Origin of the sequence: Streptomyces sp. NPDC096040, assembly GCF_040303265.1 — a bacterium.
Lineage (GTDB): Bacteria > Actinomycetota > Actinomycetes > Streptomycetales > Streptomycetaceae > Streptomyces.
Window position 1 is genome coordinate 171479 of record NZ_JBEOTA010000012.1, and the last position, 88670, is coordinate 260148.

An 88670-nucleotide genomic window follows, 5' to 3' on the forward strand; every position below is an offset into this window, starting at 1 on the left:
CCAGCCGGTCGAGCACCTCGCCTCGCTGCGGGCCATCCCGGGCCTGAACGTCGTCCGCCCGGCCGACGCCAACGAGACCGCGACGGCCTGGGCCGAGATCCTGAAGAGGCACGCCACGCACCCGGCCCCGCACGGGCTCGCGCTGACCCGCCAGGGCGTGCCGACGTACGCGCCGAACCCGGACGCGGCCAGGGGCGGCTATGTGCTGCGCGAGTCGTCCACCGAGACCCCCGAGGTGATCGTCATCGCCACCGGTTCCGAGGTGCACCTCGCCGTCGAGGCGCGCGACCTCCTGGAGGCCGAGGGGCTCGGCACCCGAGTGGTGTCGATGCCGTCCGTGGAGTGGTTCGAGGAGCAGCCGCGCGAGTACCGCGAGAGCGTCCTGCCGCCGGCCGTGAGGGCGCGGGTCGCCGTCGAGGCCGGGATCGGCCTGACCTGGTACCGCTTCGTCGGCGACGCCGGACGGATCGTCTCCCTGGAGCACTTCGGTGCCTCCGCCGACGCCAAGACCCTGTTCGCCGAGTTCGGCTTCACCGCCGAGAACGTGGCCGCCACGGCCCGCGAGTCCCGCGCCGCCGCCCGAACCGCCTGATCCGCCCGCCAGAAGCACCAACAGAAGCACCAGAAGCGCCAGAAGAGTTCCGGTAGAGGAAGATGATCACTGTGACCGAAGCAACCGCCACCGCGGGAGCACTGAAGAACCTGTCCGACGAGGGCGTCTCGATCTGGCTGGACGACCTGTCGCGCAAGCGGATCAGCACCGGCAACCTGGCCGAGCTCGTCGCGACGAGGAACGTCGTCGGCGTCACCACCAACCCCTCGATCTTCCAGGCCGCCATCGGCTCGGGTGAGGGGTACGAGGAGCAGCTGGCCGACCTGGCCGTACGGGGTGTCACCGTCGACGAAGCGGTGCGCATGATGACGACCGCCGATGTGCGGGCGGCCGCCGACATCCTGCGGTCCGTCCACACCTCGTCGCATGGTGTGGACGGCCGGGTGTCCATCGAGGTCGACCCCCGTCTCGCCCACGACACGGCCGCGACCGTCGCCGAGGCCAAGCAGCTGGCCTGGCTGGTCGACCGCCCCAACGTCATGATCAAGATCCCGGCGACCAAGGCCGGTCTCCCGGCGATCACCGAGGTCATCGCCGAGGGCATCAGCGTCAACGTCACGCTGATCTTCTCGCTGGAGCGCTATCGCGAGGTCATGGCCGCCTACCTGGCCGGCCTGGAGCGGGCCGCCGCCAAGGGCCTGGACCTCTCCACGATCCACTCCGTGGCCTCCTTCTTCGTCTCCCGCGTCGACGCCGAGATCGACAAGCGGCTGACGGTCCTCGGCACCGACGAGGCGCTGGCGCTCAAGGGCCGGGCGGCGCTGGCCAACGCGCGGCTCGCCTACGAGGCCTACGAGGAGGTGTTCGGCTCTGCCGACAATCCGACACAGCCGTCGGACCGCTGGACCGCGCTCGGCGGTGCCAGGGCCAACAAGCAGCGCCCGCTGTGGGCCTCCACCGGCGTGAAGGACCCGTCGTACAAGGACACCCTCTACGTCGACGAGCTGGTCGCGCCCGGCACCGTCAACACCATGCCGGAGGCGACGCTCAACGCGACCGCCGACCACGGCGACGTCCGCGGTGACACGGTGACCGGCGGCTACGCCCAGGCCCGCGCCGACCTGGCGGCCGTCGAGCGGCTCGGTATCTCCTACGACGAGGTCGTGGGCAAGCTGGAGGACGAGGGCGTCGCCAAGTTCGAGGTGGCCTGGCAGGAGCTGCTGGACGCCGTCACGAAGTCCTTGAACAGCAAGGGAGTTGACGCGTAATGAGCGAGACCGCCAAGGAAGTGCGGGTGCCGGTGGTGCCCGCCGCCGAGTGGAAGAACCCGTTGCGGGACGAGCGCGACCGGCGGCTGCCGAGGGTCGCCGGGCCGTCGGGCCTGGTCATCTTCGGGGTGACCGGAGACCTGTCCCGCAAGAAGCTGATGCCGGCCATCTACGACCTGGCCAACCGCGGTCTGCTGCCGCCGGGCTTCTCGCTCGTCGGTTTCGCCCGCCGGGACTGGGAGGACCAGGACTTCGCCGAGGTCGTCCACGACGCGGTGCGCGAGCACTCGCGGACCCCGTTCCGTGAGGAGGTGTGGCAGCAGCTCGCCGAGGGCATGCGCTTCATCCCCGGCGACTTCGACGACGACACCGCGTTCAAGCAGCTCAAGGACGCCGTCGACGAGCTGGACGGCTCCCGGGGCACCGGCGGCAACTTCGCCTTCTACCTCTCGGTGCCGCCGAAGTTCTTCCCGAAGGTCGTGCAGCAGCTGAAGAAGGTCGGCCTGGCCACCCCGCCGGCCGGGTCCTGGCGGCGGGCGGTCATCGAGAAGCCGTTCGGCCACGACCTGAAGTCGGCCCAGGACCTCAACAAGGTCGTGCACGAGGTGTTCGAACCGGAACAGGTCTTCCGGATCGACCACTACCTGGGCAAGGAGACCGTCCAGAACATCCTGGCGCTGCGCTTCGCCAACCAGATGTACGAGCCGATCTGGAACCGCTCGTACGTCGACCACGTGCAGATCACCATGGCCGAGGACATCGGCATCGGCGGCCGGGCGGGGTACTACGACGGCATCGGGTCGGCCCGTGACGTCATCCAGAACCATCTGCTCCAGCTGATGGCGCTGACCGCCATGGAGGAGCCGATCGCGTTCGACGTGGACGCGCTGCTCACCGAGAAGCTGAAGGTCCTGAAGTCGGTGCGGCTGCCGGAGGACCTGGGCAAGCACACCGTGCGCGCCCAGTACGCCGAGGGCTGGCAGGGCGGTGAGAAGGTGATCGGCTACCTCCAGGAGGAGGGCATCGACCCCAGGTCGAAGACCGACACCTACGCCGCGATCAAGGTGGAGATCGACAACCGCCGCTGGGCGGGCGTCCCCTTCTACCTGCGCACCGGCAAGCGGCTCGGCCGCCGTGTCACCGAGATCGCCGTCGTCTTCCAGCGGGCCCCGCACTCCCCCTTCGACTCCACGGCCACCGAGGAACTCGGCGCGAACGCGATCGTCTTCCGCGTCCAGCCCGACGAGGGCATGACCGTCCGGTTCGGCTCCAAGGTGCCGGGCACGTCCATGGAGATCCGGGACGTGACGATGGACTTCGCCTACGGCGAGTCGTTCACGGAGTCCAGCCCCGAGGCGTACGAGCGGCTCATCCTGGACGTGCTGCTCGGTGACGCCAATTTGTTCCCCCGTCACCAGGAAGTGGAAGAGTCCTGGAAGATCCTCGACCCGATCGAGACGTACTGGGCGAAGCATGGCAGGCCCGCGCAGTACGAGTCGGGCACCTGGGGACCGAAGGAAGCCGACGAGATGCTCGCACGAGACGGACGGAGCTGGCGCAGGCCATGAAGATCGACCTGACCGACACCACGGCAAGCAAGATCAACAAGGCGCTGGTGCAGGGTCGCCGCGCCATCGGAACCCCTGCGGTGGGCATGGTCCTGACGATGGTGATCGTCACGGACGAGGAGAACGCCTACGACTCGATCAAGGCCGCCGAGGAGGCCTCGCACGAGCACCCCTCGCGCACCCTGGTCGTCATCAAGCGGCATGTGCGCACCCTGCGCGACCGCACCGCCTCCCGTCTGGACGCGGAGGTCCGGGTCGGCTCAGAGGCCGGCACCGGCGAGACGGTCGTGCTGCGGACGTACGGTGATGTCTCCGACCACGCCGACTCGGTCGTACTGCCGCTGCTGCTGCCGGACGCCCCGGTCGTCGTGTGGTGGCCGGTGGAGGCCCCCGACACCCCGTCCAAGGACCCGCTCGGCGCCCTCGCCCAGCGCCGGATCACCGACCTGTACGCCGTCGACCGGCCGCTGCAGGTCCTGGAGACCCGCGCCCGCAACTACGCGCCCGGCGACACCGACCTCGCCTGGACGAGGCTCACCCTGTGGCGCTCCATGCTGGCCGCCGCCCTCGACCAGGCCCGGGTCACCGTGGCCTCGGCGGCCGTCGAGGCCGAGGCGGACAACCCCAGCGCCGAGCTCCTCGCCCGCTGGCTGGAGGCCCGGCTGGGTGTCACGGTGGACCGTGTGGTCTCCCCCGGCCCGTTCGTCACGGCCGTCCGGCTCGGCACCGCGGGCGGCGAGATCGTCATCGACCGCCCCGAGGGCCCGCTGGCCACCCTGACCCTGCCGGGCCAGCCGCCGCGCACCCTCGCCCTGAAGGTCCGCCCCACCTCCGAACTGATCGCCGAGGAACTGCGCCGCCTCGACGCCGACGAGATGTACGCCATCGCCCTGCGGGGCGAGGGCACCAAGGAGACCGCTTCCGATGTCTGACACCCCCCGGCTCACCCGGCGGCCCGAGTGGACCGCCCTGGAGGACCACCGCGCCCAGGGACAGCCGGTCCTGCGTGAGCTGTTCGCGGCCGACCCGGCACGCGCCGAGCGGTACGTCGTACGCGTCGGTGACCTGCACATCGACTACAGCAAGCACCTGATCACGGACGAGACCCTCGCCCTGCTCCAGGAACTGGCCACCGCCACCGACGTGTTCGGGCTGCGGGACGCGATGTTCCGCGGCGAGAAGATCAACGTCACCGAGCGGCGGGCGGTCCTGCACACGGCGCTGCGCGCTCCGCGCGACGCGGTGATCGAGGTCGACGGCGAGAACGCCGTACCGGCCGTGCACGCCGTACTCGACAAGATGAGCGACTTCGCCGAGCGGGTCCGCTCCGGCGAGTGGACCGGCCACACCGGCAAGCGCATCAGGAACGTCGTCAACATCGGCATCGGCGGCTCCGACCTGGGCCCGGCGATGGCCTACGAGGCCCTGCGGGCCTTCACGGCACGGGAGTTGACGTTCCGTTTCGTCTCCAACGTGGACGGCGCGGACCTGCACGAGGCGACCCGGGACCTGGACCCGGCGGAGACCCTGTTCATCGTCGCCTCGAAGACGTTCACCACGATCGAGACGATCACCAACGCGACCTCGGCGCGCAAGTGGCTGCTGGACGGCCTGGACGGCGACGACAAGGCGGTGGCCAAGCACTTCGTGGCCCTGTCCACGAACGCCGAGAAGGTGACGGACTTCGGTATCGACCCGGACAACATGTTCGAGTTCTGGGACTGGGTCGGCGGCCGCTACTCCTTCGACTCCGCCATCGGCCTCTCCCTGATGATCGCCATCGGCCCGGACCGCTTCCGCGAGATGCTCGACGGCTTCCACCTGGTCGACGAGCACTTCCGCACCGCGCCCGCCGAGGCCAACGCACCTCTGCTGCTCGGTCTGCTGGGGATCTGGTACGGCAACTTCTTCGACGCCCAGTCGCACGCGGTGCTGCCGTACTCCCACTATCTCTCCAAGTTCACCGCCTACCTGCAGCAGCTGGACATGGAGTCCAACGGCAAGTCGGTGGACCGGGAGGGCGAGCCGGTGGACTGGCAGACGGGTCCCGTGGTGTGGGGCACGCCGGGCACCAACGGGCAGCACGCCTACTACCAGTTGATCCACCAGGGCACGAAGCTGATCCCGGCGGACTTCATCGGCTTCGCCGAGCCGGTCGCCGAGCTGAGCGGTGAACTTCAGGCGCAGCACGACCTGTTGATGGCGAACTTCTTCGCCCAGACCCAGGCGCTGGCCTTCGGCAAGACGGCCGAGGAGGTCCGGGCGGAGGGCGTCGCGGAGGAGCAGGTCGCGCACCGCACCTTCAAGGGCAACCACCCGACCACGACGATCCTGGCCCGTGAGCTGACCCCCTCCGTACTCGGCCAGCTGATCGCGCTGTACGAGCACAAGGTGTTCGTCCAGGGCGCCGTCTGGAACATCGACTCCTTCGACCAGTGGGGCGTGGAGCTGGGCAAGGTCCTCGCCAAGCGCATCGAACCCGCGCTCACCGAGGGCGCTGACGTGCCCGGCCTCGACCCGTCCACCACCGCACTCGTCTCCACGTACCGCACGCTTAGGAAGTGAACTGACATGCAGCTCGGTCTTATCGGTCTCGGCAAGATGGGCGGCAACATGCGCGAGCGACTCCGCCGCGCGGGCCACACCGTCATCGGCTACGACCGCAACCCCGACGTCTCCGACGTCAAGAGCCTTGAGGAACTGGTCGGGAAGCTCGACGCCCCGCGCACGGTCTGGGTGATGGTTCCGGCCGGCACCGCCACCCAGTCCGTCGTCGACGAACTCAAGGACCTGCTGTCCGACGGCGACACGGTGGTCGACGGCGGCAACTCCCGCTGGACGGACGACGAGAAGCACGCCGCCGAGCTGGGCATCAAGGGCATCGGCTTCGTCGACGCCGGTGTCTCCGGCGGGGTGTGGGGCCTGCAGAACGGCTACGCCCTGATGGTCGGCGGCGACAAGGAGCACGTCGAGCGGCTGAAGCCGATCTTCGATGCGCTCAAGCCGGAGGGCCCGTACGGCTATGTCCACGCGGGCCGGGTCGGCGCCGGGCACTTCTCCAAGATGGTCCACAACGGCATCGAGTACGCCATGATGCAGGCGTACGCCGAGGGCTGGGAGCTTCTGGAGAAGGTCAAGTCGGTGGACAACGTCCGCGAGGTCTTCCGCTCCTGGCAGGAGGGCACCGTCATCCGCTCCTGGCTGCTCGACCTCGCGGTCAGCGCCCTGGACGAGGACCAGCACCTGGACAAACTGCGCGGCTACGCGGAGGACTCCGGCGAGGGCCGCTGGACCGTCGAGGCGGCCATCGACAACGCGGTGCCGCTCCCGGCGATCACCGCCTCCCTGTTCGCGCGGTTCGCGTCCCGCCAGGACGACTCCCCGCAGATGAAGATGGTCGCGGCGCTGCGCAACCAGTTCGGCGGCCACGCGGTCGAGTCCGCGAAGGAGTGACCGGTGGGGAACCTCCTTCTGGTCCGCCACGGTGAGACGGAGTGGAGCCTGTCGGGCCGGCACACCAGCTGGACCGACCTGCCCCTCACCCAGCACGGCGAGGAACAGGCCAAGTCCCTCGCCCCGCTGCTCACCGACCGGACCTACGCACTGGTACTGGCCAGCCCGCTGAACCGCGCGATACGCACGGCGGAACTGGCCGGTCTCGCCGGGGTCGTACCCGACCCCGACCTGCACGAATGGGACTACGGCGGCTACGAGGGCATCACCACGGTGGAGATCCACCGCTCGCGCCCCGACTGGTACCTGTGGACCGACGGCGTGCCTCAGGGCCCGGAGGGCCACCCCGGCGAGTCGCCGGAGGAGATCGGGGCCCGGGCCGACCGGGTGCTCGCCAAGGTGGACACCGCCCTCGCGGGCGACGACGGCGATGTGGTCCTCGTGGCCCACGCCCACTTCCTGCGCGTGCTCACCGCCCGCCGCCTGGGGCTGCCGCCCGCCGAGGGCCGGCTGTTCCAGCTGGCGACCGGGACGGTCAGCCGGTTGTCCACGGAGCACGGGTGGCCCGTGATCGCGGAGTGGAACAAGAGGCCGTAGGCGAACTCGTGACGGCCCGTCAGTGGCAACTGGCGGGCCGTTTCGATGTGTTGGGCCCCCGTCGGAACGGCCTCAGCAGCGCCCACGTCTGCGGCCCTGTTTCTACGGGCCCTTTCGTAACCCCTTGTCGAAAGTCCGGTGAAGCCCATAGCCTTGCGCCTCGCCGGTGCCGTCGTACGCCCGGCCCGGTCGTGACGCGATGGGAGGGGCAGCCGCGTGAAGCGCACATCCCGTGACATCCGCACCGCGAACCGCTACGAGGTGCTGCGCCAGATCATCGCCCAGTCCCCCACCTCCCGGCAGACCCTGGCCACCGCCACCGGACTGAGCGTCGCCACGGTCGCCACGCTCGTCGGTGAGCTGCTCGACCTCCGGATGATCACGGAGGTCGGTTTCGAGGACTCCGCGGGGGGCCGTCCCCGGGGTCTGGTGGCCGTCAACGCGGCGGGCGGCGCACTGATCGGCGTCGACATGGCGGAGACATACGTCCGGGTCGAGCTGTTCGGCCTGGGGCTGAACGTGCTGGCCCGCGCGGTGGAGGACATGCGCCCGGGCGAGCACCGGCCCGAGCAGGTGGTCGGCCATGTCGCCACGGCCGTCGGCTCGGTGGTGGCACAGGCCGGGGTCGAGGGCGCGCGGGTGCTGGGCGTCGGGGTGAGCGTGCCGGGCCAGGTCGACCGGGACACCGGGATCGCCGAGTACGCGCCCAACTGGGACTGGCACGACGTGCCGTTGCTCGACCTGCTGTCCGAACACATCGCCTACCCGCTGTACCTGGACAACCCGCTGCGGGCGAGCGCGGTGGCCGAGCTGTGGTTCGGGGCCGCGCGCGGACACAAGGACGCCGTGGTGGTGAACCTCGGGACCGGGGTGGGGGCCGGACTGGTGCTGGCCGGCGGCCTGTACCGGGGGGTGAGCAACAGCGCCGGGGAGTGGGGGCACACGACACTCGTACTCGACGGGCGGCTCTGCCACTGCGGCAACCACGGCTGTGTCGAGACGTACGTCGGCGCTCCCGGCATCATGCTCAACCTGCGTGAACTCAGCCCGCGCAGCTCGCTGTTGCACCCCGAGGACCAGACGGCGACCATCGACGCCCTGGCCCGCGGGGTCGCCACGGGTGATCCGGTGGCCGTCAAGGTCGTCCGCGACACGGCCCGTTACCTGGGCGCGGGCATCTCGGACCTGGTGAACCTGTTCAACCCCGAGGTGGTCGTGCTGAGCAGCTGGGTCGCCAGGAGGCTGGGCACACCGCTGCTCGACGAAGTGCGCGAGGCCGTCCGGCGGCACGCGCTCAGACGGCCGTTCGCCGCCACCGAGATCGTCCTCTCCCCCGTCCCCACCGACCCGGTCTGCCTGGGCGCGGCCACCTTCGCACTGGAGGGCGCCCTGCAGTCGGTGGGACAGCGGACCCCCAGACGCACCACCCCCCCAAGGATCCGTGCCGCACCACCTTCATGACGACGGAAGGGATGCCGTTTTGACCCGCAGCACGATCAGGAGGAGACCGGCCCTCGCCACGACCGCGGCCGTACCGGCCGTGACCGGGGCCCTGGCGGGCAGGCAGTCGGGCAAGTGGCCGGCGTCGGCGCCTCCGGGGCCGCCATCGCCACCTGCCAACTTCGAGTTCGGGGCTGACGGCCACCTCCGACGGCACCAAGGTGATCCTCTACAGCTGCAACAGCGGCACCAACGAGGCCTGGACCAGGCGGCAACCGCGGCCCACCGCAGGGACCGAGGGCCGTCGGCCACCCCCTGACCCGGCGGCCCTCAACTCGCCCTGCGTGCCGGTCCGTTCGTGATACCGAACCGGGTACAACGTTTCACGCCGACTTCGTCCAACCTCTTGCCGAAGCATTAGCCGAAGGTTAACGTCCCGCACCGCAGCGCAATTTCAGCCATCTGGCTTCCGAGGTTCCCCACGGCCGTAGAGCCGCAGCCGCACTCGACAGACAAGGACGTCAGCATGTCGGCACTCAGCAACAACAACTGGTCCCGCCGGTCTCTCTTCCGGGCGGCCGCGGGCATGGCCGCCGCCGGCACGCTGGCCGCGTGCGGCAGCAACAACGGGCGGGGCGGGGGGTCGGGGTCGGGCAAGCAGCTGGTCCAGTACTTCCACGCCTACGGCGAGGCGGGGACCGAGCAGGCCATCAAGCGCTACGCGAAGGCGTACACCAAGGCCGACGTGACCACCAACTGGATCACGGGAAGCAACTTCGAGGCCAAGCTCTTCGCGGCCCTGCTCACCAAGCAGGCGCCCGACGTCTTCGAGTTCCACCCGCAGATCCAGATGGTCAAGAGCGGGCAGGTGGCCGACCTGAGCGACATCATCGACCCGGTCAAGGACGACTTCAACCCGGCGGACATCAAGTCCCACACGGTCGACGGGAAGATCTACGGCGTCCGGATGATCGACGACCCGCAGTTCTTCTTCTACCGCAAGTCGATGCTGGAGAAGGCCAAGGTCGAGGTGCCGACCACGCTGGACGAACTGATCGAGGCCGCGGCCAAGCTCACCACCAGCAAGGTCAAGGGCCTCTTCCTCGGCAACGACCTCACCCCCGCCATCAACCCGCTCATCTGGTCCGCCGGCGCCGACACCCTCACCGCCGACAACAAGCCCGCCTTCCACACGGACGCCGTGGTGGCCGGCATGAAGCAGCTGCGCCGGCTGTTCACCAGCGGCAACCTGCTGCTGGACGCCCCGGCCGACTACTGGGACCCGTCCGCGATCGACCAGGGCCTGTGTGCCATCCAGTTCTGCGGCATGTGGGCGATGCCCGCCATGCAGCAGGCGCTCGGCGACGACCTCGGCATCTTCCCGTTCCCCAAGGTGGGGGACAACGGCAAGCAGTCGGTCTACAACGGCGGCTGGTCGATGTTCGTCAACGCCAAGGGCGAGAACGTCGACCTGGCCAAGGAGTACGTGAAGTGGCTGTGGATCGACCAGAAGAAGTACCAGGAGGACTGGGCCACCTCGTACGGCTTCCACATACCGCCGCGCACCTCCATCGCCCAGTCCGCCACCAAGCTGCAGTCGGGTCTGCCGGCCGAGGGCGTCAAGCTCTTCAACACCTACGGGCACTTCGACAACATCGGCTGGACCCAGGCGATGATCACCGCCCTCACCGACGCCTTCGCCAACAGCGTCCGCAAGGACGGCGACCCGGACGCCGCGCTCACCACCGCGGAGAAGAAGGTCGACGCCGAGCTCAAGAAGCTCTTCGGCTAGGCCGACGGAGAGACCAGGACATGTCGACCACCACCACGCGCGGGGTCGCCCAGCCCGCCCCGGCCACGGCCTCCCCGGCCCGGCCGCGGCGGGGCCTGCGGGGCAGCCCGACCTTCAACTTCTGGCTCTTCACCGGGCCGTTCCTCATCGGTCTGGTGATCTTCGTCTTCGTGCCGATCGTCTGGAGCATCTGGCTCAGCTTCTTCGACGCCCGGTTCACCGTCACACCGAGCAGGTTCGTCGGCTTCGACAACTACAAGAGCATGCTGACGAACTCCAACTTCACCGGTTCGCTGGTGACGTTCACGGTGTTCGCCGCGCTCATCGTGCCGCTCACCTGGGCGCTGTCCCTGGGTCTCGCGCTGCTGGTGCACCGTCTGCGGTTCATGCGCGCGTTCTTCCGGTCGGTGTTCTTCCTGCCCACCGCGTGCAGTTATGTCGCCGCGGCGCTGATCTGGAAGATGTCCATCTTCACCGGCGTCCGCTTCGGCCTGATGAACACGGTGCTCGGCTGGTTCGGCGTCGACAACATCGCCTATCTGTCCGACCCGAACCCGCCCTGGTACTGGCTGGTCATCGTGACCGTCCGCCTGTGGCTCCAGGCCGGCTTCTACATGATCCTGTTCCTGGCGGCGCTCCAGAACATCCCGTCGGAGCTGTACGAGGCGGCCTCGATCGACGGCGCCAAGCCCGGCTGGCAGACCTTCCGGTACATCACGCTGCCCCAGCTGCGTGCCACCTCGACCGCGGTGATCCTGCTGCTGCTCATCGCCGCCTACCAGGCGTTCGACGAGTTCTTCAACATCATCTCCACCAAGGCGACCTGGGGTCAGACGCCCCTCATGGTCCTGTACAAGACGGCCCTCGGTGAGAATCAGGACTACGGCGCGGGCAGCGCGGGCGCCGTCATCCTCACGCTGCTGATCTGCGTCGTCACACTCTTCCAGGGCAAGATCATGGGATTCGGAAGGGGGGACGAGGCCAAGTGACCAGCACCGCACCCGAGGTCCGCAGGCAGCGTCACGCCAAGCGGGGCAAGGTGATCGGCAACACCGGTCTCTACATCGCCGTCAGCATCGCCGCACTGCTCTTCCTGATCCCCTTCTACCTCATCGTCCGCAACGCCCTCTCCACGGACCCGGAGATCACGGGCGAGAACTGGAAGCTGCTCCCATCGTTCCAGTGGGGGAACATCAGCGAGCTGTTCAGCGACACCACGGTCGACTTCGGCCGGTCCATGTGGAACTCGACGGTCATCGCCGTCGCCATGACCCTCGGCACCCTGCTGATCTGCTCCCTGGCCGGCTACGGCCTCGCCCGGATCCCGTACAGGCACGCCAACAAGGTCTTCTACGCCGTCCTGGCGACCCTGATGGTCCCAACGGCGGTCACCTTCGTGCCCAGCTTCGTGCTGGTCTCCTCGCTCGGCTGGGTGGACACCTACCGGGGGCTGATCATTCCGGGCCTGTTCAGTGGTTTCACCTGCTTCCTGTTCCGGCAGTACTTCCTGGGGTTCCCGAAGGAGCTGGAGGAGGCGGCGCGCGTGGACGGGCTCGGGTACTGGGGCGCGTACTGGCGAGTCGTCGTACCCAACTCGCTGAACTTCTTCGCGGCGATCGCCACGATCACGTTCATCAGCGGCTGGAACGCCTTCCTGTGGCCGCTGGTCATCGGTCAGGACCCGAGCTCCTGGACGGTCCAGGTGGCGCTCTCCTCCTACATGACCAACCAGACCGTCAACTTCCACCTGATCTTCATGGCCACCGCCATCTCCATCCTGCCCCTGGTGTTCGTCTTCCTCTTCCTCCAGCGCTGGCTGGTGCAGGGGATCGCGCAGACCGGCATCAAGGGCTGACACTCTTCGAAAGACCTGGAGACCGATGTCTTTCCGCACCTCCGCCAGCGACTACGTCGAGGACGTCTCCCCGGGCTCGGGCGCCCTGCCACCCCGTGCCCGGTACCCACACTCGGACGCCAAGTCGCTCTCTTTGAACGGCAGTTGGCGCTTCCGGCTGTCGCCCACGGCCGACGCCGAGGACGAGGCGTTCGCCGAGCCGGGGTACGACGCCGGCAACTGGGCGGAGGTCTCGGTCCCGGGCCACTGGGTGCTCCAGGGCCATGGCGCACCGATCTACACCAACCACCTCTACCCGTTCCCGGTCGACCCGCCGAGGGTCCCGACCGAGAACCCCACCGGTGACCACCTACGGATCTTCGACCTGCCCGAGGGCTGGGACCTGACCGACGGCGGGGCGGTCCTCCGTTTCGACGGGGTCGAGTCCTGCGCCCGGGTCTGGCTGAACGGCACGGACATCGGCGAGTTCAAGGGCTCCAGGCTGCCGCACGAGTTCGCGGTCGGGCATCTGCTGAAGCCGGCCGGCAACGTGCTCGCCGTCCGTGTCCACCAGTGGTCGGCCGGTTCCTATCTGGAGGACCAGGACCAGTGGTGGCTGCCCGGGATCTTCCGTGATGTGACCCTGCTGCACCGCCCGGCGGGCAGCGCCCTGGACTTCTTCGTACACGCCTCCTACGACCACCTCACGGGCGAGGGCACCCTGCGTGTCGACTCCGATGTCGACGGCCGGGTGTCCGTGCCCGCCCTGGACATCGATGTCGCGACCGGCGAGCCGGTGACGGTCCCGGTCGAGGCGTGGACGGCGGAGACCCCGAAGCTGTACGACGGGGTGCTGGCCACCGAGGGCGAGCGGGTGCCGTTGCGCATCGGCTTCCGGACGGTGGCGCTCGCCGACGGGCTGATCAAGGTCAACGGCACGCCCGTCCTCTTCAAGGGCGTCAACCGGCACGAGTGGCACCCCGAGAGGGGCCGCGCCCTCGACCTGGAGACCATGCGGGAGGACGTGCTGCTGATGAAGCGGCACAACATCAACGCGGTCCGTACCTCGCACTACCCGCCCCACCCGGCCTTCCTGGACCTGTGCGACGAGTACGGCCTGTGGGTGATCGACGAGTGCGATCTGGAGACCCACGGCTTCACCGAGCAGGCCTGGCGTGACAACCCGGTCGACGACGACCGCTGGACCCCGGCCCTCCTCGATCGCGCCGCCCGGATGGTCGAGCGCGACAAGAACCACCCGTCGGTGGTGATCTGGTCCCTCGGCAACGAGGCCGGCACCGGCCGGGGCCTCACCGCGATGGCCGAGTGGATCCACGGCCGGGACTCCTCCCGCCTGGTGCACTACGAGGGCGACATCAACTGCCTTGACACGGACGTCTATTCACGGATGTACGCCGACCATGCCGAGGTCGAGCGGATCGGCCGGGGCCTGGACGGCGGCACCCACAAGCGTCGCCGACTCCCCTTCATCCACTGCGAGTACGGCCACGCCATGGGCAACGGCCCCGGCGGCCTCGCCGACTACCAGCAGATCTTCGAGTCGTACGACCGGATCCAGGGCGGCTTCATCTGGGAGTGGATCGACCACGGCATCAAGGACGACCGCTACGGCTACGCCTACGGCGGTGACTTCGGCGAGGAACTGCACGACGGGAACTTCGTCTGCGACGGGCTGGTCTTCCCCGACCGGCGGCCCTCCCCCGGCCTGATCGAGTACAAGAAGGTGATCGAACCGGTCCGGTTCGAGGGCGACGGCACCGCCGTCCGGATCACCAACAAGCAGGACTTCGCCGACCTGTCCACGCTGGCCTTCACCTGGTCGTACGAGGTCGACGGCGAGACCGTCGACTCGGGCAGCCTGGCCGTCCCGCCGCTGGCGCCCGGTGAGTCGGCGGACGTGAAGCTGCCGGAGCCGCCCGCCGTCACGGGCGGCGGCGAGACCCGGTGGACGGTACGGGCGCTGCTGGCGGCCGACACCCCCTGGGGGCCGCAGGGCCATGTCGTGGCCTGGGGGCAATTCCCTTTCTCAGCACGGCGGTTGCCGTCGGCCACCGCGACCGGTGGACCGGTGTCCGGTGAGGGCCTGATCACCCTCGGTCCTGCCACCTTCGACGCCCGCAGCGGCGCGCTGCGCGGCATCGGCCCGGTGGACGTGACCGGCCTGCGCCTGGACGTCTGGCGGGCGACCACCGACAACGACGACGGCGCCCCCTGGCAGAGCGACCTGCGCTACGGCACTCTGTGGCGCAAGTTCGGTCTGCACCGTATGCGGCACCGCCTGGACGCGGTGGACCTGGACGGCGACGCGCTGACCGTACGCACCCGTGTCGCCCCGGCTGCCCGGGAGTTCGGCCTGGTCACGGTCTACCGCTGGACCTCGGACGGCGACCGCCTCCAGCTCACCGTCTCCGTGACCCCCGACGGCGACTGGACGGTGCCGCTGCCCCGGCTCGGCATCCGCTTCGGACTCCCGACGGCCGACCGGGTGCGGTGGTTCGGCGGCGGACCCGAGGAGGCCTACCCGGACACCAAGTCGGCTTCCCTGGTCAGCCGTTGGGAGTCGACCGTCGACGACCTCCAGACCCCGTACGTCCGCCCGCAGGAGAACGGCGCCCGCGCGGACGTCCGCTGGGCGGAGATCGGCGGGCTGCGGATCGAGGGAGACCCCGAGTTCTGGTTCACCGCCCGCCGCTGGACCACCGAGCAACTCGACGCGGCCACGCACCGCACCGACCTCACCCCGGGCGACACGGTCTGGGTCAACCTCGACCACGGCCAGCACGGCATCGGCTCGCAGTCCTGCGGCCCTGGCGTGCTGCCGCAGTACCAACTCCACGCCGAACCGGCTGAGTTCTCCTTCGTGTTCACGCACATCGACTGAACCGAGTACGTGGACGGCCCCGGACGGTCGCGGTCCGGGGCCCTTCGCTCCGGTCACCATCCGTGCCCCGGCCCGCAGCGGTACACCGTGTAGGCCGAGACATGAACCGGCGCGCAGTGGCCGATGACCCAGCGCATCAGGGCCCGCCCCGGGGTCTTGGCGCCCCGGGCTCGGTGGGTGAGGTCGTCGTGGCTCAAAAGGACGTAACGGAGTTTGCCCGTGTCGATCAACTGGTGGAAGGCCGTGGCGGCGGGGTACGGCACATGGGCGGTGAAGCCACCCACCGGCAGGACCGGGGCGTTGGCCGCGAGGATGTACGGTGCCGCCGCCTGCCAGCGGGGTACGGCGGCCAGATAGCGGGCGCCGTCGCGGTGCGCGGTGAGGTAGGCGAGAACCTGCTGCTGGGCCGGGCTCAGGGCCAAGCCGGTGCCGTAGACCCGGATGCTGGCCGGGCCGACCCGGCCGAAGCCGCCGGGCTGGTTGTAGCGCGGGGAGAGCGCGGACGCGGACCACACCGTGGGGATGAAGAGGATCGCGGCGAGGGCGACGGCCAGGGCGGTCCGGTGCGGGCGCGGCCGACCGGCGGCGAACAGGCCCAGCGCCAGCAGGGACAGTCCTATGGCGATGGCGACCGACCAGGCGAAGAAGCGCGGGTAGGTCAGGGTGAGGGCCGCGCACCAGGCGACATTGACGGCCAGGACCGCGCACAGCGTGCTTCGCCGCCGCACCTGCGTCACGCCCGCCCCGGCCAGTGCCGCCAGGGCGACCGCCACCACGCCCATGTAGTACGTGTGTCCGGTCACGCTGCCGAAGCTGAAGACCAGGAAGAACGTCACCAGCCAGACGCCCCACATCAGGTATCCGGCCAGGACGGGGTCGGTGCGCGGGACGCGGCGGCGCCGCAACGCCAGCAGCCCGGTCACCAGGCCCAGGGCCGCCAGCGGATACAGCCAGCCCGTCTGGGTGGCTATCCCGGGGCTGAACATCTTCCAGATGCTGTTCCCCATGCGCGCCGACACATGGTGGTGCGCCTGGTCGGCGACTATGCTCCCGGTGCCTGCCGCGTCGATGCCCAGTGCGTGGAAACGGGTCAGGAAGTTGTAGCCGACGACCAGCCCGAACGCCGAGTTGTCGGTCGTACCGTCCAGGTAGGGGCGGGCCGACGCCGGAGTGAGCGTGGCGATCAGCATCCAGGACAGGGACACCGTCAGCGTGACCGCGCCGGACACGGCCAGATCGCGGATCCGGCGGCGCAGGGACGTCGGCGCGGCCACCAGATAGGTCACGCCCAGCGCGGGCAGCACCGCCCAGGCCTCCAGCATCTTGCACTGGAAGGCGACCCCGACCCAGACGCCCGCCAGGACAAGGGTGCGCAACCGGGCCCGGGCGGTGGCCCGCCCGGTGGCCTCGGCGGCGAGCAGCAGCAACAGCACGAACGGCGCGTCCTCGGTGACCGAGCGGGCCAGGCCCACGGTCACCGGGGTCAGCGTGAGGAGCGCGGCGGCCAGCAGCCCGGCCGGCACGCCGGCCCAGCGCCGTACCACCACGTGGAGCAGCACCACGCAGGCCACGCCCTCCAGGCCCTGCGGGATCACCAGGGCCCAGGGGTGGAAGCCGAAGAGCAGCGCCGACAGGGCCTGCGGCCACAGGAATCCGGGCAGTTTGTCCAGGGTGATCGAGCCCGCCGGGTCGAAGGAGCCGTAGAAGAAGGCGACCGGGTTGTCGGTCATGCTGCGGACCGCGCTCGCGTAGAAGGCGTGGTACGCGCTGTGCCAGATGCCCCAGAAGTAGAGGAGTGCGGCGACGGCGGCGACGGCGGCGAGCAGTGGGCGCTCATAGCGTTCGGTGCGGGTCCGCGCCGGGGTCGGCGGTGGCGGCGGACCCTCGACGCGGACGAGCGGCGCGGTGATGACGGGGCTCGGCATCGGAGACAGCCTCCAGGACTCCCGGGTTCCAGGACTTCCAGACGTCCCGGATTGCTACGACTCCTAGGACGGGTGGAAATCGACGAAGGTCACATCCAAAACGCGACGAACATTCCGGATCTTCGTGAGTATCCGTCGCGGCGCCTGAACACAGCCTGAATCCGACCCGTGTCTCACCGGCCTCTCACCGCAAGCTCACCCGGCGGCTCAGCGGGCCGGCCGTCCGGCGTGCTGAGCGGCAAGTCGCACCGGGGCGTTCCGGGCGCCGTATCCGCGGTAACCGGGATCACGCTCGACCAGTTCGAAGAACACCCGTCCGATCGTCCGGGTGTAGCAGTGCCGGAAGACACCGCCCGAGTCCCGGTCGTAGAGGATGCCGAGGTCGCGGTACGTCTCCAGCTCGCCGTCGGCGAACTCGTAACGGGCGGCCAGATCGTCGTAGTAGTTGTCGGGGATGGGCAGCGGGTGGCCGCCGGCGGCGCGGAAGGCACGGGCCGCGGCGATCACGTCGTCGGTGGCCAGGGCGATGTGCTGGGCGTGCAGGGTGTCGTCGGCCGGGGCCGCGCCGACGCCCAGGGCGATCCGGACGCTGCCGTCGGCGTTGGTGACGGCTCGGGAGCGCAGCAGCCCGTAGGGGTCGGCGACGTCGACGCTCTCCTGGGCGTGCAGGCCGAGGACACTGCGATGGAAGAGGGTCGCCTCGTCGTACTGGTGCCAGGGCTGGGTGAGCGCGAGGTGGTCGATGCGCGCCGGGACGGGTGCCGGGGTGTGCGATGTGCCGACGAAGTCGGCCCGCCAGTCGGGGAGACCGGGACCGCGGCCGGTGGCGCAGAAGAACAGTTCGGTGCCGTCGGGGGCGGCGACCGCGTCGAGCGGGGCGTCCGCCAGGGCGCGGCGGCGGGGCAGTACGGGGGCGAGCAGAGCCTCGGCTCGGCGGGCGGCGGCCTGGGGGTCCGGTGACTCCAGGCCGATCGCGGCGAGTTGGGTGCCGTCGCGGCGGGCGGCGGGACCGGTGTTGACCAGGATCCGGGCCTCGCCCCGCTCCCACAGGTCGACGGGTTTGCTGCGGTGCCGGGCGGTCCGGGCGAAGCCGAGGGCACCGAGCAGTGCCGAGACGGGTTCGGCGTCCGGGGTGACGAGTTCGGCGAAGGCGACTCCCGACGGCACGACCGGCGGGGGCAACTCCCCCGCTCCGACTTCCTCTTGGAGCACCAGCAGCGAACGGTGCGCGTCGACGGCGGTCGGGCCGGCCTCGGCCTGCCGGAAGACGTCGTTGAAGACTTCGAGGGAGAGCGGCCCGTCGTATCCCGTGCGCAGTACGTGCCGCACAAGCCCTGCGACATCGAAGCCGCCCTGCCCCGGGAAGCACCGGTAGTGCCGGCTCCACTGGAGTACATCCATGGCGAGCAGCGGGGCGTCGGCCAGCTGGAGAAAGAAGATCTTCTCACCGGGGATGGACTCGATGCCCTTGGGATCGGAGCCGCGGGAGAGGATGTGGAAACTGTCGAGGCAGGTCCCGAGGGCGGGGTGGCCGGCCGCCTCGACGATCCGCCAGGCGTGGTCGTACGTACTGACGTGCCGACCCCAGGCGAGCGCTTCGTAGGCGACGCGAATGCCGAAGTCCTCTGCCAGGGAGGCAAGTCGGGCCAGCTGGGAGGCGGCCAGATCGTCGTCGTCCACGGCCAGTGGAGAGACACTGGAGCAGACGAGGACGGTGTCGGCTCCCAGTTCCCGCATCAACGCGAACTTGTGCCGGGCACGGCGAAGGTTACGGCCGAACTCGTCGGCGGGGACGGCTTCGGTGTCCCGCATGGGTTGGTAGAGGTCGACGGTGAGACCGAGGTCGGCGCACCGGGCCCGTATCTCGCCGGGTGATAGCGGGCTGGCAAGCAGGTCGTTCTCGAAGATCTCCACGCCATCGAATCCGGCCCGCGAAGCGGCGGTGAGTTTTTCGGTGAGAGACCCGCTGAGCGAGACGGTGGCGATGGATGTACGCATGCCCTTTTTCCTCATGTCCACTGCGGTGCGCTCCCCCGGTCACACGGCATTCGGCTGCACGGACCCGGTCAACTCCCCGATGTCCGCAAGCATCCGGACACTGTCCGGCTCCCGCCCGGTGAACAGCCGAAACGCGTCCGCAGCCTGGAACACCGCCATTCCACCCCCGTCCAGCACGGCACCCCCAGCCGCCCGAGCGACCCGCACCAGCTCCGTCTCCAGCGGCCGGTACACCACCTCAGCCACCCACAGCCCGGGACGCAGCAGCTCCGCAGGCACCGGCAGCCCCGGATGCGCGGCCATCCCCGTGGGCGTCGCATGCACCAGACCATCGGCACCGGCCAGCAGTTCCGCCAACCGGTCCGGCGTCCCGGCCACCGCCCGCCCCTCACCGAAGTGCCGATTCAGGGAGCCCGCGAGATCGGCGGCCCGGTCGGCCAGCGGATCAACCACGGTCACCCGCTCCGCACCCAACGTGAGCGTCGCATGCGCCACCGCCGCCCCCGCGCCCCCGGCGCCGAGCTGCACGACCCGCTCCAGCGAAGCGTCCCGCAGCCCCCGCGCGAAGGACGCCGCGAACCCGGTGACGTCCGTGTTGTGGCCCACCGCCCTGCCGTCGGCCTCGAAGACCACCGTGTTGACCGCGCCGAGCGCCTCTGCCTGCGGGGCGAGCGTGTCCAGGTGCTCGACGACGAGTCGCTTGCACGGATGCGTGATGTTCAGCCCGTCGAAGCCGAGGTCACGCGCGGCCCGGACCAGATTCCCCACGGCCTCGGGCGGCACGCCGAGCACGTCGATGTCGATCAGCCGGTACAGATACCGCAGCCCCTGCCGGTCGGCCTCTCTCTCGTGCAGGGCCGGGCTGAGCGACGGGCCGACACCGGAACCGATCAGTCCGACGAGATACGAGTCCTTGGCCACGTGGCCCTCCCGAGCGGCATAGCTAATGTACGAACTAGTACGTTAGCTATAGCACCCGAGGCGACGGCAAGGGAAGACCTAGTCGGGAACACCGCCGCCCCGGGCTTCTACAATCTCCGGCACCGGCCTCTCCCACCGGTTCTCCTTCCAAGGACCCGTTAGGAACGCGATGACCAGCGTCGAAGAACCGGCACAGACCACCGGGCGGACCCGCGACGCCGCCCGCACCCAGGCCGAGATCCTCGACGTGGCCACGCAGGAGTTCGCCCGGGCCGGCTACGACGGTGCCCGCGTCGACGAGATCGCGGCCCGCACCCGCACCACGAAGCGGATGATCTACTACTACTTCGGCGGCAAGGAACAGCTGTTCACGGCGGTCCTGGAGCGGGCGTACGGCGTGATCCGCGAGGCGGAGCAGCAGCTTGACGTCGAGCACCTGGACCCGGTCGCGGCGATCCGCCGGCTCGCGGAGCTGACCTTCGACCACCACGAGCAGCACCCGGACTTCATCCGCCTGGTCAGCATCGAGAACATCCACGGCGCCGAGCACATCGCGGCCTCCGAGAAGCTCGGCAGGATCGGCTCACCGGCCCTTGACGTGATCCGCCGGATCCTCGGCCAGGGCCAGGACTCCGGCCTGTTCACGGCCGACGTCGACGCGATCGACCTGCACGCGATGATCAGCTCGTTCTGCTTCTTCCGGGTCGCGAACCGGGCCACCTTCGGCACCCTCTTCGGCCGCGACCTGGTGGACCCGGCGCAGCGCGCGCACTACCGGACCATGCTCGGCGACATGGTGATCGCCTACCTCACCGCGGAGCGCGCGGCGGACTGAGCGCCGCGGCGAGGGAACCGGCGCGACCTCTTGACAGCGGGGAAACGTGAGCGCAACATCCCTACCCATCGCGACTAACTATCCAGTGGGTTAATTAGCACCGCCCGCTGGGTCCGCCGACCCGTCATCCCTGGGAACCGGCCTTCTCCCCCGCCGCTCACTCCGCCTACGGTCGGAGTTCTCCGAAGGAGCACCGCCGTGTCCGTCCCCGCCCCGCCCGCCGCCACCGCGGTACCACCCGGCGGCCAGCCGAAAAAAGCCGCCCTGGCCGCCTGGATCGGCAGCGCCCTCGAGTACTACGACTTCTTCGTCTACGGCAGCGCGGCCGCGCTGATCTTCCCGAAGGTCTTCTTCGACGAGTCGGACCCGGCCACCGCCACCCTGCTGTCCCTGGCCACCTTCGGTGTCGCGTACGCGGCCCGTCCGGTCGGCGCGCTGTTCCTCGGCCACTTCGGGGACCGGCTCGGCCGTAAGAAGATCATGGTCTTCACGCTGCTGCTGATGGGCCTGTCGACGTTCCTGATCGGCTGCCTGCCGACCCGCGCCCAGGTGGGCGGCCTGGCCCCGGTGCTGCTGGTGCTGTGCCGGGTGCTGCAGGGCATCTCGGCGGCCGGTGAGCAGGCCGGCGCCAGTTCGATGAGTCTGGAGCACGCGCCACCGGGCCGACGCGGCTTCTTCACCAGTTTCACGCTGAGCGGCACCCAGGGCGGTCAGCTGATCGCCACCCTCGTCTTCATCCCGGTCTCCCGGCTGCCCGACGCCCAGCTGCTGACCTGGGGCTGGCGGCTGCCGTTCTGGCTGAGTGCCGCGGTGGCCGTGGTCGGCTGGTTCATCCGCCGCACGGTCCAGGAGACCCCGGCCTTCGCGCAGCAGGCGGCGACCGAGGGTGTCGTACGGCTGCCGCTGGTGACGCTGTTTCGGTACCACTGGGCGGATGTGCTGCGGGTGATCGGGGGCGCGCTGATCGCCTCGGTGAGCACCGTCTTCACGGTGTGGGCGCTGGCGTACGCGACGAGCGACTCGGTCGGGATGTCCAAGACCTCGATGCTGTGGGTGAGCGCGCTGGCGAACCTGGTGGCCCTGGGTGCGATCCCCGCGTGGGCGACGCTGTCCGACCGGATCGGCCGGCGGCCGGTGTACCTGATCGGTGCGGTGGGCAGCGCGGTGGCGATGTTCGGCTATCTGTGGGCGGTCTCCACCGGCTCCTACCCGCTGATCCTGCTTCTCGGCGTCGTCGCCTTCGGGGTCGTCTACAGCGCGGCGAACGGTGTCTGGCCGTCCTTCTACGGCGAGATGTTCTCGACCCGGGTCCGGCTGTCGGGCATGGCGATCGGCACCCAGACCGGCTTCGCGGTGGCCGGGTTCGCGGTGACCTTCGCGGCACAGATCGCGGGTCCGGGCGGGGACGACTGGACGGCGGTCGCCCTGTTCACCGCGGCCCTGTGCGTGCCACCGGTCATTGCCGCCCTCTCGGCCCGCGAGACCCACCAGCTGGCCACGGAGGACCTCGGCTCACGCACCCCCCGGGAGGCATCCCGACCGGAGACGGTGACGGTCTGAGCCACGTCGGTGGTACGAGAAGCGGACCTGCGTCCGCCCGGACCGACGCCCGGGCGGACCGCGGCCGTCACCCTTCGGCGGCCTCCCGGATCAGCGGCTCGAACTCCCGCCGTACGTAGGCGTCGAACGGCTCTGTCAGCGCCCCGTCGATCACCCGCCGCACCTGGTACCCCGCCGCGAACTCCTTGATCGCTGCGCGGGAGTCGGGCCCCACACCCCCGCCGATGATCAGCACCCCGAATTCCCCGGTCTCCAACAGCTTCCGGGCCTCCTCGTCGGTGCTGACCCCCTCCGCGTCAAAGCCGTCCGCGCGCAGGGTGGCCAGCACGGCCGTCACCCTGGCGGGAGTCCTCCCGAGCACCAGCGTCCTCATGGCCGTTCCTCTCCACGACGTCGGCTTCACCGCACCCGACTCTAGAACCTCAAGCGGACTTGAGATCAACCGTTCGTGGGAACTGAGCGACACCGCGACCGGGCGGCACGGCGCCGCGGGTACCTGTCCGACTCACCGCTAGGCGGCCTCGGGCCGCGCCGCACGGGTGCCCGGGGTGGGCTCCTGAGCGTCCTCGGACCAGAAGACCTCGTCCTCTCCGAAGTCCGGGGCCTGGAAGGGCTCTGTGGTCGGAGGCGGTGATACGGCGGTGGAACGGCGGGGTTGCCCTTCCGGAGCGGAGAACAGCGACGTCGATTCGATGAGAGGTCTGCCTTTCGTTACAGGTCCCTGATGGGGCCTGGTGTGCCGTGACCGGGCACGGCGGTCCTACAGCTTGGTCATCTTGGAGTAGGGGCTCAGGATCCGCATTTGTGCCGAGCCGAAATCCACGAGCGCCGCGATTCCGTCCTCGATGCCGATGACGCGGCCGAGGCCGTACACGTCATGTGTGACCTGGTCGCCCATGGCGAAGTGCTTGGGAGCCGGTGCGACCGGGGCCTTGAAGGGGCTGGTAGGCAGATGACGCTTCGGTGCCGCAGACTTTGTCATGGCTCAGTATGAGCCTAAATCGAGCCCGTTTGCTGTGGCCGTGGGCACAGATCCGGACGTGAATCCTCGCATCACGCCACTGACCTGGTGTTTTGAGTCGAGTTTGCCGATCGATCGGGCTCGCGTACGCTCCCGTCGCCACCGGCCTCAGCCGCTCTTGCGCGGCTCCGTCGTCAGCCGGACACCAGCAGCTCCGTCCAGTCCTTCGCCACCCGCTCCAGCGAGAACCCCTCCCGTACCTGGTCGCGGGCGGCCTCTCCGGCGGACTGCCAGTCCTCCTGCTCCGTGAGTCCGGCGATCGCGTCGGCCATCGTCTCCGGAGTGTCGTGGATCCAGCGTCGGTCGTAGATCTCGTCCGCGCCCGGCCACGGCAGCAGCGCGGGTACGGCGCCCGAGGCCATGCCCTCGGCCGGGGCGAGGTGGAAGCTCTCGTCGTCGCTGGTGGAGAGGACGTGACCGATGCGCCTGAGCCAGTTCGGCACGTCCGGGCCGAACTGATCGAAGACGACGGCCCCTTCGAGGAGCGGCGAGGTCTGCATGCGGCGCAGGATCGCGTCGTAGTGGGCGCGTTCCTCCGGCTTGTTCCAGATCCACCAGTACTCCCACGGTGGCTTGGACTTGACCGAGAGGTGCCAGCGCCGGTCGTGGGCGCGCAGCGCTTCCAGGACGTCGAGGCCCAGGTCGAGGCGTTTGCGGCTGGGCGCGATGCCGATCATGCCGAGGCGGTGGCGGGCGCCGGGGGCCTTGGGCCGGTCGAGTTGGTGGATGTCGACCCAGTTGCCGATCGTGGTGATCTTCGAGGCGGGCCAGCCGGTGCGCTCCCGGGTGCTGCGGGCGTAGTACGGGCTGACGCACACCACGCGGTCGACGGCGTCGATGTCGACCTGCTGCGGGTAGCCGGCGTCGAGTTCGAAGCGGTGCAGGCGCACGATCAGCCTGCTGCCGCGCCGCTTGTGGCGGCTGTACCAGATCGCCGCGGGACCGCACCACTCGACGACCACCACATCGGCCCAGTCGGCGAGTGCACGGCTCGTGGCCGGGTCGTGCTGGGCGAGCGCGGGCCACGCGTCGATGCGGACGTCGAGGCCGGGCAGGGCGCGGAAGTGGTCGAGCAGCCGGGTGAGGAACTTCAGGTCGTGGCCCGCCACCCCGATCCGCAGCGGGCGCGCGCGGGTGGCGACGGCCGGGGGAACGGGCGGGAAGGCGCGATCGAGATGGCCGCGCCAGCGGGCCGCCGCGGCCTCCATGGTGTACTGCCGGGCCGCTTCCGCACACCGGTCGGCCGCCAGATGCCTGGCCTCGGGGTCGCGTACGGCGACGGTGACCGCGTCCACCGCGTCCGTGAGGGCCGCCTCGCCGGGCACGAACAGCGGGTAGTCGGTGCCGAGCAGCGCCTCGTGTGCGGGGGTGCGGTTGAGTACGACGGGCAGGCCGAGGGAGCCGAACTCCAGCACCTTGGTCGAGAGTTCGAGGCTGGCGTCGAGGGAGCAGTCGCGCCAGCCGAGGCCGAGGTCGCAGTCGGCGGCGATGCGCATGGCCTCCTCGCGGGGCACGCCGCCGTGGTGGACGACCTCGGGGGTGGTGCGCAGCGCCTCGGCCATGGCGGTGTCGAAGCCGGGGTGGGCGGCATCCTTGTGGATCTTGTCGCCGACGGCGTGGAGTTCGGTCCGGATGCCGCGTTCGGCGAGCCGTGCGGGCAGCAGGGTCATGGGCAGGGTGTTCCAGCGGGGCGCGAACTTGCCGGTGTAGACGAGGCGTACGGGATCGTGCAGGCCATTGCGCTGCGGGACCGCGAAGCCGGGTTCGGGCACCGCGGGCGGGCAGAGCACGGCCCGGCCGCAGGCCTCCGGCACCCAGGCCTCCAGGAAGCAGCGCAACTCCTCGGTCTGGCAGAGGAGCTGCCGGGAGGCGTCGGCGATGCGGACGAGGTCCGCGCGGTCCTGTTCGGTCATCTCGGCCGGGGACTGCGGGATGTCGGTGAGGTAGGCCCAGACGCGGCCGTGGAAGTGGCCGTCGTCGACGATCTGCTTCACCAGCCGGCGACCGCGCAGCACCAGCAGGTCGCAGGGCTCCTCCTCGTCGAGGCGGGCGAGCAACTGCGAGGCCTGGTAGGGGGACAGGGGGTGCGCGCCCTGGCCGGGGACGAGGTGCTCCTCGTACGGACGGACCACGGTGACGCCGGGCAGTCCGGCCAGCGGGTCGGTCAACCGGCCGGTCACCGCGGGGGCCTTGAGGACGAGCCGGGTCCGGCAGCCCGCGCGGGACAGCGCCTGCACCGTGGACTGGGCCCAGACGGCGGAACCGTCGATGAGGTTGAGGTCCACGTCGCCGTAGACGAGCGCCCTGAGGGTGCGGGTCATGACGGCTCCTTTCCACGCACGGCGAACAGACGGTGCCCGGCACGCGACCAGGTGTCCGGTGGGGTGCCGGTGTCCAGGAGTGACCGGCGGACGAGAAGCGGTGTCAGGGTCGGTACGAAGGCGTAGTCGTCGGCGGCGGGGGTGTGGCCCACCGCGTCGGCGCCGGAGAACTCCTGGGCGCAGAGCAGGTCGAGCAGCAGGGTGTCGGGGCGGTCCTCGGTCAGGTCCGTCCAGTCGGCGACCCAGGGTGTGGTGGGCGGTCCGGAGTGGACGGTGACCGAGGCGGCGGTGAGTTCGTCGAGGTCGAGCCCGGCGGGGTCGGCGACGACGACCTCGGCCGGCCGGTGCAGCTGGCCGAGCGTCTGGGCGACGAGCCGGGCGACGTCGGTGGCGTCCCGGGGCGCGGCCAGTACGGCGACCCGGCGCTCGGCGAGTGGGTCGGGGGCGCCGGCGAGTTCGGCGAGGCGGGCCAGCCGTACTCGGATGCTGTCCTGCTGGAAGACGTCCCGGATCCGGTCCCGGCCGTCGGTGACCGGGTCGAGGCGGGAGAGCGCCACCCCGGTGTCGCCGTCGAGAATGGCGTCCCAGGGCAGTTGGGACAGACCCGGCGCGGACGACGCCGGGCAGTCCCGCCACAGTACGGCTGTACGACCCAACCCCCTTGCCTGCCCGATCAGTTCGGCGAGGCGCCGGTCCAGGTCGGGGGCGAGTCCGGTACCGGTGAGCGTCCAGGGGCCGGACTCACCGGTGCACGCGCCGAGCTGGACGAGGAAGACGTCCGGGTCGGTGCGCTCCAACAGGAGCCGGCCGTCGTGCGGCAGCACCCGGCTGACCACGGCGTCGGCCGCGAAGTCCGTGGCGGTGCGGTCGGTCAGCACGCCGGTGATCACCAGCCGGTCGCGGGGTGCGACGGACAGGGCGCGGTGGGAGAGGTGGAAGCGGTCCTCGGCCTGTGCCTCAGGCGCCGGGGCGGTGCCGGCGGTCCGCGCCGGCCGCCCTTTGACCTTGCGCTGCCGCCACAGCCCGTACAGCTCCCCGGGCAGTCGGGCGGCGCCGCGTTTCGGCGACCGGGCAGCGGACACCAGGGCCTTGCCGACCCGCAGCGAGGTGGAGCCCTCCAGCATGGCCACGCGGGCCTCCAGCACCCCGTTGCGCTCCTGGGCCCCGCGCAGGGCGGAGGCGAGCTGGTCCTTGTCCCGCAGGGCGGCGGCCAGGCGTTCGGCGACGCCCTCCTCGCGGGCGGTCTCCAGGGCCCGGGCGGTCTCCTCGGCCGCCCGCTCCAGGTCGATCAGGCGGGCCCGGTGGGAGCGGGAGACGAAGTCGGCGAGGACGTACTCGTCGGCGATCCTGAGGGCCGTGGCGAAGCCGTCGGCCGGCAGCGGTCGGCCGAACCAGTCGTGCGGCGGCAGGAGTTCCTCGGTGCAGGCGAAGACCGCACCGGCGTGCAGACGCGTGTAGCCGAGCGAGGCGGCGTGCAGCACCTGGCAGCGGTGGGCCACCAGGGCGTCGAGGAGCCGGTGGTAGGGCAGGTCGGTCCCGGGGTGACCGAAGACGATCAGGCCGCGAGCGCCGGGGCGCATGCGTTCCAGTGCGGCGAGACAGTCCGCCTCGTCGCCGTGCACGTCCGGGTCGGGGCCGTAGCAGAGGAGCATCAACTCCCCTTCGCCCACCGGTTGTTCGTGTCGGGTCAGTTCGACGCCCGGCGGGAGGTGCAGATAGGGGTCCAGCCGCAGGCCGCCGTTCGTCGCGTCCACGACCGAGGTCACGTCGTCCAAGTGCGGGTGGAGCAGATCGGTCAGGCGCATCAGCGGGTCCTTGTGAAGATATGGAACCCGACCCGGTTCTCGCGGAAGCCGAAGGGCCGGAAGAGGGTGTGACTCAGGCCCAGGGGCTCAAGTTCCTTGCGGTAGGAGGCGATCGGCCGGTGCAGGATGTAGTCGCCGCGCGGGACGGGCTCGTCGTTGTTCTCGTCGGTGACGATCAGCCGGCCGGTGATCCGGACCAGCGAGGCGAGGTTGCGCAGGCCGGCCGCCCACTCCGCGTCGTCCATGACGTGGAAGAGGACGTCCACGCACATCACCACGTCGTAGAGCCAGGGGCTGCGCCACTCGTCGAGGACGGCCAAGGCGTAGCGGGGTCCGCCGCCCTCGGCCCGGGCCTGGGTGACGGCCTCCTCGCTGACGTCGAAGGCGTCCACGTGGTGGCCGCAGCGGGCCAGGGCGCGGGCGAAGTGTCCCTTGCCGCAGCCGGCGTCGAGCACGAACAGCGGGGACGCCGGGCTCGACAGGTCGCCGATCAGGGTGAGGAGCTGGCCGAGCCGTATCGCGTAGAAGATCTCGTTGCCTGGCCGGTCCAGGCCGATGTGGCCGCCGGAGGCGAGGTCGTCGCGTTCGCGGTGGCGGGTGTCCCAGTAGGTGTGGGCGGTGTGTCCGGGGGTGCGGGGACCGTCGGGGCGGGTGCGGGTGGCGTCAGTCATGGCGCTCCAGCCACTCGGTGAGCACTCGGGCGATCCGGGGGCCGGCCTTGCCGTCCCAGAGCGGCGGCCCCTCGGGGTCGGCCGCCGGCTGTCCGTCCAGGACCTTGCGCAGGGCGGGCACCAGTTCGCTGTGCCGCACCAGACGGTTGGTGCCGTGGGTGACGGTGACCGGGCGTTCGGTCGTGGTGCGCAGTGTCAGGCAGGGGACGCCGAGCACGGTGGTCTCCTCCTGCACTCCGCCCGAGTCGGTGATCACGGCGGCGGCGCCCCGTACCAGGCCCATGAACTCGACATAGCCGAGCGGTTCGAGCAGATGGATGCCGGGCGCGTCGGCGAGGCCCGCCTTGCGCAGCGCCTCCCGGCCGCGCGGGTGCAGCGGTACGGCGAGATCCAGGTGGGTGGCCGCCTCGGTGAGCGCGCGTGCGGCGGCCGCGGCCGCCTCGGGGTCGTCGACGTTGGCCGGCCGGTGCAGGGTGACCACGCCGTAGCGTTCGGGCAGTGCGTGGGCGGTGCGGGCGGCGGCCGGGTCGAAATGGTCCAGATGGGTGAGCAGGGTGTCGATCATCGGGTTGCCGACGAAGTGCACCCGGCCCGGGTCGACGCCCTCGCGGGCGAGGTGGCCGACGGCTTCCGGGCTGGTGGCGAAGAGCAGCTCGGCCAGCTGGTCGACCAGCCGCCGGTTGATCTCCTCCGGCATTGTCATGTCGAAGCTGCGCAGGCCCGCCTCGACATGGGCCACCGGGATGCCCAGCTTGGCCGCGGTCAGGGCCGCGGCGAGGGTGGAGTTGACATCGCCGTACACGACGACGAGGGCCGGGGCACGGGCGAGCAGCTCGCCCTCCAGCGCCACCAGCAGGTCGGCGGTCTGCCGGGCGTGGCTGCCGGAGCCGACGCCCAGGTCGGTGTCGGGGGCGGGCAGGCCCAGCTCCCGGAAGAAGATGTGCGACATCCGTTCGTCGTAGTGCTGACCCGTGTGCACCAGGACCTGGTCGTGCCCGATCGCGCGCAGGGCGGCGACGACGGGCGCGGCCTTCACGAAGTTCGGCCTGGTCCCTACGACATGGAGTACGCGGCCGTTCATGTCGTACGTTCTCCGCTCTGTCGGCCTACCTTGGCGACATGGCCCGACCTCTGTCCCGGCACACGCCGCGTCGAATCCCCCGTGCACTCAGCTTGGCCGCATCCGTCGCATGGGGCGAGTTGCGAAACGATCCCGCGCGGGCCGCGCTGCTCGGCGTACGGCTGCTGCCGGGGCGGGTGCGGCGCGGGCTCGAGCCGGTCGAGCGACGGGTCGCCGCCCGGGCCGGCACGGCCGGGCCGACCGCCACGCCGTCCGCCGCCCGGGTGCCGGCCCCCGCCGGGCGGCCGGTGCGGCCCGAGCCCGGCCGGGTGCTCCACATGGTCACCAACGGACTGCCGTTCAAACACGCCGGCTACACCGTGCGCACCCAGGCCCTCGCCGAGGCCCAGCGGGCCGCCGGGCTCGATCCGCACGTGGTGACCCGCGTCGGGTTCCCGGTGGCGCAGGGCGTCCTGGACGCCCGCCCGTTGCAGATCGTGAACGGCGTGCCGCAGCACCGGCTGCTGCCGCTGAAACTGCCGTACGGCCAGGGCCCGGTGCTGGCCCGCAACGCCGAGCTGGCCGGGCGCCTGGTGGAGCGGCTGCGGCCCGCCGTGCTGCACGCGGCCACCGACCACGGCAACGGGCGGGTGGCGCTGGCCCTGCGGGAGACCTACGGGCTGCCGGTGGTGTACGAGGTGCGCGGGTTCCTGGAGGAGACCTGGCTGACCCAGGCGGCGGGCCGCACTCCGGACGACGGGACCTACCGTGCGCGGCGGGCCCTGGAGACGTACTGCATGCGCCAGGCCGATCTGGTGCTGACGCTGGGCACGGCGATGAAGGCCGAGATCGTGTCCCGCGGGGTGCCCGAGGAGCGGGTCCTGATCGTGCCCAACGCGGTGGACGACGCCTTCCTCGCCCCGCCTCCGGACGGGGCGGAACTGCGCGCCCGGCTCGGCATCGCGGCGGACGACTATGTGGTCGGCACCGTCAGCAGCCTTACTCCACACGAGGGAATCGGCACATTGCTCCATGCGGGTGCCGAGCTGCGCCGCCGAGGGGTTCCGCTGCGGCTGCTGATCGTCGGCGACGGACCCGAGCGCGGGGCGCTCGAGGCGCTGGCCGGGCGCCTGGGACTCGGCACCGGAGTCGCCCTCTTCACCGGTCGCGTCCCGCACGACCAAGTGCGCTCCTACCACGCCGTTCTGGACGTCTTCGCGGTGCCGCGCACCGATGAACGGGTCTGCCGTCTGGTCACCCCGCTCAAGCCGGTCGAAGCGATGGCGAGCGGTCTTCCCGTGGCAGCCAGTGATCTCACAGCTCTACGAGAAGTGGTCGAATCCGAGGTGAACGGGCAGCTAATCCCGGCCGAATCCCCGCACGCTTGGGCAGAAGCTCTCGAAGTATTGCTTTACAGTCGAAATCGGCGGCATGAATGGGGAGCAGCCGCCCGCGCTCTGGTAGCGCGTGACCGCACCTGGAAAAGGGTCGCTGCCACGACCCGAGAGGCGTATCGCACTCTTGGATGTGTCTGAGGCCCCTCGCCCGGAATCGCACCGTCCGGGCCCTTCGGATCCATACGGCGTCTGCCGTTGAGGGCGGAGTGAATCCCTATGCAGGTCGAAAAGGCCGTACCGCTCGGGGAATTGAGCGAATCGCTCGGGGATGCAGAACGGACCGACGGCTTCGAACTGGCCGTCATCGGGCTCGGTTACGTCGGGCTTCCGCTCGCGCGGGAGGCGTCGTTGGTCGGGCTGAGAGTGGCGGGACTCGACCTCGACCCACGGGTCGTGGAGGGCCTCAACGCCGGACACTCCCATGTGGACGACGTCTCCGACGACGACGTCGCCCGCATGCGGCAGGCCGGCTTCACCGCGTACACGGACGACGCCTGTCTGGCCCGTGCGCAGACGATCGTGATCTGTGTGCCGACCCCGCTCAGCGAGGACGGCGGCCCCGATCTGGGCGCGGTGACCTCCGCCGCGCGGGCGGTGGCGGGCAGGCTGCGCCGCGGACGGCTCGTCGTCCTCGAATCGACGACCTATCCGGGCACCACCGAGGAGGTGGTGAAGCCGATCCTTCAGGAGTCGGGGCTGCGGGCCGGCGAGGACTTCGCGCTGGCGTTCTCACCTGAGCGCATCGACCCCGGCAACACCACCCACGGGCTGCGCGAGACCCCGAAGGTGGTCGGCGGCTGCACCCCGGCGTGCGCGGCCCGGGCGGCCGCCTTCTACGGCAAGCTCGTCGACACCGTCGTACAGGCCAAGGGCACCCGGGAAGCCGAGATGGCCAAGCTCCTGGAGAACACCTACCGGCACGTCAACATCGCCCTCGTCAACGAACTGGCCATTCTGTGCCAGGAGTTGCGCGTCGACGTGTGGGACGCGATCCGCTGCGCCGGTACGAAACCGTTCGGCTTCCAGGCCTTCCGGCCGAGCGCCGGCGTGGGCGGCCACTGCATCCCGATCGACCCCAACTACCTTTCGTACAAGGTGCGTTCGATCGGCTACGAGTTCCGGTTCGTGGAACTCGCCCGGGAGATCAACGCACACATGCCGGAGTACGTCGTCCGGCGCGCGCAGGATCTGCTCAACCACGAGGGCCGCGCCCTGCACGGCTCCCGGGTGCTGCTCCTCGGCGTCACCTACAAGCCGGACGTCGCCGACCAGCGCGAGTCGCCCGCGGTGCCAGTGGCCCGGCTGCTGCGGGACCGGGAGGCCGAGATCGCCTTCCACGATCCGTTCGTGCCCGCCTGGTTCGTGGACGGGGAGGCCGTGCCGCGCGTCACCGACGTCATGGCCGCCGTGCGCTCGCACGATCTGACGATCCTGCTCCAGGACCACTCCGCGTACGACCTCCCGACCCTCGGCGACGAGGCCCGACTGCTCTTCGACACCCGCGGGCGGATCTTCCGGCCCGGTGTCGAGGTGCTGTAGGCGACCTCTGTGGCAACTCCCCTTCCGCCGCCCGGAGTCCCAGGGCTCCAGGCGGCGGAGTCGAAAGGCGCTCAGATGCGGATACTCGTCGTCACCGTCGTCCACCACCCAGAGGACGCGCGCATACTGCACCGGCAGATCACCGCGCTGCGGGAACGGGGACACCACGTCGTGTACGCGGCGCCGTTCTCGGCCCGCGAGGTGCGACCCCGCGCGGACCTCGAAGGCATCGACCTGCCCCGGGCGGCGGGCCGCAGCCGCCGTGCGGCGGTGGGCGCCGCCCGCGCCCTGCTCGCCCAACGCGGGCACGAGGCGGACGTGATCCTCCTCCACGACCCGGAACTGCTCCTCGCCCTGCCCGGCACCCTGCGCCGCTGGCGGCGGTCCGGGGCCGCTCCGGTGGTCGTATGGGACGTTCACGAGGACACCGCCGCCGCGCTCGCCATGAAACGCTGGGTGCCCCGGCCGCTCCGGGCGCCGCTGCGGCTCGGCGTGCGGGCGGCCGAGCGGCTGGCGGAACGCCATCTGCGGCTGCTGCTCGCCGAGGACGCCTACCAGGAGCGGTTCCGCCGCACCCACCCGGTGGTGCCGAACTTCACGACGGCACCGGTGCGGGCACCCGAGTCGCCGGACAGCGAACGCGTCGTCTACGTCGGCCACCTGTCACGGGCGCGCGGCGCGCTGGATCTGATCGAGGCCGCCCGGCACCTGGGGCCCGGCCTGCGTATCGAGGTGGCCGGCGCGGCCGACCCCGACGTCCGGGACGCGCTCGCGGCGGCCGACCGGGACGGCGTCCTGCGCTGGCACGGATTCCTGCCCAACGACCGCGCCCTCGCGCTGCTCCCCGGTGCCCTGGCCGGCCTCTCCCTCCTCCACGACCAGCCCAACTACCGCCACTCGCGGCCCACCAAGGTCGTCGAGTACATGGCGCACGGCGTCCCCGTCATCACCACACCCACCCCGCTGGCCGCCGACATGGTCGAGCGGCACGGCTGCGGTCTCGTCGTCCCGTACGAGGATCCGCGCGCGGCGGCGGAGGCGATACGACGGCTGAGCACCGACGCGATCCTGCGCCACACCGCGGCCCAGCGTGGCCGTGAGGCGGCGCTCACCCACTTCAACTGGCCTGACAGGGCTGCCGAGTTCACGCACTGTCTGGAGACCTGGGTGCGAGAGGAGGCCGGTGCTGGGCGCGCGGGTGGCGCGGCTCGTACAAGGCGACCTCGCCTCCGCCCGGCAACCGGAAACCCGTCACCCGGCCCCAGGCCGCGTCCTGGACGGGTCGGCTGAACTCCACGCCCTTCGCGGTGAGTTCGGCGGTCGTGGCATCGAGGTCGTCGCACATCAGCATCAGTTCGTGCGACGGTTCGCCGTCGACCGGATGGCAGGCCACCTCGGCCGGCGGCAGCTCGAAGAGCAGCCAGCCGTGTCCCGCGTCGACGTGCGGCCAGCCCAGGACGTCCCGGAGGAAGGCGCGGTCCGCCTCGGCGTCGCGCGTGTAGATCACCACATGTGCCCCATTGATCACGCGCGGAGGCTAGCGACGGACCGGGCGGACGGCAAGCACCCCCGGCTACAGGTTGGACCAGCCGCGCTCGCAGAGCACGAGCCGGTACCCGTCGGGGTCCTCGATGGTGACGCCCCACCGGTTCCAGTACGGGTTCGGTGACGGCACCCGCTTGCCGCCGTGCTCCTCCAGCCGGGCGGCCAGGTCCTCCGGCACCGGACCGTCGACATAGATCACCAGCAGGTCCTCCTCGGTGGGCCGGGGCTCGACGGGCCGGGCGGGTTCGCGGACCAGCTCCAGATGCCAGCCGGCGTCCGGCCAGCCCAGCATCAGCAGGTCGTGCTCGCCGGGTTCCGGTCCGCCCTCGGCCCGCCACACCACACCGAGCCCCAGCCCTCGCACCCAGAAGCGCTCGGCCGCGGCAAGATCCCGGGAGGGCCGGGCGACGCGGATGTGACTACGACCGTTGACGGGCATGGTGCCCCTTCCTGAGCTGCCGTTCCCTGCCCAGCAGCCTAGGTATCCGGCCCGCGCCCGGCCATCGGCCGATCGCCCTGGATCAGAGGTCCTAGGCCCGGCCGTCAGGCCCGCGGAATGCCGTACGCCCGCTCCACGCGCAGCCGGAGCACCAGTCGGCGGTCGCGGACCATCGCGGCACGGTAGTCGTCCCAGTCGGGGTGCTCGCCCTGGACGTCATGGTAGAGGCGGACGAGTTCCTCGACGGTCTCGTCGTAGGGGTCCCGGGCGACCGGCGAGAGCTCGGCGGTGCCCTCGGCGACCGTGTAGGCCCAGCGGTCGGGGCTGGTGACGTGGTACGAGGCACGCGGGTCACGGCGCAGGTTGCGGGTCTTGGCGCGATCGTCCGTGATCGAGACACGGACGGTCCGCTCGTCCGGGTAGTACGCGTGATTGACATTGGACAGCTGGGGGCGGCCGTCGCTCTTGAGGGTGACCAGCACCCCGTTGTGGCCTTCGGCGAGCAGCTTCAGAAGAGCGTCCTGGGTCATGTCTGGAACAACCCCGCCGGGCCCACCTCCCATTCCCGCCGGGGTTCCTGGTCGTGCTCGGCGTGGCGGGTGTCTGTCCCTTACCCGGCGCCTCTTCTATAGCGTCCGTCACACCACATGCGGATGAGCGGGTGCGTTCCCCGCTTCCTGCGCGACGATGAGGTCCGAGGTCGGACCGCGCAGCGGGACGACACGACCGGAGGAGAGCGATGGCACAGCTGCGACAGGAAGTCGACCCCAGTGAGGTCGGGCTGGACGCGAAGGCGTTGGACCGCCTCGACCAGCACTTCGCCCACTACGTCGACGAAGGGCGCCTGCCCGGCTACCTGGTGGCCGTGGCGCGCGGCGGCCGGATCGCCCACCTCACCACGCAGGGCCACCGCGACCGCGCGGCCGGGCTGCCGGTCGAACCGGACACCATCTGGCGGATGTACTCGATGACCAAGCCGGTCACCGCCGTGGCGATACTGCTGCTGGTGGAGGACGGCCTGCTGTCGCTGGACGACCCGGTCGGCCGCCTTCTGCCGGAGTTCGCCGATCCCCGGGTGCATGTGAGCGGCTCGGGCGACGCCATGGTGACCCGGCCTGCCGACGGACCGGTCCTCGTCCGGCATCTGCTCACCCACACCGCCGGGCTGACCTTCGCGTTCTACCACTCGCACCCCGTGGACGCCCGCTACCGCGAGGCCGGCCTGGAGTTCTCGGTGCCGGCGGGCGCGGACCTCGCCGAGACGATGGAGGTGTACGCGCGCATGCCCCTCCAGTTCGAGCCGGGCACGCAGTGGAACTACTCCGTCGGCTTCAACGTGCTCAGCCGGGTCGTCGAGGTGGTCTCCGGGCAGCGGCTGGACGAGTTCTTCGGGGACCGGATCTTCCGCCCGCTCGGCATGCCGGACGCGGGCCTGCACATCGTGCCCGAACAGGCCGACCGGCTCTCGGAGTTGTACGGCGAGACGGAGGGCGGCGGCATCGAGGCCATCCCCGGGCTGCCGTTGCGCGGCCGCCCCCGCTTCCTGTCCGGCAGCGGCGGCCTCGCGGCGACGGCGTACGACTACCACCGTTTCATGGAGATGCTGCGCCGGGGCGGCGAGCTGGACGGCGTCCGGCTGCTCTCCCCCGCCTCGGTCGCCCTGCTCTCCAGCAACCACCTGCCCGGCGGCACCGACCTGCGGGCCTTCGGCGCCCCCGCCCACCAGGAGCCCGGCAACGACGGCCTCGGCTTCGGCCTGGGCGTGTCGGTGGTGATCGACCCCACCCGCACCCTCTCGCCGAGCAGCCCCGGCACCTACGGCTGGACCGGCGCGGCCACCACCGCCTTCTGGGTCGACCCCACCCACGACCTGACCGTGCAGTTCCACACCCAGGTACGCCCGAAGACCCTGAAGGTCCTCCCGGAGCTGCGCCGGCTGGTCCACGAGTCGATCCTGGACCAGGAGGTGTCCGGTCAGACCAGGTTGGTCTCCGGGCGGTGAGCGTCGGCCGCGAACCGGCCGGCGTCGAGTGGACGGACGTCGAGGAAGGGGGCGCGGCCCAGGTAGAGGTCGCGGATCACCTCGCCGACGGCCGGGCCCTGGAGGAAGCCGTGGCCGGAGAACCCGGTGGCGTACAGGAACCGGGAGACCGAAGTCGCCTCGCCGATCAGGGCGTTGTGGTCCGGTGTGTTCTCGTACAGGCCGGCCCAGCCGCCGGTGCGGCGCAGGTCGAGCAGGGCGGGCGCGCGCCGCTCCATGGCCGCGTACAGCCGCGGGATCCAGCGGTCGTGCGGGTCGCTGGCGAAGCCGGGCCGCTCGTCCGGGTCCGACATGCCGAGCAGCAGTCCCGGGCCCTCGGCGTGGAAGTACAGGCTGGTGCTGAAGTCGATGGTCATGGGAAGCGTCGGCGGCAGTGCCGGGACCGGTTCGGTGACCGCGATCTGGCGGCGCAGCGGCCGGACCGGTAAGTCCACGCCGGCCATCGCGCCGACCGCCCTCGACCAGGCCCCGGCCGCGCACACCACCGTGTCGGTGGCGATCCGGCCGAGGGTGGTGTGCACGGCGGTGAGGTGAGCGCCGTCCCGTTCGATGCCGGTGACCTCGGTGTGGCGCAGTACGCGGGCGCCGTGGGCGCGGGCGGCGGCCGCGTAGCCGTGCACGACGGACTCGGGTGTGCAGTGGCCGTCGTCCGGGGAGTACGCGGCGGCCAGCAGTCCGTCGGTGGCGATCAGCGGGGAGAGCCGGGCCGCCTCTTTCGGGGTGAGCATCCGGCTGGGCACGCCGAGGTGGTTCTGGAGCCGGACGCTCGCCTCGAAGGAGGCGACCTCCTCGGGGGTGGACAGGAGGAAGAGGTAGCCGACGCGGCGCAGCCCGATGTCGTAGCCGATCTCCTGCCCGAAGCGGGCGAAGGCGGCCAGGCTGCGCGCGCCCAGCCGGATGTTGAGCTCGTCGGAGAACTGGGCGCGCACCCCTCCGGCGGCCTTCGACGTGGATCCGGCGGCGAGTTCGTCCCGTTCGACGAGGACGACGTCACGGACGCCCGCGCTCGCCAGGTGGTAGGCGATGCTGGTGCCCATCACCCCGCCGCCGATGACCACGACCTGGGCCCGAAGATTCACGCGTGTGCCCCCTGTCGGTCTCCCCTGAGCCTTCCCCGGGAGGCCACCCGGTACCTCAGGACCAGTGAGCCACGGCGTCCAGGTGGGGCAGCACGTGGTCGAGGCGCTCGCGCTTGGTCCGCAGATACGTGATGTTGTTCTCGCACGGCTCGATCAGCAGCGGGACCGTCTCGGCGACCTCGATGCCGTGGCGTACCAGGGACTCCCGTTTGCGCGGGTTGTTGGACATCAGGCGTACGGAACCGACCCCGAGGTCGCGCAGGATGCCGGCGGCGACACCGTAGTCGCGGGCGTCGACGGGCAGGCCGAGCGCGAGGTTGGCCTCGACCGTGTCGAGGCCCTCCGCCTGGAGCGCCATCGCGCGCAGCTTGGCGAGCAGTCCGATGCCACGGCCCTCGTGTCCCCGCAAGTAGACGACGATGCCGCTGCCCTCGGCGACGACCGCGCGCAGTGCGGCGGCCAGTTGGTCGCCGCACTCGCAGTGCTGGGAGCCGAACGCGTCACCGGTCAGGCACTCCGAGTGCAGCCGGGTCAGCACCCGGTCGCTGTCGATGTCCCCGTAGACCAGGGCCACTTGTTCGTCACCGCGGTCGTGGTCCAGGTAGCCGATCGCCTGGAATTTCCCGTAGACGGTGGGCAGCGGTGCATTGACGACGCGTTCCACGCCCGAACGCCGTGGGGACTTCTTGCCGAGTACGCCGATGTTCTCTGTCATGATCTGATTCCTAAGAGGAGACGAAAGGCCGTGAAACGATGAATGGTTCGGGCGCGCGTACGGCGGCATACGGCTTGTTGCCGGCGGACACCACGGAAGAGGTACGGACCAGGGGGGCGGTCGTTTCAACTCAGGTCGCCGTCCTTCCCGTGGGGAGCTTCGAACAGCACGGTCCCTTCCTTCCGCTGGCGACGGACACGCTCGTCGCCTGTGCCGTCGCCCGGGAGATCGCCGCCGCGTTCCCGGTGCACCTCCTTCCGCCGGTGACGGTCTCCTGCTCGCACGAGCACGCGGCCTGGCCGGGGACCGTCAGCATCTCCTCGGTGACCCTGCACGCGGTGGTCCGGGACATCGCAGAATCGTTGCGCCGCTCGGGCGTGGAGGCGCTGGTCGTGGTCAACGGCCACGGCGGCAACTACGTGCTGGGCAACGTCGTCCAGGAGGCGTCCGCGCGCGGCGAGCGGATGGCGCTGTACCCGGCCGCGGAGGACTGGGAGACAGCACTCGGGCGGGCCGGGGTGGAGACCTCGGCGCTCACCGACATGCATGCGGGAGAAATCGAGACCTCGATTCTGCTGCACGCTCATCCCGAATTGGTCCGCCCTGGTCACGAGTCCGCCGATTTCACCGCTGACGACCGCCGTCATCTCCTCACCCTGGGAATGTCCGCCTATACCGAGTCGGGCGTCATCGGCCGTCCCTCCCTGGGGTCGGCGGAAAAGGGGAAGGAACTCCTGGCGAGCCTCGCCGATTCCTTCGGCGCGGTCTTCGAACTGCTCACCTCGGAGCGGGAGTAGCGCAGCCCGGCGTACCAGCGGACGACCAGGACCACCAGCCCCGGCAGGGCCGCCACGAAGCTGAGGACGCCGTAGACGACGGCGGTGGCGAGCCCGCTGTCCGCGCCGAGGCCGGCTGCGGCGAACGCCCAGGCGGTGACGCCCTCCCGGGGGCCCCAGCCCCCGACGTTCAGCGGCAGGCCCATGGCGACCAGGGCGAGCACCGCGATCGGTGCCAGCGCCGCCACGGAGGCGGTGGAGCCGGCGACCCGCGCGGCCACCACGAACATTCCGACGTGTCCGGCGAGGATGACCGCGGAGGACAGTGCGACGCCCGGCCCGTTCTGCCGTGACAGCAGCGCCCGGCGGGCCTCGGCGAGCATCTCACGCAGGGCGCCGCCGCGCTTGCCCGGGGCCTTGTTCATCCGGACCGCGGCCACCACCGCGCAGGCGCCCACCAGGCCGGCCGCCGCCAGCGGGGCGAAGCTGCGTACCTCGTCGCGGACCGGCGAGGGCAGGATCAGCAGCGCGCCCGCGCCGAACACCGTCAAAGCGATCTGTCCCGCGGCCCTTTCGAGGACGACCGCGCGGACACCGCGCCCTACGTCGCCCTCGCTCTGCCCGTGCCTGACCGCCCGGTGAACGTCACCGAGCACCCCGCCGGGCAGGGCCGCGTTGAGGAACAGCGCGCGGTAGTAGTCGCCGACCGCGGGCCCCAGCGGCAGCCGCAGGCCGAGGCTGCGGGCCACCAGCTGCCAGCGCCAGGCGCTCAGTACGGTCGTGACCACGCCGGTCGCCAGGCCGACGGCCAGCGTCGGGGTGTCGATGCGGCGCAGTCCGTCGAGGAAGACGCCGGTGCCGAGCCGCCACAGCAGCACGGCGATGATGGCGACCCCGGCGAGGGTGCCCACGTGGGTGCGGACGGCGCGGAGGTTGACGCGCCGGGCCACGGTCACCGGGGCGACGGGGGCGGTCTCGCGGACCAGGGTGGAGGTGGTCATGAGGTGCCTCCGGTCGGCCGGGCGAGCGCCAGCAGGTCGCTGTGGTGCAGGACGACCCGCAGTTCGCCGGCCGCGCAGGCGGCGAGCCGCTCGGCCAGGTAGGCCTCGGCGCGCTCGGCCAGTTCGGGGCGCTCCTCGACGGCCGCGCCGACCCAGCCGCGCAGCCACTGCTCGGTGAGCGCCTTCTCGTCGGGGCCGAGCCGCCAGGGGCTGGGGTGCACCTTCACGGTGGCGCCCCGGTCGGCGAAGGCCTCGCAGGCGGCCGTGACCGCGTCCGGGCCGAGCATCCCGCCGCGCCGCTGGTGGGTGTTGAAGGCCTCCGTCAGCTCCGCGTCCAGCGGATGGGGCGTGCCGAACTCGACCCGTCCGGCCACCGACAGGGTGAGCAGGGCGGGGCAGCCGGCCCCGGCGCAGGCTGCGGCGAGTATGCCGACCTCCTCGCGGGTGAGGACGTCGAGGAGCGCGGACGCGGTCACCAGGGAGGCGCCGGTCAGCGCCTCGGGGGTGAGCCGGGCGACGTCACCGCGGCGGGTCTCCACCGTGACCCGGCTTCCGTCGGCGGCCACGCGGGGCGAGGCGACGGCGGCGAAGTGGAGGAGGTAGGGATCGCGGTCGTGCAGGATCCAGTGCTGGGCGCCGTCCAGGCGGGGCGCGAGCCAGCGGCCCATGGAGCCGGTGCCGCAGCCCAGGTCGTGCACGACCAGGCCGCCCGCCTTGCCGGGCAGGTTGGCCAGCCGGATCCGCAGCGGGTCCAGCAGGTCGTGCGACCGGGCGGCCGCGTCCGCGCTCTCCCGCAGCTCCAGCCACTCGGGTGCGTACCGCGGCGGCTCCTCGGGCCCGCCCTCGCGCAGGCGAACGGTGGCCCGCTCGCCCGGGCGCACGACGGGACCGGCCCCGGCGATCACCTCGGACCGGCCGGGCTCACGGGAGGCTGCGGCATCCATGTGCTCTCGTCCCACCCCTGCATCCGTAACATCCCCGGGCCCGGGCTGCGCGGGGATCGCGCCGACCGGAGTAGTGGTCGTCGTCTCGCTGGTCATGCCGCCCTCCGTGGTTCGTCGGGGAGCCTCAGCAGGACTCCGGCGAGGCTGCGGGCGGTGGTCGCCCAGCCGTCGAGCGCCGCCCGCCGGCCGCGCGCGGCGGCCTTCAGGCGACGGCGTACGTCCGCTTCGCCGAACCAGCCGCGCAGTTCGGCGGCGAGCGCGGCGGGGTCCTCCGGCGGCACGAGGATGCCGGGCACCCCGCCGTCGGGGGCGCGGCCGACCGCCTCGGGCAGCCCGCCGACGTCGGTGGCGAGCACCGGGATGCCCCGGGCGAGGGCCTCGGTGACCGCCATGCCGTAGGTCTCGGCGTACGAGGTGAGGACCATCAGGTCGGCGGCGGCGTAGCTGGCGTCGAGGTCGGCGCCGGAGCGGGGACCGGCGAGGTGCAGCCGGTCCGTCAGGCCGTGCTCGGCGATCAGCGAGCGCAGATAGGCGACGTACTCGGGGTCCTGGCCGAGGCCGCCCACACAGGTGCAGGTCCACGGCAGGTCCCGGACCGCGGAGAGGGCCTCGACCAGCCGGTGCTGGCCCTTGCGCGGGGTGACGGCGGCGACGCACAGCAGGTGCGAGACCCCGTCGGTGCCGCCGGCCAGCGGGGCGATGTCGGCGCCCGGGGCGGCGACATGGACTCGTTCGGGCGCCAGGCCGTGGTGCGAGACCAGCCGTCGTACCGCCCAGTCGCTGGTCGCCACCACGGCCGGTACGGCGCGCAGCACCGTCCGCTCCCGGGCGTCCAGGTCGGCGGCCACGGCCGGGTCGAGCCCGGTCTCGTCGCCGAGCGGCAGGTGCACCAGGACGGCGAGCCGCAGCCGTTCGGTCTCCGGTACGACGATCTCGGGGACCCCGCACGCCACCAGGCCGTCGAGGAGGACGACCGCGCCGTCGGGCAGCTCCCGCAGGGTGCGGGCGAGGGTGTCCCGGGCGGCCGTGTCGGGGCGGGGCCAGGAGCCGGGCACGGCGTGCTTGGTGACCTGCCAGCCGAAGCCGGGCAGGTCCAGGCAGACCCGCCGGTCGTAGGCGTTGCCGCCGCTCGGGGTGGCCGGGTCGTCGACACCGCCCGGCATGACGAAGTGCACGATACGCAGGGACATGCGGAGGATCCCGATGTTCGCCGGGGCGTTCTCGCCGACCGGTTCGGTGGTGGCCGCGCGCTGCGCGGGCACGTAGGTGAGGGCCGGTGCCCGGCCGATGGTCACGTCGGTCACAGGGCACGCTCGTAACTCGCCCAGGCGACATGCGACTCGTGCAGGGTGACGGTGAGTCCGGCCAGGCCCCTGGCGCCCTCGCCCAGGGCGCCCTTCTCGATCCGCTCGGCGAGCCGGTCGGCGATGACCTTGGCGAGGAACTCCGTGGAGGTGTTGACCCCGGCGAAGTCCGGCTCGTTGTCCAGGTTTCTGTAGTTCAGCTCGCTGACCACGGCGCCGAGCTCCTGGGTGGCAAGACCGATGTCGACGACGATGTTGTCGTCGTCCAGCTGTTCACGGCGGAAGGTGGCGTCCACCAGGAACGTGGCGCCGTGCAGTCGCTGCGCGGGCCCGAACACCTCGCCGCGGAAGCTGTGGGCGATCATGATGTGATCGCGGACGGTGATGCTGAACAACGGACGACCCTCCAGGTGCGGCGCGTCTGGTCCCCCGGCTGATCCCTGCCTGGGGATGCCCTTAATACGGTTCGTGGCTTCCCCGTGTTCAGTCCACTCTCACTCTTTTCTCAGGTCAGGCGCTCTTGGCGGGCCGCATTGGACGTTCCGTCAGCCGACGTCGCCGTAGCGGACCCGGTGGCAGAGCGCGGGGATCTCCCCGGAGGCGAGTTTCGGGAGCACCTCCGGCAGCTCTTCGAACGAGCTTTCCCCAGTGATGAGGGCGTCCAGCGCCGGATCGGCCAGCAGGTCGAGGGCCAGGGCGAGCCGGTCGGCGTAACTGCGGCCTGCCCGGCGCGGGGAGACGGTGCCGACCTGGCTGCTGCGCACGGTGAGGCGCCGGGAGTGGAAGGCCTCGCCGAGCGGGAGGGCGATGCGCCGGTCGCCGTACCAGCTCAGTTCGAGGACCGTGCCCTCGGGGGCGAGGAGTTCCAGGGCTCGGGTGAGGCCCTGTTCGGTGGCGCTGGCGTGGACGACCAGGTCGCAGCCGTCGAGGGCGTCCTGTGGGGCCGCGAAGTCGACGCCCAGCGCCTCAGCCGTTTTCGCCCGGCCCGGGTCGGCGTCGACCAGTTGGAGCCGTACGCCGGGGAAGCGGGCGAGGAGGGCGGCGACCGAGCAGCCGACCATGCCGCCGCCGATCACCGCGATCCGGTCGCCGACCAGGGGCGCGGCGTCCCAGAGGGCGTTCACGGCGGTCTCCACGGTGCCCGCGAGCACCGCACGCGCCGGTGGTACACGCTCCGGTACCACCGTCACCGCGGTCACCGGAACGACGTAACGCGTCTGATGCGGGTACAGGCAGAACACCGTACGCCCGATCAGCTCAACGGGGCCCGCCTCCACGACGCCGACGCTGAGGTAGCCGTACTTCACCGGCCCGGGGAACTCGCCCTCCTGGAACGGCGCCCGCATCACCGCGTGTTGGCTCTCCGGCACCCCGCCGCGGAACACCAGTGTCTCGGTGCCCCGGCTGACTCCGGAGTACAGCGCGCGCACCAGAACCTCGCCCTCGGCGGGCTCCGTGAGGGTGACGTCACGCAGCTCTCCGTGGCCCGGAGAGCGGAGCCAGAACGCGCGGGCCGAGCGGTTCATCGGCATCCTCCTGAACGATCGGGAAGTTGTTCACGTACCGAGATGTGCACAGCGAGAGGTGCACAGGCCGCGCACAGTACGCGGCGTTGATCGACTCTGTCACTCGGCCGGAGGACGTGCGGTGGCCCTGAACAACACATACGAAGCCAGGCTGGTCCAGCAGGAGACCGCTGTGGGAGCGGGCGTGCAGATCCTGTTGCTGACCCTGCTCGGGTCGGCGATAGGCATGGGGCCTGCCGGGTGGCTGACGGGTCTCGCGTTCGCGATAGCCACCTGGGCGGTGCTCTCCCGGGCCCTGCACCGGACCCGGCCGCGCACCTTCGGCCCGGCGAACCGGGTCACCCTGGGCCGCGCGATCCTGGTCGGCGGTGTGACGGCGCTGGTCGCCGACTCCTTCGAGAGCTCCCCGCCGGTCTCGCTCCTGGTCGGCCTGACCGCCGTCGCCCTCATCCTCGACGGCGTGGACGGCAAGGTGGCCCGCCACACGGGTACGTCGACCGCGCTGGGCGCGCGCTTCGACATGGAGGTCGACGCGTTCCTGATCCTGGTGCTGAGCGTGTACGTCTCGACGCAGGTGGGTCCGTGGGTGCTGCTGATCGGCGCGATGCGCTACGCGTTCGTCGCGGCGGCGAAGGTCGCGCCCTGGCTGAACGCCCCGCTGCCGCCGTCGATGGCCCGCAAGACCGTCGCCGCGATGCAGGGCATCTGCCTGCTCCTGGCGGGCGCGGACCTGCTGCCCCATCTGGCCAACCTGGGCGTGGTGCTGCTGGCGCTCGGCTCGCTGCTGTGGTCGTTCGGGCGCGATGTGGTGTGGCTGTGGCGGAACTCTCAGGCGGCGGCGGCGACGGTGGCGGTGGTCGCGGAGAAGGAACGGCCGGCTGAGGTGCGGCTGACGGTGCGCGCGGAGGCGCGGGTGGAGGTACGCGCGGAGGAGCTGGAGATGCTGGAACTGGCGGTGCGATGAACTGACCGAGCACGGCAGGGGCCCGGACCGGGGGATGGTCCGGGCCCCTGCCGTTCGCCTACGACCGTGCGCCCCGTGTCCGTACGAAGGCGAACGCGGCTGCCGCCAGGCCCAGTGCGCCGACGATCAGGCCCGCGATGCCGAGGCCCCGCGCGGTGGAGTCGCTTGCGTCGCCCGACGCGGTCGTCGTCGCCTTGGCGCTGCTCTTCGTCGCCGGTGCGGCCGAGGCCGCGGCCTCGTCACTCGCCGTCAGCTTGAGCGTCGGCGCCGGGTTCTCCGGCTCCTCGCCGCCGCTCGCGGCCTCCTCGATCCAGCGGACGACCTTGCCGTCCGAGTACGTCTGGAGGGCCTTGAAGGTCAGCTGGTCGGTGTCCTCGGGCAGCTGGCCGAAGGCGACGTTGAAGTCCTCGTACTGTCCGGCCCCGATCTTCCCGCCGGTCCAGGTGATCTCGGAGGCGGCCTCGGTGATGGTGCCGTCGTCGGTCTTCACGGGCGTCTTGAGCTTGGTGGTGGTCACCTTGGCGGTCCAGCCGTCCTGGGGGCTGACGAGGACGCCCAGGACCGGGTGGTCGGTGGGCAGGTAGACCTGGACCTTGGTGGTGGAGGCGTTGTCCTCCTCGTTGGGGACACGGAAGGTCAGGACGCCGTCCGTGGCGCCCTTGGCGTAGCTCTCGGGGTGGACGGTGACATGCGCGGAGGCGGCACCGGCGGCGGCGAGGACCGCCGCGGCGGTGAGCGCGGTGACGGTGCCGGCGCGGCGCAGGGCAGAGTTGGCAGACATGGGTGAGTGGATCTCCGTACGAGTGAAGTCTGTTAGAGGGCCTTACGGGTGTCGGACGGGGTACGGGATCGCAGCAGGGGGGCCGCGTCGGCTCACCGCGTGCCGTAGCGCGAGCAGTCGGCGGGGGCGTACCGGATCGGCCGGGGCCCGCAGCGGGCGGCCGGCCGGGGCGGGCAGCGGGGCGTCACGCCACCAGGCCGCGAGACCGGGCACGAGGGCAGCCGTGCGGCGCAGCAGCGACCACAGGGCGGCCTCGCCGCACCGCAGCCACCAGGAGGCGACCAAGGCCGCGACGACATGGGCCAGGGTGGCGTGCGCGGTCATGGCGTGCGGGTGCTGCGCCATGCCGGCCATGGACATGTGAGACATGTGAGACATGGCCGTGGTGGGCGTGGGTGCGGATGTCGCCGCGTGTGCCGCGTCGAAGCCGAAGTGCAGACCGGCCTGGGTGAGCAGCATGCCGGCACCGATCTCCGGGAGTCCGCGCTCACGTCCCGCGAGGACGCGCCCCAGGCCGAACACGGCGGCGAATCCGGCCGCGTCGGCCCACAGCGGCGGCATCTCCCCCATGGCCAGTGCATGGCCGGCGGCAGCCAGGAGCACGCACACCGCGGCGAACACCGCGGCACGCAGGCTCCGTACCGCCGGTGACGCACTCATGGTGAGTGATCCTCCCACGGTCGGGTAGTACGCGAAACGCGGACGGACCGTTCAGTCGCGGACGAACGCGGGGGCGGTGTCCTCTTTCGGCCGCGGCAGCGTCGAGCGCTCCGTCAGGGACGCGGGGACCTGCACGACCAGCCACGACAGGCCCGCGGCCGGCCCCCGGCCCCTCCCCCGCCTCCCCTCGGCAGCGCGGCCCCCGGGCAGGTACCTGGTCCCTACCTCTTCTGTTCCACCCGCACCCAGTCCACCTCCGCCTGCACTCCCCCGGCCGCGATCTTGCCCACGCTGGACTGCGGCAGGCCCCAGTAGGGGCTGGTGACCTGGTTCCAGCCGGCGGGGTAGGCGCCGCCGAGGGCGAGGTTGAGGATGACGTACTGGTTGTGGTCGTAGGCCCACTGGCCGCGTGTCGACTCCAGCTTGTTGCGGGTGGTCTCCTGGACCAGGGTGTCGTCGACGTAGAAGCGCATCGCCGTCGGCGTCCACTCCACCGCGTAGGTGTGCCACTGGTCGATGGTGCCGCCGTTCGGGAAGGTCTGGCGGGTGCCGATGTTGCCGTCGGCCGAGTAGCCGGGGCCGTGGAGCGAGGTGCTCGTCCACGTCGGGTAGCCGATGTTCTCCATGATGTCGGTCTCGCCGGAGGCCGGCCAGGAGACCGACGGGTTGTCGACGTTGCTGCCCAGCAGCCAGAAGGCGGGCCAGTAGCCGTCGCCGACCCGGAGTTTCATACGGGCGCTGACCTTGCCGTAGGTGAAGTCGAAGTGGGTGTTGGTGTCGATACGGCCGGACGTGAAGTCGTAGGTGCCGCCGCCCGCCTGGGTGCAGCCCTTGCAGTACTTCGCCTTCAGGATCAACTCGCCGTTCTGCGTCCGGACGTTGTCCGTCGAGTCGACGTACGCCTGGGACTCGCCGTTGACCGGGCCCATCTCGGTGCCGGTGCGGACGACCCGCCACTTGGAGCGGTCCAGCGAGCTGCCCGTGAAGTCGTCGAAGAACGTGGTCTGGTACGTGCCCGGCTGCTCGCCCGGGAGCGCGGGGTAGGCCGCCTGTACGCTGCCGCCGGTGCCCCAGACCTGGAACTCGTAGAGGGAGTAGCCGAACTGGGCGGTGTAGGGGGCCGGGTTGTAGAAGCTGCGGCGCTCCTTGCCGAGCATCCGGACATAGCGGCCGGTGGCCGGAGAGGGAAGGGTGACGGTGTCGTGCAGGCCCGCGGCGTCCGAGGGGGCGACGACGTTCGCGCGGCGGGTGGCGATGGCGGCGGCGGAAGGCTCGTACACCGTGCGCCAGTTGACGTTGTCGTCGGAGACCTGGAGGAGGTAGTCGACGGCGTACGCCGACTCCCAGTACAGGTCCACGGAGGAGATCGTGGAGGTGGCGCCCAGGTCGACCGAGATCCAGCGGTCGGCGTTCCAGTCGCTCGACCAGCGGGTGGAGTCGCCCTTCAGGTCGGCCGGCCAGCCGCCGTCGGTGGCGAACGCCGGGGAATTGCCCGCGTGCTGGTAGTAGTTGGAGTACGCCGGGTGGTTCAGGGCGAGGTTGGTGACGGTCGAGGACGCGGGGGCCGGTTCGCCGCCGTAGACCTTGAAGTTCCAGAGCGAGTAGCCGTAGGGCGTGGCGCGTTCGATGCCACGCATCCGGACGTAGCGGCCGGTGACCTCCTGCGGGTAGGTGCTCGCTGTGACCGAGCCGCCGGTGCCCGCGGTCTCGGTGTAGAACGGCGTCCAGTCCGTGCCGTTCTTCGAGGCTTCCAGGACGTATCTCTTGCCGTAGGCGGCCTCCCAGTCGAGGACGACCCGGTCGATGCGGATGGTGGTGCCGAGGTCGATCCGGATCCAGGCGTCGTCGGCGAAGTTGCTGGACCAGCGGGTGCCGCCGTTGCCGTCGAAGGCGAGGCCGGCAGTGGTGCCGCCGTTCTCGCTGCCGGAGGCGGTGACGGCGTTCGGGTCGGCCGTGTAGGCGGTGTTGGCGCGGTCGGTGTCCCAGGTCACGGCGGCGGTAGCGGCGGTCGCCGGGGCGGCCAGGACCGGGCCCGAGGCCAGCAGGGCAGCCGTCGCGAGGGCGGCCAGGAGGGTGCGGGGGATGCGGGATGGCATGCGGGCCTCCTGAGTGTCGATGGTGCACACGTTGTTGTGTTCATGACAGATCGGAGCTCGGTGTCCATGCGGCGTGGACCGTCGTGCATGCGTGTGGGAGTGCGGTGCGGTGGGCGCGGAACTCCCCTGGTCCGCGCCCACCGCGGTCGTGTCAGGCCGCCCTGCGGGCCTGTCCCCGGTGGTGGCGGATGATGTCCGCGTACCGGTGGCCGCTGCCCTTGATGGTGCGGACCTGGGTGCGGTAGTCGACGTGGACCAGGCCGAAGCGCTTGTCGTAGCCGTACGCCCACTCGAAGTTGTCCAGCAGCGACCAGGCGAAGTACCCGGCCAGCGGGGCGCCCTTGCGGGCCGCCGAGGCGCAGGCGGCGAGATGGCCGACCAGGTACTCCTGGCGCTCGGGGTCGTCGATCGTGCCGTCGGGGCGGACCACGTCCGGGTAGGCCGAGCCGTTCTCGGTGACGTAGAGCTTGCGGGCGCCGTACTCGTTCGTGAGGCGCAGCAGCAGCGTCTCGATGCCGCTCGCGTCGATCTCCCAGTCCATGCCGGTGCGCGGGACGTCGGGGCGGCGCACCGAACGGGCGTACGGGGCTGGGCCGTTCGGGTCGTCCTCCACATAGGCCGGGAAGTAGTAGTTCAGGCCCAGCCAGTCGAGCGGGGTGGCGATGGTCTCCAGGTCGCCGGGGCGCTCGGGGAGTTCGACGCCGTACGTCTCGACCATGTCGGCCGGGAAGCCGCGGCCGTGCACCGGGTCCAGCCACCAGCGGTTGACGTGCCCGTCGTGGCGGCGGACGGCGGCCTGGTCCTCGGGACGGTCCGAAGCGGCGAACACCGTCGAGAGGTTGTTCACGATGCCGACCTCGGCGCCCGGCGCGGCGGCGCGGATCGCCCGGGCGGCCAGGCCGTGGCCGAGGAGCAGGTGGTAGGAGGCGCGGACGGCGGTGGTGAGGTCCGTCAGGCCCGGGGCCATCTTGCCCTCCAGGTGGCCGATCCAGGCCGAGCAGGAGGGCTCGTTGAGGGTGGTCCAGTGCCGGACGCGGTCACCGAAGCGCTCGGCGACCACGGAGGCGTAGTCGGCGAAGTGCTCGGCGGTCGCGCGCTCGGTCCAGCCGCCCCGGTCCTGGAGGGCCTGCGGCAGGTCCCAGTGGTAGACGGTGACCGAGGGGGTGATCCCCGCCGCGAGCAGGGCGTCGATCAACTCGTCGTAGAAGTCGAGGCCCTTGGCGTTGACCGGGCCGTCGCCGCCGGGCCGCACGCGCGGCCAGGCGATCGACAACCGGTAGGCGTTGGTGCCGAGTCGGCCCATCAGGCCGATGTCCTCGCGCCAGCGGTGGTAATGGTCGCAGGCGATGTCGCCGTTGTCGTCGCCCGCGATCTTCCCCGGGGTGTGCGAGAAGGTGTCCCAGATGGAGGGTGAGCGGCCGTCCTCGGCGACGGCTCCCTCGATCTGGTACGCCGCGGTTGCCGTGCCCCACAGAAAGTCGTGCGGGAGTGCGGCGAGGTCGATGGTCACGTAATTCCTTTCGCGACGAGCTTCGGAACTTCGGAGGGAGGTGGGTTCACTTGACGGCGCCCGCCGTCAGCCCGGCGACGAGGTAGCGCTGGAGCAGCAGGAAGCCGGCCACTACGGGGACGCTCACCACGAGCGAGGCGGCCATGATCTGGTTCCAGTAGACGTCGTACTGCGTGGAGTAGCCCTGGAGGCCGACGGCGAGGGTGCGGGTGGTGTCGTTGGTCATGACCGACGCGAACAGCACCTCGCCCCAGGCCGTCATGAAGGCGTAGACGGCGACCGCGACGATTCCCGGGATCGCCGCCGGTACGACCACCCGGAACAGCGCGCCGAGCGGCCCGCAGCCGTCCACCAGCGCCGCCTCGTCCAGGTCCCTGGGCACCGAGTCGAGGTACCCGATCAGCATCCAGATCGAGAACGGCAGCGAGAACGTCAGGTAGGTGAGGATCAGCCCGCCGCGGGATCCGAACAGGGCGATGCCGGTGGCGTTGCCGATGTTGACGTACAGGAGGAACAGCGGGAGCAGGAAGAGGATGCCCGGGAACATCTGCGTGGACAGCACGGTGACCGTGAAGACCCGCTTGCCGCGGAACTCGTAACGGCTGACCGCGTAGGCGGCGAACACCGCGACGACGACCGAGCAGACGGTCGCCGAGACCGCCACGATCAGCGAGTTGACGAAGTACCTCGCGAGCGGGACCGTCGACCAGATGTCGATGTACGGGCGGATGGTCAGCCCGCTGGGCAGCCAGCGGAACTTGCCGGTGACGTCCGCGAGGGGCTTGAGCGAGCTGGAGATCATCACGTACACGGGGACCAGCACGAACCCGGTGAGCAGCGTGAGGAAGATCCCCCGGGCCCAGAGGAACGAGCGCGGCGGGGCCATCGGCGAACTGGGACTAGACATCGGCGGTCCTCCGTCCGCGTGAGGTGAGCGCGAGATAGACGCCGGTCACGACCAGCAGGAAGAGCAGCAGGAGCACGGACATCGCCGAGCCGGTGCCGAAGTTCCAGGTGACGAAGGAGGCCTGGTAGATGTGGACCGAGATGAGGTCGGCGGCCTCCGGCGCGGCCTTGCCGAACAGGACGTACGGCGTGTTGAAGTCGTTGAACGTCCACAGGAACAGGACCAGGATCAGCACCTGGTTGACCGGGCGCAGCGAGGGCAGGGTGATCCGGCGGATCTGCTGCACCATGCCGGCGCCGTCCAGGGCGGCCGCCTCGTACAGCTCCTTGGGGATGTTCTGGAGTCCGGCCATCACGATCAGGAAGGCGAACGGCCAGCCCTTCCACACCGACACGATCAGCAGCGCCCAGAAGCTGTTGTCGCCGATCAGCCAGAACGACGGCTTGTCGGTGAGGTGCAACTGGTCGTGCAGGACGTGGTTCACCAGGCCGTTGTCATGCTGGAACATGAACACCCAGGTGATGACGGCCGCGTAGACCGGCAGCGCGTACGGCACCAGGAACAGGGCCCGCAGCAGGCCCCGGCCCCGGAAGGTGTCCTGCATGAACACCGCGGCCGCGGTGCCGATCAGCCAGCACAGGCCGACCGACAGCAGGGTGAAGCCGACGGTGACGAAGAAGGAGTGCAACAGGGCTTTGCCGACCGGGGCGTTGAACTCGATCGACGTCTTGTAGTTGTCGAACCCGGACCAGGGGGCGGTGCCCCAGTCGCGGATGTAGAACTGGGTGAGCTCCTTGAAGCTCATCACGACACCGATGACCATCGGCACCAGATGGACGAGGAGTTCGAGCAGCAGGGCGGGCAGGAGCAGCAGGTACGGCAGTCCGATCCGGCGGATCCGCCCGGGGCGGCGGCCCGAGCCGCCCGCCGCCCCGGGGGAGTTCGCACGCACCGGCTCGTGTACGGCGGTGGTGGTGGTCGTCGTCATGGTGCTCAGGCCGCCGGCATCTGCTGCTGGGCCTTCTCCAGCTCGGCCTTCACGGAGTCGGTGGTGACGGCGTGGCCGGCGGCCGCGGCGGCGAACAGGTTCTTCACTGCCGTACCGACCGTCGTCTCGAACTGCGACTCGGCGGCCACCTGGGGCAGGGCCGCGGCGCTGGTGGCGAGTGTGTTCTTCAGGACGGAGTTGGCGGGGGTGTTGAAGGCCGGGTCCTCCTGGGCGGCCTTGACCGGCGGGATGGAGCTGTAGGCGGTGTTGAGGATCTTCTGCTCGTCGTCGCTGGTCAGGAACTTCACGAACTTGGTCGCGCCGTCGAGGTTCTTGGTGTTCTTGAAGACCGCCAGGTTGATGCCGGCGACCATCGAGTTGACCTGGGCGCCGGTGCCGGGGGTGCCGGACTGCACGGGCACCGGGGCGATGCCGTAGTCGCTGTCGCTCATGCCCTGCGACTTGAGGTTGGAGGACGCCGACTGCCACAGCAGCATCGCCTGCTTGCCCTTGGCGAAGTCGCTCACCGACTGGTTCTGCGCGTACTCGGCGTCGGAGGTCGGGATGACCTTGTCCTTGGCCATGAGGTCGACGTACTGCTGCACCGCGGCGACGACCTTGTCGTCGGTGAAGTTGGGCTTGCCGTCGGCGGTGAAGAAGTCGGCGCCGTGCTGCTTGGCGAAGACGAAGACGTGGTGGATGTTCTCCGACACGTTTCCGCCCTCGGCGCCGAGCACCGACTTGCCCTTGGCGGATATCTTCTTGCCGTCGGCGATCAACTCGTCCCAGGTGACCGGGGGCTTGGCGATCCCGGCGGCGGCGAAGATCTTCTTGTTGTAGTAGAGGGCGTAGGCCATCGAGTACAGCGGTACGGCCGCCGGGTCCTTGCCCTCGGCGCCCGTGGAGCCGAGCGCGGAGTCGACGAAGCGGTCCTTGCCGCCGATCTTGTCGAAGTTCTTGGCGTCCCAGGGCAGCAGCGCGCCGGTCGCCTGCAGCGAGGCGCTCCAGGTGTTGCCGATGTTCAGCACGTCGGGGCCCTGGCCGGAGGTGGTCGCTGTCAGGATCCGGTTGAGCAGGTCCGACCAGGGCACGACCTCCAGCTTGACCTTGATGCCGGTCTGCTTCTGGAACTTGTCGAGCTCCGGCTGAAGGACCTTCTTGTCGACCTCGATGCTGGCACCCTGGTTGGAGGCCCAGTAGGTGAGCGTCTTCGGGGAGTCGTTGGACCCGCCGCCGGTGGACGAACCGCCACCGCAGGCCGTGACCGCGAGGGCGAGAGACATGGTGACGGCGCCTACGGCCGCGGCTCGGATGCTGCGCATGGCTCCAGCTGTGCCTTTCCGGGAGTCGAGAACCCCGAGAGGGCTTCGCGAAGGCCGGCGCCCGCGATTGCGAAGGCCGAGACCACCGTTCGGCTGCCGAAGCCCCTCATGGCTTAATTTAGGACGTGAGTTAACCCCCCGAACAATAGCTCGTCAAGGGATCCGGCACGGGTATCCGCGCAGGCGGCCCCGGGAACACCCGGTTCCGACCCGGTGGTCCGCCCACCCCAGGCGGTGTGACCTGGGCCGAAGCCATGTGACCTGGGCAGGGAGAGCCCGGGGGGCGTTCCGCAACGGTTGTGTTTCGACGGGGGGATGCGTTACGGCGGGGTGGGCGGGCCGTGGCTCACGTCCGGCGCGGCGCGGTCGATTCTGCACGGCGGGGCGAGCCTCTGCACACGGCGGGGGACGGCCCGACGCGCGGGGCGGAGGAGGACCGACACCCACGGCAGACACCGACCCGACCCGCCACACGAAGACCAACCCACACCCACCGCAGACACCGACCCGACCGCCGAGCTAAGGCGGCCCGACCGCACGCGAGTAGGCGCCCCCACAACCACGACGGACAACGACCCCAACACCCACCGCAGCGGGCGTGACGGTGGTCTTTCCGGCGTCGACGTGGGCGAGGATGCCCAGGTAGCGAACGGCCGCAAAGAGGGTTGAGGGAGTTCGGGTGGAGTTCGGTGCGCATGGCCCGGTGCCTTTCGAATGCGGTTCCCTGGCGGGGTCCTGGAATGGGCAGCGCAATTTCCGTGTGGTGAAGTTCGCCGGACTACGGCGGTGAAGTTCACCGGACGACGACTGACGGGACGTCAATGCCCTGGCATATGCAAGAAGTTGAAGAGCGCGTCGGGCGTCACGGAGTCCGAGACCAGCCGCGCAGCGGGTACCGGAGGGACGGGGACACGAGGATCACCTCGTACCGGGAGCGGGAAGAGGCGGCAGTCGCGCGGTCGCACACGGCCCTCTCCCCTCAATCGTCCGAACTCGTCACGGTAATGCGCCGCGACCGCCTTCCGCGGCTACGGTGCGTGATACCGAGCGGGTGCAGGCAGAGCGTGCGGGGCGTGGCACTCGGTTTTCCGACCAGGGGGCCCGCGCTTCCCCGGGATACCGGTTCGTTCCCTTTTCTCCGTTCTCGGGGAATGCGGCGGCTCGTTGTCCCGGCATTTTCCGGACATTCATCTGGCCGGCGTCGATAACTCGGCCGTCCCGGAAGGCGCTTTCCGGGTCGACGGACGGAGGTGGAGCGGTTCACCGGAAGAGACCGCAGCAACTCCGGCGATTGGCCGAAAAACACGCTTTACAGCTCCCAGCGGGACATCGGGACGTTCCTGCTCTTCACCCGCCCGGCCAACCAGGGAAAGGACGTCCGGAACGCCCTGGATGCGCATCGTCGCGGGTGGCACGCGGAACGCGTCGGCAGGTCCCGGACCGGCCGGAGTTGATGTGGAACATGTGTGGATTTTCGGTGAAGCATCGCTCGTGGCTGAGAAATTAGGATCGCGCCCCGGGTTCCGGCAGGGCATGCAAAGCCCGGAAAGCAGCCCGTCCCGGTGGCCGGTGGACGCTCCACCACTCTGCGAGCAGGCCTAATCTGATCGGCGAGCAGACTGAATGAGCACAGCAAGTGGACGGATTGGACTGGATTGGACACGCAAAAGACGCGGAGAGCGCCGTTCGCCGCGCTGCGCAGGGGTACCGCGATGCCGGTCGCCGCGCAGGTGCTCATCGCGGGAACGCTTTTCTCCCGTCTCGGCGACACCCTCGCCTCGCTGGGGCTGGTGCTGCACGCGGCGGACCGGGACATCCGGTTCGGGGTGACCGAGGTGATGCTCGCCGAACTCATTCCCACGGTGCTCGCGGCACCGCTGATCGGCTCCGTGGTCGACCGGTTCAGTGCGCGCGCGGTGTGTCTGTGGGCGCTGCTGGCCCAGTCGCTGTCCCTCGGTGCGGCCACCGCCGTCGGCGGGTTCCATGTGAGGGTCGCGCTGATCGCGCTGTCGGCCCTGGCCGGAGTGGCCTCGGTGGCCGCCGGGTTCAAGATGCTGCCCGCCGTCGCCGGTGACCGGCACACGGGCCGGGCGAACAGCCTGCTGACGGCCGGACTCTCCGTGGCGGGGCTGCTGGGGCCTCCGCTGGCCGGCTTCCTCAACTCCCAGTGGGGCACCAGCGTGCTCCTCGCGGTGGACGCCGTGTCCTTCCTCGTGCTCGCGGGCTGCACCATGCTGGCGGTGCCGAGCACCGTGGACGTGGCGATCGGCCGCCGTCCCGCCACGAAGCTCTCGGACGGCTACCGGGCGCTGCGCGACGCCCCGGTGGTGGGCACGCTGATGCCGGCACTGGCGGCGGCGATGCTGGCCACCAGCATCGAGAACGTCGCGGGCGTCTTCTACCTGCGGGACGTCGTCAACGGCAACGACACCGTCTTCGGCCTCTTCCTGGCGGCCTGGGCCCTCGGGTCCGTCCCCGGCGCCCTGCTCGCGGGCCGCGTGGGCTGGGCGGACCGGCAGGCCCTGCTGATCGTCGGCGGCATCTCAGGGATCGGCCTGGGCCTGCTCCTCACCGGTCTGATCCCGGTCACCGCGGTGATCTTCCCGCTGTTCCTGATCGCGGGCTTCGGCAACGGCGCGTGCAACGTCGGCCTGCGCAACGCGGTGCACTCGCGGGTACCGGCCGAGGTGCACGGCAGCGCCTGGGCCTGCTTCCAGGCGCTGTCCCGCAGTTGCATCGGCCTCGGCTATCTGCTGGGCACCCCGAACAGCCTGGTCTCCAGCCAGGGGCAGGTGATCATCTCGGGTGTCATCCCACTGGTCGCCATGGCGTGGGCGGCCCTGGCCTTCGTCCGGCGCGGCGAACACACCGTCTCGGAGCCTTCGGCCTGAGCGACCGACCGGCTGGTCGGAAAGTAACCGGCGCCGAATGACGGCGTACGCGCCAGTCTTTCGATCCTGGACAGACGCCCGGCCTTCGCTTGTCACCTCTTGTCCGCCCGCCCCGGGGCCCTTCTGGGTAGCGTCGTCGCCGTTTGAACCATCGACCCCGGGAAAGGCCCCATGTCCATTCAGGATGACACTCCGTCACAAGAAACGACCGGGCAGAGTCGGCGTGGTTTTCTCCGCAACGCGGCGCTGGCCGGTGCGGGAGCGGCAACCGTGGGCGCCTCCGCGCTCGCCGGCACACCCGCGTACGCCGCGGACCCCGCCTCCAGCGGCAGGACCGGCAGTCGGAGACCGGATCCGACCGCCCTCCGGTTCACCCTCGCGGTCATGCCGGACACCCAGTTCCTGTACTGGGGCAGCCAGGACAGCGTCAACCGGACGCCGCAGGAGGAGTCGTTCCGCTACGTCATCGGCAACAGCGGTAACGCCTCCGACGACAACATCGTCTTCATGGCCCACCTCGGCGACCTGACCCAGGACGCGGACCCGTCCTCGTTCCAGCAGGTCGACAAGGCGTTCGACCTGCTGGACGCGCACGGCGCCGCCTACAGCGTGCTGGCCGGCAACCACGACGTGAGCGGCGACGACAGCCGCGGTGACACGCCGTATCTGCAGACCATGGGCCCGCAGCGCTTCAAGCACGCGAAGACGTTCGCCGGGGCGGACGCGACCGGCTACAACACCGCGCACATCTTCGAGGCCGCCGGACGCTCCTGGCTGCTGCTGGCCCTGGACTGGCGGACCAGCGAGCAGGGCTTCGCATGGGCCGACGGCGTCATCAAGGCCCACCCGAAACTGCCGGTGATCCTCACGACGCATGACCTCGTCTACTCGAACTACGATGACAACGTTTTCCCGTACGAGTCCGGCGACCCGGAGAACAACGCCGTGCTCTCCGACTACGGCCGGACGGTCTGGGACAGACTGATCAACGACAATGACCAGATCTTCCTCACCCTCAACGGCCACTACTGGCCGCCCGCGCGTACGACCGCGAAGAACGCCGCCGGCCACGAGGTGCATCTGCACATCACCAACTACCAGAACCGCTACTTCGGCGGTGGCGGCATGATCCGCCTTTACCACTTCGACCTGGCCCGGAACACCATCGACGTCGAGACGGTCAACCCCTGGATCCTGTCCCAGAAGCCGGAGTCCCGCACCGAACTGGCCGCCCAGCACGCGCGGATCACCGGCCCGGTCGACAACTTCTCGGTGCCGATCGACTTCACCGAGCGGTTCTCCGGCTTCGCCCCGGTTCCCGTCCGGCCGGCCCGTCCGGCCGCCCGCGAGCTGGTGAAGGGCACGCTGGCCTACTGGCGCTTCGACGGGCAGGGCACGCCCGGCGCCGCGCTCGCCGCGGGCCAGACCGTGCCCGACCTGTCCGGCAAGGGCAACGACCTGACCGTGGTGACCCTGCCGGGCACCGCCGCCGATGCGCTGACCTGGTCCGACGACCACCACCCCGACCAGCCCGCGCACGCCAGCCTGACGTTCGCGGGCGGCCGGAACCCGCTCCACGGCTCGTATCTGACCACCGGGGCCAAGGCTCCGCTGAACGCCGAGACGTTCAAGTCCGGGTACACCATCGAGACGTTCGTGCGGATGCCGCTGGACTGGGACGCCGGCCGCAACGGCTGGGCGTCGATACTCAGCCGCCGGGGTTCGGCCGCTGACGCCGGCAAGCACGGCAAGAACACCGACCCGGGCGAGCCCGTGCTCCAGCTCGCCATCTCGAACAACGGCCGCGAGCCGCAGTTCAACCACTACCCGCTCAACGACACCTACCCGACCACCAACTGGGGCCACGGCCTGGTGGAGCTCAAGTGGTGGCACCTGGCGGTGGTCAACGACGGCCGCCACACGAAGCTGTACGTCGAGGGCGCTCCGGTCGTCGACAACCCCAACCGCCTGTCAGTCGGCCTCACTTCGCTCGGGCTGCCCTGGCTGGTGGGCGGCCATGAGTACGCGGGCGCCGTCGACATCGTCTTCCACGGCGGCGTCGGCGACATCCGGATCGTGGGCCGCCCGCTGTCCGGCGACGAGTTCCTGACCGCGAAGTAGCCCGGCGCCTCCCGTCTCCGGTCCACCCGCCGGAGACGGGAGGCGCGCGTCCGGCGGAAGAAGCGTGTCTGACGGAGGACGCGCGTGTCTTGGCAGAGCCTTTGGTCTAGTCCTCTTGACGGCGGAGGCCCTCCGGAGTTTGGTATGTACCAATACCCCTCCCGGCCCCACCCCTCCGCCCTCGATGGGCATCCCGAAAGGGCCACTTCATGCAGCGCACTGTCATGCACCTGGCAAGACTCGCGGCTTCCGTGTGCGCCCTCGCACTCACGGCCACCGGCGCCGCCGTCGCGCTGGCCCCCGCCGGCAACGCGGCGGCGGGCAGCGTCTACTCCATGGCTCCCTACGTCGACATGTCGAACGGTCAGGAAGGCCTGCTCGACACCGCCGTCACCGGACACGGGCTCAAGGCCTACACCGCGGCCTTCGTACTCGGCGAAGGCTGCACCCAGATCTGGGGCGACACGCTCCCCATCGGCAACGACTCCTACACCGATCCCGAGATCGCCAGGGCGAAGTCCGAGGGCGCCTCCGTGATCATCTCCTCCGGCGGTGCGGCCGGCGAGCCGCTCGCGTGGACGTGCTCGAACCAGAGCAGCATCGACGCCGGATACCAGGCCATCATCAACGACTACGGCGTCACCCAGCTCGACTTCGACGTCGAGGGCGCCGCCGTGGCCGACACCGCGGCCGCGGCCCGTCAGATGCAGGCGATGAGGGACCTCAAGGCCGCCAACCCGGGCCTCCGGTTCTCCATGACCCTGCCGGTGCTGACGAGCGGGCTGACCGCCGACGGCGTCAACATCCTCAAGGCCGCCAAGAACGCCGGCATCAAGATCGACGTCGTCAACATCATGACCATGGACTACTACGCCGGCACCGGCACCGAGATGGGCCAGGGCGCCCTCTCCGCGGCCAGGGCCACGCTGGCGCAGATGCAGTCCGTCGACTCCGGCTACACCTACGCCAACCTCGGCATCACCCCGATGATCGGCAAGAACGACGACGGGTCCACCTTCACCCTGGCCGACGCCCAGACGGTGGAGAGCTTCGCCGCGCAGAACGGTGTCGGGCGGCTCGCGTTCTGGTCGGTCAACCGGGACCAGCCGTGCGGCGGAAGCGCCAACTCGCTGTCCACGTGCAGTGAGATCAGCCAGAACCCGCTCGCGTTCACGGACGCGTTCGTGCCGTACGGGGGCAGCTCGGGCGGCGGAGGCACCACCGACTTCTCCCTGTCCCTGTCGCCGGGCTCCGCCTCGGTCGCCCAGGGAGGTTCGGCGACCGCGACCGTCACCACGGCCGTCACCTCCGGCAGCGCCGAGTCCGTCGCCCTCTCCGCCTCCGGCGCACCGTCCGGGGTCGGCGTCTCCTTCAGCCCGGGTTCCGTGACGTCCGGGGGCAGTTCGACACTGACGGCGACGGTCAGCTCGTCGGTGGCCACGGGCAGCTACCCGATCACCGTCACCGGCACCGCCGCGAGCGGCAGCCACAGCGCGACCTACACACTCACGGTCACCTCCTCCGGCAGCGGAGGCGGCGGCGGCTCACTGACCAACGCGGGCTTCGAGACCGGCAGTTCGAGCCCCTGGACCTGCACGGGCGGCAGCACGGTCGTCTCCACCCCGGTCCACGGCGGCAGCCACAGCCTCCAGGTCACGCCGAGTTCCAGTGGCACCGGCGAGTGCGACCAGACCGTCACCCTCTCCCCCAACCACACCTACACGCTCTCCGGCTGGGTGCAGGGCCCGTACGCCTATCTCGGCGTCAGCGGCGGTGCCACCACGAGCACCTGGTCGAACAGCGCGAGCTGGAACCAGCTCAAGGTCGGCTTCACCACCGGCAGCAGCGGCACGGTCACCGTCTACGTCCACGGCTGGTACGGCCAGGCCGCCGTCTACGCCGACGACTTCAGTCTCGTCTGAGCACGTCGTACCGGAGGGCCGGTGCCCGGGCTCACGTCCGGGAACCGGCCCTCCGGCGTTCCTTACTGGCCGAAGCCGTACGAGAACAGGTGGTCGGTGCCCGTCATGCCGGTCACCGGCAGCGTGACCGAGGCCACCTGCTTGGACGGATCCAGCGGGACCTTCGTGGCGAAGACATAGGTCTTCACGTTGTCGCGGCCGCCGCTCCCGGTGTTCCGGTAGGCCGTCGTGACGGCCGTCGTGTCACCCGGAAGCGGCTTGCTCCCCCCGCCGTTGAGCGTCCAGTCCGGGAAGCCGACCGTCGCCTGGGCGGTGGTGCCGTCGGTGTAGGTGACGGTCAGCGTGCCCGAGACCCCCTTGCCGTTGGTCGGCGCGTTGGTCGCCGCGCCCAGCAGCCCGAGCGACGCACCCGACGTACCGGCCGGCATGGGGATGGTCTGGCCGGCCATCTCCAGGTTGTCCGGCTGACCGGACGTCACCGTCGGCCAGGCATAGGAGATGCCGTCGACCGTGAGGGTGGAGCCGCTGGTGACACCGGCCGCCGACAGCGCGTTCTGCGAGAAGGCCCAGCCGCCACCGTCGATTCCGCCCGAGAAGCTGCTGCCGTCGGGGTAGACGCCCTCGTTGGTGTCGTACGGCCACAGTGCACCGGCCTTGGCCACGGCGACGCGGAGGACCGCCCCGGGCAGTGCCGCGCCGGTGCTGTGGTCGGTCAGGGCGAAGGTGACGGGGTACGTCCCCTCGTCCGCGCCCGCCGTCACATGGACCTTCGCCTCGGCGCTGCCCGAGGCGGGCACCGTCAGCGAGCCGGACGCCGTGTCCAGGGTGACGCCGGTGGGCGCCGTCGCCGTCCAGTCGACCGTGACGGCCTTGTCGCCGAGGTTGGTCAGGTCGAGCGTGCCGTCACCGGCCGTACCCGGCTGGAGGACCAGGCCGTCGCTGGAAGGACCGGTCGCGGCCAGCACCCGGCCGCCGCCCGTGGTGTCCGACGGCGGCACCGCCGACGGGCCGGACGCCCAGGCCGTGTTGGGCTTGGTACCGAGCGTGAAGTCCATGGTGCCGGCGCCCTTGAACTGCTGGTACGTCAGCCAGGAGGTGTTCCATGCCTTGCCCTTGACGCCGAGCGACTGCACGTACGGCGCGTCGGGCGCGGCCTGCGGGGCGTTGATCCGCACCGTCTTACCGCCGAGGGTCACCTGGGCCACCGGGAACACCGGGCTGCCGAGCACCAGGGTGTCCGCGCCCGGGGTCTCCGGGTACATGCCCAGCTCGGACCAGACGTACCAGGAGCTCATGGCGCCGAGGTCGTCGTTGCCGAACGAGCCGACCGGGGCGTTGAAGTACAGGTCCTGCTGGGCCTCGCGGACGGCCGCCTGGGTCTTCCACGGTTCACCCGTGTAGTTGTACTCCCAGGGGATCTCCACGCTGGGCTCGTTGCTGAGGTCGGCGTCGGTGTTACCGGGGCTCGTGATGTTGTCGAGCAGGCTGTCCAGGTAGGACGAGTACGCCTTGGTGCCACCGCGTGCCTGGATGAGCTGCTTCAGGTTGAACGGGACCATGGGGGTGTACTGGGCGGAGGTGCCCTCCACGAAGCCGTTGGAGGTGCCGGGGGTGAAACCGCCCGCGAACTGGCCGTCCTTGTTCTTGGCCTGGAGGTAACCGGTCTGGGGGTTGAAGACGTTCATCCAGTCCTGGGCGCGGGTGGCGAACTTCTCGTAGACGGCGGTCTTGCCGAGCGACTTGGCGAAGGAGGCCAGGGCGTGGTCGGCGGAGTCGTACTCCAGCTGGGTGGAGACCGGGCCGTAGAAGTTGCAGCAGCCGTAGCTCTCGTCCAGCGGGAGGTAGCCCTTCGCGTCCCGCACCGACTCGCCGGGACGGTCGTTGTTCGGGACCGTGGCCTCGTGCTGGAGCGCCGCCAGAGCCTTGCCCGTGTCGAAGTCCGTCGCGCCGAAGGCATACGCGCCGGCGATGATGCCGGCAGCCGGGTCACCGACCATCACATAGCTCTCGCCGTTGTTCGAGGCCCACTTGGGCAGCAGGCCGGTCTGGTCGTAGCCGTTGAGCATCGAGGTGACGACGTCGCTGGCGACCTTGGGCTCGACCATCGCCATCAGCTGGGTCTGGGAGCGGTAGGTGTCCCAGCCCGAGTAGTTGGCGTACTGGGCTTTCTGTCCCTTGGCCAGTTTGTGGACCTGGTTGTCCATTCCCATGTACTGGCCGTTGGCGTCGGAGAAGACGTTGGGGTGCAGCAGCGCGTGGTAGAGCGCGGTGTAGAACTGCGTCTGCTGGTCGGCGGATCCGCCGCCGACCTGGATGTTCTTCAGCACCGTGTTCCAGGCGTCGTGGTTGGCGCGCTCGACGGCGCCGACGTTCCAGTTCCCGATCTCGGCGCTGAGGTTGTCGGCCGCGTTGGCGTCACTGGTGTACGAGACACCGACCTTCGCCGTCACCTTGGGGTTCGACGAGGTGTCGAAGGTGAGGTACATGCCGTTCGCGCCGGTCGTGGGAGGCTGGGCGGACGCGCTGGAAGCCTTGGCGCCGCTCTTGTGGATCGTCGGGGCAGGCTTCGCCGGGACGGTGAAGTGCTTCTCCTTCAGCGGGGCAGACGTGGACGCCTTCGGGGTCTGCCGTACCTTGCCCGCCTTCAGTGACGTCGCGTCGGGGGTGATGGTGCTGCCGACCCAGGTGCCGCTCGCGGTGAACGGCCTGTCGAACTTGATGTCGAAGTGCAGCGTGTACCGGTTGCTCGCGCCGCAGAAGTGCCCGCTGTCGATCGCGCCGCTGATCTCCTTGCTGTTCACCACCTGGACGCGGGTTCCGTCCACCTGGGTGGCGCCCCCGCTGAGCTTGAACAGCAGGTTCGCCTGCTGGTCCGAGGGGAAGGTGAAGGTGCCGAGGCCGGCGCGGGTGGTGTCGGTCAGCTCGGTGCTGACCCCGTTGGCGTCGGTGACCTTGTAGTACCCGGTCCCGGCCTGCTCCTTGTCATGACCGAAGCCGACGGACGCGCTGCCGAGGTCGCCCGACAGCGCACCGGTCACCGGCAGGATCGGCAGGTCGCCCGCGACGGGGCAGCCGGGTCCGGAGACATGCGTGAGGCTGAAACCGGAGATCTTACTGGCGGTGTACTCGTAGCCGCCGCCGTCGGGACGGTGGGGGGTGGTGTCGGGGCCCCACTGCACCATGCCGGCGGGCATGTCGGGGCCGGGGAAGGTGTCCACCGCACCGGAGGTGCCGATGAGGGGATTGACGAGGGACGCGGGGTCCTTCACGAGGGGCGGTGTCGCGTTGCTTGCGGCCTGGGCGCTTCCGATCGCCGGAAGCGGAAGGGCTGCCATGCCCAGGACGCAGACCACAACGAGGCGTCGGCGGAATCTTGCTCGGTCGGCTGGTGCAGCTGGACGTCGGGGTCTCACCATCGGTTGCCTCCGCAGCAGTTCGTGCTTCGCACATCAGGTGTCGGCGCGCCGAAAAACACCGGAATGCCGGCGACAGGCAACGGTTGGGGTCGCTCCCACGGCCTGACAACGTTGCCATGCACGAGTGTCGAGTGAAACGCCTGTGCTCGGGGCATGTCAACGAGGCCAACAAGACTTTCTGAGTGCGAAGTTCACGGGCGGACGCGTGCCGGAGCCCGGCGGCCGAACCCCGGCCGGCCCGACGCCGCGGGTCCGTGCCACCGAGGACGCGAACCCGCCCCCTGCGTAGGACAGGCCGAGAGCTGGGCCGAACGGTGAGAAACTTGCGGGAGTTACGGTTCCGCGGCAAAGGCTTCTTCGGCACCGCCACCACGGGCCCGCCCCCGCCGGGGTCTATGCGAAGGTGTTCAGGTTTTCTGGCGGCGGTGGACGCTCACGGCGTACCCGCCGCCGTTGTAGGGGTCGGCGTCCCAGGTGGCGAAGCGGTCGACGAGGGTGAGGCCGGCCGCGGCGCAGCAGTCGTCGTACTCGGGCAGGGTGATGCCGGGCGGCACGGGCAGATGGGCTTCGTCCAGGCCGAAGCCTGCGACCAGCAGACCGCCGGGGCGCAGGGCAGCGGCCAGCCGCTCGACCACGGTGGCCTCGGTGCCGGCCGCCAGCAACGGGAAGATGTTGCCGGCGGCGACCACGAGATCGAAGTCGGCCGCGATGCCGAGCCGACGGGGCTCGAACTCGGCCAGGTCGGTCTGGAACCAGGGCAGTTGCGGGGCCTGCTCCCGCGCCACGGCCAGCATCGACGCGTCGAGGTCCACCCCGACGCAGTCGTAGCCGAGTTCCGTGAGCCGGATCATGACCCGTCCGGTGCCGCACCCGGCGTCCAGCACCCGTGCGCCGGCGGCCACCAGTGCCGCGCAGAACCGTGCCTCTCCGTGTACGTCCTTGCCGCTGCGGGCCACGGCGGCGAACCGTGCGGCATAGTCCTTCCCGGACGTGCCCCCGGTCAGTTCCTCCCAGCGACTCATGCGACGAACTATAGGCCGAGGTGGGCCGGGCATCAGGCGCCGAAGACCTGGAACTCCGAGACCTGTCCGGCCGGCCGGCCGTTGTTGGCGGTGAAGGTGAGGCGTACATAGCGGGTGGTGACGGTGGGCGGGGAGCATGAGGGTCGCGGTGTTGCCGGTCGCCGGGTCGAAGGTGTAGCCCGCGGAGGCGAGAAGCTGGGCGAAGGTGCCGCCGTCGGTGCTGCCCTGGACGGAAACGGTCTGGGTACGGGTGGCCCAGGCGGTGGCCGGGGGAAGGTGCAGGACGATCCGTCTGACGCCGGTGGCGGCACCCAGGTCGACCTGGACCCACTGCGGGAAGGTGTTGTTGGCGGACTCCCAGTAGGTGTCGGTGTCACCGTCGGTCGTGTTGCCCGAGGCGTATGTCTGGGTGTGCCGCCGAGCGCTTCGGCGCTCGGCGGCACTATCGGTTCGGGTCAGGTGTTCCAGACCTGGAACTCCGAGATCTGACCGGCCGGCCAGCCGTTGTTCGCCGTGATGTTCACCCGGACGTACCGCTGGGTGGTCGCGGAGAACGTGATGGTGACCGTGTTGTTGGTGGTGGGGTCGAAGGTGTAGGTGGCCGACGACTTGATGGTGGTGAAGTTGGAGCCGTCGGTGCTGCCCGACAGGGACAGCGTCTGGTTACGGGCGCCCCAGGCCGCGGGGAGCTGGAGGACGACGCGGCTCGCACTCTGCGCGGAACCGAGATCGACCTGGACCCACTGGGGGAAGGCGTTGTTGGCGCTCTCCCAGTAGGAGCCCTGGTTGCCGTCCGTCACGTTCGACGACGCGTAGACGTCGGTGTGGCTGGACTCGGTGGTGGCCGCGCCGGCTGCCAGGTTCCTGCTGACCGTGCCGGCGCCGGTGCCGGTCAGCGCGACCGTGGTCGTGCCGTTCGACGCGTTGCTCGCGATGCTGAGATCGCCGGTGCGGGTGCCGGAAGCGGTGGGCTTGAACGTGACGTTCACCGTGCAGGAGGCGTTCGCCGCGATCGACGTCCCGCAGTTGTCGGTTTGCGAGAAATCGCCCGTGACGGTGACGCCGGAGACGGTCGCGGCCGCGGTACCGGTGTTGGTCACCGTGACCGTCTGCGCACTGCTGGCGGTGTTGAGGGTCTGGGTGGAATACGTCAGCGATGTCGGGCTGGCCGACAAGGTCGCCGTCGAGGAGCCGCCATTGCCGGGGAACACCTCGAAGTCCGACAGCTGGGCGGCGTTCCACCCTGTGTTGGCGGTGATGTTCACCCGCACGTACCTCGCCGTGGCGGCGCTGAACGTGATGGTCACCGTGTTGTTGGTGTTCGGGTCGAAGGTGTATCCGGCCGATGCCTTGATCGTGGAGAAGCTGGAGCCGTCCGTGGATCCCTGCACGGACAGCGTCTGCGTGCGTGCCGACCACGCCGTCGCCGGCGGGAGCTTGAGCACGACCTTGCCGACGCTGTAGTTCTGGCCGAGGTCGACCTGGGCCCATTGCGGGAACGAACCGTTCGCGCTCTCCCAGTACGTCGAGGCGTCCGGGTCGGTGAGGTTCGAGGCGACGTACGGGCTGGAGCTGGAACTCGCCGACGCCGGCCGCCCTGCGGCGATGTTGGTGGTGCTGTCGATGCCGCTGCCGGTCAGGGAGACGACGGTCGGGCTGTTGTTGGCGTTGCTGGTGACGGTCAGGTTGCCCGTGCGCGCTCCGCCCGCGGTGGGCTTGAACCCGACATTCACCGTGCAGGACGCACCGACCGCCAGGGTGGCGCAGTTGTTGGTCTGGCTGAAGTCACCGGTGACCGCGACGCCCGAGACGGTCGCCGATGCGGTGCCCGAGTTCGTCACCGTCACCTTCTGCGCGGTGGCCGACGAGCCGACCACCGTAGCGGTGAAGGACAGGCTCGCCGGGTCGGTGTTCAGCACCGGGCCCGGCGCGGTGCCGGTACCGGAGAGGCTGACCGTGTTGGTGATCCCGCCCGCGTTGACGGTCAGAGCTCCGCTACGGCTGCCGGTCGCCGTCGGCGCGAACTTCACGCTGACGGTGCACGAGCCGTTCGCCGCGATCGACGAGCCGCACGTGTTGGTCTGGGAGTAGTCGCCGCTGGTGGAGATCGACGAGACGGACGCGGCGGTGCCGGTCGGGTTGGAGACCGTCACGGTCTGTGCGGCGCTGGTCGAACCGGTCGGGACCGAACCGAAGTTCAGCGCGCCGGGGGTGGCCGTCACGCCTTCGGACGGGTAGGGCGGGTAGACCGGAGCCGGCCACCCTCCGCAGTACGGCGTGCCGCTGATGCCGGAGTTGCCGCCGCCGTCGGTCACCGTGAAGTTCCCGCCCGAGCAGTTGTACACCGGGGAGGAATAGCCGACGCCGGTCGCCGTGACATTGGTGAACTTCGCCGCGCCGCCGGTCTGCTCCTGCAGGGCGAAGGTCCCGGTGCCGGCGATGGTCACGTTGTTGAGGTCGACCCCGCTGATGGTGCCCTCGACCCACTGGACCGCCTCGTACGGGCTCTGCTGGATCAGCGCGTTGGTCACGTTTACCGGGCCGGTGATCGCGCCCTGGCTGCCGTCGAACCACAGGGCGCCCACGCCGAACTGCCAGTTCGGGTCGAGGCTGCCGTCCCGGATCATGGTGTTGTCGGAGATCGTGGTGGTACCGACCGGCGTCGACGAGAAGCGCTGCCCCACGTGGATGCCGCCGCCCTGGGTGATGCCGGAGTCCACCACCCGGTTGCCGCTGACGGTGTTGTCGTGGCCGCCGTAGATGGCGATGCCGTTGGCGAGGATCTGCAGGGACACGGTGTTGTCGGAGATCGTGTCGTTGGCGTCGGCTCCGATACCGGAGTCCGCCCAGGTGGCGATGCCGTCGTCGCCGGTGTTGCGGATGTCGCTGTTGGTCACCTTCGAGTTGGTGACGGCGCCGTGGAAGTTGATGCCGTCGGCGGTGGTGTCACGGATGCGCATGCCACTGAACGTCAGGCCGTCCATCGGCCCGTCCATCCAGGCGCCGACCTTCATGTGGTCGATCCACAGGTTGGAGACGGTCGAGTTGCTCATCGCGCCGCCGATGCCGTTGACCTGGGCGCTGTCGTTGCGCTCCTGCACATCGCCGAAGACGGCGAAGTTCTGGAGGTGCACGCCGGTGCTGGCCGAGGGTGCGGAGTTGCCGTAGAAGCCGGGTGCCGTGCCGGTGACGGTCGAGTACCACATGCCGGCGCCGGCGATCGTGACGTTGTTGACGCTGATGTGGCCGGGGATGTTGTAGGTGCCCGGCGGGATCCACACGGTGCCGCCGGGGCCGGCCGCGCTGATCGCGGCGTTGAACGCGCTGGTCGCGTCGGCCGCACCGGTTGCGTCGGCGCCCTTGCTGGTCACCGACACCGACCCCGAGGGCGCGGTCAGGGCGGCGCCGACCTGCTCGAAGTCGGCGAAGTCGATCGTGTACGAGGAGGCGGTATCCCCCGGATCGACCTGCAACTTGAAGGTCGTTCCCGCCGGATAGGTGGTGGAGAACAGCCGGTGGGCCTCGTCGAAGAAGTGGTGCGGGTTGCTGCCCGGCGAGTTGGTGAAGGGGTAGCTGCCGTAGTACCAGCTGTAGGCGTTGGTCAGGGTGAAGTCGGGCTGCTTGACGCCGTTGATGTACAGAGACAGCGGGGCGGTGTAGAGCGAGCCGCCCGATGTGTCGGGGATGCTGTACCGGAAGTTGATCGAGTTGGTCGCCACCGGCGTGGTGAACGTGACGTATTGGCCGGTGCCCTGAAGCGTCGTCGCCTTGCGGTACGACGCCTCGTCGGCCAACTGGCCCTGGGTGTAACTCGGTCCGATGGGCGTGCCGTTGGTGGCGGAGTTCTCCGCCTGCACCTCGACGTACGGCAGGCTCGCACCGCTGCCGCCGGTGGCGGCGGTCGCCGCCCAGGCCGGTTGGACGGCCAGGGCGATGACGCCGACCGCAGCCAGCATCGCGGTGCTGACCGCCCAGACGAGGGCTCGTCTCAGATCTCGGATGGAATGGAACACTTGCCACTCCTTTCACGCGAAACGCCGGAACTGTTCCGCTGGCGCCGTCAGGACGCGGGGGACGGAGGGGAGGCAGGGGGTGGCGGCGACGCAAGGGGGACCGTAATATCCTTGATATGAACACGCAATAACTAGACAGGACTTTGCAACAAATAAAAAATGCGGCCTGCAAGGTCCGGGTGTGACTCCCTGATGGGCACGCCGTCGGCGCCGCCGGACGGGCTGTCCGGCGGCGCTTGCAGGGGGCGGAGTCAGGAGTCCCAGGCCTGGAACTCGGACACCTGGCCCGCGGGCCAGCCGCTGTTGGCGGTGATGGTGACGCGGAAGTAGCGCTGGGTGGCGGCGGGGAAGGTGAGCGTGACGGTGTTCCTGGTGCTCGGGTCGAAGGTGTAGGCGGCCGAGGACTTCAGGGTGGTGAATGTGGTGCCGTCGGTGCTGCCGCCGAGGGTCAGGGTCTGGGTGCGGGTGCTCAGATGGCGGGCAGCTGCAGGACCACGCAGGAGGCGCTCCGGGCCGAGCCCAGGTCGACCTGCACCCACTGCGGAAACGTGTGGTTGGCGCTTTCCCAGTAGGAGCCCTGGTTTGCCGTCCTCACGTTCGACGACCGTAGACGTCGGTGTGGCTGGACTCGCCGGTGGGCCTGCCGGCGGCGAGGTCGGTCCCGGTGGTGTCGGTACCGGCGCCCGACAGGGCCACCGTGGTGGGGTTGTCGGACTGGTCGCCGGTCAGGGTGAGGGTGCCGGTGCGGGCACCGGCGACGGTGGGTCTGAAGGTGACGGAGACCGTGCAGTGCGCTCCGGCGGCCAGGGAGGTTGTAGTGCGGCGGCCGGTAAGACGGACACACACATCGCGCCGACCGCGGCGACGGCGGACACCGCCGGTCGCCGGGGTCTGGGGATCGTCAGCATGTGATGCTCCTCGGGGGATGCGGGAAACCGGCGACCCGACCGAACAGAGGACCCGTTACCTGCGCTAGATTCCTGCGAAGTAAAGGTCATGCAAGCCCTTGCAACTACCTTGCCGCATTCAGCAAATTCCAGATTGCGTGGGACTCTGCTGCGCACGGCGTCAACGTGCGAACTTCTCTATGGCAGCCGGGGTGACCGGGGTGAAGAAGTTGATGAGGTTGCCGTCGGGGTCGCGGAACAGCAGCGACCGGTTGCCCCAGGGCATCGTGGTGGGCTTCTTGACGAAGTCGGTGACGAAGCCGGTCAGGTTCTGGTGCACGCGGTCCACGTCGTCGACGAGGAACTCTGTGATCACGCTGTGGTTGTCCGCCGGGCGGGCAGAGCCCGGGGCGAACAGCGGGACCGTGCGGGTGCCGGCGATCGCGAGGGTCGCGCCCCGGGTGCTGAGTTCGGCGAAGTCCTCGGTGGCCCACGTCGCTCGCACCCCTGTGGCTCGCTCGTAGAACTCGACGAGGCGCGCTACGTCGCCGGTGATGATGCGGATCGAGACGAAGTCCATGGGATCTCCTTGGGTCTGCTGGTGGCGTGCACTTCGCAGGCTAGGTGGAATAGTGGACAGAATCGGTCCGGTATTCGCGTAGGGTTGTGAACATGCCTCGCCCCACCGGCCGCGTGCTGACCCTCCTGGAGCTGCTGCAGTCGGGCGGTACCCGGACCGTGGCCGAACTCGCGGACCGGCTCGGCGTCGAAGGGCGCACCGTGCGGCGGTACGTGGACCAGCTGATCGAGCTGGACGTGCCCGTGGAATCGGTGCGCGGCCGCTACGGCGGCTACCGGCTCGCCCCCGGGTACCGCCTGCCTCCGCTCATGCTCAGCGACGACGAGGCGCTGGCCGTACTGCTCGGCCTGGTCGCCGGCCGCCGAGCCGGGTTGACGACGACGGAGCGCACGGCGAACGAGACGGCATCGGCGAAGATCCGGCGGGTGCTGCCCAAGCACATCGCCCGTCGACTCGACGCACTCCTGGAGGCTCTCGCTTTCACGGATCAGCCCGGCGAGTTCGACACCCCGGACGCCGGCGTCCTGCTCACCATTGCGGATGCGGTGCGCCACCGCCGGCCGGTTTCGATCCGCTACTCCGACCGCGACGGACGGCGCAGCGAACGCACGCTGCACGCGTACGGGATCGTCGCCCACTCGGGCCACTGGTACGTCACGGGCAAGGACGCCGAGATCGACGAGGACCGGACCTTCCGGCTCGATCGCATCGCGGACTCGAGGACCCTGCCCGGCTCTTTCGAAGCGCCCATGGGTCCCGGTCCGGCACAGCGCGTGCTGTCGGCGTTCGCCACGGCTGAGTACCGGCATGAGGTGACCTTGCGGATCCACGGGACGGTCGAGCAGATCCGCGCCCGCCTTCCCGCCGGCGTCGCGAGCGTGGAGGAGCACGAGGCTGCGGGGGACCAGGACGGGGCAGGCGAGCGCTGGCTGCGCGTCGAGGTACGGGCGGAGCGGCTCGACTGGTTGCCGCCGGTGCTCGCCTCACTCGACCGGCCGTTCGTCATCGAGCGCCCGGATGAACTGCGCGACCTCGTCGCCGCGCTCGCCGACCGCCTCGCGTCCTACACCCGCCGAGTCTGACAACAACCCGCACAACAGCTCGTGCGGGCCGAGGCTCAGCTCGACCCGCACAAGTGGGGGATACCGTCTGTGTCCGAGGGGCGAGTTGACGGCTGACGACACGGTGCTGGTGGCACAAGGAAAGCTCTGCGCCTGAGACTGGTCCCTTGCGTACGCCAACCACCCCTGCCCCGCAAGTGGTTGAAGTTCCCTCATCCAGGTCCAGCAGTACTCCCACGGGCGGCGAGCTGACACGCTCCCGCTTCGAGCCAGATGGCGGCGTCCTGCGTCTCCCTCGGCTGCGGCACGCGGGGGTTGCATCGTGGTCCGCAGCCCACCCTTACGAGCGTGGTCGGGTGGGCCGGCGATCGAGGTCGGTGACCGCCCCGACCGCTTGGTGAGACCTTGACGGACACGCGTGTGTACCCCGCTCCCGAAAACGCGCCCGCCCCATCCGCCCGGTTCCGTGCGACGGACCTGCCCTCCGGCCGCGTAGAGCAGACGACGGATTCACCCACGGAGGGGACTGCACAGTGACAGCGCGTGCACTCAAGGGGGCACTGAGGGGTGCCAGGGGTACGGCGATCGCGGCGGCGGCGATGGCCGTCCTGACCGCGTCGCAGGCGCCGGGGGCGGTCTCGTCCGAGGCTGCGCCCGCGCGGACGGCAGCGCCCGCCGAGCACGGCCCCAGCGTGTCCGGCGACACCCCGTACCGCACCGCCCTTCCCCCGCTGCGGACACGGAAGAACGGCTCGGCACCGGGAGCGAGGGGCGGCGGCGCCCTACCCGCGAGCCTGTTCACCGCGTACGGGCTTGCCCAAGAGGCGCTGGCGCGCAGCGCTCCCGGCTGCCGGCTGCGCTGGCAGCTGCTGGCCGCGATCGGCCAGGTGGAGTCCGGGCAGGCATGGGGCGGCCGGGTGACCCCGGACGGTACGACCGTGACGCCCATCCTCGGCCCGCGGCTGACCGGCGGCGCCTTCGCCGTCGTGGCGGACACCGACGGCGGCGTGTACGACGGGGACGCGGTGTACGACCGCGCGGTCGGCCCGATGCAGTTCATCCCGTCCACCTGGGCCCGCTGGGGCGCGGACGGCAACGGCGACGGACGGTCGGACCCGAACAACGTCTACGACGCGGCGCTCGCCGCCGGCCGCTACCTGTGTGCGGGCGGCCGGGACCTGTCGAACCCCGCCGCCCTGGACCGGGCGATCCTGGGCTACAACCACTCGGACGCTTATCTGCGTACCGTCACGGCCTGGTACGTGTACTACCTGACCGGACACCGCGTGGTGCCGGACGCGTCCGACGGATCCCGGTCGGGCCGGCCGAAGCCGTCCCGCCCGAAGACGCCGAAGCACTCGCCGTCGAAGCCGTCGGACGACCGGAAGCAGGGCCCGGGTCCGTCGCGCACGCCGTCGACGCCGCCTGCCTCACCCTCCCCAAGCCCGTCGCCTACGGCCGGCGTGCCGAAGGCGTCGCACACGCCGCTGGTCCCCGTCCCCGAGCCGACCCTCACACTGCCCGGCGGCGGTGTGCTGCCCGACGCGGGGCCGCTGACCATCGGCGACGGCTCGAACACGATGGGCGCCTCCCCCTCCACAAACCCGCCTACTCGGCGGTAATGTCGCCACCTGCCGAAAGCACAGGACCGGCGGGTGAGTGCGAAGGGGCCCTCATGGCAACGGACATACCTGCGGACACAGCGGCCGCCGACGAGCGTTGGCAGCGCATGTGGAGCCATCGCGAGCAGCTGCTCAAGGTGGCCCGGCGGCGCTCCATGAGCCAGGAGGACGCCGAGGACGCCGTGCACGAGGCGATGCTGCGGGCCGCAGAGCGCCCGGACCTCGATGACGAGCGGCTCGGCGCCTGGCTGACGACGGTGACTATGCGGCTGTGTGTCGACCGGTACCGGCAGGTCAACCGCGAGGCCGAGGTCGGCAGCCGCCCCACGCTCGTCGCGCCGGGCCCGGTACCCGTCGAGGAGGCGGTGTGCGACCGGGCCGAGGCGAAGTGGCTCGCCGTGCGCAGCGGGGAGCTGCCCGCCCGGCAGGCGGAGGCTCTTCGGCTGAAGTCGGAGGACCTGGACGTGAGCCAGGTCGCGGTGCGGATGGGGCTCAGCTACCGGACCGTCGAGTCGCTTCTCGCCCGGGCCCGGCGGACGCTGCGCGCCTCGCTGGCCGGGACCCTCGGGCTGGTGCTGTTCCTGGTCGGGCGCGGGCGGCTGCGCGGGGGCGGCAAGGCCCAGGTGGTCGCGGTGACCTCGACGGCGGCGACCCTGGCGGTGGCGGGGTTCGTGCTGCCGTACACGCTCAATGCGGGCGGAAACGGGAACGGTCCGGCGCCTCGGCCGGCCGTGTCCAGCGACGCGCAGGTCCGGCGCAGCGACGCCGTGGGCCGGGGGCGCACCCCCAAGACGCGCGCCTCCTCGCCCCCGGCGCCCGGGGCCAGGGGTCGGACGCCCTCACCCACCGGGGGAACGTCACTGCCGCTGCCGGTGCCCGTGGCGTCCCTGCCGGACGTGTCCTCGTCCCCGCTCTCGGAGCTGCCGGTGCCGCAGGTCCCGCAGGTGCCCGACGTGCCGAAGGTGTCGGGCCTGCCGACGAGGCCGGCCGCCTCGTCGATCCTGTCGCTCGCCCCGGCCCCGGCCGCTCCCGCCGTACCGTCCGTTTCGCTCTCCGTCCCCGCCCTGAGGACGCCTTCGAGCAAGCCGTCGCCGAAGCTGCCGTAGCACGCCGTAAACGCGTCCGAAAAAAATCCCGGGCGCCGCGACGGACGCGCCGCCACTCCCCGTAGAGCAGATGTCGAAGCCGCTCCACGGGCGAAGGGTAGAACCGGATGGGTGTCGAGATCTGTGTGGAAGGGCTGACCAAGTCCTTCGGCCACCAGGTCATCTGGCAGGACGTCTCGCTGACGCTGCCCGCCGGGGAGGTCTCGGTGATGCTCGGCCCCTCGGGGACGGGCAAGTCGGTGTTCCTCAAAACGCTCGTGGGGCTGCTGAAGCCGGAGCGCGGCTCCATCACGATCCAGGGCCGGGACATCACCAAGCTCCGTGAGCACGACCTGTACGAGGTGCGGAAGCTTTTCGGCGTGCTGTTCCAGGACGGCGCGCTCTTCGGCTCGATGAACCTGTACGACAACATCGCCTTCCCGCTGCGCGAGCACACCCGCAGGTCCGAGAGCGAGATCAAGCGGACTGTCCTCGAAAAGATGGACATGGTCGGGCTGATCGGCGCCGAGGAGAAGCTGCCGGGCGAGATCTCCGGCGGGATGCGCAAGCGTGCCGGGCTCGCCCGCGCCCTGGTCCTCGACCCGGAGATCATCCTGTTCGACGAGCCGGACTCGGGCCTGGACCCGGTCCGCGTGGCCTACCTCAACCAGCTCATCGTCGACCTCAACGCACAGATCGACGCGACCTTCCTGATCGTCACCCACGACATCGCCTCGGCCCGCCAGGTCCCGGACAACATCGGGCTGCTGTTCCGGCGCGAGCTGGTGATGTTCGGGCCCCGCGAGGAGCTGCTGGCCAGTGAAGAGCCCGTCGTACGGCAGTTCCTGAACGGCCGGATGCAGGGGCCGATCGGCATGGCGGAGGAGAAGGACGCGGCCCAGGTCGAGCAGGAGCTGGCCCAGATCGACGAGGGTCCACGAATCCGGGACCTGACTCCCCGCCTGTTGCCCGGCCCCGGCATCACCCGCCCGTCCCGCTGGGAGGCCATCGCGCGACGCGAGGCAGCGCTGCACGGGACGGGGGCGAGCAGCGCATGAGGCTCTCCCCGGCAGGTGCGCTCCGGCACTCGGGCAACCTCTTCGCGATGGCGCTGGACGTCGTACGGACCCTGCCCCGACGGCCCTTCCAGGCAAGGGAGTTCATCCAGCAGGCGTGGTTCGTCGCGAGCGTCACCATTCTGCCGACGGCGCTGGTCTCGATCCCCTTCGGGGCGGTCATCGCGCTGCAGATCGGCAGCCTGACCCAGCAGTTGGGCGCACAGTCCTTCTCCGGTGCCGCGTCCGTGCTCGCGGTGCTGCGCGAGGCCTCGCCGATCGTCACCGCGCTGCTGATCGCGGGCGCAGGCGGCACGGCGATCTGTGCGGACCTCGGGGCGCGCAAGATCCGGGACGAGATCGACGCGATGCAGGTGCTCGGAATCGACCCGATCCACCGGCTCGTCGTACCGCGCGTGCTGGCGTCGATGGTCGTGGCCGTGCTGCTCAACGGCCTCGTCTCGGTCGTCGGTGTCGCGGGCGGCTACTTCTTCAACGTCGTCCTCCAGCACGGCACGCCCGGCGCCTACCTGGCCTCCTTCACCACCCTCGCCCAGCTGTCCGACCTGGGGGCGGCGGAGATCAAGGCGCTCGTGTTCGGGGCCATCGCGGCGATCGTCGCCTCGTACAAGGGGCTGACGGCACAGGGCGGTCCGAAGGGTGTGGGCGATGCCGTCAACCAGTCCGTGGTGATCACCTTCATGTTGCTGTTCGTGACCAACTTCGTGATGACCGCGGTGTACTTCCAGGTCGTCCCGCAGAGGGGTTAGCCGATGAGACCTCGGAATGTCCTCGATCGCCCCTTGCGCTCACTCGAAGAGCTGGGCATCCAACTTTCCTTCTACGGCCGCTCGCTGGCATGGACGGGCCGCACCCTGCGCCGCTACAAGAAGGAGATCCTGCGGCTGCTCGCCGAGGTGAGCTTCGGGCGCGGCGCGCTCGCCGTCGTAGGCGGCACGGTCGGCGTGATCGCCTTCCTGTCCTTCTTCACCGGCACCGAGGTCGGCCTCCAGGGCTACGCGGCCCTCAACCAGCTCGGCACCTCCAACTTCGTGGCGTTCCTGTCGGCGTACTTCAACACCCGGGAGATCGCCCCGCTGGTGGCCGGGCTCGCCCTGTCCGCGACGGTCGGCGCGGGGTTCACCGCGCAGCTCGGTGCGATGCGGATCAGCGAGGAGACCGACGCGCTGGAGGTGATGGGCGTCCCGTCGCTGCCGTTCCTGGTGACGACCCGGATGATCGCCGGCTTCGTCGCGGTGATCCCGCTGTACGTGATCGGGCTGCTGTCCTCGTACCTGGCGGCCCGCACCATCACCACCGGCTACTACGGGCAGTCGACGGGCACGTACGACCACTACTTCCACCAGTACCTGCCGCCCGTCGACGTGTTCTGGTCCTTCGGCAAGGTGATCGTCTTCGCCGTGCTGATCATCCTGGTGCACTGCTACTACGGCTACCACGCGAGCGGCGGCCCGGCCGGTGTCGGCGTCGCGGTGGGCCGTGCGGTGCGGACGTCGATCGTCGCCATCAACGTCCTCGACTTCTTCCTGAGCCTCGCGATCTGGGGCGCCAGCACAACCGTACGGATAGCGGGGTGAGAGCGGTGCGCACGCACAGAACGAGACTCAGGCTGTACGGCGTCGCATTCCTCGCCGTGCTCGCGCTGCTGCTGTCGCTCGCGGTGGCCGTCTACCAGCAGGCGTTCACGTCCGTCGTGCCCATCACCCTGGAGGCCGGCACCCTCGGCAACCAGCTCGATCCACGCGCCGACGTCAAGCTGCGCGGGCTGCTGGTCGGCGAGGTGCGCGAGGTGCACGCGGACGGCACCAAGGCCACGCTCGACATCGCGCTCAAGCCCCAGTACGTGTCGTACATCCCCTCGGACGTGCGCGCGCGGCTGCTGCCCAAGACGCTGTTCGGCGAGAAGTACGTCGACCTGATCCCGCCCCCGCAGTCCTCGGCTCGGCCCATCCGCGCCGGGGACGTCATCACCCAGGACCGTACGAAGGTCGGCATCGAGGTGCAGCAGCTGATGAACGACCTGCTGCCGCTGCTGCGCACGGTCCAGCCGGGTCAACTCAACGCGACCCTCTCGGCGTTCGCCACCGCGCTGGAGGGCCGCGGCGACCGGATCGGTGACAACCTCACCCGGGTCGAGGGTTACCTGCGCCGGCTCAACCCGCACATGCCCTCCCTCAAGGAGGACATCTCGCGGTTCGCGGACGTCGCCGAGGTGTACGGCGACGCCGCGCCCGACCTGATGCGGATCCTGCGCAACACGGTCACCACCAGCCGGACGATCGTGGACAAGCAGGACCAGCTGGCCGCAGGGCTCCGCTCGACCGCCGCCGTGGCGGGCACGGCGAACGACTTCCTGTCCGAGAACGGCGACCGGCTGATCACCCTGGGCCGGGTCTCCCGCCCCACCCTGGAGCTCTTCGCCCGCTACTCCCCCGAGTACCCGTGCCTTTTCCAGGGCCTGGTCCGGCAGGAGAAGGCGTCGGAGGACGCGTTCCGGGGCGGCGAGATGCGGATCACCCTCGAAGTCGTCCGGCCGCAGGGGGCGTACCGGCCCGGTGAGGAGCCGGTGTACGGCGAGCGGTCCGGCCCGAACTGCCGTGGCCTGCCGCATCCGCAGGTGCCCGGGTCCAAACCCCATCTCAATGACGGTACGTCGGCCGGAGGTTCCGACGGCGCACTCCCCGGAGGTGTCAACGTGTCCGCCACCCGGGCCGAGCAGCGGGCCGTCGGCTCGCTCGTGGCCCCCGTCATGGGCGTCCCCGCCGACCAGGTGCCGCCCGTCACGACCCTGCTGTTCGGTCCGCTCGCGCGCGGAACGGCGGTGAGTGTCGCATGAGCAGGTCAGGAGCCAGGCAGACCGCCGCCCCGCTGATCAAGTTCAGCCTCTTCGCACTGGTCACGATGGCGGCGACGGCGCTGCTCGCCGCCACCATCGTCAACATCTCCTTCACCCCGAAGGATACCTACCACGCGGTGTTCACCGACGTCACCGGGCTGGAGACCGGCGACGACATACGGGGGGCCGGAGTGCGGGTGGGAGAGGTCGAGGGAATCCGGATCAAGGACCGAACCCTGGCGGAGGTCACGTTCACCGTCAGCGCGGTCCGGCCGCTGCTCGCGGGGACCCACGCGGTCGTCCGCTACCGCAACCTGGTCGGGCAGCGGTACATCGCGCTCACCGAGGGCCCCGGCGACGTCACCGCCCGGCTGCGGCCGGGCGGCACCATCCCGCTGTCCCGGACCCAGCCGGCGCTGGACCTCAACGCCCTGCTGAACGGCTTCAAGCCGCTGTTCGCCGCGCTCAGCCCGAGCGACGTCAACCAGCTCGCCACCGAGATCATCCAGACCCTCCAGGGCGAGGGCGGCACGGTGAACAGCCTCCTCGCGCACACGGCCTCGCTCACCACCACCCTCGCCGACCGCGACAAGCTGATCGGCTCGGTGGTCGACAACCTCAATACCGTCCTGGCGACGCTCGACAAGCGCGGTTCCCGCTTCTCCGACCTCCTCACGCAGCTGCGTCGGGTGGTCTCGGGGCTGTCCGCCGACCGCAAGCCCATCGGGGAGTCGCTGGTGAGCATCGGCGACCTCACGGACGTCACGTCGGGGCTGCTGAAGGACGCGCGTCCACCGCTGAAGGACGACATCGCCGGGCTAGGCGATCTCACCGGAACGCTGAACAAGAACCAGAACACCGTGGAGGGCGTCCTGAAGCGGCTGCCGAACAAGCTGAACAAGCTGACGGGGACGGCCTCGTACGGCTCGTGGTTCAACTTCTACCTCTGCGACTTCGACGGCCGGATCGTGCTGCCGAAGACCAAGCAGGTGATCACCCCGGACCTGCACGTGGCGCGGGCGAGGTGTGGGGAATGAGACTGCGTGTCCCGAGACGGCGGCGCCGCCCCGAACCCCTGGTGAAGGTACGGGTCCTGCCGCCGAAGCTGCCGAAACTCCCCCGGCTGCTGCCCAGGCGCAAGACCCGCCCCCAGCCGTTGGTCAAGGTGCGCGTCCTGCCGCCCAAGCTGCCCAGGATCCGGCTGCGGCGTCCGCGTCTGAAGCCCTTCCGGGTGGGGGCACCTCCCACGCCTTTCAGGCAGTGGGGGAGCAACCCGGTCGTCGTGGGCGCCGTCGGCCTGACCGTCCTCGCGCTGCTCACCTTTGCCGCCTTCAACGCCGACAGCCTGCCGCTGATCGGCGGCGGCGACACCTACAGTGCGGCCTTCTCCGAGGCCGGCGGGCTCAAGCCGGGTGACGAGGTACGGATCGCCGGGGTCAAGGTCGGCAAGGTCGACGGCGTCGACCTGGACGGCGACCACGTCAAGGTCACCTTCAAGGTGAAGGGTCACCCGGGGTTCGGCACCGACACGGGCGCGGCGATCCGCGTCAAGACGATCCTCGGCGCGAAGTACCTGGCCCTGTACCCGAAAGGGCCCGGCCAGTTGAGGCCGGGCAGCGAGATCCCGCTCGGGCGGACCGTGTCGGCGTACGACGTCGTCCAGGCCTTCAGCGACCTGACGACCACCAGCGAGAAGGTCGACACGGACCGGCTCGCGAGGGCGCTGGACACGATCTCCGTCACCTTCCAGGACTCCCCCGAGGAGGTGCGGGCGTCGATCAAGGGACTGTCGCGGATCTCCCGGACCGTCGCCTCCCGTGACAAGGCGCTGCGCGGGCTCCTCGACCATGCGAACGGAGTCACCAAGGTGCTGGCCGGTCACACGAAGGACTTCTCGGCGCTGGTGAAGGACGGTGACGCGCTGTTCAAGGAGATCGACCAGCGGCGCGCGGCGATTCACACGCTGCTCAAGAGTTCCGCGCTGCTGGGCATCGAGCTGTCCGGCCTCGTCGACGACAACAGCAAGGAGCTCGGACCCGCGCTGAAGAACCTCAACACCTTCGTGAAGATGCTCGAACGCAACCAGGCGAGCCTCGACCGCAGCGTCCAGCTGCTCGCGCCCTACGTGCGGCTCTTCACCAACACCCTCGGCAACGGCCGCTGGTTCGACTCCTACATCCAGAACCTGGTGGCCGCCCCGGTCACGCCACGGTCGGGAGGAACCCGATGACCCGCAGACTCCTGGCCCTGTTCACCGCGCTCGCGGTCGTCGTCGGTCTCGCCGTCGTCCTCTGGCCGGGCCCCGACCCCGTCCGCGTCACGGCGTACTTCCCGCGCACCGTCGGCATCTACCCCGGCTCCGACGTCCGCGTCCTCGGCGTCCGCATCGGCGGGGTCAGGAAGATCACGCCGGAGGGCGACCGGGTACGGGTGGAGCTGGAGTACGACCGGGGCCGCAAGGTCCCCGCCGACGCACAGGCCGCCATCGTCAACTCCTCGGTGGTCAGCGACCGTTACGTGCAGCTGCTGCCGGTGTACCGCAAGGGCGCGGTGCTCCGGGACGGCGACGTCATCCCCGAGTCCCGTACCGCCGTCCCCGTCGAGCTGGACCGGATCTTCGACAGCCTGCACACCACCGCCGAGGCGCTCGGCCCGAACGGCGCCAACAAGAAGGGCGCACTGTCCCGGCTGCTCGGGGTGAGCGCGGACAACCTCCAGGGACAGGGCGAGAACCTCAACCAGACGGTCGAGGACCTCTCCCAGGCGGTCACCACGCTGTCCGACGGGCGCGGCGACCTGTTCGGGACCGTGCGGAACCTTCAGGTGTTCACGGCCGCGCTGGCGGCGGACGACACCAGCGTGCGGTCGTTCAACACCGACCTCGCCGACGTGGCCGGGCAGCTGGCCGGGGAGCGCAAGGATCTCGCGGCCGCGCTGAAGTACCTGGCCACCGCGCTCGGTGACGTGTCCGGCTTCGTGAAGGGCAACAAGAAGGCGCTGACGTCGGACGTGAAGGGCCTGGCCAAGGTCACCAACGTCCTCGTCACCCAACGGGCCGCACTGGAAGAGCTGTTGACCGTCGCTCCCACGGGCCTGTCGAACCTGCAGAACGCCTACAACCCCGCCGCCGGCACCCTCGACACCCGCAACAACGCGCAAGCCCCTCAGGATCCGTCGTCCCTGCTCTGCTCGATCCTGAAGACAACCGGCGACGACCACGACAACTGCGCCGGGCTGAAGAAGCTGTTCGACTCCCTGCCCAAGGTGCCGTCGGCCCCGGCGTGGACGGGCACGGTCGACAAGACCCTCGGCGGAATCCTGGGGGCACCGGCATGAGCGTGAAGAGCTTGGGGCGGGTGGCCGCATGGACCGTGGTCGGCTCACTGCTGCTGACCGGCTGCGAGTTCAACGGCTGGTACGACATCCCCCTTCCCGGCGCCGCCGCCTCGGACGGCCACGCCTACCACGTCACCGTCGAGTTCCGGGACGTCCTGGACCTGGTGCCCCAGTCAGCGGTCAAGGTCAACGACGTCACCGTGGGCACGGTCGAGAAGGTGCAACTGGACGGCTGGCACGCGCGGGTACGGCTGCGCATCGCCGACTCGGTGAAGCTGCCCGGCAACGCGGTCGCCGACCTGAGGCAGACGAGCATGCTCGGCGAGAAGTACGTCGCCCTGTCCGCGCCGGCCGGCACCGCGCCCGTCGGACGGCTCCACGACGGCGACCTCATCCCGCTGTCCCGCAGCGGCCGCAACCCGGAGGTCGAGGAGGTGCTGTCGGCCCTGTCCGCACTGCTCAACGGCGGCGGGGTGGCCCAGCTGAAGACGATCACCGTCGAGCTGAACAAAGCCCTGAGCGGCCGCGAGGACCGGGTCAGGTCCCTGCTGAAGCAGCTCGACACGTTCCTCGGCGGCCTCGACGGCCAGCGGGCGGAGATCGTGCGCGCGCTGAAAGGCGTCGACCGGCTGGCCGGCCGGCTGAAGAAGGAGAGGAAGACGATCGCCCTGGCCGTCGACACCATGCCACCCGCTCTGAAGGCGCTCGCCGACCAGCGCAAGGACCTGACGAAGATGCTCACCGCCCTGTCCACACTCGGCAAGACCGGCACCAAGGTGGTGAACGCCTCCCACGACGACACCGTCGCCAACCTGAAGAAACTCCAGCCCATCCTGCAGGAGCTGAACAAAGCGGGCGACGACCTGCCCAACTCCCTTGAGATGCTCACCACTTACCCGTTCCCGCGCAACGCGACGGAGGCCGTCAAGGGCGACTACGTCAACCTGAAGATCACCGCCGACCTCGACCTGGCGGACCTGTACGGCAACGTCACCGGCAAGCCGGGCAAGGGCGGGAAGTCCCCGGCCCCCGGGACCCCGCACCTTCCCGGCCTCCCCACTCCCCCACCTCTCCCGTCCACCCCGTCCCTGCCGGGCACACCGTCCCTGCCGAGCACCCCGTCCGTGCCCCCCGTGCCCTCCGCGCCCGCCGTGCCCTCGACGCCCTCCGACGGCAGCACCCTGCTGTGCCCGCCGGTGTGCACCGCCGCCTACGGCACCGGGGGCGGCTCGCGTCGCCTCCCGCCCGGGGTGGACCTCGGCCTCGCCGAGCTGATGCTGAAGGGGATACTGCCGTGATCACACGTACGGTCAGGGCCCAGCTGCTCGCCTTCGCGACCGTCACCGCCCTCGGGGTGTCGTACGTCGGCGCCCGCTACACGGGCCTGGTGGACGACGTTCTGCACCGCGGGTACACCGTGCGCGCCGACTTCGCCGAGTCCGGGGGCGTCTTCCCCGGCGCCGAGGTCACCTACCGGGGTGTGCCGGTGGGCAGCGTGGGCGATCTGCAGCTGACCGGGTCCGGGGTCTCGGTGGCGCTGAAGATCGAGGACGGGGCCCCGAGGATCCCGGCCGACACGCTCGCGGTGGTCGCCGACCGTTCGGCGGTGGGCGAGCAGTACGTCGACCTCCAGCCACGGCGGTCAGGCGGGCCGTACCTCATGGACGGCAGCCCGATCCCGCGCAGCCGCACCCGGACCCCGCTGCCGGTCACCGACCTGGTCCTCAGCCTCGACCGGCTGGTCAACTCGGTCGGCAAGGACGATCTGCGGGTCACCGTCGACGAGTTGGGCAAGGCGTTCGCCGGCACGGGACCGAACCTGAGCCGGCTGGTGGACTCCGGCAACGCGCTGGTGGAGTCGGCATCCGCGTCGCTTCCCCAGACGGTCTCGCTGATCGAGGACTCGCGAAAGGTGCTCAGGACACAGGCCGACCAGGGCTCGGCCATCAAGTCGTTCTCCCGCGACCTGGCCACGCTCACCGAGCAGCTGAAGTCGAGCGACGGCGATCTGCGCCGGCTGATCGGCAACACGGCGCCCGCCGCGCAGCAGTTGGACTCCCTGCTGAAGTCCACCCGGCCGTACGTGCCGGTCCTGCTGGCCAACCTCATCAGCGGCGGCCAGATCACCCTGGCCCGGCTGCCCGGTGTCGAACAGGCCCTGGTCACGCTGCCGCTCACGGTCGCGGGCAGTTACACGGTCATCCCCGGCGACGGCACCACCCACTTCGGGCTGACCGTGAACGCCGACGACCCACCCGCGTGCACCCAGGGCTACGGCACCCAGCGGCGCGACCCCGCCGACACCAGCACGCGCCCGGCGAACACCGACGCGCGCTGCACGGCACCGCGCGGCAGCAGGACCTCGGTACGCGGAGCCCAGAACGCGCCCGGCGCGACGACCGGTTCGGCCGGCGCGAACCAGGCCGCGTTCGTGGCCCCGTACGACCCGGAGACCGGCACCGCGACCGGCCCGGACGGAACGCCCGTCGAGATCGGCTCGACGGGCGGAGAACAGACCGTGTTCGGAAGGGAGTCGTGGCAATGGCTGCTCGTGGGACCGATGGCGTGACAGGGAGCCGGGCGAGGCTGCTGCCGGCGGGGCTCGTCGCCGCGACCGTCCTGACGACCGTGCTGTGTGTCTGGCTGGGCCTGAAGTTGGCCGACCAGCGCGCGGCGGAGCAGCGCCGTCAGGACATCCTGGCGGCGGCCCGCCAGTCGGCGCTGAACTTCACCTCGCTCGACTACCGGCACTACGACCGGGACAGCCGCACCGTGCTGAAGGGCGCCACCGGCGACTTCAGGAAACAGTTCGCCGCGCAGACCGCACAGCTGACCAAGCTCGTCGTCGAGAACAAGTCGGTGTCCGAGGGGCAGGTCCTGGAAGCGGGCGTCGTGCGGTCCGACGCGCACTCGGCCCGGGTCCTGGTCGTGGCCGACAGCAAGGTGACCAACACCGCCGCGCCCGACGGCCAGGCGCGCACCTACCGGCTCCAGCTCGACCTCGTGCGCGTGGCCGGCCGCTGGCTGACCTCGGACGTGACGTTCGTCGGCTGACCCACCCCTGAGGCCATCCATGAGGAGAGACACCATGGCGAACCCGACCTCCCGCACCCGCGGAACCGGCTCCCCGGCCCGCCGCACCATGACCGCGGCCGCCCGCGCGGCGGCCAAGCGCGCCGGGCGGCCGGCGCGCCCCGAGCGCGCTGCCCGCCAGGAAGAGGAAGCCGCATCCGGACGCACCCTGCTCGTCGAGCCCCCGGCGGGCGGCTGGGAGGACCCTCCGGAGCCCGCGCCCTTCGAGGACGAGCCGGAGGAGAGCGCCCCCTCGCACAGGATCGGACGGAGCGTGCTCACCGCGGTGCTGGGCGTCGTCCTCGTGGCGGCCCTGGTCGTGGCCGCCGTCCTCGGGTGGCAGTACCGGCAGGGGCAGCAGGCGGAGCAGGCCCGCGGCGAGGCCGTCGCGGCCGCGCGGAAGGCCGCGCCGGTCGTGCTGTCGTACGACTACCGGCACCTCGACCGTGACTTCGCCCGGGCCCGCGCCCTGCTGACCGGGCACTTCCGCGACCAGTACGGCAAGACCACGAAGACGGTGGTCGCGCCGACCGCGACGAAGTACCACGGCGTGGTGAAGGCGACCGTGGCCACACCCACCGACGGCGGCGCCCCTGCCGCCTCCGTCGTGTCGGCCACACCGGACAAGGCCGTCGTCCTGCTCTTCGTCAACCAGGTCACCCAGAGCACCCAGGTCCCGGAGCCCCGGCTGGACCTGAACCGGGTGCGATTGACGCTCACGCGCACCTCCGACGGCTGGAAGGTGAGTGGCGTCGACGCCCTCTGACCAGGCCTTCAGTTGCTTCACGGGCCCTGCTCGTGTAGGAGGCAAAACAAACGGCGGGTCAACTGACGCATAGCCGACAGAATCGTTGTATGCATGCTCGGGTATGCCTCGGGCCTCGGCGCACCGGCGCCCGGCACCGCACACCCACCCTCGCTCAGCACCCGCACCCCTCACGGCGGATGCGACCCGGCGACGGTGGAATTCAGTCCGTGGCTGGTCAGGACTCGGCAGATCGGCTCGACTCCGAACACCTGAGAGCGTGTGTCGAGGAACGCTACGAGCGCTTCGGTGGCCGGTCGAGCTCGGCCGCGAAGAAAGCTGATGCCGCCTCGACGCGCAACAGATTCAGCAGATCACTGAGAGTCTTGGAGATATTGCGCAGCGCATTCAGGTTGCCGCCGTCGCCAAGAAGGGTCCGCTCTACGAAGCCCTGGGTATCACCATCCGCTACGAACACACAATGAGGACCGCGACCGTAAGGTCGAGGCCCTCGTCACCGTATCGTCAGTAGTTGTAGTTGTGTCCGAGGGGCGAGTTGATCGCTAACGATACGCTCGTACCCGCGCAGGGGCGGCTCAAGCTCCAAAATCCGCCGGGTGCCCTCGCTGCCTCCCCATGAGAACCGGCATCCACCGGGCGCATATTTCCGGGCCTCCGCCATCCAGCGAGATCACCCTGGCGCAGTCAAGCCAGTGGGCGAGCGGAGGCCGGTCCACTGGCTTGACTGCGTCACCCGGCTTACGGGGCGCTTCTCGGGGGTCGCAGGGCAGCGGCGCCGGCCCGCACCATCGTGGACACCGTTGACCCTGCCCATTGCACGAGGTCACGCGGCAAACCGGTGTCGAGCTCGATGGTCACCCGCACGTATCGGGTGTGCAGCTGAGTGAATTTGACGGGACGTGGTACGACAGCGTCCGGTCCGCGCTGCAATGCGGCTCGGTAGGTGTCCTTCCGCTGGTTCATGCCTTGTCCTGTCGCTTGATGAGTTCGTCTGCGAGGTCCATGTACGCCGAGGCTTTGACTGCCACCGGACTTCCGAATGACTGGGCGTACAGGTCGAGCCGCGGAATGTGCGTGGACAACACGTCGAATCCCCGCTCGCTGAGAGCTTCGCGGGCGTCGGCATCGGGACCGGTACGCGTGGCCTCGGCACGATTCGTTCGGTTCAGCAGAACGGTGGCGCGGGCCGGCTGGACGCGCAAGGACTGTACCTCGCCCATCTCGCCACCAATGGGCGCCATGCGATCCAGCTCGATGGGAGCCGGAGTCACCGGCACGATCCATTCGCCTGCATACCTCATGATGCTGCGGGCGATGTGCGCGTGGTCCTCCATCTGCGGAGCGTCGAATACGACGGCCTGCCGATCGCCCAGGAAGTCGTCCACGCGCCGGTGCACATCGCCCACCGGAAGAGCGACCACAGGAAACGGGAAGCCGCCCGCCAATTCGCTCCAGCGCAGCGCGGAGGAGGCGGGGTCGCTGTCGACCAGTAGCGGTGGGATACCCGACTCGTGGAGTGCGTGGGCCAACCAGACTGCGCTGGTCGTCTTTCCCACCCCGGGCTTCAAGTTCACAAAGGCGTAGCTCAGCGGCACACGAGTCAACGTATGGTCGCGAGCGGCCGCCCGGCCGTCGACTCGGGACACAAGGTGCCATTGTTCACCCTGCGGCGCCGGTGAATCATTCGTATGGGCCAGTACGGAAGTCGCAAGGACCGAGGGATGCGGGTGCCGATAAGTCATCCACCCAGGTGGTGGCCTTGATCGACTGATTCCTCAAGCCGCGCTCACCGACATCTCCGGTGTCTTCACGCGCACAGACGCGGACGGCATCATGATCTGTCGTGCTGCTGCGCCTGGCCTTGCGGGTGCCGGAAACCCCATCCATGGCCTGTGGCCTGCAGATTCTCGCGAATGGCCAGTGATCGCCGGGTGGGCGTGCCAGGGTGGTGGATCGTGCTGTTGCGACTGCCCTGCCTGGCCATGTCGAGCATGTTCACCTTCATACGGCTGCTGCCGATGAGCACTGTGGACAAGGACATCGAGATCTTGACGCTGCGCCACCAACTGGCTGTCCTCCAGAGGCAGATCAACAGGCCGCGCATCACCCCCGCGGACCGCGCTTTCCTGGCCGCGCTCCTCCACCGGCTCCCCAGCCCCAAGCGGCGGCAGCTGCACTTGATCGTCTCACCCGAGACGATCCTGAGGTGGCACCGTCCACGGTCTGGGAGATCCTGCGAGCGCACGGGATTGAGTCGGCGCCCGTACGTGACCGTCAGACCTGGGCCGCGTTCTTGCGTCGTCAGGCCCACGCGACTCTGGCCTGCGACTTCTTCACCGTCACTACTTTGAACAGCGCAACCCTTTATGTCTTCGCCGTCATCGAGCATGCCAACCGACGCATCCGCATTATCGGCGCGACGGCGCACCCCACCGCGGACTGGGTCACCCAAGCCGCGAACACGTCTACAGCGCCGTCGCACTGAACCTGATCCGACTCCACGCCTGGTGGAACGGCCACCCCCTCGACCGCACCCGAACCACCCACCTCGCTCGCCTTGAATTACACCTGGCAGCGTGACCCAGGAGAATGACCACCAGGGTCGCGCAGTCCCGCGCGGCTGGTCCGTGGCCGGGAGAAAGAAGCACCTCCCCGGCGCGCGCGATGGGATTTACCACGCCCCCGGCGCGCACGGAAGGTACGCTGGATCGCTGGGCTGTGCTGTTACTGCGCCATCTCGTATGCCCCGGACAGTGCCTCGACCCGCTCCCAGACCTGCGCCGACCGTGCTTCGTCGACGACAGGTCGCCGGACCGCGGCGAGTGCCCAGCGCTGCTGTTGCTCGGTGGCGGAGTCCTTGCCGTGCAGTTCGACGGCGTATCCGGAGAAGTCGCGGACGAGCACGGAGAACAGCTCGTCGAGCACAGACTCTTCCAGGTCCGTCAGGCGAGCCCGTTCCAGGATCAGCTGTCCGTGCACCACCAGCGCGAACAGCTGGCCCACGGAGAGCAGGAAGTCGAGGTCGCGGCTCTGCTCCTCATCGGGGGCGACGGTGGCCACGAACTCGCACAGGGCGTCGGCCTGCTCGCGGAAGCGGGCGACGTTCGGTACCTCGGCGTACGCGTCGTAGGCGGCGCGCCAGTCGTGGAAGCGTACGGATCCCAGGCCGCGGGCCGGTCCCTGCTGGAAGAGGAAGGTGTCGTCGGCCGCGTCGAGGCGGGTCGGCACGGCGGGTAGCCGATCGGCGCGAGCAGGTGGTTGCGCATGAACTTGAGGATCAGCGCGAGGTTGACGTGGACCGTGCCCTCGAGCTTGGGCAGCCCCCGGATCTCGACGGCGGCCTGGGAGAAGTAATTGTCCTTCTCGAAGCCCTTGGCGGCGATGACGTCCCACATCAGGTCGATGACCTTCTCGCCCTCCGTGGTCACCTTCATCTTCGTCATCGGGTTGAAGAGCAGATAGCGGCGGTCCTCGGGACCGGCCGAACGGAAGTAGTCGACGGCACGGTCGCTGAACACTTTCATGCCGACGAGGCGGACGTACGCCTCGCCCAGCTCTCGGCGCACGTGCGGGAAGGCGGTGACGGGGCGGCCGTAGAGGATGCGGTTGTGGGCATGAGTGACGGCCTCGTACATCGCGTGTTCGCAGATGCCGATCGAGGCGGTACAGAGGTGGAACTTGCCGACGTTGACGGTGTTGAGGGCCGCGTCGAAGGCGGCGCGGCCGGTGTGAAGGACGTCGTCGGGGGCGACCGGGTAGTCCTCCAGGCGGAACTCGCTGACGTACTTGGAGGAGTCGACGACGTTCTTCACTAGACGAGTCTTTCCGAACACGGTCAGTGGTCATAGGCGGTCAGTGAGCGGCTGACCGCCTGCCCGGTCTGGAAGTTGTGCCAGATCGCGGCGG

Annotated in this window: 69 protein-coding genes and 5 pseudogenes (1 of these 74 cut by a window edge); 38 read left to right on the plus strand and 36 right to left on the minus strand. The window is 70.2% G+C overall.

Translation table 11 applies throughout. The features are described from left to right. The 12 genes from tkt to ABTY98_RS18635 form a co-directional block, all read left to right on the plus strand. Positions 1-592, plus strand: the 3' end of a protein-coding gene (tkt, locus tag ABTY98_RS18580; protein WP_352221985.1) for a transketolase. It extends 1487 nt beyond the left edge of the window; only the last 592 of its 2079 coding nucleotides appear in the window; the start codon falls outside the window, past its left edge; the stop codon is at positions 590-592. A gap of 62 nt (positions 593-654) precedes the next feature. Beyond that, positions 655-1821, plus strand: coding sequence for a transaldolase (gene tal / locus ABTY98_RS18585; protein WP_352221986.1), 1167 nt, complete (start codon positions 655-657; stop codon positions 1819-1821). Continuing rightward, positions 1821-3389 carry a glucose-6-phosphate dehydrogenase gene (zwf, locus tag ABTY98_RS18590; protein ID WP_352221987.1) on the plus strand — a complete coding sequence of 523 codons (1569 nt, stop codon included), beginning with the start codon at positions 1821-1823 and terminating at the stop codon, positions 3387-3389. The genes tal and zwf overlap by 1 nt, the downstream gene beginning before the upstream one ends. Then, a complete protein-coding gene (gene opcA, locus ABTY98_RS18595; RefSeq protein WP_352221988.1) occupies positions 3386-4321 on the plus strand; it encodes a glucose-6-phosphate dehydrogenase assembly protein OpcA in 936 nt (311 codons plus the stop codon). Before zwf ends, opcA begins: the two co-directional genes overlap by 4 nt. After that, entirely contained in the window at positions 4314-5954 is a 1641-nt protein-coding gene (pgi, locus tag ABTY98_RS18600) for a glucose-6-phosphate isomerase (RefSeq protein WP_352221989.1), read from the plus strand. Before opcA ends, pgi begins: the two co-directional genes overlap by 8 nt. A gap of 6 nt (positions 5955-5960) precedes the next feature. Next, positions 5961-6842 (plus strand): phosphogluconate dehydrogenase (NAD(+)-dependent, decarboxylating), encoded by an 882-nt coding sequence (gnd, locus tag ABTY98_RS18605; protein ID WP_352221990.1) that lies wholly within the window; start codon positions 5961-5963, stop codon positions 6840-6842. Positions 6843-6845: 3 nt separating this feature from the next. Further along, a complete protein-coding gene (locus ABTY98_RS18610; RefSeq protein ID WP_352221991.1) occupies positions 6846-7439 on the plus strand; it encodes a histidine phosphatase family protein in 594 nt (197 codons plus the stop codon). A 216-nt stretch (positions 7440-7655) separates the two neighbouring features. Then, positions 7656-8900 (plus strand): ROK family protein, encoded by a 1245-nt coding sequence (locus tag ABTY98_RS18615; RefSeq protein WP_352221992.1) that lies wholly within the window; start codon positions 7656-7658, stop codon positions 8898-8900. Positions 8901-9405: 505 nt separating this feature from the next. Beyond that, positions 9406-10671 carry an ABC transporter substrate-binding protein gene (locus ABTY98_RS18620; RefSeq protein ID WP_352221993.1) on the plus strand — a complete coding sequence of 422 codons (1266 nt, stop codon included), beginning with the start codon at positions 9406-9408 and terminating at the stop codon, positions 10669-10671. A gap of 20 nt (positions 10672-10691) precedes the next feature. Beyond that, positions 10692-11660, plus strand: a complete 969-nt coding sequence (locus ABTY98_RS18625) for a carbohydrate ABC transporter permease (RefSeq protein ID WP_352221994.1) — start codon at positions 10692-10694, stop codon at positions 11658-11660. Beyond that, entirely contained in the window at positions 11657-12526 is an 870-nt protein-coding gene (locus ABTY98_RS18630; protein ID WP_352221995.1) for a carbohydrate ABC transporter permease, read from the plus strand. Before ABTY98_RS18625 ends, ABTY98_RS18630 begins: the two co-directional genes overlap by 4 nt. 25 nt (positions 12527-12551) lie before the next feature. Beyond that, positions 12552-15407, plus strand: coding sequence for a glycoside hydrolase family 2 TIM barrel-domain containing protein (locus ABTY98_RS18635; RefSeq protein WP_352221996.1), 2856 nt, complete (start codon positions 12552-12554; stop codon positions 15405-15407). A gap of 53 nt (positions 15408-15460) precedes the next feature. On the opposite strand, the gene ABTY98_RS18640 is transcribed toward ABTY98_RS18635, so the two are convergent. From ABTY98_RS18640 to ABTY98_RS18650, 3 genes are all read right to left on the minus strand, one after another. Continuing rightward, entirely contained in the window at positions 15461-17332 is a 1872-nt protein-coding gene (locus ABTY98_RS18640) for an ArnT family glycosyltransferase (protein ID WP_352221997.1), read from the minus strand. A gap of 207 nt (positions 17333-17539) precedes the next feature. Then, on the minus strand, positions 17540-19330 hold the full coding sequence (locus ABTY98_RS18645; RefSeq protein WP_352221998.1) for a bifunctional sugar phosphate isomerase/epimerase/4-hydroxyphenylpyruvate dioxygenase family protein: 1791 nt from the start codon (positions 19328-19330) through the stop codon (positions 17540-17542). Positions 19331-19369: 39 nt separating this feature from the next. Continuing rightward, positions 19370-20251: a shikimate dehydrogenase gene (locus ABTY98_RS18650; RefSeq protein ID WP_352221999.1), complete on the minus strand. Its 882-nt coding sequence runs from the start codon at positions 20249-20251 to the stop codon at positions 19370-19372. Between the two features lie 169 nt (positions 20252-20420). Here ABTY98_RS18650 and ABTY98_RS18655 point away from each other — a divergent pair, with 169 nt between their 5' ends. Further along, positions 20421-21086 carry a TetR/AcrR family transcriptional regulator gene (locus tag ABTY98_RS18655; RefSeq protein ID WP_352222000.1) on the plus strand — a complete coding sequence of 222 codons (666 nt, stop codon included), beginning with the start codon at positions 20421-20423 and terminating at the stop codon, positions 21084-21086. 198 nt (positions 21087-21284) lie between these two features. Further along, complete coding sequence (locus ABTY98_RS18660; RefSeq protein ID WP_352222001.1) at positions 21285-22646, plus strand: MFS transporter; 1362 nt, start codon at positions 21285-21287, stop codon at positions 22644-22646. A gap of 67 nt (positions 22647-22713) precedes the next feature. Here the strand turns inward: ABTY98_RS18660 and ABTY98_RS18665 are convergent, their stop codons facing one another. From ABTY98_RS18665 to wecB, 6 genes are all read right to left on the minus strand, one after another. After that, complete coding sequence (locus tag ABTY98_RS18665) at positions 22714-23019, minus strand: hypothetical protein (RefSeq protein ID WP_352222002.1); 306 nt, start codon at positions 23017-23019, stop codon at positions 22714-22716. Between the two features lie 387 nt (positions 23020-23406). Then, complete coding sequence (locus ABTY98_RS18670; RefSeq protein WP_352222003.1) at positions 23407-23628, minus strand: hypothetical protein; 222 nt, start codon at positions 23626-23628, stop codon at positions 23407-23409. 173 nt (positions 23629-23801) lie between these two features. Continuing rightward, positions 23802-25988 (minus strand): glycosyltransferase, encoded by a 2187-nt coding sequence (locus tag ABTY98_RS18675; RefSeq protein ID WP_352222004.1) that lies wholly within the window; start codon positions 25986-25988, stop codon positions 23802-23804. Continuing rightward, complete coding sequence (locus ABTY98_RS18680) at positions 25985-27793, minus strand: hypothetical protein (protein WP_352222005.1); 1809 nt, start codon at positions 27791-27793, stop codon at positions 25985-25987. The genes ABTY98_RS18675 and ABTY98_RS18680 overlap by 4 nt, the downstream gene beginning before the upstream one ends. Then, positions 27793-28464, minus strand: a complete 672-nt coding sequence (locus tag ABTY98_RS18685) for a class I SAM-dependent methyltransferase (protein WP_352222006.1) — start codon at positions 28462-28464, stop codon at positions 27793-27795. Before ABTY98_RS18685 ends, ABTY98_RS18680 begins: the two co-directional genes overlap by 1 nt. Continuing rightward, a complete protein-coding gene (wecB, locus tag ABTY98_RS18690; protein ID WP_352222007.1) occupies positions 28457-29545 on the minus strand; it encodes a non-hydrolyzing UDP-N-acetylglucosamine 2-epimerase in 1089 nt (362 codons plus the stop codon). The genes ABTY98_RS18685 and wecB overlap by 8 nt, the downstream gene beginning before the upstream one ends. A 119-nt stretch (positions 29546-29664) precedes the next feature. Between wecB and ABTY98_RS18695 the strand changes: the two genes are divergently transcribed. From ABTY98_RS18695 to ABTY98_RS18705, 3 genes are all read left to right on the plus strand, one after another. After that, positions 29665-31059: a glycosyltransferase gene (locus ABTY98_RS18695; RefSeq protein WP_352222008.1), complete on the plus strand. Its 1395-nt coding sequence runs from the start codon at positions 29665-29667 to the stop codon at positions 31057-31059. Positions 31060-31137: 78 nt separating this feature from the next. Beyond that, on the plus strand, positions 31138-32460 hold the full coding sequence (locus ABTY98_RS18700; protein ID WP_352222009.1) for a nucleotide sugar dehydrogenase: 1323 nt from the start codon (positions 31138-31140) through the stop codon (positions 32458-32460). Between the two features lie 75 nt (positions 32461-32535). Further along, positions 32536-33750 (plus strand): glycosyltransferase, encoded by a 1215-nt coding sequence (locus ABTY98_RS18705; RefSeq protein WP_352222010.1) that lies wholly within the window; start codon positions 32536-32538, stop codon positions 33748-33750. On the opposite strand, the pseudogene ABTY98_RS18710 reads toward ABTY98_RS18705, so the two are convergent. From ABTY98_RS18710 to ABTY98_RS18720, 3 genes and pseudogenes are all read right to left on the minus strand, one after another. Then, a pseudogene (locus tag ABTY98_RS18710) lies at positions 33749-33988 on the minus strand (VOC family protein); the annotation flags it as partial. The gene ABTY98_RS18705 and the pseudogene ABTY98_RS18710 overlap by 2 nt on opposite strands. Positions 33989-34033: 45 nt before the next feature. Then, positions 34034-34444 carry a VOC family protein gene (locus ABTY98_RS18715; protein ID WP_352222011.1) on the minus strand — a complete coding sequence of 137 codons (411 nt, stop codon included), beginning with the start codon at positions 34442-34444 and terminating at the stop codon, positions 34034-34036. 104 nt (positions 34445-34548) lie between these two features. Then, positions 34549-34974: a PPOX class F420-dependent oxidoreductase gene (locus tag ABTY98_RS18720; protein ID WP_352222012.1), complete on the minus strand. Its 426-nt coding sequence runs from the start codon at positions 34972-34974 to the stop codon at positions 34549-34551. Between the two features lie 209 nt (positions 34975-35183). On the opposite strand from ABTY98_RS18720, the gene ABTY98_RS18725 reads away from it, so the two are divergent. Further along, positions 35184-36446: a serine hydrolase domain-containing protein gene (locus ABTY98_RS18725; RefSeq protein WP_352222013.1), complete on the plus strand. Its 1263-nt coding sequence runs from the start codon at positions 35184-35186 to the stop codon at positions 36444-36446. Here ABTY98_RS18725 and ABTY98_RS18730 read toward each other — a convergent pair. Continuing rightward, positions 36419-37564, minus strand: coding sequence for an NAD(P)/FAD-dependent oxidoreductase (locus ABTY98_RS18730; protein WP_352222014.1), 1146 nt, complete (start codon positions 37562-37564; stop codon positions 36419-36421). The genes ABTY98_RS18725 and ABTY98_RS18730 overlap by 28 nt on opposite strands. A gap of 55 nt (positions 37565-37619) precedes the next feature. Beyond that, positions 37620-38279, minus strand: a complete 660-nt coding sequence (ribA, locus tag ABTY98_RS18735) for a GTP cyclohydrolase II (RefSeq protein WP_352222015.1) — start codon at positions 38277-38279, stop codon at positions 37620-37622. A gap of 38 nt (positions 38280-38317) precedes the next feature. On the opposite strand from ribA, the gene ABTY98_RS18740 reads away from it, so the two are divergent. Continuing rightward, positions 38318-39076, plus strand: coding sequence for a creatininase family protein (locus ABTY98_RS18740; protein WP_352222016.1), 759 nt, complete (start codon positions 38318-38320; stop codon positions 39074-39076). 101 nt (positions 39077-39177) lie between these two features. Here ABTY98_RS18740 and ABTY98_RS18745 read toward each other — a convergent pair. From ABTY98_RS18745 to ABTY98_RS18765, 5 genes and pseudogenes are all read right to left on the minus strand, one after another. Continuing rightward, positions 39178-40056, minus strand: a pseudogene (locus ABTY98_RS18745) (lysylphosphatidylglycerol synthase transmembrane domain-containing protein); the annotation flags it as partial. Further along, positions 40053-41000 carry a class I SAM-dependent methyltransferase gene (locus ABTY98_RS18750; protein WP_352222017.1) on the minus strand — a complete coding sequence of 316 codons (948 nt, stop codon included), beginning with the start codon at positions 40998-41000 and terminating at the stop codon, positions 40053-40055. The pseudogene ABTY98_RS18745 and the gene ABTY98_RS18750, both read right to left, overlap by 4 nt. A 92-nt stretch (positions 41001-41092) precedes the next feature. Beyond that, positions 41093-42304: a glycosyltransferase family 4 protein gene (locus tag ABTY98_RS18755; protein ID WP_352222018.1), complete on the minus strand. Its 1212-nt coding sequence runs from the start codon at positions 42302-42304 to the stop codon at positions 41093-41095. After that, positions 42301-42699, minus strand: coding sequence for a 6-pyruvoyl trahydropterin synthase family protein (locus ABTY98_RS18760; protein WP_210575166.1), 399 nt, complete (start codon positions 42697-42699; stop codon positions 42301-42303). Before ABTY98_RS18760 ends, ABTY98_RS18755 begins: the two co-directional genes overlap by 4 nt. A gap of 150 nt (positions 42700-42849) precedes the next feature. Further along, complete coding sequence (locus ABTY98_RS18765) at positions 42850-43830, minus strand: zinc-dependent alcohol dehydrogenase (RefSeq protein ID WP_352222019.1); 981 nt, start codon at positions 43828-43830, stop codon at positions 42850-42852. 121 nt (positions 43831-43951) lie between these two features. Here ABTY98_RS18765 and ABTY98_RS18770 point away from each other — a divergent pair, with 121 nt between their 5' ends. Beyond that, positions 43952-44794 (plus strand): CDP-alcohol phosphatidyltransferase family protein, encoded by an 843-nt coding sequence (locus ABTY98_RS18770; RefSeq protein ID WP_352222020.1) that lies wholly within the window; start codon positions 43952-43954, stop codon positions 44792-44794. A gap of 58 nt (positions 44795-44852) precedes the next feature. Here ABTY98_RS18770 and ABTY98_RS18775 read toward each other — a convergent pair whose 3' ends face one another. From ABTY98_RS18775 to ABTY98_RS18805, 7 genes are all read right to left on the minus strand, one after another. Then, positions 44853-45575: a YcnI family protein gene (locus ABTY98_RS18775; RefSeq protein ID WP_352222022.1), complete on the minus strand. Its 723-nt coding sequence runs from the start codon at positions 45573-45575 to the stop codon at positions 44853-44855. Between the two features lie 42 nt (positions 45576-45617). Then, positions 45618-46235: a hypothetical protein gene (locus ABTY98_RS18780; protein WP_352222023.1), complete on the minus strand. Its 618-nt coding sequence runs from the start codon at positions 46233-46235 to the stop codon at positions 45618-45620. Positions 46236-46456: 221 nt separating this feature from the next. Continuing rightward, positions 46457-48331 (minus strand): discoidin domain-containing protein, encoded by a 1875-nt coding sequence (locus tag ABTY98_RS18785; protein ID WP_352222024.1) that lies wholly within the window; start codon positions 48329-48331, stop codon positions 46457-46459. Between the two features lie 151 nt (positions 48332-48482). Beyond that, entirely contained in the window at positions 48483-49841 is a 1359-nt protein-coding gene (locus tag ABTY98_RS18790; RefSeq protein WP_352222025.1) for a GH1 family beta-glucosidase, read from the minus strand. Between the two features lie 46 nt (positions 49842-49887). After that, a complete protein-coding gene (locus tag ABTY98_RS18795) occupies positions 49888-50748 on the minus strand; it encodes a carbohydrate ABC transporter permease (RefSeq protein WP_352222026.1) in 861 nt (286 codons plus the stop codon). Further along, positions 50741-51736: a carbohydrate ABC transporter permease gene (locus ABTY98_RS18800; RefSeq protein ID WP_352222027.1), complete on the minus strand. Its 996-nt coding sequence runs from the start codon at positions 51734-51736 to the stop codon at positions 50741-50743. Before ABTY98_RS18800 ends, ABTY98_RS18795 begins: the two co-directional genes overlap by 8 nt. A 5-nt stretch (positions 51737-51741) precedes the next feature. Next, positions 51742-53058 (minus strand): ABC transporter substrate-binding protein, encoded by a 1317-nt coding sequence (locus ABTY98_RS18805; protein ID WP_352222028.1) that lies wholly within the window; start codon positions 53056-53058, stop codon positions 51742-51744. A 1712-nt stretch (positions 53059-54770) separates the two neighbouring features. On the opposite strand from ABTY98_RS18805, the gene ABTY98_RS18810 reads away from it, so the two are divergent. The 3 genes from ABTY98_RS18810 to ABTY98_RS18820 all read left to right on the plus strand — a co-directional run bounded on the left by ABTY98_RS18810 (position 54771) and on the right by ABTY98_RS18820 (position 59992). Then, positions 54771-55949, plus strand: coding sequence for an MFS transporter (locus ABTY98_RS18810; RefSeq protein WP_352222029.1), 1179 nt, complete (start codon positions 54771-54773; stop codon positions 55947-55949). Positions 55950-56120: 171 nt separating this feature from the next. Further along, positions 56121-58070: a LamG-like jellyroll fold domain-containing protein gene (locus ABTY98_RS18815; protein ID WP_502994264.1), complete on the plus strand. Its 1950-nt coding sequence runs from the start codon at positions 56121-56123 to the stop codon at positions 58068-58070. Positions 58071-58279: 209 nt separating this feature from the next. Continuing rightward, positions 58280-59992 (plus strand): carbohydrate binding domain-containing protein, encoded by a 1713-nt coding sequence (locus ABTY98_RS18820; protein ID WP_352222031.1) that lies wholly within the window; start codon positions 58280-58282, stop codon positions 59990-59992. Between the two features lie 62 nt (positions 59993-60054). Here ABTY98_RS18820 and ABTY98_RS18825 read toward each other — a convergent pair whose 3' ends face one another. From ABTY98_RS18825 to ABTY98_RS18855, 7 genes and pseudogenes are all read right to left on the minus strand, one after another. Next, positions 60055-63327, minus strand: coding sequence for a lectin (locus ABTY98_RS18825; RefSeq protein WP_352222032.1), 3273 nt, complete (start codon positions 63325-63327; stop codon positions 60055-60057). A 488-nt stretch (positions 63328-63815) separates the two neighbouring features. Next, positions 63816-64430 carry a class I SAM-dependent methyltransferase gene (locus ABTY98_RS18830; RefSeq protein WP_352222033.1) on the minus strand — a complete coding sequence of 205 codons (615 nt, stop codon included), beginning with the start codon at positions 64428-64430 and terminating at the stop codon, positions 63816-63818. Between the two features lie 32 nt (positions 64431-64462). After that, positions 64463-64856, minus strand: a pseudogene (locus tag ABTY98_RS42340) (discoidin domain-containing protein); the annotation flags it as partial. Positions 64857-64885: 29 nt separating this feature from the next. Next, complete coding sequence (locus ABTY98_RS18840) at positions 64886-68443, minus strand: choice-of-anchor D domain-containing protein (protein ID WP_352222034.1); 3558 nt, start codon at positions 68441-68443, stop codon at positions 64886-64888. 251 nt (positions 68444-68694) lie between these two features. Next, entirely contained in the window at positions 68695-68982 is a 288-nt protein-coding gene (locus ABTY98_RS18845) for a discoidin domain-containing protein (protein ID WP_352222035.1), read from the minus strand. A gap of 52 nt (positions 68983-69034) precedes the next feature. After that, positions 69035-69289, minus strand: a complete 255-nt coding sequence (locus ABTY98_RS18850) for a hypothetical protein (RefSeq protein ID WP_352222036.1) — start codon at positions 69287-69289, stop codon at positions 69035-69037. Positions 69290-69511: 222 nt separating this feature from the next. Continuing rightward, positions 69512-69910, minus strand: coding sequence for a VOC family protein (locus ABTY98_RS18855; protein ID WP_352222037.1), 399 nt, complete (start codon positions 69908-69910; stop codon positions 69512-69514). A 92-nt stretch (positions 69911-70002) separates the two neighbouring features. Here ABTY98_RS18855 and ABTY98_RS18860 point away from each other — a divergent pair, with 92 nt between their 5' ends. From ABTY98_RS18860 to ABTY98_RS18925, 14 genes are all read left to right on the plus strand, one after another. Then, a complete protein-coding gene (locus tag ABTY98_RS18860; RefSeq protein WP_352222038.1) occupies positions 70003-70992 on the plus strand; it encodes a helix-turn-helix transcriptional regulator in 990 nt (329 codons plus the stop codon). Between the two features lie 512 nt (positions 70993-71504). Beyond that, a complete protein-coding gene (locus tag ABTY98_RS18865) occupies positions 71505-72593 on the plus strand; it encodes a lytic transglycosylase domain-containing protein (protein WP_502994265.1) in 1089 nt (362 codons plus the stop codon). A gap of 53 nt (positions 72594-72646) precedes the next feature. Next, entirely contained in the window at positions 72647-73699 is a 1053-nt protein-coding gene (locus tag ABTY98_RS18870) for an RNA polymerase sigma factor (RefSeq protein ID WP_352222039.1), read from the plus strand. 107 nt (positions 73700-73806) lie between these two features. Next, positions 73807-74736 (plus strand): ABC transporter ATP-binding protein, encoded by a 930-nt coding sequence (locus ABTY98_RS18875; protein ID WP_352222040.1) that lies wholly within the window; start codon positions 73807-73809, stop codon positions 74734-74736. Beyond that, positions 74733-75503 carry an MlaE family ABC transporter permease gene (locus tag ABTY98_RS18880; protein ID WP_352222041.1) on the plus strand — a complete coding sequence of 257 codons (771 nt, stop codon included), beginning with the start codon at positions 74733-74735 and terminating at the stop codon, positions 75501-75503. Before ABTY98_RS18875 ends, ABTY98_RS18880 begins: the two co-directional genes overlap by 4 nt. A 3-nt stretch (positions 75504-75506) precedes the next feature. Continuing rightward, a complete protein-coding gene (locus ABTY98_RS18885) occupies positions 75507-76331 on the plus strand; it encodes an MlaE family ABC transporter permease (RefSeq protein ID WP_352222042.1) in 825 nt (274 codons plus the stop codon). A 5-nt stretch (positions 76332-76336) separates the two neighbouring features. Beyond that, entirely contained in the window at positions 76337-77590 is a 1254-nt protein-coding gene (locus ABTY98_RS18890) for an MCE family protein (RefSeq protein WP_502994267.1), read from the plus strand. Continuing rightward, positions 77587-78627, plus strand: a complete 1041-nt coding sequence (locus ABTY98_RS18895; RefSeq protein ID WP_352222044.1) for an MCE family protein — start codon at positions 77587-77589, stop codon at positions 78625-78627. Before ABTY98_RS18890 ends, ABTY98_RS18895 begins: the two co-directional genes overlap by 4 nt. Next, the gene (locus ABTY98_RS18900) at positions 78624-79820 is read left to right on the plus strand and encodes an MCE family protein (RefSeq protein WP_352222045.1); all 1197 of its coding nucleotides are present in this window, start codon (positions 78624-78626) and stop codon (positions 79818-79820) included. Before ABTY98_RS18895 ends, ABTY98_RS18900 begins: the two co-directional genes overlap by 4 nt. Further along, positions 79817-80926, plus strand: a complete 1110-nt coding sequence (locus ABTY98_RS18905; RefSeq protein WP_352222046.1) for an MCE family protein — start codon at positions 79817-79819, stop codon at positions 80924-80926. Before ABTY98_RS18900 ends, ABTY98_RS18905 begins: the two co-directional genes overlap by 4 nt. Beyond that, positions 80923-82224 carry an MCE family protein gene (locus tag ABTY98_RS18910; RefSeq protein WP_352222047.1) on the plus strand — a complete coding sequence of 434 codons (1302 nt, stop codon included), beginning with the start codon at positions 80923-80925 and terminating at the stop codon, positions 82222-82224. The genes ABTY98_RS18905 and ABTY98_RS18910 overlap by 4 nt, the downstream gene beginning before the upstream one ends. Continuing rightward, positions 82221-83495, plus strand: coding sequence for an MCE family protein (locus ABTY98_RS18915; protein WP_352222048.1), 1275 nt, complete (start codon positions 82221-82223; stop codon positions 83493-83495). Before ABTY98_RS18910 ends, ABTY98_RS18915 begins: the two co-directional genes overlap by 4 nt. After that, positions 83468-83980, plus strand: a complete 513-nt coding sequence (locus ABTY98_RS18920) for an Rv1363c family protein (protein WP_352222049.1) — start codon at positions 83468-83470, stop codon at positions 83978-83980. Before ABTY98_RS18915 ends, ABTY98_RS18920 begins: the two co-directional genes overlap by 28 nt. Positions 83981-84014: 34 nt before the next feature. Continuing rightward, positions 84015-84764 carry an Rv1363c family protein gene (locus ABTY98_RS18925; protein WP_352222050.1) on the plus strand — a complete coding sequence of 250 codons (750 nt, stop codon included), beginning with the start codon at positions 84015-84017 and terminating at the stop codon, positions 84762-84764. Positions 84765-85038: 274 nt separating this feature from the next. On the opposite strand, the gene ABTY98_RS18930 is transcribed toward ABTY98_RS18925, so the two are convergent. Together ABTY98_RS18930 and ABTY98_RS18935 are read right to left on the minus strand one after the other, a co-directional pair. After that, positions 85039-85221 (minus strand): hypothetical protein, encoded by a 183-nt coding sequence (locus ABTY98_RS18930; protein WP_352222051.1) that lies wholly within the window; start codon positions 85219-85221, stop codon positions 85039-85041. Positions 85222-85723: 502 nt separating this feature from the next. Then, positions 85724-86359 carry a nucleotide-binding protein gene (locus tag ABTY98_RS18935; RefSeq protein WP_352222052.1) on the minus strand — a complete coding sequence of 212 codons (636 nt, stop codon included), beginning with the start codon at positions 86357-86359 and terminating at the stop codon, positions 85724-85726. Between the two features lie 360 nt (positions 86360-86719). Here ABTY98_RS18935 and ABTY98_RS18940 point away from each other — a divergent pair. Beyond that, positions 86720-87222, plus strand: a pseudogene (locus ABTY98_RS18940) (integrase); the annotation flags it as partial. A 266-nt stretch (positions 87223-87488) separates the two neighbouring features. On the opposite strand, the pseudogene ABTY98_RS18945 reads toward ABTY98_RS18940, so the two are convergent. Beyond that, positions 87489-88579 (minus strand): annotated as a pseudogene (locus tag ABTY98_RS18945) (acyl-CoA dehydrogenase family protein); the annotation flags it as partial. Positions 88580-88670 lie beyond the last annotated feature (91 nt).

Coding starts and splice junctions, on each gene's coding strand:
- ABTY98_RS18920 (WP_352222049.1), top strand. CDS start 83,468: ATGGCTGCTCGTGGGACCGATGGCGTGACAGGGAGCCGGGCGAGGCTG.
- ABTY98_RS18810 (WP_352222029.1), top strand. CDS start 54,771: ATGCCGGTCGCCGCGCAGGTGCTCATCGCGGGAACGCTTTTCTCCCGT.
- ABTY98_RS18855 (WP_352222037.1), bottom strand. CDS start 69,910: ATGGACTTCGTCTCGATCCGCATCATCACCGGCGACGTAGCGCGCCTC.
- ABTY98_RS18880 (WP_352222041.1), top strand. CDS start 74,733: ATGAGGCTCTCCCCGGCAGGTGCGCTCCGGCACTCGGGCAACCTCTTC.
- ABTY98_RS18860 (WP_352222038.1), top strand. CDS start 70,003: ATGCCTCGCCCCACCGGCCGCGTGCTGACCCTCCTGGAGCTGCTGCAG.
- ABTY98_RS18725 (WP_352222013.1), top strand. CDS start 35,184: ATGGCACAGCTGCGACAGGAAGTCGACCCCAGTGAGGTCGGGCTGGAC.
- ABTY98_RS18885 (WP_352222042.1), top strand. CDS start 75,507: ATGAGACCTCGGAATGTCCTCGATCGCCCCTTGCGCTCACTCGAAGAG.
- ABTY98_RS18800 (WP_352222027.1), bottom strand. CDS start 51,736: ATGACGACGACCACCACCACCGCCGTACACGAGCCGGTGCGTGCGAAC.
- ABTY98_RS18640 (WP_352221997.1), bottom strand. CDS start 17,332: ATGCCGAGCCCCGTCATCACCGCGCCGCTCGTCCGCGTCGAGGGTCCG.
- opcA (WP_352221988.1), top strand. CDS start 3,386: ATGAAGATCGACCTGACCGACACCACGGCAAGCAAGATCAACAAGGCG.
- ABTY98_RS18900 (WP_352222045.1), top strand. CDS start 78,624: ATGAGACTGCGTGTCCCGAGACGGCGGCGCCGCCCCGAACCCCTGGTG.
- ABTY98_RS18910 (WP_352222047.1), top strand. CDS start 80,923: ATGAGCGTGAAGAGCTTGGGGCGGGTGGCCGCATGGACCGTGGTCGGC.
- ABTY98_RS18680 (WP_352222005.1), bottom strand. CDS start 27,793: ATGCGCCTGACCGATCTGCTCCACCCGCACTTGGACGACGTGACCTCG.
- wecB (WP_352222007.1), bottom strand. CDS start 29,545: ATGAACGGCCGCGTACTCCATGTCGTAGGGACCAGGCCGAACTTCGTG.
- ABTY98_RS18645 (WP_352221998.1), bottom strand. CDS start 19,330: ATGCGTACATCCATCGCCACCGTCTCGCTCAGCGGGTCTCTCACCGAA.
- ABTY98_RS18705 (WP_352222010.1), top strand. CDS start 32,536: ATGCGGATACTCGTCGTCACCGTCGTCCACCACCCAGAGGACGCGCGC.
- ABTY98_RS18780 (WP_352222023.1), bottom strand. CDS start 46,235: ATGAGTGCGTCACCGGCGGTACGGAGCCTGCGTGCCGCGGTGTTCGCC.
- zwf (WP_352221987.1), top strand. CDS start 1,821: ATGAGCGAGACCGCCAAGGAAGTGCGGGTGCCGGTGGTGCCCGCCGCC.
- ABTY98_RS18700 (WP_352222009.1), top strand. CDS start 31,138: ATGCAGGTCGAAAAGGCCGTACCGCTCGGGGAATTGAGCGAATCGCTC.
- ABTY98_RS18820 (WP_352222031.1), top strand. CDS start 58,280: ATGCAGCGCACTGTCATGCACCTGGCAAGACTCGCGGCTTCCGTGTGC.
- ABTY98_RS18720 (WP_352222012.1), bottom strand. CDS start 34,974: ATGACCCAGGACGCTCTTCTGAAGCTGCTCGCCGAAGGCCACAACGGG.
- ABTY98_RS18740 (WP_352222016.1), top strand. CDS start 38,318: ATGAATGGTTCGGGCGCGCGTACGGCGGCATACGGCTTGTTGCCGGCG.
- ABTY98_RS18625 (WP_352221994.1), top strand. CDS start 10,692: ATGTCGACCACCACCACGCGCGGGGTCGCCCAGCCCGCCCCGGCCACG.
- ABTY98_RS18670 (WP_352222003.1), bottom strand. CDS start 23,628: ATGACAAAGTCTGCGGCACCGAAGCGTCATCTGCCTACCAGCCCCTTC.
- ABTY98_RS18815 (WP_502994264.1), top strand. CDS start 56,121: ATGTCCATTCAGGATGACACTCCGTCACAAGAAACGACCGGGCAGAGT.
- ABTY98_RS18805 (WP_352222028.1), bottom strand. CDS start 53,058: ATGCGCAGCATCCGAGCCGCGGCCGTAGGCGCCGTCACCATGTCTCTC.
- tal (WP_352221986.1), top strand. CDS start 655: ATGATCACTGTGACCGAAGCAACCGCCACCGCGGGAGCACTGAAGAAC.
- ABTY98_RS18785 (WP_352222024.1), bottom strand. CDS start 48,331: ATGCCATCCCGCATCCCCCGCACCCTCCTGGCCGCCCTCGCGACGGCT.
- ABTY98_RS18830 (WP_352222033.1), bottom strand. CDS start 64,430: ATGAGTCGCTGGGAGGAACTGACCGGGGGCACGTCCGGGAAGGACTAT.
- ABTY98_RS18750 (WP_352222017.1), bottom strand. CDS start 41,000: ATGGATGCCGCAGCCTCCCGTGAGCCCGGCCGGTCCGAGGTGATCGCC.
- gnd (WP_352221990.1), top strand. CDS start 5,961: ATGCAGCTCGGTCTTATCGGTCTCGGCAAGATGGGCGGCAACATGCGC.
- ABTY98_RS18675 (WP_352222004.1), bottom strand. CDS start 25,988: ATGACCCGCACCCTCAGGGCGCTCGTCTACGGCGACGTGGACCTCAAC.
- ABTY98_RS18905 (WP_352222046.1), top strand. CDS start 79,817: ATGACCCGCAGACTCCTGGCCCTGTTCACCGCGCTCGCGGTCGTCGTC.
- ABTY98_RS18655 (WP_352222000.1), top strand. CDS start 20,421: ATGACCAGCGTCGAAGAACCGGCACAGACCACCGGGCGGACCCGCGAC.
- ABTY98_RS18875 (WP_352222040.1), top strand. CDS start 73,807: ATGGGTGTCGAGATCTGTGTGGAAGGGCTGACCAAGTCCTTCGGCCAC.
- ABTY98_RS18895 (WP_352222044.1), top strand. CDS start 77,587: ATGAGCAGGTCAGGAGCCAGGCAGACCGCCGCCCCGCTGATCAAGTTC.
- ABTY98_RS18765 (WP_352222019.1), bottom strand. CDS start 43,830: ATGAACCGCTCGGCCCGCGCGTTCTGGCTCCGCTCTCCGGGCCACGGA.
- ABTY98_RS18685 (WP_352222006.1), bottom strand. CDS start 28,464: ATGACTGACGCCACCCGCACCCGCCCCGACGGTCCCCGCACCCCCGGA.
- ABTY98_RS18925 (WP_352222050.1), top strand. CDS start 84,015: ATGGCGAACCCGACCTCCCGCACCCGCGGAACCGGCTCCCCGGCCCGC.
- ABTY98_RS18715 (WP_352222011.1), bottom strand. CDS start 34,444: ATGCCCGTCAACGGTCGTAGTCACATCCGCGTCGCCCGGCCCTCCCGG.
- pgi (WP_352221989.1), top strand. CDS start 4,314: ATGTCTGACACCCCCCGGCTCACCCGGCGGCCCGAGTGGACCGCCCTG.
- ribA (WP_352222015.1), bottom strand. CDS start 38,279: ATGACAGAGAACATCGGCGTACTCGGCAAGAAGTCCCCACGGCGTTCG.
- ABTY98_RS18795 (WP_352222026.1), bottom strand. CDS start 50,748: ATGTCTAGTCCCAGTTCGCCGATGGCCCCGCCGCGCTCGTTCCTCTGG.
- ABTY98_RS18620 (WP_352221993.1), top strand. CDS start 9,406: ATGTCGGCACTCAGCAACAACAACTGGTCCCGCCGGTCTCTCTTCCGG.
- ABTY98_RS18665 (WP_352222002.1), bottom strand. CDS start 23,019: ATGAGGACGCTGGTGCTCGGGAGGACTCCCGCCAGGGTGACGGCCGTG.
- ABTY98_RS18825 (WP_352222032.1), bottom strand. CDS start 63,327: ATGGCAGCCCTTCCGCTTCCGGCGATCGGAAGCGCCCAGGCCGCAAGC.
- ABTY98_RS18870 (WP_352222039.1), top strand. CDS start 72,647: ATGGCAACGGACATACCTGCGGACACAGCGGCCGCCGACGAGCGTTGG.
- ABTY98_RS18635 (WP_352221996.1), top strand. CDS start 12,552: ATGTCTTTCCGCACCTCCGCCAGCGACTACGTCGAGGACGTCTCCCCG.
- ABTY98_RS18775 (WP_352222022.1), bottom strand. CDS start 45,575: ATGTCTGCCAACTCTGCCCTGCGCCGCGCCGGCACCGTCACCGCGCTC.